We start from the raw sequence: 115,034 nt of genomic DNA on the forward strand, positions 1-115,034 counted from the left end.
AGCGCGGATGCACCCGGGAGAAGACCCTGGGCAGCAGCCCGTCCCGGCTCATCGCGAAGAACACCCGGCTCTGGCCGAGCAGCAGGATCATGCACACCGTGGTGAGCCCGACCGCGGCGCCGAAGCTGATGACGCCCGCGTAGAAGGGGTGCCCGGTGGCCTTGAAGGCGTCGGCGAGCGGGGCGTCCACCGTCAGCCGGGTGTACTTCTGCATCCCGGTGACCACGATCGACACGGCCACGTAGAGCACGGTGCAGATGAGGAGCGAGCCGAGGATGCCCCGGGGCATGTCCCGCTGGGGGTTCCTGGTCTCCTCCGCCGCGGTCGCCACCACATCGAAGCCGATGAAGGCGAAGAAGACCACGGCGGCGGCGGTGAAGATGCCCTCGACGCCGAAGGTCGTCGGCTCGTAGCCGAACATCAGCTGGATCAGCGGCGCGGTGAGTCCCGAGCCCGAGATCGTGCCCTTGGCCTCGGGGATGAAGGGACGGTAGTTGGCCGGGTCGATGAAGAAGGAGCCCGCGATGATGACCAGCAGCACCACGGCCACCTTCACCCCGACCACCACGGAGGTGACCCGCGCCGACAGCTTCATCCCGAGGACCAGGATCACGGTGATCATCAGCACCAGCGCGGCGGCGAGCACGTCGAAGGAGAAGCCGTGCGCCGCGTCGGGCCCGGACAGGGCGGCGGGCAGCTCCCAGCCGGCGTTGGCCAGCAGCGAGCGGATGTAGCCGGCCCAGCCGACCGCGACCACGGCGGTGCCGAGCGCGAACTCCAGCACCAGGTCCCAGCCGATGGTCCAGGCGGGCAGCTCGCCAAGCGAGGCGTACGAGAAGGTGTACGCGGACCCGGCCACCGGCACGGTCGAGGCGAACTCGGCGTAGCAGAGCGCGGCCAGGGCACAGACGATGCCCGCGACGACGAAGGCGAGGGCGGTCGCGGGGCCCGCCTGCTCCTTGGCGACGGCCCCGGTGAGGACGAAGATCCCGGTCCCGATGATCACGCCGACGCCGAAGACCGTAAGGTCCAGGGCGGACAGCGACCGGGTCAGGGCGTGCTCGGGCTCCTCGGTGTCCTTGATGGACTGTTCGATCGACTTCGTCCGCAGATACTCCGGCCGGACCTTACGGGCGCCATCGCCACCAGTGCCGCCGCCGGAGCGGCCCTCGGGTTCCCGCTCGCTCACCGATGCCACCTCCACGCCTGCCCGTGCCCCGTGGGCGCCCATGGTTCTGCCAACCGGGCGGGAGGGAGGTGCGCACACCCGAAGCCCCGGCCGATTCACCCGATGGGGGCGGGCCGGGGGACGCACGCTGGGCCGGTCGGAGCAGGAGGCTCCGGCCGGCCCGGGCGGAAAGGGGGCGGCGGCCCGGTGGCTCAGTCGCGCACCGGCTCGGCCGTCGTCGACCGGGTCACATCGGCACTCTGGGAGCCCGTGTGCGCGGACTCGCTCCCGTAGCGGCCGCCGATCCTGGCGACCAGCCCGGTGACCTGCCGGGCGATGTCCGGTGCGGTCAGCCCGATCTCCGCCATGACCTCCTTACGGGAGGCATGGTCGAGGAAGCGCGGCGGGATGCCGAAGTCGCGCACCGGCATGTCGACGCCCGAGTCGCGCAGCGCCTGGGCCACGGCGGAGCCCACACCGCCGACCCGGCTGTTGTCCTCGACGGTGACGACGACGCGGTGGCGCTCGGCGAGGGCGGGCAGCTCCTCGTCGACCGGCTTGACCCAGCGGGGGTCGACCACCGTAGCGGAAATGCCCTGTTTGTCGAGAAGGTCGGCGACCTCCAGGCACATCGGGGCCAGCGCGCCCACCGAGACCAGCAGCACATCGGGCCGCTCACGGTCGGCCGCCGCGGGCTCCCGCAGCACGTCCATGCCGCCGATCCTGCCGACGGCCGCGACCGCCGGGCCCACCGCGCCCTTGGAGTAGCGCACCACGGTCGGCGCGTCCTCCACCTCCACGGCCTCGCGCAGCTGGGCGCGGACCTGGTCGGCGTCGCGCGGGGCGGCGATCCGCAGGCCCGGGACGACCTGCAGGAGCGACATGTCCCACATGCCGTTGTGCGAGGCCCCGTCGGTGCCGGTGATACCGGCGCGGTCCAGCACGAAGGTCACGCCGCACTTGTGCAGGGCCACATCCATCAGGACCTGGTCGAAGGCGCGGTTGAGGAAGGTGGCGTAGACGGCGAAGACCGGGTGGAGCCCGCCGGTGGCGAGCCCGGCCGCCGAGACGGCCGCGTGCTGCTCGGCGATGCCCACGTCGTAGACCCGCTCCGGGAAGCGCTTGGCGAACTCGGTGAGCCCCACCGGGTGCAGCATGGCCGCCGTGATGGCGACGATGTCCTCGCGCTCCTCGCCGAGCTTGACCATCTCCTCGCCGAAGACCGAGGTCCAGTCGGCGCCGGAGGCCGAGATCGGCAGCCCGGTGTCCGGGTGGATCTTGCCGACGGCGTGGAAGCGGTCCGCCTCGTCCTGCAGGGCGGGCTGGTAGCCGCGGCCCTTCTCGGTGAGGCAGTGCACGATGACCGGGCCGCCGAAACGCTTCGCCCGCTGCAGCGCCGACTCCAGCGCCTCGATGTCATGGCCGTTGATCGGGCCGACGTACTTCAGCCCCAGGTCCTCGAACATGCCCTGCGGGGTGATGAAGTCCTTCAGCCCCTTCTTGGCCCCGTGCAGCGTCTCGTACAGCGGCCTGCCGACCACCGGGGTGCGCTCCAGCAGGTCCTTGCCGCGGGCCAGGAAGCGCTCGTAGCCGTCGGTGGTGCGGAGGGTGGCCAGGTGGTTGGCCAGGCCGCCGATGGTCGGGCCGTAGGAGCGCTCGTTGTCGTTGACGACGATGACCAGCGGGCGGTTCTTGGCCGCGGCGATGTTGTTGAGCGCCTCCCAGGCCATACCGCCGGTCAGCGCGCCGTCGCCGATCACCGCGACCACGTGGTCCTGCTTGCCGAGCAGCTCATTGGCCTTGGCGAGGCCCTCGGCCCAGCCGAGGACGGTCGAGGCGTGGCTGTTCTCGATGACGTCGTGCTCGGACTCGGCCCGCGAGGGATAACCGGACAAACCACCCTTGCTCTTGAGCTTGGAGAAGTCCTGGCGGCCGGTGAGCAGCTTGTGGACGTAGGACTGGTGCCCGGTGTCCAGCAGCACCTTGTCCCGGGGCGACTCGAAGACCCGGTGCAGGGCGATGGTCAGCTCCACCACGCCGAGATTGGGGCCGAGATGGCCACCGGTCTTGGAGACGGCGTCGACGAGGAAGGAGCGGATCTCCGCGGCCAGCTGGTCCAGCTCCTCCGGAGTGAGCCGGTCCAGATCGCGCGGTCCCGTGATGCGGGTCAGCAGCACCCGTGCCTCCTTGCTTCGAGCGTCTCCATGGAGCTTGCCGTCCGCCCGAGTCTAATGTTCCGCCCTCCGGCGCAGACCTCCCCCCATGCGATGTCCGTCACGCGTGTTCTTTTCAGACAGCTGCCCGGCGCCTCCTTGGAGGCACCGGGCAGCCGGGTGAGACGTCCGGGTCAGCCGCGACCCGCGGACCGTTGTGTCCTGCGCGACACCGAGTCGATGACGACGGCGGCCAGCAGCACCCCACCGGTGATCATGTACTGGACGGAGTTCGCGACGCCCAGCAGGTTCATCCCCGACGAGATCGAGCCGATGACCAGCATGCCGAGCAGCGCCGACCAGACCGAACCACGACCGCCGAAGAGGCTGGTGCCGCCGATGACCGCGGCCGCGATGGCCTCCATCAGCAGGTTGCCGGTGCCGGCCTGCTGACTGGCGGAGCCGATCCGGGAGGCGATCATGATGCCGCCGCACGCGGCCATCAGCCCGGCCAGCGAGTAGACCGAGATCCGTATCGCGACGACGTTGATGCCCGCGCGGCGGGCCGCCTCGACGCTGCCGCCCAGGGCGATCACCTTGCGCCCGTAAGCGGTGCGGCGGACCACGAAGTCGAGGAGCACGAGGACCGCCACGAAGATCACCAAGGCGAGGGGCAGGCCCTTGTACTCGTTGAGCCGCCAGGCCGCGGCGAAGGTGATCACCGCGAGCACGCCGGTGCGGACGAGGATCTCGCTCAGCGGCCGCGAGGGCACGCCGACCGCCTTACGGCGCCTGCTGTCCAGGAACTGGGCGAGGAAGAAGCCCGCCGTCGCCACCGTGGCCGCCCCGTACGCGACGATGAGCTGGCTGAAGTAGTGGGCGGTGAGCGTGCGCACGAAGCTGTCGTCGGCGATGCTGATGGTGCCGGTGGTGCCGAGCACCTGGAGCATCAGACCGTTCCAGGCCAGCAGACCGGCCAGGGTCACCACGAAGGCCGGGACGCCTATCTTGGCGAAGAAGAAGCCGTGCAGCGCGCCGAGAACCGCGCCGCTGGCGAGCGCGGCGATCACCGCGATCCCCTCGGGCACGCCCTCGTTGACGTTGAGCACCGCCAAAGTGGCCGCGGCCAGACCGCTGAGCGAGCCGACGGACAGGTCGATCTCACCGAGCAGCAGCACGAAGACGATCCCGACCGAGATCATGCCGGTGCCACCGAGCAGGATGGAGAGGTCGGAGAGGTTCTTGGGCGAGAGGAAGGCGCTGTCCTTCCACTGGAAGACCGCCCAGATGATGGCGATGCCGACGATGACCGGGACCGCGCCCAGATCGCCGCTGCGCATCTTCCGGCCGAACTCCGTCAGGTAGCCCTTGAACCCCTCCTGACGGACCAGCAGCCGGGGGTCGACGACGGTGACCGCGTCCTTGGCGACGGGGTTGACGTCGGCCGGGCCGCTCGCCTTGTTGCCGCCGTTCGACGCGCCGCCGTTGGTCTTGTCGACGTTCGTGGTCACTTCGCGACCTCCCCGCTACGCGCCTTGCGGCGGGTCACGGCGTTGTCCGTGGCGCCGGTGATGGCGGAAATGATCTCTTCCTGAGAGGTGGTCTTCACATCGAAGATGCCGTTGTTACGGCCCAGCCGCAGCACCGCGACGCGGTCCGCGACGGCCTTGACGTCGGCCATGTTGTGGCTGATGAGGATGACGGCGAGACCGCGGTCGCGCAGCCGCTCCACCAGGTCGAGGACCTGCGCGGTCTGCTCGACGCCGAGGGCGGCGGTCGGCTCGTCCAGGATCACCAGCTTGGGCTCGCCGAGCATCGAACGGGCGATGGCGACGGTCTGCCGCTGGCCACCCGAGAGCGAGGCGATCGGGATCCGCACGCTGGGAATGCGGATCGACAGGGTCTGCAGCAACTCACGGGAGCGCCGCTCCATTTCGACCTCGTCGAGCACCCCGGCGCGCAGGATCTCGCGGCCGAGGAAGAGGTTGCCGACGACGTCGATGTTGTCGCAGAGGGCGAGGTCCTGGTACACGGTCGCGATGCCCAGCTCCTGGGCGTCATGCGGTCGGGTGACCTGGACGGACGTGCCCTGCCACTCGATGACGCCTTCGTCGGCGGGGCCGACTCCGGCGATGGTCTTGACGAGGGTCGACTTGCCGGCGCCGTTGTCGCCCACCAGGGCGACGACTTCACCGGCGTGGACCTCCAGATGGATGTCGGTGAGCGCCTGGACGGCGCCGAACCGCTTGGAGATCCCGCGCAACGCCAACACGGGTCCGTTCGGCACGATGGCCATCTCCGTTCCGGGCAGGGAGTCCCTGCTGTGTGACGGAGGGGAGAGCGCGCTCTCCCCTCGGTTGGGGGGGTGTCAGGGGGCGGGCGGGCCGTCCGCGGGGGTACGGACGGCCCCGCGCCGCTACTTCAGACCGGCCTCGTCGCACGCCGCCTTGTACTTGGCGGTGCAGATCTGGTCGATCGAGTAGTTCCCGTCCTTGACGACGGTGTCCTTGATGTTCTTCTTGGTCAGCGAGATCGGAGTGATCAGCGTCGCCGGGATGTCCTTGTTGGTCGGGCTGTCGACCGTGTTGGACTCGTTGACCTTCTCGCCGCGGCCGAGCGCGATGGCCATCTCCGCGGCGGCGGCGGCCTCGTCCAGGTAGGACTTGTAGACGCTCATGTACTGCTCGCCGGTCACGACCCGGCGCACACCCTCGAGTTCGGCGTCCTGCCCGGTGACCGGGGGCAGCGGGTTGAAGCCGCCGCTCTTGAGCGCGGTGATCGCGCCGCCCGCCATGCTGTCGTTGGCCGAGTAGACGCCGACGATGTTCTTCTTGCCGAGGGAGGAGATGGCGCCCGTCATGGCCTCATTGGCTTTGTCCGCGAGCCAGCGGTCGATGTCGTACGACTTGCCGACGTCCACCTTGCCCTTGAGGACGGACATCGCGCCCTTCTTGAACATGGCGGCGTTGGGGTCGGCCTCCCAGCCGTTGAGCATGACGATCTTGCCGCTCTTGGCCTTGTCGCCCAGCGCCTCGAGCAGCGCCTTGCCCTGGACCTTGCCGACCGTCTCGTTGTCGAACGAGGTGTACGCGGAGACCGGGCCCTCGGCCAGCCGGTCGTAGGCGACGACCGGGATACCGGCCTCGTCGGACCTCTTGACCGAGGAGGCTATGGACTTGGAGTCCACCGAGTCGAGGATGATCGCGTCGACCTTCTTGGTGATCATCGAGTCGACCTGCTGCTGCTGGACCGAGGGATCCGACTTGGCGTTGACGTAGAGGATCTTGCAGTCCGCGCAGAGCGCCTTGAGCTTCTTGGTGATGTATGGCCGGTCGAAGTTCTCGTATCTGGCCGTCTGGTCCTCGGGCAGCAAGAGCCCGATCGTGAGCGGACCAGTCTTCTTCTTCTCGTCCTTCTTGTCGCTGTCGGCCTCCTTCGCCGAACCACAAGCGGCGAGGGCTACGGTCATCGACACGACAGAGGCAGCGAGAGCGACGCGACGCATCGTTGCGTTCATTTGGGGGTGACCTCCCTGACGAGGCCGCGTCATTGCGGCCGAGGTGGCTGGAAGTCAACTCGGCCGCCCGCATGGCGTCAAGAAGTAAATCCTTAACGAGATGGCAACGGTGCCATTCGTTATCTGAGTGAACGCAGCCGGACAGGCCGGATAGACGGAGCGTGACCGGACAAAGCCGCTCAGGCAAGACCGCGGCCAACGGCCGCGGTCCGGCGGTCAGGTGAGGGCCGGAGCCCCCGCCGAGAGCGCACCGTCCAGCAGCGTCGAATCTCCCATCTCGCTGAGCACCAGCGCCAGCGCGCCCAGCACCTCGGCCCGGCCGCCGAGTGCCCCGGGCATCACCGACAGCTGATGGGCCGCGCTGGGGATCGCGTACCGCGCGACCGACTCCCGGATCGGGCCCAGCACCAGCTCCCCCGCCTCGGCGAGCTGTCCGCCCAGCACCATCCGGCTCGGATTGATCAGATTGCAGAGGTTGGCCACCCCGCTGCCGATGTGCCGGCCGACATCCCCGATCACCCGCCGGCAGCCGGGGTCCCCCTCGCGAGCCAGCTGCACCATGCGCTCCACGGTGAGGTCCGCGCCATGGCTGGATTGCAGCAGCGGCAGCACATAGCGGGCCGCGGTGAAGGTCTCCAGACAGCCGCGATTGCCGCAGCGGCACACCGGGCCCGACTCGTCGAGGGTGATATGGCCGATCTCGCCCGCCGTACCGCCGGGGCCGCGGTAGATCTTCCCGCTGATCACCAGCCCCGCGCCGACACCGTCGGCGACCTTGATGTACGCGAGGTCGGCGACCCCGCGGCCGGAGCCCCAGACCAGCTCGCCGAGCGCCCCGAGGTTGGCGTCGTTGTCCACATGCACCGGCACCCCGAGCCGCTGGGCCAGGTCATCGCGCGGATTGGTGCCCGCCCAGCCCGGCAGGATCGCGGTCGAGCCCAGCGTGCCGGTCTCCACATCGATCGGGGCGGGCACCCCGAGACCCACGCCGACCACCTTGTCCTGGCTGAGCCCGCTGGCCGTGATCAGCCTGCTGACCAGGTGCTCCGCCCGGTCCAGCCCCTGTGAGGAGGAGGCGTCGACATCCAGCGGCTCGGCCTCCTCGGCCAGCACCTGATGGGCGAGATTGCCGATGGCGACGCGCAGATGCGTATGGCCGAAATCCACCCCTACGACGATGCCCGCGTCGCCGCTGAGCGAGACGCTGCGCGCCCGGCGGCCGCCCGCCGAGGTGGGGGTGACCTCGACCGTTCCGCCGTCCTTGAGCTCACGCACGATGTTGGAGACGGTGGCGGCGGACAGCCCGGTGGACCGGGCGATCTCCGCCTGGGTCAGCGAGCCCGCCATCCGCACCGCACGGACCACCCGCTCGAGATTGGCCCGGTGCAGCGACGACTGCGATCCCGGAGTCTCCACGCCCATCCACTCCCGCCTTCGCGGGCGGCACGACGGCCGCTCCGCCGGCCGGGCCGCAGCAGTGAGGCCCAGCGGTGTCTCCAACATGTGAACTCTAAGCTGAGCCGCCACGGTTGTCCCACGTCAAGTCCCTGACCGTCGCGGGACGCCCGGCGGCACCTTCTGATATCTCCGGTCCACCTCCTGATATCTCCCGCCCGCCTCCGGATACCTCCCGCCCGTCTCCCGGCGGGTCCGCGGCATCGCGGCGATATCCCCGCCAGCGTACGACCGGCGCGGCGAAACGGAATCCCCGGGGCGGCCCACAGCACACGGCCCCGTCCTTTCCGCGCGACGGAAAGGACGGGGCCGTGAAAAGCGCTCTCCGGCTGCCCCTACTTGAGCGCGCCCGCGGTCAGGCCCGCCTGGACCTGCCGCTGGAAGAGGATGTAGACGCCCAGCACCGGAAGCATCGCCAGCACCAGACCGGCGAAAAGCGCGGACCAGTCGCCCTTGTACTGCTGGCTGGCCGCGAGCTGCACCAGACCCTGGGTGAGCACCCGCTTGTCCTCATCGGTGTTGAGCACCGTGGGCAGCATGTACTGGTTCCACTGGCCGAGGAAGTTGAAGATCCCGACGCTGATCAGGCCGGGCTTCGCCATCGGCAGCATGACCTGGAAGAACGTACGGGTATGGGACGCCCCGTCGATCAGGGCCGCCTCCGCGACCGAGGACGGCAGCGTCTTGAAGAACGAGGTGAGGAAGAAGACCGTGAACGGCAGCGAATAGGCGATATAGACCAGAATGAGCCCATGGAAGGTGTTGAGCAGGCTCATGTTCTTCATCACGAAGAACAGCGGCACCAGCGCCAGGATGATGGGAAAACTCATCCCGCCGACGAACATGAAATAGATGAATCGCTTTCCCGGGAATTCAAAGCGAGCCAGGATGTACGCCGCCATCGAGCCCAGCAGCATCGTGCCGATCAGGGAGCAGCCCACGACCAGGATCGTATTGAGGAAGAAGTCGCCGATGTTCGACTTGCTCCAGGCCCGGGTCCAGTTGTCGAAGTGCAGTGCGGAGGGCAGTCCCCAGGGCGAGGTGAAGATCTGCTTGTCGGTCTTGAGGGAGCTCATCACCGCCCACAGCAGCGGCAGGGTGACGAGCAGCCCCCAGACCACCAGGATGCCGTGCGAGAAGACGTTGAGGACCTTGCCCTCGCTGCCGATCCGGCCCTCGGGGGTGAAGCCCGGCGGCGGCTGCTTGCGGACGGGCCCGGCGGGCGGCGCCTCGTCCTCCTTGGTGACGCCCGGGAGTTCCGAGGGCTCTGCGTGCGAGGTCACTGTGGTACCCCCAGATCGGCGGTCGGGCGGCGGTGGCCGGGTGCGGTCGGTGTGATCGGCATCAGTACTCCAGCCGCTCGCGCCGGCCGAGCCTGGTCACGATGACCGCGAAGATCAGGGTGACGATGAGCATCGCGACGCCGATCGTGGTGGCCCGTCCGGCCTGCCCGTCGTGGAAGGTCTTGGTGTAGACGTAGTAGCCCATGACCTGCGTGGAGTCGGCGGGGCCGCCCGGCCCCACGGTCATGATCTGCACCACGGCGAACGCGTCGAGCGCGATGATGCCCATATAGATCCAGCCGGTCTGGACCGTGTCCCACAGCAGCGGCAGGGTGATCTTGAAGAAGGTCTTGATCCGGTTGGCCCCGTCGAGCAGCGCCGCCTCGTAGAAGTCCTTCGGGATGGAGCTCATCCCGGCGGAGAAGAGGACGACGTAGAAGCCGACGTTGCTCCAGACCATCACCGCCATCAGGCACCACAGCGCCAGCTTCGGATCGGCCAGCCACTGCTGCTGGAACGACTCCAGACCGATTCCGCCGAGGAAGGCGTTGATCGCGCCGTTGCGCGGGTTGTAGGTGAACTGGAACAGCAGGGCGACGATCGCGATCGACAGCACCTGCGGAAAGAAATAGATCACCTTGTACAGGCTCGACCCGCGCACCCCGGAGATCGCCGAGTTCTTCCTCCCCCGGCCGCCCACGTTGAGCATGAAGGCGAAGAAGAGCCCGAGGCCGAGCGTCACCAGCGGCACCACCAGCAGCAGCACGACATTGTGCCCGACCGCTTTCCAGAAGAGGTCGTCGTGCAGCAGCCAGTTGTAGTTCTTGAACCCGACCATCTTGAAGTCGGAGCTCAGCCCGGTCCAGTCCGTGAAGGAGTAGTAGATGGCCTGGACGAATGGCGAGATCACGAAGACCGCGTAAAGGATCACCGGCAGGGCCAGGAACCCCGCGATGAACCGGTACTTCCCATGCTGCATTTCTACCGACCTCGGTCTTCCCCTACGGATAATGCCGCCGGTGACGCGTCGCGCCGCATCAGACGTGCTTGTACTTCTTGACGGCGTCGTCCTTGGCCGTTTCATCGGCGAACTTCTGGCACTTCTTGATCGTCTCGGCGGGGGTCATCCGGCCCGCCATCATCTCGCCGAGCGCGCCGACGCCGATCTGCTGCTTCTGCAGCGTCACGTACCAGTCCTGGAGCCGCGGGTTGACCACGTTCTTGCCCGCCTTGGTCAGCGCCTCCTGCGCCGAGGCCAGGCCCGGCGGCAGGCTGAGGCCCTCGGTGCCGCCGTTGAGGGAGGAGAGCGAGGAGACCTGCTTGATGAAGTTCTTGGTGGACTTCTCACCGAGCATGATCCGCAGCAGCTCCATGCCGCCCTGGGGGTTCTTGGCCGCCTTCGGGACGATGAAGGGCTCACCGCCGGAGGCCCAGAGGGTGCCGAACGGCAGCTTGTCGCTCTTGTCCAGGCTGGAGGGGGCGGCCACCGCCATCTGGAAGTCCTTGGGCGTGGTCTTCTTCGCCTCGTTCTCCACCCAGGAGCCGTTGGGGATGAACAGCGCCTTGCCCTGGTTCCACGCGGTCTGGGACTCGATGTGGGTCAGACCGGGGGTGCCCTTGAGGATGTAGCCCTTCTTGTAGAGCTCGTAGTACGCCTCGAAGGCGGCCTTGACGGCCGGGTGCTTCCAGGCGTTCGGCTCCAGGTTGTCGATCGAGTCCAGGACGTCCCGGCCGCCGATCTTGGCGATGAAGGGGTAGAGGCTGAAGGGCAGGTAGTAGGGGTACTTGCCGGGGTAGGTCCAGCCCGCGATCCCCTTCTTCTTCGCCGCCTCGCAGACCTTGAGCATGTCGTCCCAGGTCTCGGGGTACTCCACGTCGAGCTTGGCGAGATTGCTCTTGGAGTACCAGACGCCGTAGACGGTGTAGGCGTAGTAGAGGATCCACACCGGCTTGCCGTCGAACTGGCCCATCTCCACGACGCCGGGGCGCAGGGTCTCGCGCACCGTCTTGCTGGGGTCGTCGAGGGAGGGCGCGTCCAGCAGCGGGGTGAGGTCGGTCAGCTGGTTCTTGCCGACCAGGGTGCCCATGTCCATCTGCTCGGCGCCGGAGTTGTCGACGAGGTCCGGCGGGGTGCCGCCGTTGAAGCGCGGCTGGAGCACGGTCTGGATCTTCTGGGTGGCCGCGTGCTTGACCTTGCCCTTGGTCTTCGGGAAGGCCGCGGCGTACTCCGCCTCGGCGTCCTTGGCGTACTGCTGCCCGAAACCGCCGTCGAAGATGACGACGTCGAGCGCGGCGCTCTCATTGACGGCGAGCGGGTTCTTGGCGCTCTTCTTGCCCTTGTCGACCTTCTTGGCGTCGTCGTCACCGCCACTGGCACAGGCGGACAGCGCGCTCATCGCGGGCACGGAGATCAATCCGAGCGCCGCCGAGCGCTTGATCAGATCGCGACGGCCGACATCTGAGGTGGATCCCATGCTCAAGTCCTCGCCTTCGTCAGGACTCAGGCGGTGTAACGGTTTCCCGTACATACTCGCCTCCGGCGAGGGGCCCGACACCGCGGGTCAGTTGAAGCGTCAAGCGGAGTATTGCTGGGTGTACGCCGGGGAGTGCGGAGGACCCGCCGAGGCCCTCCGATATGGGCCGCGGTGCGGCCTTCCCCCTGGGGCGACAGGTATAGTCCACTGGGCCTCATATGGGCAAGATCGAGAGGTCATCGGGTATCAGTCTTTCCCGAGTTGAGACCTGCCCGACATACCGTAGGTGGAGTCAGTCCGTGCGGCACGCCCGCCGTGCGCGCTCCCCGAAAGGCGGTTCCCGTGTCCCGGAAGCAGCTCACCCTCGCCACCAGCATTGTCGTGACCGCGACACTCGCGATCACCGCGGGGTGCGGCTCCGGCAAAGGGGGCTCGTCGGCCGGGGACAGCAAGGGCGGCGCGGCGATAGGCAAGGGCATGGCCCAACTGCCGGTGGAGCCCACCCAGGCGCCGACCGAGGAGCCCACCGACGACCCCTACGACGATCCGTATGACGAGCCGTCGGACTCCCCCACCGGCGGCTCCGGCCTGATCACCCCGGACGCCAAGATGGGAACGTGCGGATGGGGTTCGGACGGCAAGCCCTACGCCAATGTGAAGATCAGCAACTCCGGCTCCAGCACCGCCTACTACTCGCTGCTGGTCGGCTTCGTCGACAGCTCCGGCAAGGCCGTGACCACCGGGGTGGAGTCCGACGCGTCCGTGGCGGGCGGCGCCGACAAGACCATCAAAGTCACCGGGCTCAAGGCGGACAGCTCCCACACCGCGAAGAAGTGCCGGCTCTCGCTCGCCACCAAGTCCGACAGCGCCGACTGAGTCCGACGGCGGCTGAGCCCGACGGCACCGGCCGAGCCCGGCAGCGGCCGCTGATTCCCACAGCGCCGACCGACTCCCACAGCGGCGGCTGACGCCGTACCAAAGACAGCTCCATAGGGCGGGCGCGCCGAAACGCCCCCATGGACGCGGGCCGTACCACCGATGGTGGTACGGCCCGCGTCGTACCGCCCGCCGGGCGCAGCCGAATTGGCGGTTGTCCGCATCCTTGACACCACCCTCCCCCTGCCTCCCTACTTATCTCTGCCCGACTCAGAGGACAACGTTGTCAGACTCGTTGAGAGGCTGCGTATGCGACAGAGACGACCACAGAGACGATGGCGTGGGATCGGACGGACGGCCCCCCTGGTGGCGGCCGTCCTGCTGGCGGTGACGGCCCAGGGCGGTGCGGTCGCCGCCCCCGCCGGCCCGGGCTCCGCACACCACGCCGACCGCACCTTCGCCTCGTCCTTCGAGTCGGGCGACCCCCAGCCCGACTGGCGCAACACGGTCGAGACCGGACCCGATGGAAAGAAGAAGGCGTCCGGGGTGGACGGAGGCTACTCCTCCGGGATCCCCGGCAATGTGACCGACAAGGTCACCGAGGTCCGGGCGAGCAAGGAGAACACCGAAGGCGGGGAGATCAAGGAGAACCTCGTCGACGGCGAGCTCACCAGCAAGTGGCTGGCCTTCGACACCACCACCGCCTGGCTCGAGTTCGATCTGAGCGAGCCGGTGAAGGCCGTCCGCTACGCCCTCACCTCCGCCAATGACGCCCCCGGCCGGGACCCGAAGGACTGGACCCTCAAGGGCTCGGCCAACGGCTCCGACTGGACGACGCTGGACACCCGTAAGGACGAGACGTTCTCCTCGCGCCAGCAGACGCGGGAGTTCTCCTTCGACGGCGCCACGGCGTACCAGCACTTCCGGCTGGAGATCACCCGCAACGCCGGGGACGACCTCGTCCAGCTCGCGGAGGTGCAGTTCGCGACCGGCGACACCACGCCGCCCGCGCCCTCCGACATGCGCACCCAGATCGACCGAGGCCCGACCGGCTCCCCCACCGCCAAGGCCAACGCGGGCTTCACCGGCACCCATGCCCTGCGCTACGCGGGCACCCATAAGCCGGACGGCCGGGCGTACTCGTACAACAAGGTCTTCGACGTCGACACGGCCGTCACCCGGGACACCCGGCTGTCCTACCGGATCTTCCCGTCGATGCCCGAGACCGATCTCAACTACCCGGCCACCCATGTCTCGGTCGATCTCGCCTTCACCGACGGCACCTACCTGAGCGATCTGCCCGGCGCGGTCGACCAGCACGGCGCCCGGATGAGCCCGCAGGGCCAGGCCGACTCCAAGACGCTCTACGTCAACCAGTGGAACAACAAGGAGTCGCGGATCGGCGCGGTCGCCGCGGGCAAGACGGTCGACCGGATACTCGTGGCCTACGACTCCCCCAAGGGCCCCGCGCAGTTCCGCGGCTGGGTGGACGACCTCTCGATCGCCCCCAAGGCGCCCGAGAAGCCGCTCGCGCACCTGTCGGACTACGCGCTGACCACCCGCGGCACCAACTCCAGCGGCAGCTTCTCGCGCGGCAACAACTTCCCGGCCACCGCCGTCCCCAACGGCTTCAACTTCTGGACGCCGGTGACCAACGCGGGCTCCACCGACTGGCTCTACCAGTACGCCCGCGCCAACAACGCCGACAACCTCCCCACCATCCAGGCGTTCAGCGCGAGCCATGAGCCCAGCCCCTGGATGGGCGACCGGCAGACCTTCCAGGTGATGCCGTCCGGCGCGACCGGCACCCCCGACGCCGGGCGCACCTCTCGCGCGCTCCCCTTCCGCCATGAGAAGGAGACCGCCCGGCCGTATTACTACGGGGTGACCTTCGAGAACGGCCTCAAGGCGGAGATGGCGCCGACCGATCACGCCGCGGCCATGCGCTTCACCTATCCGGGTGAGGACGCGAGCGTCCTCTTCGACAATGTCACGGGCGACGGCGGGCTGACCCTCGACGCCGAGCACGGCGTCGTCACCGGCTACTCCGACGTCAAGAGCGGACTGTCCACCGGCGCCACCCGGATGTTCGTCTACGGCGTCTTCGACACCCCGGTGAGCGCGAGCGGCAAGCTGGACGGAGACGGCGGCAAGGATGTCACCGGCTACTTCCGCTTCAAGCCGGGGAAGGACCGCACCGTCACGCTCCGGCTCGCCACCTCGCTGATAGGCGTCGACCAGGCGAAGGCCAACCTCGACCGGGAGCTGCCCGCGTCGAGGTCGTTCGGGCAGGTCAAGCGCGCCGCGCAGGCGGAGTGGGACAACATCCTGGGCCGGATCGAGGTCGAGGGCGCGGACCGCGGCCAGCTCACCACGCTTTACTCCAGCCTCTACCGGCTGTACCTCTATCCCAATTCCGCTTTCGAGAACACGGGGACGGCGGCCAAGCCCCGTTACCAGTACGCGAGCGCCTTCTCGCCGGGCACCGGGGAGAACACCCCGACCCACACCGGCGCGAAGATCGTCGACGGCAAGGTGTACGTCAACAACGGCTTCTGGGACACCTACCGCACCACCTGGCCCGCCTACTCACTGCTCACCCCCAAGCGGGCGGGCACGATGGTCGACGGCTTTGTGCAGCAGTACAAGGACGGCGGCTGGATCTCCCGCTGGTCCTCACCGGGCTACGCCGATCTGATGACCGGCACCAGCTCGGACGTGGCCTTCGCCGACGCGTACCTCAAGGGCGTGCGGTTCGATGCCGAGGCCGCGTACGAGGCGGCGCTGAAGAACGCCACCGCCGTGCCGCCCTCGTCGGGCGTCGGCCGTAAGGGCATGGCCAGCTCGCCCTTCCTCGGCTACACGAGCACCGAGACCCACGAGGGGCTGTCCTGGGCGCTGGAGGGCTATCTCAACGACTTCGGCCTCGCGAATATGGGCAAGGCGCTCTACGCGAAGACGAAGAAGGCCCGCTACAAGGAGGAGTCCGAGTACTTCCTGCACCGTGCGCAGGGCTATGTCTCGCTCTTCGACGACAAGGCCGGCTTCTTCCAGGGCAAGGACGCGGCAGGGAAGTGGCGCGTGCCCTCCGACAAGTACGACCCCCGGATCTGGGGCTACGACTACACCGAGACCAACGGCTGGGGCTACGCCTTCACCGCGCCCCAGGACAGCCGGGGCCTGGCCAACCTCTACGGCGGCCGGGCGGGCCTGGCCAAGAAGCTGGACACCTATTTCTCCACCCCGGAGACCGCCTCCCCCGAGTTCGCCGGTTCCTACGGCGGCGTCATCCATGAGATGACCGAGGCGCGGGACGTCCGCATGGGCAATTACGGCCACAGCAACCAGGTGGCCCACCATGTGACGTACATGTACGACGCGGCGGGTCAGCCGTGGAAGACCCAGGAGAAGGTGCGCGAGGTGCTCTCCCGCCTCTACACCGGCAGCGAGATCGGCCAGGGCTACCACGGCGACGAGGACAACGGCGAGCAGTCCGCCTGGTACCTCTTCAGCTCGCTGGGCTTCTATCCGCTGGTGATGGGCGGCTCCGAGTACGCGGTCGGATCGCCGCAGTTCACCAAGGCCACGGTGCATCTGGAGAACGGCCGCGATCTGGTCGTCAAGGCCCCGCGCAACAGCGCGCGGAATGTGTATGTCCAGGGCCTGAAGGTCAACGGCAAGGCGTGGAACTCCACCGCCCTGCCGCACGACATCCTCGCCCGGGGCGGCACGCTGGAGTTCGCCATGGGCGCCAAGCCGTCGGCCTGGGGCACGGGGAAGAACGCCGCGCCGTCCTCCATCACCCAGGACGACAAGGTGCCCACCCCGCGCCACGACCTGACGGTGCCGAGCGGTGGCACGGCCCTCCTGGACAACACCTCGGGCACCGAGGCCACCTTCGAGTCGGTGGACCTCCCGGTCACGGCGGCGGGCCGCGCGGTGCAGTACACCCTGACCTCATCCGACCGGAGCAAGGCCCCGACCGGATGGGTGCTCCAGGGCTCGCGCGACGGCGAGAAGTGGCGGGACCTGGACCGGAGGTCGGGAGAGACCTTCAGCTGGGACAAGCAGACCCGCGTCTTCTCGGTGCGCACGCCCGGTACGTATGAGCACTACCGCCTGGTGCCGGACGGCAAGGCGACGCTGGCAGAGGTGGAACTGCTGAGCTGAGCCGTTGGGTGGGCCGGGCCCGGCGTTCGGGCCCGGCCTGCCCGGCTGTGGATGCCAGTGGGCGAGTCCGAGCGCATTACTTGGCGGCCGGGCCCTCATCCCGACCGGACCTCGGTCGCCGGGGGCCGACGCGGGCAGAGCGGATCGCGAGGATGAGGCGGAGCACGATGGTCGCGGCGTCGGCGGCTGCCGCCATACGGGAGAGCGACGAACCGGACGTCATCCTCACCGCCACCCCCGCCGCCCTCGGCACCTTCATGCGCGCGGCGAAGGCCGGGGCGTTCGACGGCCTCATCGGGGACCGGTAGGGGCGGCCTCCTCGCCGTCGTAGTGCAGGCGGGCACGCTCGACCTCGGACAGGTTCTCGGCCGACCACGTCGCGAGCGTGGCGAAGAGCGGGCCCAGGCTGCGGCCGAGGTCGCTGATCTCGTACTCCACCCGGGGCGGGACCTCCGGGTAGTAGGTGCGCCGCACCAGCCCATCGCGCTCCAGCTGCCGCAGCCGCTGGGTCAGCACCTTCGGTGTGACCGCGCCGATGCGGCGCTGCAGCTCCACGAACCGCTGACGGCCATGCTCATGGAGCGTCCAGAGGATGGGCGTGGTCCAGCGGCTGAAGACGATGTCCACCACGGGGGCGATCGGACAGGCCTGTTCCGGTTCCTCGGACATAGTCACTTTCCTCTAGGTACCTACTATCCCCACGATGCTAGCTTCACCGTGCCGCGTCGAGAACAACGTCTGACACTACGGAACGGGGAGTTGCACATGATCGTGGTAACCGGAGCGACCGGGAATGTGGGTCGGCCGCTGGTGGAGGCGCTTGCCGCAGTCGGCGAGCAGGTGACGGCCGTGTCGCGACGGCCCACCGGCACGGAGTTGCCGGAGGGGGTACGTCACCATCGGGCCGATCTGACCGACCCGGGGAGTCTGCGGCCCGCGCTGGACGGGGTCGATGCGCTCTTCCTGCTCTTCGCCGGCGAACTGCTGACCGGCGAACAGCCCGTTCGCGAACTCCTGAAGGACGCCGGATCCGCCGGAGCACGACGCGTGGTCGTGCTCTCGTCCCAGGCGGCCGCAACGCGGCCGCAGGCGGCATCCCACGCCCCCGTGCGGGCGTTCGAAGAGGCCGTGCGGGCATCGGGGCTGGACTGGACGGTCCTGCGCCCCGGAGGCTTCGGCTCCAACGCGTTCGCCTGGGCCGGGTCGGTCCGTACCCGGCGGACGGTCGCGGCACCGTTCGGCGATGTGGGGCTGCCGGTCGTGGACCCGGCGGACATCGCCGAGGTCGCGGCGGCGACGCTGCGGGGGCGGGGCCACGCGGGGCGTACATACGAACTTACCGGCCCGGCGCCCGTCTCCCCGCGCCAGCAGGCGCAGATGATCGGGGATGCGCTGGGCGAACCCGTACGGTTCACCGAGCTGAGCCGGGAGCAGGCAAGGGCGGAGATGCTGCGGTTCATGCCGGAGCCCGTCGCGGACGGCACGCTCGACATCCTCGGTGAGCCGACGGCCGACGAACAGCGGGTGAGCCCCGATGTCGAGCGGGTCCTCGGCCGCCCGCCGCGTCACTTCGCCGAGTGGGCGATACGCAACATCACGGCCTTCCGCTGATCCGGGACTGCCAGGATGGCCCGCATGGCTACGGTCCTGGCATTCCACGCCCACCCCGACGACGAGGCGCTGCTGACCGGGGGCACACTCGCCCGACTCGCCGACGAGGGCCACCGGGTGGTGCTCGTGGTCGCCACGGACGGCCACATGGACGCCGCCCCGCCGGGCCGCGAGCCGCCTCGTATGCACGAACTGCGGAAGAGCGCGTGCGTGCTCGGCGTTGACCGCGTCGTCCACCTCGGCTACGCGGACAGCGGTCACGGCCCGCTCTTCTACGCCGACCCGCCGGACCGTACACGCTTCGCCCGGGCCGACACCGAGAAGGCGGCGGAACAACTGGCCGCGATCCTGCGCGAGGAGAACGCGGCGATGCTGCTCACCTACGACCCCAACGGCGGCTACGGCCACCGCGACCACATCAAAGTCCACGAGGTCGGCCGCCGCGCGGCGGGCCTGGCCAAGACCCCCAGGGTGTTGGAGGCGACGCTCCCCCGCGATACCGCCGAACGCCTGGTCCGGCTCGTACAGATCGTGCGCATCCCCCTGCGCCACGACCCCGCCGAGCTGAGCACCCGCTTCAGCCCCCGCTCGGCCATCACCCACCGCTACGACGTACGCCGCTACGCCCGCCAGAAGCAGGCGGCCCTGGCCGCCCACCGCTCCCAGACGAACGGCACGGGCCGCATGAGCGCCGTCATGCGGGCGATGCTCCGGCTGCCGACCCCGCTCTTCGGTCTGCTGCTGGGCCGGGAGTGGTTCATCGACGCCTCCCCCTCCCGGCCCTCTCAGCGCTAACCGTCGGCGAACAGATCCTCGGTGCGGGAGGCGGTCACGGCACGGTCCAGCCAGGCGTCCCCGTGTCCTCCTGGAAAATCCGATGGAGGGCCTCATGTGCAGAACTGACCATGCGCCGAAACCTGGAGAGACGAGGGCAAGTGCCGATGGCACTTGCCCTCGTCTCACTCGATCGCAAGTCGCGGCTCTCCGGGTTGACTCACTCAGCCTCGAGCGATCGCGAAGACGTGGAGATCGGCGTTGTCGGGCAGGGTGACGCTCTTGACCGTCTTGCCCTCGGGCGCCCGGAACGCCTTCGTGGCGAAGATGTAGGCGTCCACCACGTCCTTGTCGCCGCCGCTGATGTTGCGGTAGCCAGTCTTGGCGAGGGTCACGTTCCCGTACTGGACCGTTCCGCCGCCGCCTCCCACCGTCCAGTCGGTGAAGGCCAGCTCCGTGGTGTCCGAGCTCCCGTCGGTGTAGGTGACCTTGGCGGTTGCCTTCTGATTGCCGTTGACGGCGCTGCCGATGAAGGAGAGGCCGGTGCACGGGGGCAGGGCGATGGTCTGGCCGGTGGTGGAGGCGTTGTCGGGGCGGCCGGGCGGGGAGGCGGGCCAGGTGTAGTCCAGGCCCTGGGTGGTCCCCTTGGCACCCGGCTCCAGGCCGGCGGCGGCCAGGGCCTGGCGGGAGTAGCTCCAGCCGCCGCCGTCGTAGTCGCCCTCGTCGTGCTCGCCGTCGTCGTCGGTCGCGCCGGCGTTGTTGTACGCGGCGAGCAGGGTGCCGGGAGCTGCGACGGTCAGCGTGATCGGCTGGACGACCTTGGTGTCCTCGCTGGTCACCGTCACCTTCGCATCGTAGAAGCCCTCGGCCGTGTCCTTCCCCGCGCGCAGCGAGATCTCCGCCGCGCCGTCCGGGCCCACCGTCCCGGAGGCGGGTGAGGCGGTGATCCCGTCGGGGGCGTCGGTGGTGAAGCGCACCTCGGGGCGGTCGCCCTCGCCGACCGGGACGGCGGCCACCTTCACGGTCAGGCTCTCGCCCGGGGCGAACGTGCCCGTGGTCGGCCCGACCCCGATCTGGTACGGCTGCTCGCCGTCACGGAAGGAGGGCGGGGCGTCGGCAGGGGACGCGCCCCAGGCGCGGTCGGGGGCGTCGGAGAGGGTGTAGTCCAGCGTGCCGCCCTGCCGTACGAAGGACTCCGGCAGCCAGGGACGGTCGCTCGTCCGCCCGTTCACCTTAAGCGACTGGACGTACGGCGCGTCGGGCGCGGCCTGCGGGGCGCGGATGGAGATGTCCCGGGCGCCACGGTCGATCTCGATCCGCGGGAAGAGGGGCGAGGCCAGGACGAGTTCGGCGCGGGAGGGCACCTGCGGGTACATGCCGAGGGCGGAGAAGACGTACCACGAGGACATCTCGCCGAGGTCGTCGTTGCCGGGGATGCCGTCGGGCTTCGTTGTCCACAGCTGACGCATCGCGGCGCGCACGGTCTCCTGGGTCTTGTACGGCTGCCCGGCGTACGCGTAGAGATAGGGGACGTTGATCGACGGCTCGTTGTCCAGCTCGGACTTCTCGCCCCCCTTACCGGTGAGCGCCCAGCCCCCGTCGGCGTCGTGGAAGAAGGCGTCCAGACGCTTGATCGCGGCGTCCTTACCGCCCATGGCCGCGAAGAGACCGGCGGGGTTGTGCGGGACCATCCAGGTGTACTGGGCGCTGGTGCCCTCGACGAAGCCGTTGCCGGTGGCCGGGGTGAAGCCGGTGACCCAGCTGCCGTCGGCCTTACGGTTGGCGGCATAGCCGCCGGTCTCCGGGTCGGCGGCGGCGTTGAAGTTGTTCTGCCACCACTGGGCGCGCTGCGCGAAGGTGTCGGCGGTGTCCTTACGGCCCGCGGCCCGCGCCAGTTGGGAGAGGGCGAAGTCCGCGCCGGACATCTCCAGGGTCTCGGCCGCGCCGCCCCACGCGTTGGAGACCGACGGCATGTAGTGCAGCTTGAGGTACTTGTCGAGGGAGGGCCGCTGACCGACCGACATGATGGGCTTGCCCGCCGGGCTGAGGTCCTTCTCCGTCGGCACGGTGGCCGCCTTGAGAAGCGAGTCGAGGGCCGCGTCGAGGTCGAAGTCGCCGCCGCCGAAGGCCCGGATCCCGGCGAGCGCGGCGGCCGACGGATCGCCGTTCATCACATGCGTCCCCGAGGCGCCCTGGAGCCAGCGGTCCCAGACGCCGCCGTTCTGCTGGGCGAGGTTCAGCAGGGACTGGGCGATGTCGGAGCCCGCCTGAGGCTCCAGCAGGGTGAGCAGCTGGAGCTGGGAGCGGTAGATGTCCCAGCCGGAGAAGGTGCCGTACTGGGCCCGGTGGCCCCGGCTCACCCGGTGGACCTCACCGTCGCTGCCCCGGTAGCGGCCGTCGGTGTCGCTGATGACGTTGGGGTGCAGCAGGGAGTGGTAGAGCGCGGTGTAGAAGGCGGTGCGATCCGCGTCCGCGCCGCCGCCGACCCGGATGGCGGCCAGCTGCCGCCGCCAGGCGTCGTACGCCGCGGTGCGCACCTGGCCGAAGCCGCGCCGCGGCGGGTTCTCGGCGGCGAGGTTGGCCCGGGCGCCCTTGTCGCCGACGTAGCTGATGCCGACCTTGACGCCCACCTGGCGGGTACCCGGGGCGAATTGGAGATAGCCGCCGGAGCCCTTCCCGGCCACCGGGCGGCCGTCGGTGCCATAGCCGGAGCCGCCCTCGGCGCTGGTCGTGCCGGGCCGCAGCGTGCCGTCCTGCCAGGTGCCCTGGGCGGTGAACGCGGTGTCGAAGACCGCGGTGAAGTGCAGGGTGTAGTAGCTGCGGCGCCCCTCGGGGTCGAGATAGCCGCAGAAGTTGCCGCTGGTGACCGAGCCGGAGACGGTGCGGTGCGCCGGGTCGATGGTGAGATCGGCGTCGCTGCTGCCGACCTCGGAGGAGGAGGTGCGGATCAGCAGGGAGGCGGTCTTGTCCGCGGGGTAGCTGAAGCGGGCCGAGCCGGTACGGGCGGTGGCGGTCAGATCCGCGCCGGCGCCGGAGGCGAGGGAGACCTTGTAGCGGCCGGGTTCGGCGGTCTCGTCGGAGTGGCTGAAGTCGGAGGCGTAGACCTGGTCCTTGGTGTCGGCGGCGGGTGAGGAGGTGACCTCGCCCACGTGGGGGAAGAAGGGGATGTCCCCCGCGCCGCCCGCACAGCCGGTGCCGGACATATGGGTGAGGCTGAAGCCGCGGACGCGGGTGGCGTCGTAGTGGTAGCCACCGGGCGCGACGGTGCGGGTGGCGTCGCCGCGGGTGTTCTCCGGGCTCCACGACAGCATGCCGAAGGGGGCGACGGCGCCGGGGAAGGTGTTGCCGCCGGCCGAGCTGCCGATCAGCGGATCGACGTACGCCGCCGGGTCCTTGACCAGCGTCGGCGGCGGGGCGGCCGACGCGGGCGCGGTCACCGCGGTGGCGAGGAGCCCCGCGGTCAGGGCCGCGGCCGCCAGGGCGGCCAGGGGTCTTGAGGGCATTGCGGTCCCACCTTGTCGGAAGGGCCGCGATCGCCGGGTCGAACAAGCCGTGGGGACCGTACCGCACGGGGGCCGTCGGCCGTAAGAGTGCGCGAACGGTCTTGACAGGGACACCCGGTTGGCGGCGTACTGATCGTTAAAGTTATGCTGACAACGTTGTCGCGTTCGCCGGTCGAGCAAGCCGCTTCCGCGTACCGACAATCCCCTCACCGGACGCGCCATCATGGGTTCATGATCCTCCGCCAGCTACGCGACACCGACGAGGACGCCGAGGCCGCCTGGGAGGTGGTGGCCGCCGCCTTCGGAGATGCCGCCGCCCTCGCAGGCAAGGACGGATGGCCGCCGGGGTACGTCACCGAGATTCACGACCGGCACCGGCATCTCGCCCGCACCGACCCGGGCGGCTGCTGGCTCGCCCTGGACGACACCGGTATGCCGCTCGGCGTGGCGCTGTCCGCGCGGCGCGAGGGCACCTGGGGGCTCGCGCTGCTCGCGGTGCTGCCCCGGGCCCAACGGCAGGGCGTGGGGCGTGAGTTGCTGGCCGCGGCGCTGATGTACGGACGAGGCTGCCTGCGCGGCATCATCTGCGGATCGGAGGATCCGCGCGCGGCGAGCACCTACCGGCGTGCGGGATTCGCGCTGCATCCGGCGATGCGGCTGCGCGGCACCGTCGGACCGCAGACCAAGGAGCGGCTGTCCCCGCCCGACGGCGCCGTCCACGAGGGCGTGGCCCGCCACCGGGATCTGCTGGACTCGGTGGACCGCCGCACCCGGGGCGGCGCGCACGGCGCCGACCATGACCTGCTCGTGCGCCAGCGGCGGCTGCTGGTCGTGGACGACCTGGCGGGCAGCGGCTACTGCTACGTCGCCGAGGACGGCAAGGTCGAGCTGCTGGCCGCGACCTCGCGGCGGCTGGCGAAGCGGCTGCTGACGGCGGCTCTGCTGTGCCTTCCGGAGGGCACCGACGCCCGGGTCGCGGGGCTGACGGCCGAGCAGCAGTGGGCGGTGGACGTGGGCCTCGAGGCCGGGCTCGAGCTGTCCACCAGCGGCTATGTGTGTCTGCGGGGGATGCCACCGCCGACGCCGTACATCCCCTCCGGGACGTTTCTCTGACCGCTGCTCCGACCGCGACATGCGGACGGGCCGCACCCCACACCGGGGGTGCGGCCCGTCGCCGCTGCCGTAAGCCGTGCTTACTTGCGGATCAGCGAGCGCAGCACGTACTGCATGATGCCGCCGTTGCGGTAGTAGTCCGCCTCGCCGGGGGTGTCGATGCGCACCTTGGCGTCGAACGCAACTTCCCCTCCGCGGCCGTCCCTGGCCTTGACCTTGACCGTCTCCGGGATGCCGCCCTCGTTGAGCGCGGTGACGCCGGTGATGTCGAAGGTCTCCTCGCCGGTCAGGCCCAGCGACTCGGCCGAGGCGCCCTGGGGGAACTGGAGCGGCAGGACGCCCATGCCGATGAGGTTCGAGCGGTGGATGCGCTCGTACGACTCGGCGATGACGGCCTTGACGCCGAGCAGCGCGGTGCCCTTCGCGGCCCAGTCACGGGACGAGCCGGAGCCGTACTCCTTGCCCGCCAGGATGACCAGCGGGGTCCCGGCGGCCTGGTAGTTCTGCGACGCGTCGTAGATGAAGGAGACCGGCCCGCCGTCCTGGGTGAAGTCGCGGGTGAAGCCGCCCTCGGTGCCCGGCGCGATCTGGTTGCGCAGCCGGATGTTGGCGAAGGTGCCGCGGATCATGACCTCGTGGTTGCCCCGGCGCGAGCCGTAGGAGTTGAAGTCACGACGCTCGACACCGTGCTCGGTGAGGTACTTGCCGGCCGGGGTGTCGGCCTTGATCGCACCGGCCGGGGAGATGTGGTCGGTGGTGACCGAGTCGCCCAGCTTGGCCAGGACGCGGGCGCCGGCGACGTCCTCGACCGGGCTCGTCTCCATGGTCATGCCCTCGAAGTACGGGGGCTTGCGCACGTAGGTGGACTCGGCGTCCCACTCGAAGGTGTTGCCGGTCGGGATCGGCAGGGCCTGCCACTGGGCGTCACCGGCGAACACGTCCTGGTAGGACTTGTTGAACATGTCCTCGCCGATGGCGTTGGCCACGACGTCGTTGACCTCGGCCTCGGTCGGCCAGATGTCCTCGAGGAAGACCGGGTTGCCGTCCTGGTCGGTGCCCAGCGCGTCCGTGGTGATGTTCACCTTCATCGAACCGGCGAGGGCATACGCGACAACCAGCGGCGGGGACGCCAGGTAGTTCATCTTGACGTCGGGGTTGATCCGGCCCTCGAAGTTCCGGTTGCCGGAGAGCACCGAGGTGACGGCGAGGTCGGCCTCGTTGACGGCCTTGGAGACCTCCTCCGGCAGCGGACCGGAGTTGCCGATGCAGGTGGTGCAGCCGTAGCCGACGAGGTTGAAGCCGACCTTGTCGAGGTAGGGGGTCAGGCCCGCCTTGTCGAAGTAGTCGGTGACCACCTTCGAGCCCGGGGCCAGGGTGGTCTTGACCCACGGCTTGCGCGTCAGGCCCTTCTCGACCGCCTTCTTGGCCACCAGGGCGGCGGCGACCATGACGTACGGGTTGGAGGTGTTGGTGCAGGAGGTGATCGCGGCGACGGTGACGGCGCCGTGGTCGATCTCGTACTGCGAGCCGTCGGGGGCGATCACCGGGGTCGGCTTGGTGGGCACGCCGTTGGAGACGGCCGGGGCGTCGGAGGCCGGGAAGGACTCCTTGCCCGCCTCGTCCTCCTCCGCGTCGGAGACGTAGTTACGGACGTCCTGGGCGAACTGCTGCGCCGCCTCGGCGAGCACGATGCGGTCCTGGGGCCGCTTGGGGCCGGCGATCGACGGGACGACCGTCGACAGGTCCAGCTCCAGCTTCTCGGAGAAGTCGGGCTCGGCGGCCGGGTCGAGCCAGAGGCCCTGCTCCTTGGCGTAACGCTCGACGAGCGCGACCTGCTGCTCGGAGCGGCCGGTGAGCTTGAGGTAGTTCAGGGTCTCGTCGTCGATCGGGAAGATCGCGGCGGTGGAGCCGAACTCCGGCGACATGTTGCCGATGGTGGCGCGGTTGGCGAGCGACGTGGCGGCGACGCCCTCGCCGTAGAACTCGACGAACTTGCCGACGACACCGTGCTTGCGCAGCATCTCGGTGATGGTCAGCACGAGGTCGGTGGCGGTGGTGCCGGGCTTCAGCTCACCGGTGAGCTTGAAGCCGACGACGCGCGGGATCAGCATGGAGACCGGCTGGCCCAGCATCGCGGCCTCGGCCTCGATGCCGCCGACGCCCCAGCCGAGCACACCGAGGCCGTTGACCATGGTGGTGTGGGAGTCGGTGCCGACCAGGGTGTCCGGGTACGCCTGGCCGTTCCGGACCATGACGGTGCGGGCCAGGTGCTCGATGTTGACCTGGTGGACGATGCCGGTGCCGGGCGGGACGACCTTGAACTCGTCGAACGCGGTCTGGCCCCAGCGCAGGAACTGATAGCGCTCCTTGTTGCGGCCGTACTCCAGCTCCACGTTCTGAGTGAAGGCGTCGTTGGTGCCGAACTTGTCGGCGATCACCGAGTGGTCGATGACCAGCTCGGCCGGGGCCAGCGGGTTGATCTTCGCCGGGTCGCCGCCGAGCTCCTTGACGGCCTCACGCATGGTGGCGAGATCCACCACGCACGGCACACCGGTGAAGTCCTGCATGATCACGCGGGCCGGCGTGAACTGGATCTCCTGGCTGGGCTGGGCCTGCGAGTCCCAGCCGCTCAGGGCGCGGATGTGGTCGGCGGTGATGTTCGCGCCGTCCTCGGTGCGGAGCAGGTTCTCCAGCAGCACCTTCAGGCTGTATGGAAGCCGGGCCGACCCCTCGACCTTGTCCAGCCTGAAGATCTCGTACGATTCGTCGCCCACCTGCAGGGTGCTGCGGGCGTCGAAGCTGTTCGCCGACACGACAGTCTCCTTCATGCATGATTTCGCGCGTACCACCGCAATGCTGCCGTCACATGCCCGCGCCGATCCGCTAAGGTATGGCTAAGTTAGGTAAGCCTTACCGACGCGGGGCGGCGATGCGTCTTCCAGCAGATATCTCGATGTCGAGATAACTCTAATACATCGCCCCCCGCGCGGTCATGCCCCGCCCTGGTGCGAGCGCGTCCCCGGTGTCCCGTCTCATCGAAGGTCGAGTGCCGCTGAGGACGTGACTGACCGGGGAGACGTGGGGTTACCGGCACGTGAGTACGGCGACGCCGCGCTGAGCGCGTTCGAGCTGGGCATCCTGGAGGGCGAGGGGACGCCGACGGGCCGTGTGTGGGACGTCCGGTTCGAGGACGTCGCCCCGGTACGGCGGTTCCGGTGGAACGAGGGCGGCAGCAGTTTTCCGGGAAGTCACCCACCGTGGGCCAGGACCGGGAGCGGCAGACTGGCCCGTGTGAAACGACTCCGGGTGGATGTGGACAGCGTAACGACGCGGCTGGTTCGTCGATTCGGTCCACAGGTTGCCGAATGGTGCGCTGACACGCCGAACCTGATTGCACGGTTGACGTCCCGCTGGGACCTTTCCCTCGGCGAATCCCTACCGGATGGTGCTTCGTCGGTCACGTTGCGGTGCCATTGGCCCGACGGCAGGCCCGCGGTGCTGAAGCTCAGTCCGGATCGGGCCCTTTTGGTCGAGCAGGTCGGAATGTTGGGGTGGTTCGCGGCCTCGGGCAGGGTGCCCGCTGTGCTGGCCGTCGACGAGGACGCGGGCGCAATGGTGCTGGAAGAGGTCGTGCCCGGAACGCCGGCGGAGGACATGCCTGCTGCTTCGCTTCCCGGGCAGTGGTCGGATCTGCTCGCCGCGCTGCACGGGGTCGCTCCGCCTCCGCGGCCGCCGCGTGTGCTGCGCGGCCGGTGCGAGGAGGCCTTCGCCCGTGTCGGTAGGCGGCTGTCCGAGCCTGCGATCAGTGCACGTATGGATGTCACTGCGTGGGACAGGGCCATCCAGCGGTGTGAGCGGCTGCTGGACACGGAAGCGACAACCGTGCTGCTCCACGGTGACCTGCACCTGGGCAACGTACTCGACGGTGGCGCGGAGCGCGGTCTGATGGCCATCGATCCGAAGGCATGTGTGGGTGATCCGTGCTTCGACGCTGTGGACTACGTCGTGGCCGGCGCCGGGCTGGAGGGCGTCGAGACCCGCTGCGCGCGCGTGGCGGCGGCGTGCGGGTTCGATGGCGACCGGCTCCACGCCTGGAGCCAGGTGATCGCCCCGTTCGCGGCCATCGCCCACCTCGGTAACGGTGGTGAGGAGCCGGTGATCGATGAACTGCTCGCGTTGGCCCGGTGAGAACACGATGAGACCGCTCGGCCTTCGATGAGACGGGACACCGGCGTTCACCGGTAAGGGTGACCGCCGGCCGGAAGGGCTCCGAGGGGCGGCGTTCCGCGTTAGACCTGAGGCCATGAGCATGTGCGCGGACGCGACCGACGGCCCCGGAACGGACGACGACCGGGCCCGAACCGGCCCCGGTCACCTCCGAGTTCGGAACTGAGCCACCCCGGCCCCCGCGATACTGCTGCAATGGACCCGCACCTGCTCCGCACGTTCGTCTCCGTGGCCCGCTGCGGATCCTTCTCCGACGCCGCCCATGAGCTGGGCTTCACCCCGGCGGCGGTCTCCGAGCACATCGCGTCCCTCGAAGCGGATCTGCGCACGTCACTGCTGACCCGGCGGCCGGTCATGCTCACCAGCGCGGGCGCACGGCTGCTGGAACACGCCGGTCCGCTGCTGCTGCGGCTGGACGCGGCGCGGGCCGATGTCGAGCGGCTGTCGGGGTCCGGCGCCGCCCGGCTGGTGGTGGGGGCCTCGCCGCTGGCGATGACCCCGAGGATCGCCGCGGCCCTGGACCGGGTGCGCCAGGCGCATCCGGCCATCCGGGCCTCGTTGCGCATCCTCGGCCGCCGGGAGATCCCGGCGGCGGTGGCGTCCGGGGCGCTGGACCTGGGGCTGGTCGACGGCCCGGCCACCCCCGCCGACGCCCTGCCGCTGCCCGAGGTGGGTCCGCTCACCGCGGTCACGGTCGCGGAGGCCCCACTGGTGGTGGCCCTGCCCACCGGCCATCCGCTGGCCCGCCGGCTCGGCCTGCGGCTGGCCGACCTCGCCGACGCCCACTGGCTGGACGCCCCGGACGCCGCCATGCCGCTGGCGCAGCTGCGCGCGGTGAGCCGGAGCGGCGGCTTCCGCGCCTCGCTGACGTACGAGGGCACCGATGTACGCGGCCTCGTCGCCCTCACCGCCGCGGGCCACGGCCTGGCCCTCCTCCCCCACCCGGCCACCAAGGGCGCCCCCGGCATCGTCACGGCCCCCCTGATCGCCCCCCGCCTGGTCCACCGCACCGAACTCCTCCACGGCCCCGCGGTCGACGGCCCGGCGCGGACGCTGGCGGCGGTGGTGACGGGGGATCGTCACCGGTACGGGTGATCCGTGAGACGGATCCCCACCACGCCGGATATCGGCTGCGATCCTCGCGTCCCGATACCCGATGGAGGGCCGATGAGCACGCAATCACCCGCGTACCCGACCGACGACCCCGAGACCGCCCTCAAGTACGCGGTCCAGCGCATCCGTGGTTTCGACCGCGTACAGGTCATCGAAGGGTTCATCGAACCGCTGTCACCGGATTGGGAGCACGAGAGCACCGTCGCGAAGATCCGGGAGCACATCACGCCGGTGGTGAACGCCCTGGACTGCATGACCGGATCCGGGGATCTGGACCTTCCCGGCACCACCAATTGGTTTGTACCGGACCTCGCCGTCGTCTTCCAGGGCCTGGCCAAAGGCGCCGGAGCCCTGCTCCCCGACCAGACCCTCCTGATCGTCGAGGTGACCTCCGACGCGAACGGGGACACCGACCGGGTCGTCAAGCGGCGCCGCTACGCCGAGTACGGCGCCCCGCCGTATCTCCTGGTCGACCGGCAGCAGCGCACCTGCACGCTCTACTCGGTGCCCGGCGGCCTCGGATACACCAAAGGTGGACGGCCCCCATCCCTTCGGCACCCCGCTCGCGCTCCCGGAGCCGTTCGACCTGGAGCTGGACACCTCCGATTTCCGATGGGCTTCAGCCGCCCGCGACGCGGGTCCCGGCCAGGAATGGTGCTTGGCTACGAGAGGAACCGCACCCGGACGGCCGTCACTCCTTCGCCCCCTCCGGTCGCATGCGCATCTCATATCTGAGATAGCCTCTTCTGCATGACTGACGACTACCTCTCACGTATCGGCAAGCTCATCCGTGACGCCCGCCAACACCGAGGCTGGACCCAGTCCCAGCTCGCGGAGGCGCTCGGTACAAGCCAGAGTGCGGTCAACCGCATTGAGCGGGGAAACCAGAACATCAGCCTTGAGATGATCGCCAGGATCGGTGAGGCCCTGGACAGTGAGATCGTCTCCCTCGGCTACGCGGGCCCGATGCACCTTCGGGTGGTCGGCGGCCGTCGGCTGTCCGGTGCCATCGACGTCAAGACGAGCAAGAACGCGTGTGTGGCGCTGCTGTGCGCCACGCTTCTCAACGCGGGCCGTACGACACTGCGGAGAGTCGCCAGGATCGAGGAGGTCTACCGCATCCTCGAAGTCCTGGGCAGCATCGGCGTACGCACCCGCTGGATCAACGACGGCGCCGATCTGGAGATCGTGCCGCCCGCCGAGTTGGACCTCGAGACCATGGACACCGAGGCCGCGCGCCGGACGCGCAGCGTCATCATGTTCCTCGGTCCGCTGCTGCACCGGATGAGCCACTTCCGGATTCCCTACGCGGGCGGTTGCGACCTGGGCACCCGCACCGTTCAGCCGCATATGACCGCCTTGCGCCACTTCGGCCTCGAAGTGACCGCCACCGACGGGATGTACCACGCCGCGGTCGACCGCTCCGTCTCGCCCACCCGCGCCATCGTGCTGACCGAACGGGGCGACACCGTCACCGAGAACGCGCTGCTGGCGGCCGCCCGGCACGACGGTGTCACGGTGATCCGCAACGCCTCGTCCAACTACATGGTCCAGGATCTCTGCTTCTTCCTGGAGGAGTTGGGCGTCAAGGTCGAGGGCGTGGGCACCACGACGCTGACCGTCCACGGCGTCGCCCACATCGACCGCGATGTGGACTACTCGCCCTCCGAGGACCCGGTCGAGGCGATGAGCCTGCTGGCCGCCGCCGTCATCACCGAGTCGGAGCTGACGATCCGCCGGGTGCCGGTGGAGTTCCTGGAGATCGAGCTGGCCGTCCTGGAGGAGATGGGGCTGGACCACGAGCGCGGCCGGGAGTACGCGGCGGACAACGGCCGCACCCGGCTGGTCGACCTGACCGTGCGGCCGTCCAAGCTGCAGGCCCCCATCGACAAGATCCACCCGATGCCCTTCCCCGGCGTCAACATCGACAATGTGCCCTTCTTCGCGGCGATCGCGGCCGTCGCCCAGGGCTCGACGCTGATCCACGACTGGGTCTACGACAACCGCGCGATCTACCTCACCGAGCTCAACCGGCTCGGCGCCCACGTCAAACTGCTCGACCCGCACCGCGTCCTGGTCGAGGGCCCGACCCGCTGGCGCTCCGCCGAGATGATGTGCCCGCCCGCCCTGCGCCCCGCGGTGGTCGTCCTGCTGGCGATGATGGCCGCGCCGGGCACCTCGGTCCTGCGCAACGTGTACGTCATCAACCGGGGTTACGAGGACCTGGCCGAGCGGCTGAACTCGATCGGCGCCCAGATCGAGACCTTCCGCGACATCTGACCGGCGGGGTGTCGTGCCCCTTGGAGGCAAGGGGCACGACACCTCAACGTGGCAGCTGACCTGCGGATACCTATCTTCACGGCCTTCCACTGATCTCTGTCATTTTCCAGCACCTTGTGCAATGCATGTGCAAGATGATCTTGAATGGCTGACGGAATGTCAAGAAAACCTGAGTTACCGTCAGTCTTTACTAAGGGTTGTCGCCGAAGTGGCCTCGCAACATCCGATGCCGGTCGTGTCACGCCGACCGCGTCTGGTCGACGAGGTGACCCGCCATCTGCCCGACGTCTCCGGCCGCGCATCCGAGTCCTCCGGCTGACCACTTCGCCACGCAGAAGAGGACCCGCACCACGCGGGCGCGGGTCCTCTGTCGTAGTCGGGCGCCGTGACGGCTGAGCCTGCGCCCACCTCGTGGGAGCACCCGCCGTGACGTCCGGGCCAGCGGGGTGTCGGGCCGCCCTACGATGAGCAGCGGGACAGGCCTCCGCGCCCCAGGCTCTGGCCTTCAGTACATAGCCGTGGGGACCGCCGAGACCGACCGACAGCTGACCGACTCCACCCGCCTGATGTATTCCGCCGACATGGCCGCCTTCACTGCCTGGTGCGCGAGCGTCGGTCGGCGGCCGCTGCCTGCTCCGCAGCTGCGTCTTTGCCACCCGGGCCGAGGCGAACCTGGCGCTCTTCGAGTACATCGACGGCTTCGACAACAGCCGGCGCGCATCCAGAAACGGCTCGGCTACCTCAGCCCCATCGCATTCGAGGAGCAGTACTACGCCGACCGGGCGATGGCCGAACAAGCGAACCTGAGCATCCATCAACCCGCCCTGAACAGCTGATCAGCACCTCCCGAACAACGGGGGAACCTCAGAGGTCCGAGACCACAGGACGTGGGAAGGCATCGTGACCGGTGGCGGCAGGCCCAAGCTCGCCGCACTTCAGGCTCCGCCCACTGGCAATGGGCGTACTGCGACGCATTAGATAGGGCGCACCTCCTCGATCGCTGTCAGGACACCCTTACGCACGAATGAGCCCCGCGCCTCCTCGGTGAAGGAACGGAGTTCTTCGGTGGGCAATCGGCCCCGCCGAGCGGGCGGAGGGGAGCGCGCTGACGCCGCGCGAGACGACGGTGCTACCGCTTACTGGCGCCCACACTGTGGACACCATCGGCGGCCAGGTCGATATCTCGGTCCGCGCCGTGCATAAGCCCGTCGAGGTCGAGAACGTCTACCGCAAGCTGGGCAACCGCGACCGCATGGGATCGCGCCGCGAGCAATACCTTCCTCGCCAAGACTTTCGTCGTCGCTCAATGTCACTCGCCCCAGCTGCCCAGTTCCCCGGACGCTGTGTTCCGGATGGACTCGCGTAGCAGGGGAAGCCACGATCCCCATGCTCGTGGTGGCAACGGTCCGGTGCGTTGGGCCGAGGACTGCAGCGTGAACCGCAGACCTTGGTCGCCATCGTGATCATCGATCCATCGCCGCAGCTCTCGGTCGAGATCGCCTGCCGCTTCGTTGGTGAACAGGATGTGCGCCGTGTGGGGGGTGGTGAAGGTGACCGACACGTCGGCGGGACCAGTGAGGAGATGGACCGACACCTCCCAGAGCAGGCGCGGGTCCTCATGGCGCGCTGTGAGCACCCAGCGCCCATCCGCGCTTTGGTATTGGGTTTCTGACGGTGCCTCCGCGGCTGCGGCAGCGATCTCCCAGGGGTCACGTTCCGGTAGGGACCACCGTACGTGCCCTCCGCCACCGGCCTGTGCGGCGGAAAGCGTGAACGTCCACACCTCACCCGTCGGCAGAGCCACCTCATCACGCGCAGGTCGCCGGGAGGGCCGGTCGGGGGCTGCCGCCGTGTACTGCGTGAAAGTGGTAGGGGCAGTGGCGTTGAGGTAGGGCGGCAACCAGTGCGGCAGGGTGAGCCGAGACCAGGCTTCGCGGGCGGCGGTCGGGGGAGACAGCTCAGACAGAATCCGAAGACCTTCGGCGACAGCAGGCAGCAGACGCTCCTCGTCGATCCGTTCCAGTTCAGCAACAGCGTCGCCAGCCCGGCGGGTACGGAGGGCAAGCCACAGCCGAAGGGCGGCGACATCCGGCCCCGTCAGCGCGTTCGCACGTACGCCACTGCCCATCTGCTCAAGCCGGCGTTCGAGCTCCTGTGGTTCGCCACGGAGGACGTACAAGTAGCCAACGGCGAGGTCGAAGAGGGAGGGACCCGAACGGCGTCCGGCGGCCATGGCAGGAGCTTCGTCCCACCAGATGCTCTCAATGGTCTCGGCCCATTCCATACGGCCTGCGCGCAGCGCCTCGAGCAGCGTGAAGCCCGAATCCGCGGCAGGCCAGACTTCAACCCGGCCGACATACCGCCCGGCGGCGGCACGAAGCACGATCGCGGTATTGCCCGGAACAACGGTGCAAGCGGGCCGCCCCCGCCCCACCTTGGCTTGTAGAACCAAAGCGTCTCCCGGAGTCTCCGAGAGCGGCGGGGTGACCGGCCGAGGGCCGGAAAGTGTGTCGGCGTCTGACGCGGCCGGGAGCTCGTACGGTACCCACTGGCCGGCTGAGCGGTGCCACAGTCTCAGCCACCCTTTGCTCCTGCTACCAGTGGCTGAGGCGGCGGCGCCGGTAGCCACGAGACGCCCGAAATCGATCTCTTCCGAGCGAACGGTGACAACGGTCGGGCGCAGCGTAACGTAAGGCGACCATGCGGCAACCAGACAACGTTCCGCCCCGTGCAACCGCAGCCGGCCGTGGACGCCGGCGCGTAACGGCATGGTGTGGCGGGTTCGGCCGCTCTGGTCGATGACTTCTATGACGCCGATTACCGTCCCGAACTTCGCAGTCGCCACGTGCGGGGGCCGGAAGGGGATCTCGATGCCGCTTGAGGGGAAGCTCACTGGGCGTCCACCTTCAACATCCGTCCGTAGCAGGGCGGATGCAGCCAGACATCCTGTCGGGTGGCGGCATACGGACCATCGGCAAATTCGACCTGCACTTCTCCTGGCCCCGGTGGCCCGGAATCGCACCAGGGTTCGTTCGCGGGCGCACGGTAGGCCGTCGTGTTTCCTCGGGCGTCTCGCAGTGTCCAGTCCGCGGCGGCAAGCGAATCCGGTGGATCCGTATCGAAGTGGAAAGGCACGCCGGGGCATTCGGTGAACCGGAACAGCGTGCCGCCGCGCACCTGCCCCGTGATCACGCACTGCTGCTCGGTGGAGGCGCCGGCTGACAGGCCGGGCCACCCCATGAGGCCGTTAATGGCGGGGCCGACGCTGGTGGTGGTGACCTGCCAGTCGTCGCCACTGCTACTTGGCTGCGGCGAGAACAGAGCCCGTAGCGCGGCCTGTGTAAACACGGTGGGACGGTCGGGGTCGCCATAGGCCGGTGCGCCCGCCGAGGTCGAGAGGACCACGAGTTGCTCGGGCTCGCGGTCACGGACGCGGGACTGCCCGAGCGGGGTGGCGTTCAGCGTCTCGTAGTCGAGGTCTAGGTCGTGGGAGTCCCGGCACGCGTCGATTAAGAAGCACTGGATCGAGGAGCGGTTGGCCCGCATATTCTGGATGGTGCGGCGGATGTCGACGGCGTTCTGGAAGTAGTGATGCGGATCGTGCCCTGCGTCCTGCAGGAGGAGGGCGTGGTCGCCGTGCGCGCCGAGCTGCACGCCGTGCCCGCAGAAGAAGAACAAGGCGATGTTGTCGGCGTGGCTGTCGCATCGGTCGTACCAGGCGCCAAAGGCCTCTTGCACATCGGCGAGGCTCGCCCGGCCCCCACCGGGGTGTGGGGCGCTCAGACCGTGCGGCTCGCTGATCACCGCCTCGATGCTCCCCAGGGGATGTCCGGAGTGCTTGCTCAGCTGGTCCTGCAGCACGGAACAGAACGCACGGGCCGAAGCGGGCGGCGACGTCAACTGCCGCAGCCTCCGCGACAGTCTGTCGCCCGACCTTCTGGGCACGTGGTTGCGCCCTCCGTGTAGCCAGTCGTAACCGCCCACCCCGAGTACGAGTGCGTGAACCGCTGGACCGGACGCGTCCCCGCTCTCCCAGAGCGTCGTCATACGGCCTCGCCCCCCACGCGCGCGGCGAGGCGGTAGTGAAACTGCGGGCACGTGGTGTACGCACCGTGCGCCCACCACGCCCCGGTGCCGAAGACAAGGTCCTCGGCACCGTCGAAGACGGGTGATGCGGCGAAGGCGAGCGGGTCGGCGCGGTCGAGGACATTGATCCAGCGCCCTACGTTCGTGATAGCGGGGACACGGAGCGGTCCACGGTGGCGGTCAGGGACGGCCGGGTCACTGGAGCGGAACAGCTTGAGTTCTTCAAACAGGCCGACCTGGGAGCCGACGGTCACGAGGAGATCGACGCGCAATCCCCGACGATCGTGCGACAGGATGTCGTACACGATGTTCCCGCCCATGCTGTGGGCCACGACGGCCAGGGGCTCCTTACGTCTGTCCGCCACCTCGGCCGCTGCGTCCAGTGCGTCACGCACCAGCTCCACGACCGGGCCTCCCGAAGCTCGGTTACGTGACGTGAAGAGGCTGACGATGTCGCCCAGCAGCAGGGCCGTTCCCTTGGTGACTGTCGCCCGCGCACCGGCCGCCAGGGGACGGGTGATGCCTCCCGCGGCCCAGCGGTTGATGCGGTGGGCCGCCTTGGCGACGGCACGCGGCACCGTCCGGGGTGATGTTCCGAACCTCTCGCGAGCAGACCGGGGCACCGGACTCTTCGATGGCGTTCCCGTCCTCGCCCGCCAGGCGGCCGCTTCCTCTCCTAACCGTTCAAGGAATTCGGTGTCGTCGGCCACGTCGTCCAGCCATGCGAAGACCGTGACTCCGTCTGTGTGCTCCCCCGCCTTCGTCGTTGCCGCCCAGTACTCCGTGGCGAGGCCGCAGAACGTCGCGGCCTCCCAATCACCGTCCTCCGCCTCGGCAAGCGCGGTGCACAGAGAGTCGATCGACCACTGGAGCGAGGTATGCGCCGCTGTGAGGAGGGCAGTTCCCTCCGTGCTGCCGGCGGCCTCGGCAAGGTCGGCGGCCATGGAACGTGCCTCGCTCACCGGTTCGTGCCCGCCCAGTCGCTCCGCCTGGCCGGTATCGAGCGAGGCCCAATCCCACGCCGGTTCGGCGACAAGCTCGCCCCACCACGGACTGGCGATCGGCGTGTCTGGCGCGCACCGAAGGCTCGCGAGCACGTAGCGCCGATAAAGAGCATTTCGCACCGAGGCTCGGCCGGAGTCCTCGCGCTCCCGGTTTCCGATGCCGTGAACATGCACCAGTGGCATGCTTCCCCCCCTTTCCCCAAGTACCCCATTATGCCCAATGGGCTCAGCCCGAGACGGCCAAGCGCCGGGCTTCACAAACAAACGGACCAACCACTCAGAAGGGACCAGGAGTCACGATCCCCTGACCAAGCCCACAGGCCCTCGATCGAACGGAGTCGCCGTTGGCCTGAGCTACGTCGCATTACTCATCCAAAGGCGTCCGGCCACGGGCTAGCCGCCGGGAAGGGTATCGCCGGCGACAAGAAGCGGGTTCACACGGTTGTCGGCTTCCCATAGACCTCCTGCGATAACCCTGCGCTCCCAACGGATCGCTACTACGTATCGGCGGCCGTGTCACAGAAGCGTGGGTGGTTCTTGGCACTTCCGAGGGAGGACTAGATGACACCGTCAGTCAGGAGTAGTGCCTCTTTCCCTCGGTTCGCTTCTCAATCGAAGGCGCCCACTCGACGCGACCTCCCTTGAGGGCCTTCCCGATGTCGGCCAACGTCTCCTCGTCGAGCAACGAGGGATTCATCTCAAGCATCAGTGTGATGCTGTCCTCAACTTGCTTAGGCGTAAGCGACTCCATTACGTCATTCAGCACCAAAGGGCCATCCTCACCCTCGATCCGAGCATTGCGTAGAGTTTTCAACTGCTCTTCACTGAACAGCCTGGCCAGCAAAGCCGCAACAAAGCGCTCCCGCGCTTCCACGCTGCTCATGCTGGCTCTATACCCTTCGAGCGCGGCAACCAATTCGCGCGAAGCCTCTGGAGATGAAGATTCGACCAAGGTGGACGTCTCAGGAGTGATGGCTTGACTGTCAGCCTTGCGAGTCTGGGCAAGTCTGTCGCGCGTCGACTTCACGAACGGGCGGGCCTGAGAATTCCACCATCTCTTGAGGCGTGGTGCAGCCCATTCCGCAGCTTTGATGAGAATAACCAGAGCCTCGACTATCTCCTCGGGCTCCAAGCGCTCCCGCGCTCGGGAATCCGACCTGTGCTCGTCGGTGACATAGACGACCGACGGCGAGCCCGTTAGCGAATCCCCTTCACTCTCGTCGATGTCATAAATCTTGACTTGCCCCTTAACCCCTTTCGCGCCAGGAATGAACAGATTTGGGCTCGATGCACCATCACCATCCTTTGATCGCCCAAGCTGCGTTCCCTCTTCGTACTCAATCTCGACTCTTTTCCTTACCATTCATTTCCTCCATACGCAGGCTTGGTCGATTCTTCGGGAGTCATTCTCTAACTGCACCTGTTTAGGAGACGATCCGGTCAGCGAGCTCGCTGCCAGGGCGAGACCGGGGTCTACTGCTCCACTAGCTTCCAGGGGGGGATGATCAATGGCGCGATAGCCATCCTTCAGTCGATTAGCCCAGGTCCTGGCGAAGGCGGCGGAGATAGGCGTCGATCTGCGCCAGCCCCGGCCAGCCGCTTCCCCGGATGCGGGAGGTCTCCGATCGGAGCCGGTCGCCTACGTGCAGTGCCTGATGGAGGCTTTCGGTCGCGGCGTACAGACTCATCAGTCGTGCGAGGGCATCCAAGTAGCGGTTGACGGCGTCCTCGTCGTCGGGCGCGGGCGTGGTCTCGCTGACGCGGTCGAAGGCTTGGATGGCGGCAGTGGCTTCGCCGAGTTCCATTCGGCACTGCGCGGCGTAGTACCAGCACAGCTGGGCTTGCTCGTCGTCGTCGCCGTAGCGGTCGGTGTATTGGTGGGCGAGCGGCTCAAAGAGCGCGAGGGCTTCGCGGTGGCTTCCGGCCAGGAACTTCACCTGGGCGAGGCTGAACTGCATACCTTCTCTGAGCTCCGGGTCAGCGGCTCTCGCGATGGCCTCGGCGAGTGCGTCGGCTGCCTGGGTGAACTGGCCCTCCTGAGCCAGCCCCGCCGCCCGGTCGGAAACCGCGTCCGCCTCTTGCTCGGTCAGTGCGGCAGGGCCTGTCGCCGGCCCCTGCGGTGCGGCTTCCTGTGGGGGCGCGAGCGGCGAGGGAACTACGGAGTGGGGCCGGCTGGCCTATGCACTCAGCAAGGGTTCCAAGATCGACCCTGAGTCAGCCGGGGTGCTTATTGATCATGCGGCCCGGTTGCATGTGGACGAGCTGAACGAGAGCGCGCTCAGCCTGCAGTCTCGGGTCGAGGCACACTTGGACGCGATCACCGCAGCCCTTCCCCGCGCCGGAACCCACGAGCGAGCGCTGACCATCGCGGCGGGAGAGACCGCAGCTCTAGCCGGATGGGTTGCCTGGGACCTCGGCGAGCACGACAAGGCCACCTCCTACTACGGAGTGACCTCGGAGTGCGCGAAGAAGGCTGGGCACCCCCCTCTGCGCGCCCTGGCTCTGGGCTACGCGAGCTACGGTGCCCCCAGCCCTGTGAAGTCGCTGGAGATGCTTTCGCAGGCAGCTCAGGACGTACGCGGACGTGGCAACGCAACCGCCGCAGCATGGGCCCTGGGCCGGTACGCGGAGGAGGCCGCCCAGTCAGGCGATGACGCTGGCGCCCTTCGCGCGCTGGACCAAGCCAAGTTCGCTTATGACTTCGCCGACCATACGAGCGAGCAGGCGTGGGTCCGCTTCGTGACGCCGTATCGGATGGACTCCTTAACCCTCTCGGTCTACGGCGAACTCAAGCGTCAGGAGCTGACGGCCACGGCCGACTCCGCAGTCGAGCGCCTCGGCGGTGGACTACCCGAATCCGGTGTGGTCGTCCTGGGGGACCTGGCGTCCGCACTTCTGCGCGGCGGCGACGTAGACCGCGGGGCCTACGTCGCGCACCAGTTCGCAGCAGCGGCGGAGTCGAAGCCCAACACCATGGGCCGTCAGCGGGCGCGGGCCATCGCTGCCGGGCTCCCCGACACCGAGCATGCTCTGGCCAGCCACCTGCTGACGTTCGCGACGCTGTGAAGCGTCCAAGCGCACGGGCTCGGTGAGAGCGAGGCGCTGCGGTGGTGACCTCTACTGCGGACGCGTCTCGTCGACGCCCCAGGACAAGTACGCCTCCGACCCTCCGGTCACAGGCAGCGTGACCCACTGGGGGACGTCGTACGGGTGCCTCTCGTGCAGCCATGCCTCAAGCGCGGGGAGGCGATCCGCCGACGTCATGTAGGAGATCCGCCACTCCTGAGCCGCTTCGACCTTCCCCTGCCACCAGTAGAAGGCGGTGATGGGCGCATCGATGTGAACGCCCGCCGCCAGTTTGCTCTCAACAGCGCCTCTGGCGAGGGTCTTCGCCTGCTCCTCGTCGTCACTCGTCGTCTGCGCGATCACGATCTCGGGGTCCATGCGGCTACCTCTCCACCTCGGGTACCGCGACCCTACCCATGTGTTCGACGCAGGCCAGCGAGAGGGGCGGAGGCGGCCCGTAGTGTTCGAGCCGCCATGATTTGAAAACGCCGGGCGCGCGAATCTGTTCCAGGCCTGCCGGGTTCAGCGCCCCCAGCCGACCGTCCCTGGGGAGCCGTCGAAGTGTCGCCGCCTCGTGGCGGCAGCACGGCGCCCAGTCGGTGCCGGGCGAGAGTGGACCTTCACCCGCGAGTGGGCGAGCATTACGCGCCCGCGCCCTCACGCTTCGTACGGGGCCTCCGAGCGAGAGTCCTCCGAGTCAGCGGCCTCTGCCTCAGCTATCTGTTCGGCGATCTCCCTGCGGATGGCCACCGTGTCCGCAGGAGACCACCCCGAGCCGCTCCCGAAAGGCAGCACACGGTCGTGGGGCTGGTACAGCTCCTCGCTTTCCAGACTGCGGCGACAGGCGCGGCACTTCCACGGACGGCGCAGGGTGATCCACTGTCTGAGCCCGCACCAGGGGCACAACGCGAAGTACGCGCTGGGCCCGTGAGCGGCAGCCCAACTGGCGTAGCCCGACCGGCTGCGAGCCACGTTGATGTCGCCGTGGGCGCGTTCCGCGACCCAGCCAAGGAGGACCATCTCGCCACCGGGCCACGCGCAGGCGCAGGGGCCGTCGCAACGGCAGGTGCGCGCCTTGCCCAGCTCGACGGCCTTTTCCTTGCGGGGGGTGGCTGGCCCCTTGACCTCAAGCCATGTCCCGATCTCGGGCAGCCAGAAGTCCGGCAGGTAATGCGCCCCTGACGGCAAAATGAATTGCTCGGGCTCGTACTGCCAGAGGATGCTTTGGGTGTCGAGGGTGCGGGCCCAGTCGGCTTCGAGCCGAGAACGGAAGGTGGTGCCGCTGTACACCGTCGATACGGCCTCGATGGGCTGGCCCTCTTCGGGGAGGTCCGTCACGGCGTCTCCGTTCTGGGTCAGTTCTGCGCCGCCCCGCAGTTTGACCGCTAACCTCGCGCTTTCATGAAGCGAGCTGTCCGACGGGTGGTCACGTAGGCGAGACGTGCTTCTGAACAGCAAGAATACGGCTTCTCTACTTTGTTGGCCATCACCGAGCTCGCCCTCAACAATGGCGAAACGCTCCACTCACAGGCCGGGTCGGTGCTGCTGGCCGAGATGGTCCGCAAGTCCGTTCTGAACACCGCGATATCGGCGGCACTCACGCCGTGGCGCAAGCCGCGGGCCGTGCACGATCCGGGGAAGATCCTGCTGAATGTGGCCTTGGCCGTCGCACTCGGCGGGGGCTGTCTGGCCGACATCGGCATGCTGCGGGCCGAGCCGGATGTTCGGCCCGGTGGCTTCCGATCCCACAGTCTTCCGTGTCATCGACAGACTCGCCGCATCCGGCCCGAAAGCCCACGCGGCGATCCGGGACGCACGTTCCCGAGCACGGGGCGGGTCTGGGAGCTGGCCGGTGCGAACAGTCCGGCCACCGACGGCCAGGTGATCGTGGACATCGGCGGAGTGCTAACCCTCGCGCACTCCGAGAAACAGGACGCCACCGCGACCCGGAAGAAGGCCTTCGGCCACCACCCCCTCGTCGCGTTCGTCGACCACGGCCAGGCCGGGTCCGGGGAGCCGGTGGCCGCCCTGCTGCGGCCCGGCAACGCAGGCTCCAACACCGCCGCGGACCACATCGAAACCGCCCGACTCGCCCTGGCACAACTCCTCAAGGCTCTGCGGCTGGGACGGCAGACACTGATCCTCACCGACTCCGGCGGCAGCATCCACGCCTGATGGGCAGTGGCTGTCGTATTCCGTCGCAATGACCATCACCGACGCCATCCACCAAGCCGTACTGAAGATCCCTAAGAAGGCGTGGACGCCGGCCCTAATACGCCGGCGGCACCGAACGGCCCGGCGCCTGGGCCGCGGAGATCGCCGATATGCCCGACCTGGGCACCTGACCCAGGGGGATGAGGCTGGTCGTCCGGGAGGAGCGGCCTCACCCCCGGAAAAGCCGCACCCCACACGCACAGCGTTTCCGTCAGCGAACTGATGAGAACTCATGAACGATTGAGGCTAACCTCCGTTCCATGCAGTTCATCCTCGATGGCGAATTCTTCGAGCTGACGCCCACGCTTGTTCGTAGGCGTCTCGCTGGTCACGTGCCCGAGGAGATCCGCGAGTACTGGGTCGAAGTAGATGGTGTGCATTGGCCGGTCAAGCAGGTCATCTCCCTTGCGACAGGTGCCAAGCGCAGCCGGTTTCAGTCGCAAGCCTCTCGGCGGTGGCTGCAGAACCTCGGGTTCTTGATCGGTGCCGGATCCTCGGCCACCGAGAGCGGCTCAATCCCGCGGCTGACCGGCGCGACTCGTCGTGGGCCTTTCGACGAGTCCCAGCTCAAGGAACTGGAGGCGCTCGACGTCCGCGTTGCGTTCTCGTGGCTGAGCGCGGGCCCGATCACGCTGGACGAAGTCGGCCTGCCGAGGTTTCCCGGACTCCCGCGAGCGCCAGGGCTCTACCGCTACGATTTCGGTGCGGACGACGACGGCATCCGCGTGATCTACATCGGGGAGTCCGTGGAGCTGGCCAGGCGAGCCAGCAACTACCGCAACGCCAAGACGGATCGCTCTAGTCAGCGCACCAGCCGCCGCATCCACAAGGAGATCGTCGGCCACTTGGAGTCCGGTGGTTCGATCGCATTCGCCATCGCAACGTCAGTCCGCTGGGGTGACGATGTCGAGCTGGACCTGCGGCTCAAGTCCGCCCGTCGCCTTGCCGAGAACGCTGCGGTGCTCCTCGCGCAGTCGCAGTCCGGGATCCGCGTGCTCAACATCGACGCGGAGCTGGGAGAGGGCAGCGAGTGAGCAGTCTTCCGGACCTTCGCTTCCTGCTCTCGATCAACAGCGAGAACGCGTGGAGCGATCTGCTCGCCACCCTCATGAATGCCGACCAGGCAATCACCCGCTCCGTCCTAGGGATCGACGCTGTTGGCCCGCTCCAGATCCGTCGGGAGGTCTCGAAGTCGCGGGGCCGGAAGGCATCGGATCGCCCCGACCTGGTGGTGGAGGCGAACGGTCAGGTTGTCGCTGTCGTCGAAGTGAAGCTGCTTGCCGGCCTCGGAATTGAACAGCTGGAGCGGTACTACAGATACGTCGCCGAGGAGGACCGAGACGACTGCCAGTTCGTGGCGGTCTCGCTTCAGCGCATCCGCCTCGACACCACCCACGCCCAGGACTGGCAGAATCTCACCTGGGAGGAGCTCATCGCTCCCTTCGCCTCGTCCCCGGTGCCGTGGGCCGCGACGACCGCCACAGCCTGGACGAGCCACATCGAATCCCAGGTGCCGGAGGTGGATGGCCACACCGTCTGGAATCAGATCGACGGTATCGACCTGTACCTCGCCCTCCGGCTTCGTGCTGCCCATATGTACGACAACGTCGCCTTACCCGGCGGCTCATCGAAGTCCATCCGGGAGATCGGCTCCGGTGGCCTGTACGTCGCGATTGTGGACGCCCCGATTCCGGGCAGCGGTTACACCGTCCGCTGGGAAGCCACCGAGAGCTTGCCGACTCAGGACGTTGGCAAGCTCGTCGACAGCAGCGGGCTTCGCGGGGTCGACTTCCGCTTCTTCCTCGTGCAGCAGCGAGTCACCTCCTCCAAGGCCTACGACTGGGATCACCTGGCGCTGCTCTGGCAGGAGTACCTCGCCCAAGAGGACTGGATTCCGTGGAGACCCCATCCGCCGCGCAAGACCTTGCAGTGGGAGAAGGATGGCGTGGCTCGACTCAAGGCGCTCGGCGCTCCAGCGTTCCTCGGCGCCGGCTACGGCGAGAAGCAGGCCAAGCTCAGCGGTGAAGTCGAGTTCGGCGCGCGCTTCGTGCTGCCGCCCTCAACCACACTCAAGGAAGCCACCGAGGTGCTCAGCAGGGTGGCTGTGATCGGGTCCCGGATGGCACAGCACGCGACTCAGCCGCAAGGGAGACTGTGATCGCATTGATCGACGGAGAATCTGACAGCGGCGATGCAGGGGTGGACGGATAGATGACGGGCGACATTGGACCGGACCTGTTGCGGCAGCTCTTCGGCGACCCGAACGAGGACGGGGTCTACCTTGTCGGCGTCGTGGAGTTCTCGGACGATGCGAGCGAGGACCAGTGGTCGTACGTCGGGAACACTCAGATGGGGACCCTGGCGTCAGCTGCCAGCAGGCTGGGCTATGAGCGACGTGACATCACCATTGCGGAGCCTTACCGAGAGCCTGGCCGTGGGGTGCTGCCGGACGGAACAGAGCTGGCAGTCACCTCGACCACCGTGCCAGGGAGCGCATCCTGGCATCGGAGAAGCCGGGAGCCAACGCCGGAGGAACGGCTCCGGTGGGCCGGGCATCCAGTGCCACCGCCACCTCCGCCCGAGCCGGTGCCGGTAGGTCCCAACATGGAGACGGCGAGGCCTCGGATCGAGGAGCACCAGGGCGAGGTCTTCTACACGAAGACCGGCAAGCCCTTCACCTACCGGACCAACCACTACACCCTGGTCATCGTCGAGAGCCGGCGCAACGTGCAGTGGCACGAGATCAGGTCAGCGCTGGAGGCATGGCCGATCGCGGGGCCGTCGGAAATTCCACGATGCCCCGAACGTTCTGGGCGGTACGTCTACGGGATCGTGTCCGACGAGCGGATCCGGCAAGGGGACTGGTGACAACCGTGGGCCTGCGGCTCTGTGGCAGCTGATGCGATGCTCGCCGAACCTGCCAAATCGTCGGACGCTGCAGCTACGGTCATGAGTGAGGTTCTACTACCGCGACTTCCTCGTCGACCGAGCGCCGAGGAAGACCCGAGCACTGACGAGGACGCATGGCCGAGGACCAGGAGTACGACGAGGTCGACGCAGTTGTTCGTATCCCCAAGGGCGAGCACCTCGCCGACTCGCGGAAGAGCAAAGGCTGGAGCCGTGGGTTCACTCCCAAGACGAGTGACAAGGGACCGGAGCACGTCGAGATCCGCCTGAAGGCCGAAAAGGAGTCAAGTTTCACAGACAAGCCCGAGATCGTCTACGTCACCGAGTACGTGGAGGATCAGCGTCCTCAGCTCACCCCCGGCCAACAGGCCGTGGCTGACATCACGGGCCAGATCATCGAGGGTCTCGTAGAAATCGCAAAACCTCACGTTGCCCACTGGTGGCACACCCGGGCCGCGCCGGTCCTCGTTGCCAAGGGCGAAGCCTTGGTGCTGAAGCAACAGGCCCGCAGAGCCCAGAAGAAGGCCTTGCGGGCCGGGGCCACGACGACACCTCCTGCTGCCGTCCCGGGGGTCGAGGCGGACGCGCCTTCCCAAGATCTGGCCACCGCGCCCAGCGACCCGAAGGTCACTGTGACGAGCCAGCAGTTCCAGCAGATGTTCATGACTTGGCTCGCTCGTGAGGACGCCCAGCAGGCGCTCTGGAGCCTCATCGTGAATGCCGAGGTCGAGGATGGGGGTGCTGCCACCCTGGCATGGCAGCAGGACCTGAAAGAGCTTTCGCCTGAGCAGCGAACCGAGCGGGTCATGGAGTTCCTCGCTACCAACCCCTCGATTCTGGAGGACTTCGCTCGTCAGCTCATGGGCAGCATGGCCCTCGGGCTCAGCGAGACGACTCTCGGGCGCGACCGGGCGTAGGGCCGTGCCGTTTCAGGATGGCGCGTCACTAGAAAGAGCCTCCGACGCAGGCCAGAGGCCCTTCTCAAGGCAAAGCCGCTGGTGGCGGCAGACGAGTCGGGCTGTACGCCGGGTTCTGTCGCCCGACCAAGGACAAGGGCACCAGCCAATCTTGGCCGATCAGGTCGCGCGATTCACTGCTTGAGCTTCCAGCCATGCCTCTACCTCCGACCAGCGGTAGCGCAAATAGCGGCCGACCTTGTGGGCTCGCGGACCCTGGTGTCGGTGATTCCATATGTAGACCGTATTCAGAGGTACGCCCAGGAAGTCGGCCAGCTCCTCCGCGCTCATCAAGGGACAACGGTCCCCCGCGCCACTAGCGGCTTCTTCCGCGCGGGCAGTGGTTCGACGCATGGGCACTCCAGAACGGTTCGAAGCGGGCAGGAAAGAACCACGTGAGCGGTATTCCGCCGTGGTGGTGCACAGGACGTTTGCATTAAATTCCGGCCGGACCAAACAGAGGGCCTTTCGACGAAACGCCTACGACTCTTGCGAACTCTCGAAGGACACAGGCGAATCTTCGCTGAGGGTTCGGCGAGCCCTCGTCGAACCCTCAGCGAGCATTTGCCTAGGTGAAATCTTCTCTACCACTCTGCACCCTTTGTCGCGAAGACCCCAAGAATGCATTTGACATCTTCAGCTCGCCTGGATCAACATCCGATTCACTCAGGGCGCGATGAACGGGCAGACAATCTCGCCGTCGACGATGGCCCTGATTAAAAAGAGTCCACAAATAGACTCAAAGGGCCGTTGGAAACTAGGAGTTGAGTCGATGCCGTACGACCGCTGGCACAAGTCGCGCCCGAAAGACGGGGAGTCGACCTGCAAGGAACACGGCAAAGTTCCGACGCGGGATCACGGGACGGGGAAGCGGTGGCAGGCCCGATGGCGCAACAGGGAAGATGTACAGCAGACAGAGCTGTTCCGCACCGAGGTCGAAGCCCGCAGGCATGAGACCAAGATGCGGTCCGGAGTGGACGACGGTTCGTACATCAACCCTCGCGCCGGGGAGGTCAGGGTCGGTGAACTCGCCCTTACGTGGCTCAAGGGGCACGAACACAAGAATCCACGGACTTACCGACGCCACAAGGAGCGGATTCTCCTGCACGTCGTTCCTACCGCAGTTGGGAAGATGCGCGTAAAGGACGTGAACGCCTCGTCTTTGCTGGACTGGCTGCACGACCGTCGCAGGCTGCTCGAAAGTTCCACGCTGCGCCTGGTCTTCGACAATCTTCGGGCCGTCTTTGACCTGGCCGTGGACGACAGCCTGATACACAAAAATCCGTGCCTCGCCAAATCGGTGCAGGACGCCAAGCCGAAGCGAGGAGGTGGCGGCCGGGCAGATCTGACCCTCGCCTGGGATGACACCGAGAAGATCCGCGCCGAATTGCCGGACCGTTACAAGGCACTCGTCGACTGCGGTCGCGGCCTGGGTCTTCGTCAAGGAGAGATATTCGGCCTGTCTCCAGATGACATCGACTGGGCGCACCCGGACGGCCCGATGGTGCACGTGCAACGGCAAGTAGTCCACGACGGCTCGTTCCTGGCATACGCCCTCCCCAAGGGTGGAAGCGACGAGGATCCGAAGGACCGGTGGGTCGAGCTGACCGACGACGTGGCCATCCCCCTGCGCGAGCACATGCAGAAGTACCCGCCGGTCGAGGTGACCCGACCGTGGGGCAGCAAAGGCGGCGACCCGGTCACGGTGCGGCTGATCTTCTACACCCGGGAGAAGACCGCCATTCAGTCGAATTGGTTCAACTCCTACCGCTGGAAGCCCGCCCTAGCGTCAGCCGGCCTCATCAAGCCCCTTGAGCCCGACGCGAAGGGACGACGCTGGGAGAAGTCCCGCGACGTGATGATGCACGCGCTCCGACACCTGTACGCGTCGATGATGATCAACGGCGGGGTAGACGTGTACACGCTCGCGGACCGCCTCGGACACGCCGATCCCGCGTTCACCCTGCGTAAATACGTGCACCGGGTCGTGGGAGCCGGTTCCAAGGTCCGCATCGCGGTCCGGAGCGCCTACACCAGGGCCGCGTGACTCCTGCTCCGCTCGGCTTGTGCAACAACCGTGCAAGATGATCTTCGAGAGGGGGCATTTGCACAGGTCAGAAGCCTTGTCTATGAGTTCCGGGACATCTGACGCCGCGTCTGCCGCCGCACCCTGTCCGGCCTGCGAGGCAGCGCGTCAGGATGAGGTGTGGCGGCAGCCGTGGGACCTTCTTGCCGGAGATGAACTCGCCTGCTGGGGTTGCTCGCGCGGCGAGGGTCAGGAGGACGGCCCCGGCGTCCCGGCCGACGAGCCACCGGCCGACGAGCCACCCTCCGCGAGCTGAGCCCGCACACCGCGAGGCACACGCACGCCGTGACTGCGCAGGTTGCCGATGAATCGGGCGACGAGCGGATCCGGTTCACCGGACGTCACCGCCACCAGCTGCCTGATCCACCGCGGCGAGAACGGCCGCACGGCGCCCGGAAAGCCGTCGCTGACCGCACTCACGGGGCATACGGCGATTCCCAGACCGGCAGCCGCGAGCTGTGGTGCCGCGGTCGTCACCGATGTCCTCATCACCGGCTCCAGGCGGACTCCGGCGCGGGCGAAGGACTGGTCGAGCCAGGCACTGAGGCCGTTGTCCGGTGCGAAGTGAACGAGCGGCGCCCCTTCAAGATCCTCAAGGCGTACGGCCGATTGCCGGGCCAGCGGATGGCTGCTGGTCGTCGCCAGCACGATCTCTTCCTCGGCGACGGCAGTAATCGTGAAGCGGTCGGACGAGGGAGTGGGCAACACGGCGACATCGGCTTCGTCGGAGTCGACGAGGCCGAGTGCCTCGTCCATCGACGTGGACTCGCGCAAGGTGATCGCTACGCCTGGGTAGCGGCGGTCCCACTGGCGAATGACCGGAGCGAGCAGCGCCACGCTGAGGCTCTGCGCGCTGACCAGCCGCAGCACCCCTCCGGCCGCCTGCCCCGCCGCACGTGCCGACCTCACCGCGGAGGCGGCCGCCTCGATCGCCCGTCTGGCATCCGCGACAGCGGCACGCCCCGCGGGAGTGAGCTTGACCCCCCGTGGTTCACGTCGAAGCAGGATCGTTCCGGCCTCGCGTTCCAGGGAGGCGATCTGGTGAGAGACAGCGGGCTGCGACGAATGCAGCAGCAGGGCGGCCTGCGTGATCGATCCGGAGTCCGCGACCGCGACGAGGCACTCCAACGCCCGGAGGGTAGCCATATATCAATCTTATCGCAGCGGGTGGAAGCATGAATGACGTCGATGGAGCGCTCCTCTCCCCTGGCATGAGAAGGATCTATGGCAGCGCGTATTTTTATCGATGATCCGACGGGAAGGACCCGCACCTCCCTGGCTGTTGGACTGGCCGACGAGGATGGGTGCACCGCCTGTCCTGCGCAATATGCGTGGAGCATTCGATGCCGTATTCATTGAAGGACAAACGCGTTCTGACCGTGGGAGGCAGCTCGGACATCGCCGCTGCCCTGGCCACCGACCTTCTCCAGGAGGGCGCGCGGGTCACCCTCGCGGGCCGGAACATCGAGAAGACGACCGTCGCGGCGAAGGCCATCGGGGACGCCGTCCGGCCTATGACACTCGACCTTTCGGACGAGGAGTCGATCCAGGCAGCCGCGGATCAGGTCAGGACCGCCGACGGACTCGACCATCTCGTCAGCGTCGCCACGGAGCGGAGCAACGGGCCGGTCGCCTCCCTTGAACGCCGCGCGCTGCTCGCGGCCTTCGACGCCAAGGTCGTGGGCCCGATCCTGCTGGCCAAGCACTTCGCCCAGTTGATCGCCGAGAAGGGGTCGCTGCTGTTCTTCTCCGGCCTGGCCGCGTGGCGTCCCTCACCGGGACTCGTCGCGATGGCGGCCACCAACGGCAGCGCGAGCACGCTCGCGTCCGCCCTCGCGGTCGAATTGGCGCCCACGCGGGTCAACGCCATCTCGCCCGGCGTGATCGACACCAGCAACTGGGACACCGCGGTACCCGACAAGCAGGAGTGGTTCCGGCAGATCGCAACCTCCGCGCCGGTGGGCCGGGTCGGGGATCCCTCCGACGTCTCGGCCGCCGCCCGCGCGTTGCTGGTCAACCCGTACATCACCGGCGAGACCCTCCACGTGGACGGCGGAGCGCGCTGGTCCTGAACCCGGCAGAAGCAGCACAAGTGAAGAACGGCAACGAGGAAAGAGCATTCACCATGAGCGACATCAGCATCATCGGCCTGGGACACATGGCCCGCGTCCTCGCCGCCCGCGCGCTCGATGGCGGCAACGCCGTCGAGGTCATCGGCCGTGACGCGGCCAAGACCGCCGACGTGGTCGGCGCGCTCGGCCGCGGCGCCACGGCGGGAAAGATCGGCGCCGCCCCGGCCGGAGACATCGTCATCCTCGCCGTGCCCTACGCCAGCGCCGCGCCGGTCGTCAGCCAGTACGGGGACGCACTGGCCGGCAAGGTCATCGTCGACATCACCAACCCGTTCAACCCCACTGCCACCGGGCTGGCCACTCCTGACGGCACCTCCGTCGCGCAGCAGATCGCCGAGGCCGCCCCCGAGAGCACCGATGTCGTCAAGGCGTTCAACACCGTCTTCGGCCATGTCCTGGCCGGGGGCCGCCCGCTGGACGTGTTCATGGCCGGCGACGACGCGCAGGCCAAGGCGAGCGTGTCGGCGTTCATCGAGAGCATCGGACTGCGCCCGCTGGACACCGGCGACCTGAAGATGGCGCAGTGGCTGGAGGGAGCGGGCCTGCTGATGATGGGCCTGGGCCGCTATGGCGTGGGGAACTACGGCTTCTCGCTCGGCGTCAGCATTCCCGGCTGAGCGCATCTGCGCCCGCCGCTGCCGCGCATCCGGCGCGTGACGCCATCCCGGCCTGCCAGGCTCCCGCTTGCCGGGCCGGGATGGCGGGCAGCCCGCGCACCATCCAGTCCATGGACAACACCGTGAGGTTGTCCGGTCAGCCCAGCGACGAACTCGCCGCACGCAGTTCGTCCAGGGCCGCCAGGGCGTACCCGGCGAGCTCGTCCTTGCCGTCACGGTCGCCCTCGGACCATTCGGCGTACCCCCGCTTGAAAGCGAGGAGGCCCAGCTCGCCCGCGAGAGCCGCGGTCGGATCGGGTACGCCGCGGGCGACCAGAGCGGTGGTCATCGCGGCCGCGAGGCTGACGCTTTTGAGGGCGTCACGCTCCTGAAGCTCGGCGCTGGATGCGACAGCCGCCTTAAGACGAGGGGCGAAGTCCCGATTGACGGGGCCCATCGCGGTCGAGGCGCGCTCGAGACCGGCAGCGACCGCCTCGAGCGGGCTGGCGCCATCGGGCGCCTCGGCGATCCCCTCGGCCAGCAGCCGGCTCAGCGTCTCCTGTCCGGCCACCAGCAGCTCGCGCTTATCGGGGAAGTGCCGGAAGAACGTGCTTTTGGTGACCCCGGCGCGCTCGGCGATCTGCGCGACCGTCGTGGCGTCGTACCCCTGCTCGGTGAACAGGTCGACGGCAGCCACGACGAGGCGTTCGCGCGCCCCTGGTTCCCATCTGCCCATGGGCCCATCATAGGTGATGGGACTCTTGTCCCATCACTCGGCTATAGTGACGGGACAATAGTCCCATCACTTGCGGGAGAATTTCCATGCGCGTCTTTGTCACCGGTGGCACCGGGCTGATCGGGTCCGCCGTCGTCGCCGAACTGCTCGGCAACGGCCACACCGTCCTCGCACTCGCCCGCTCCGACGCGTCCGCACTGGCCGCCGAGGCGGCCGGCGCCGAGCCGCTCCGGGGAGCTCTCGCCGACCTGGACATCCTTCGCGCCGGCGCTGCGCAGACCGACGGGGTGATCCACCTCGCCTTCGCCAACGACTTCAGCAGCCCCGACGCCCTCGCGAAGGCGGTCGCAGAGGAAAGCGCCGCCATCGCGACCCTCGGCGAGGAACTCGTCGGCAGCGACCGCCCCTTCGTCACCGCCTCGGGTACGCCCCATGTGCCGGGCCGCGCCTCCACCGAGGCCGACCCCGCCATGACCGATGGGCCGGTCGGCGGTCGCGGTCGCGCGGTCACGGCGGCCCTCGACTTGGCCCCGCGCGGGGTCCGGAGCACGGCCGTACGCCTGCCGCGCACGGTTCATCACCAGGGCACCGGCGGGTTCGCCGGCCTGCTGACCGACATCGCACGCCGGACCGGAATATCCGGCTACCCAGGAGACGGCGCACAGCGTTGGCCGGCCGTGCACGCGCTCGACGCGGCGGTCCTCTTCCGGCTCGCCCTGGAGCTGGCCCCGGCCGGTTGCTCCTGGCACGCCGTGGCCGATGAGGGAGACACGGTGCGGGACATCGCCGCGGTCATCGGCCGACGGCTGGACGTGCCGGTCGAGTCGGTGTCATCGGAGACCTACGGCCCCCTCGGCCCGATCTTCGCGACCGACCAGCCCTCGTCCAGCACCCACACCCGAGAGGCGCTCGGCTGGGAGCCGAAGCACCCCTCCCTTCTGGAGGACCTGGAGAACATCCAGCCCTGACCGGCGGCCGGGAAGACCGGCCAGGCCCGCTGCCGGCGCTCGCGCCGGCAGCGGAAGACCCTCACCTCCGGACCCTGGTGACCCGGCCTCTAGCGTCGGCATCCATCGAGCAGCAGCCGAATGGTGAGCCGCACGTCGTACTTCGGATCGGCCCTCTCTCCGCCCGCACAGATGTCGCCGATCGCGCGGATCAACTGGTAGGGGGCGACGTCGGCCGTGACCTCGCCCGCGTCCCGGGCGGCGTCGAGGATCTCGGCGAGAGCCGGCACGAGGCGCTCTATGAACAGCGCGTGCAGGGCGGTGAAGCCGTCGGGATCGTTGCGCATGGCGGCGGCCAGCCCGTGCTTGGTCGCCAGGAAGTCCACGAAGAGCTCCACCCATTGACGCAGCGCGGCGAACGGTGACGTCGCCGTCGCGAGCAGGGTGGGCCCGGCTTCGGCGCAGGTGTCGACCTGGTGCCGATACACGGCCACGACGAGGTCCGCGCGCGTGGGGAAGTGCCGGTAGATCGTGCCCATGCCGACGCCCGCCGCGGCGGCGATCCGGCGCACCGGCGCGTCCACTCCGTCCGTGACGAACACCGACGCCGCGGCATCGAGCAGAGCCTTCTCGTTCCGCCGGGCGTCCGCGCGCTTGGCCGAGCTCGGGGTGGCCGGCATCGGCTTGTCGCCTTCACTCACGGGGGCGCTCCTGTCCTACGACCGCGCTTGCCAAGCGGAACTCCGCTCCGTATATTCGGAACGTCGCTCCGCTTAATCGCGTATCCGGTGGCTATGTCGCCGGACCTGCACCGGCGACGCATGTATTCCCCCATGGACACGGCGCTCATCGCAACCGAAAGGCAGCTCCGCATGCCCGCACCCGACACGGCCGCTCCGCGCGCCGTTCCCGCATCGACCACTGCGATCATCAGCGTCAAGCCGGTCGTCCTGCCCGCACCGGAGCGCGGCGACGACCTGCGGGTGCGCGTGTCAGCCCCCGCCTCCGGCAGTGGCCTCCCGATCGTCGTCCTCGCCCATGGCTTCGGCCTGTCGATGTCCTCGTACGACCCGCTGATCGACTTCTGGGCCGCCAACGGCTTCGTCGTCCTCCAGCCCACCTTCCTCGATTCGCTGACCCTCGGTATCACTCCCGCCGACCCGCGGTACCCCGACATCTGGCGCATCCGGGTCCAGGACGTCGAGCGCGTACTCGACGAACTCGACCACATCGTCGACGCGGTCCCCGGCCTCGGCGACCGCGTCGACAGCGACCGCATCGCCGTCGCGGGACACTCCTGGGGCGGACAGACCGTCAGCATGCTTCTCGGCGCGCGCGTTGTCGGCGCGGACGGGCAGCCCGGCCCCGACAAGACCGATACCCGCGTGAAAGCCGGCGTGCTCCTCGCTACGACGGGCATCGGCGGCGACGCCCTGACGCCGTTCGCCGCGGAGAACTTCTCCTTCATGAGCCCCGACTTCGACCGCCTGACCACGCCGGCTCTCGTGGTCGCGGGCGACCACGACCAGTCCTTGCTCTCGACTCGCGGCCCCGACTGGTTCACCGACGTCTACAGGTACAGCCCCGGGGCCCAGAGCCTGCTCACCCTGTTCGGGGCCGAGCACTCGCTCGGCGGGATCCACGCCTACGGCGCCAAGGACACCACGGACGAGAGCCCCGAGCGCGTCGCTCTGATCCAGAAGGCTTCGTGGGCCTACCTCCGTAGCGCTCTCGGGATCGACGACAGGGACTGGAAACAGGTGCGGACCGAGCTCGCGGAGACCGCCGACCCGATCGGGCGTATCGACGACAAGTAGGACCGCGAGTAGCCCCACCATCGACGAAGGCCGCCGCACAGGATGACCTGTGCGGCGGCCTTTGCGATCTGCCTGACCTGGTGAGGGTGCCATCGACCGTTTAAGGGGGAGTCATCACACATACGAAGGTCAAAGCCCGGGCGACGGAGGAATCAATCCACAGTCCCGCCAGTTGACATGCATTGAATCTCCAGAATGCTTAAGAAGGAGGTACCACCGATGTATGACAAGGTGAATTGGCCCGAGCGGTATGACCCGAAGACATCAGCCATCTACGCGCTCAACGACATCGACGTGAAGGCGCCGCCCGAAGTGGTGTGGAAGCTGCTCGTCGACGCCGAGAACTGGTCGAGCTACTTTCCTCCCGAGGACCAGGTAAAAATCCTTGGCGGCAAGCCGGAACTGGCGCTCGGAACCCAGTACAGCCGGGTGACGGTTGGATTTCCCATGAGTCTGAGGGTGACGGAGCACAATCCCTTCAGCAGGCTCTCCTGGGAGACGTTCGTCGACGGCGACGAAACCGGTTCAAGTGCGTACCACGGCTGGGTCATCACGCCCACGGACAATGGTTGTCACGTGCTGAGCGAGGAAACGCAGCAGGGCCCCTTCTTCCTCGAGGAGCTCGGGCGCAAGAATCCCGGTGCGCTCTATCGTTATCACCAGGACTGGGTCGAACGCCTCGCCCGCGCCGCAGAGGCGAAGGCGGAGGCGGAGCCGGAGGCGGCAAAGCCTGCGCCTCGCCCCGCATAACGTGCATGGGCAGGACCGAGGCCCCCTGAACCGTAGCGGTTCAGGGGGCCTCGGTATTGAAATGTTGATCAGGAACGTCCGGCGGCGTACCCAGAATCGGTCGCGACCTTGGCGAGCGCCGCAAGAAGCTCCTCATGGGTGCGCCAATAGACGTCGGGTGCCGGCTTCGCCATTTCGATCCAGTGCGGGCCCTGCATCGTCTCTTCCGTCCAGAGGTGGCATCCCTTGGAAGTGGGGGTGATGATCCAGGCATGGTAGGCCTTGGATTCTTCCGAGACCTTGGGGTAGCCACCCCAGGCGATGCGCGACACAGGCTCAAACTCCTGTACCGACGCGAAGACATCTTGTCCGGCCAGGTTGGTTTCGAACCGTGTGCCAAGGCCCAGTGACTCGTGGCCGTCAAGCAGCTGGACATGCTCGACGCCCGGGTAGAAGCTGGGCCAAGCCTCGGGATCCACGAGCAGGGACCAAATCCTCTCCGGAGAGGCTTCGACCTCGAGCTCGTTGGTGAAGTGGATCGGCGAGCGGCTGGGAACCATGGTCTCGGGCCAATTGATAGCTTCGAACATATCGCACTCCAAATAACCGGCTTCCGTTCGCCGGATCGGCTGTATCGAAAATTCAGGCGCGCTGCGGCCAGTGCGGGAAAGCGTGTTGTCGGCCCGCGACGGGCGCCGTGTGTGGCAGTTTCACGCGCCGTCGGCGGCCACCGAGCTCCGGACGGCGTCCAGACCGGCGGCATGGGAAACCATGGGCTGGTAATCGAGTTCGGCCACGGCCTTGTCCGTCCGCAGAGTGCACGACTGCCCGAGGAACCACCGGGCGGGAACGGGCACCTCGTGGGCGGCGGTCTCGGCGTCCAGGTCGGGGATCGGCGTATCGACGCCATAGATCCCGAACAGCGTCTCCATGAACTCGCGCAGGATGACACGGTGCTGGTCGGTGATGAAGTAGGCCTGCCCCGGCCGGCCGCGCAGCCATCCGAGGATGAGGCCCTCGACGGCGTTGTCGACAAAGGTGACGTCGGTCGTGTGCCGACCTCCGTCGATCCAGGCGAACTCTCCAACCCTCGCCGCGGCCACCAGGCCTTCGATGAGGATGCTGCCGGGACCCCAGACGAACCTGGGGCGGATCGACACCGTGGCGAAGCCGGGGGCGTTCGCGTCGAGCACGATCTTCTCGGCGGCGGCCTTTGCCGCGCAGTAGGCGGCCGGCGAGTCCGGTCGCAGCGGCGCGGTTTCATCGACGTCGACGAGCGGGTCACCGGCCAGGAGGGCCGCTTCGCTCCCGCAGTGGACGAACCGGGGAACCTGCGCGTAGCGGGCCGCGTCGACGGCCGCCCGGGTGCCGCGGACCGATACATGTTCATGACGCGCACGGTCGGCGGTGATGTCCGTCTCGGCAGCGAGGTGGAACACCACGTCGCTGCCCGTCACCTGGCTCTGCCACGTGGCCGGGTCCGTCAACTCGCCGCGTACGGGCTCCGCGCCCAGCGCGGACACCTTCGCGGCCGACGCCTCGCTTCTGACCAGAACACGGACCGTGTGCCCCTCGTCGCGGAGCCGGCGTACCAGCACCTGGCCGATGAACCCCGAACCGCCCGTGATGAACGCCTGCGCCATGAGCCTCTCCTTCGCCTTGTGCGAGCCTCCTCGCTCGCCTTGGGCGAGAAGGTCTCGTGGGGTGAAGCGATCAGGGATCTCCAGCTCTTCCCTCGACAGCATTTATGTTTCGAATGCTTGCGATAAAAACCGTGGATGCCACCGCTTCGGGCGCGGCAGCGGCTCTCGGAAGGCCGACGCTCACCGGAAGGCTGTTTGAATAAATTAGGAATAATTCTTGACAGGGTTTCGGCCGCGGGCCACAGTCATCGCCGTGACGCCGCCGACGCCCGTCCGAGGGCGGCCGCGTCATGTCTCCTCCTGCTTCCCAACCCTCCGGAGAGGCACGTGACTTCACACCCGCCCGTGCACAGACCCCGCCACCGAACGCTGACCCGCGGCGCCGTCGCGACCGCGATCGCCCTGGTCCTGGCCACGACCGCGGGCCCCATGGCCATGGCCGCCCCCGCCGTGGACCAGGGGGCGCCCGACTACTACGACAGCGGGCTCGCCCCGACGCCCTATATGGGGTGGAACACCTACTACGGACTGGGGGCGCCCACCGAGAAGGAGGTGCGCGCGGTCGCCGACCGGCTTGTCAGCAGCGGGCTGCGCGACAGCGGGTACGACATCGTGTGGCTGGACGGCGGCTGGCAGGCCGACGACCCCCGGGACGGGCAGGGACGGCTGGCGGCCCATCCGGACCGGTTCCCCTCCGGCATCCCGGCCCTCGTCTCCTACCTGCATCAACGCGGTCTGCGGGCCGGGATCTACACCGACGCGGGCACCTACGACGGCGGCAAGAGCTGCGGCCTCGGCAGCCGTGGCCACTACACCGAGGACGCACGGCAGTTCGCCCACTGGAAGATCGACGCGATCAAGGTGGACTTCCTGTGCGGCATCAGCGAGAAGCTCGACCCGGGCCCGGCGTTCAAGGAGTTCAGCGACGCGGTCGCGAAGTCCGGACGCCGGATGCTGCTGAATCTGTGTAACCCGCTCACCGACGACTGGGGCCTGCCGCACACCCCCGAGCAGGACGCGCACAACACCTACGCCTACGCCCCGACGGCCGCGGATTCCTGGCGCACCGGCACCGACATCGCCTGGGGCACCCCGAGCCCCGGCCAGTGGCCCAATGTGCTGCGCAACATGGACGCCAACGCCTGGCACCCCGAGGCCCAGGGGCCCGGCCACTACAACGACCCGGACTATCTGATCCCGATGCGCCGCATGACCGACGGGTCGTACGAGCTGTCGGAGGAGGAGTCCACCACGCAGTTCGTGATGTGGGCCGAGATGGGCTCCCCGCTCGTCCTGGGCTCCGACCCCCGTACCCTGTCCGACTCGATGCTCCGGACGCTGCGCAACCCGGAGATCATCGCGGTCGACCAGGACCCGCTGGCCGTCCAGGGCGTGAGGGTGGCCACCGACTCCGTCGGCGATGTCTACAGCAAGGTCCTCTCCGGTCACGGCCGGCGTGCGGTCGTGCTGCTCAACCGCTCGGACCGGCCCGTCGAGCGCACCGTGAACTTCTCCGATGTGGCGCTGGGCGGCGCGGTCGCGGTCCGTGATCTGCGGGCGCGTGCCGACCGCGGGACGCACACCGGGTCGTACACCGTCGAGGTACCGGCGCATGGCACCGCGTTCCTCCGCCTCACCGGCCAGGACGCCCTCCCCGGTGCCGATCTGGGCGCGAAGGCCACGGCGAGCCCGGCCGTCGTACCTGACGGCGACGCGCTGACCACGTTCTTCCGGGGGCCGGGCGGCTCGCTCGTCCAGCAGGCGGATGGCAGGACGCGCGACCTCGGCGGCCCGGCGCACGGGAGGATCCTCGGCCAGCCCGCCGCGTACGCCTCGGCGGGTGGGCGGATCGACGTCTTCGTGCGTGGGGCCGACTCCCGGGCGTACCGGCGGGTCTTCTCGCAGGGACGCTGGGGCGCCTGGCAGGACCTTGGCGGAAAGCTGACCGACGCCCCGTCGGTGGCGTTCACCGACCCCGCCCACTGGACGCTGTTCGCACGCGGCGCCGACGGGCGGATCGCGCAGCGGGGTCCGTCGTCCGGCTGGTCGTCGCTGGGTGCGCCGGGCGACCGGCCGACGTACGGCAGGCCGACGGCCGTCGTGGACGCGCAGGGCAGGGTTCATCTGGCCGTACGCACCTCCGCCGACGACGTGTGGACGCGGTCACGGGACACGTCCGGCCAGTGGTCGGCGTGGAGTTCGCTCGGCGGGACCGTCAGCGGCAGCCCGACGCTGGTCGCCGTCGGCGACGCGGTGGTGCTGTTCGCGCGGGGCGGCGACTACACGCTCTGGCAGCAGCGGTACGAGAACGGCGCCTGGCAGGAGTGGAGTAAGCGGCAGGAGTTCCCCAGCGCCGCGTTCGACGGCGCGCTCGGGGCGGTCGCGGGCCAGGACGGTGTGATCGACGCCGTGTACCGCGGGGTCGACGGTTCGGTGCACCGAACCCAATTCAAATAAATTAGGTATTAATCTTGACGTGGTGCGAGCGCCACGCGAACCTGGATCCGCCGCGAGCGGGGGCCCGGCGGGCAGCAAGCGGCCGGGCCCGCCGAGTGGATCCACAAGGAGCACTCCATGACGAACCAACACCCCAGCCGACGACTGCTTCTCGCCGGCCTCGGCGCCGCCGGGACGACAGCGCTGCTCAGCGGCTGTGTCACCGCCAGTTCCTCCGGCAAGGGCTCCTCCGGGGGCGGCGCGGTGACCCTCCAGTCCAACCTCTCCGCCCCGCAGGCGAAGGCGGCGATGGAGGACCTCGCCGCCGCCTACGCCAAGCAGGGCTCCGGGCGCGCGAGCCTCAACACGGTCGCCGCGGAGACCTTCCGCACCCAGCTGCCGACGTATCTGACCTCGGCCAATCCGCCGGATGTGCTCACCTGGTACCCCGGCTCGGTGGCGGAGGCCTACGCGAAGAAGAACCTGCTGCTCGACCTCAGCGAGGTGTGGGCCTCCCCCGATCTGGGGCGCTACTCCACGGCGCTGAACAAGCTGTGCACCGCGGCCTCCGGCAAGAAGGTCTTCGTCCCCACCACCTACTACTGGTGGGGCATGTTCTACCGGAAGTCCAACTTCGCCAAGTGGGGCGTGAGCGAGCCGAAGAGCTGGGACGACTTCCTCGACCTGTGCGACAAGCTCAAGTCCAAGGGCGTCGCCCCGATCGGCCTGGGCGCGGGCGGCAACACCACCTGGGTGGCGTCCGCCTGGTTCGACTACCTGAACATACGGATCAACGGCGCCCCCTATCACCGCGAGCTCCTCGCCGGGAAGCACCGCTTCGACGACCCCGAGGTGCACAAGGTCTTCGACCGCTGGCAGGAGGTGCTGCCGTACTTCGACCCCAACGGCACCGCCGTGGCCTTCCAGGACGCCACGACCGCCCTGCTCAACGGCCGCAGCGGCATGATGCTCATCGGCACCTTCTTCGCCGACGCGGTGCCGAAGGACGCCCTCGACGACATCGACTTCTTCCGCTTCCCGGTCATCGACCCCAAGGTCCCGCTCGCCGAGGAGGCGCCCACCGACGGGTACTTCGCCAGCGCCCGCACCGGACGCCGGGACGAGGTCTTCGACCTGCTGCGCTACCTCGCCACGGCCGAGGCGCAGGAGATCTACATCAAGGGCTCCTCGGGCACCGCCCTGCCCTGCCACCCCGATGCCAAGGACTCCGGGACGCCGCTGGTGAAGAAGGGCCGCAAGCACATCGAGGAGGCCACCGAGATCACCCAGTTCTTCAACCGTGACTCCAGCGACGCCCTCCAGCCCGCGACGGACACCGCGCTGACCAAGTTCATCGCCAAGCCGAAGAGCGTCGGGTCGATCCTCACCAACTGGCAGCGCGACGCCGAGAAGATCTGGCGGGCCTGACGTGGCCGTCCTCACCGCCCCCGAACGCACTTCCCCGGCCCCGCCGCCGCCCCGCGGCAGGCGGGCCCGGGGCCCTCGGCGCACACCCCCGCTGGTGCTCGCCTTCCTCCTCGTCCCGCTGCTGGCCGAGGCCGTATGGGTCTTCTGGCCCGCGCTCCAGGGCTTCTACCTCGCCCTGACCAACTGGGACGGCGTGTCGGCGCCCGAGTTCGTGGGCCTCGGCAACTTCCGCGAGATGGCCCACGACGAGGTCTTCCGCACCGCCGCCGTCGACACGGTGCTGTGGCTGGTGCTGTTCGGCGGACTGTCCGCGCTCCTCGGCCTCGGCGCGGCCCTCCTCCTCCAGCAGGAGCGCCGCGGGGTCGGTTTCTACCGCGCCGCCCTGTTCCTGCCGGTCGTGTTCTCCCTGGTCGCCACCGCCCTGGTCTGGCAGGCCATCTACCAGCCCGACGGCGTCCTGAACCAGATCCTGGAATCGGTCGGCCTCGACAGCCTGCGCCACGCCTGGCTCGCCGATCAGGACACCGCCCTGTACGCGGTGATCGTGCCCGCGCTGTGGCGCCAGGTCGGCTATGTGATGGTGCTGTACCTCGCCGGGCTCAAGGGCATCGACCCGGCCCTGTACGAGGCGGCCAAGGTCGACGGCGCCGGGCCCTGGCAGCGCTTCCGCTATGTGACGCTGCCGCAGCTGCGCGGTGTCAACGCCGTCGTCCTGTCCGTGATCATCATCGACTCGCTGCGCTCCTTCGACGTCGTGTGGTCGCTGACCCGGGGCGGTCCCTACCACTCGTCCGAACTGCTGAGCACCTACATGTACTCCACCGCTTTCCAGTCCCTGCGGCTGGGATACGGCTCCGCGCTGGCGGTCGTCATCTTCGCCCTGGCCTTCGGCGTCATCGCCTCCTACCTCGTGCGCGCCTTCCGGGAGGCCGACTGATGTCCGCCACCTCCACCGCCGTGCGCCGCAAGCGCGCCAAGACCGCCGGATTCCACCTGGGCGCCGGTGCGCTCGCCGTCCTGTGGCTGCTGCCCATCGCCCTGGTCCTGGTGACCAGCCTGCGCTCCTTCGACGACATCGCCGTCCACGGCCTGGGCAGTTGGCCCCGCTCCTTCACCCTCGACAACTTCCGTCAGGCCTGGGTCGACGGCGGCCAGCAGCGCGCCCTGATCAACAGCCTGGTCGTCACCGTCCCGTGCGTGCTGGTGACGCTGGCCCTGGCCGCCATGGCCGCGTTCGCCCTCAGCCGCTACGAGGTGCCCTTCCGCCGCTCCGTGTTGCTGCTCATGCTCGGCGGCAACCTGCTCCCGCCGCAGATCCTGCTCATCCCCGTCTCCAAGCTGAGCGAGCTGATGGGCGTCTACGACACGCTCCCCGCGCTCATCGGGGTGCAGATCGGCTTCGGCGTCGGCTTCTACGTCTTCGTCCTGCACGGCTTCATGCGGGCGATCCCGGTCGAGATCCAGCAGGCCGCCGTCATCGACGGCGCCGGTCCCTGGCAGATCTTCTGGCGGATCATCCTGCCGCTCACCCGCCCGGCGCTGGCCGCGCTCAGCGCGCTGTCCTTCACCTGGATCTTCAACGACCTGCTGTGGGCGATCACCGTGCTGCGCAGCGACAGCAAGATGCCCATCACCGGCGCCCTGATCGGGCTGCAGGGCCAGTTCGTGTCGATGTGGAACGTGATCGCGGCGGGATCCGTCATCGCCGCGGCACCCACCGTGGCCGTCTTCCTGCGCTTCCAGCGCCACTTCGTGGCCGGTCTCAACCTCGGGGCGGTGAAATGACGTCGTACCAGCGCTGGACCCTGCGCACCGAGCACACCGCCTACACCGTCCGCCTCTCCCCCGACGGCCCGTGGGCCGAGCTCGACGCGTGGGGGCCGCTCGGCGTCGAGACCGGCCCGTCCGCGCTGGACTGGTCGAGGCGCACCCACTTCATCACGCCCGCCGATGCCGCGCCCGCCGAGTATCTGCCGTACGGGCTGCGGCCGTTCACCGGGGCCGACCTGGTGGCGGGGCGCCCGGGTGCGGAGCGGGGAGCGTGGTGGGAGTTCGAGGGCGCGGAGGAGGAAGCGGGAGCCCTGCGGCTCACCTTCACCGACGACCTGCTCGGCCTGCGTACGGTGCTGTGCTACGCCACGGTGCCCGGCACCGACGTCATCCACCGCTGGACCGAGCTCACCTGCACGGGCGAGGAGGAGCTGCGGCTGGAGCGGTTCGACTCGGCCGCCGTGAACGTCCCCGTGACCGCCGGCGCCCGACTGACGTACCTCACGGGGCAGTGGTCGCAGGAATTCCAGCGCACCCAACTCACCCTGACCAGGGGCACGTTCACCATGGGCAGCAGTCAGGGCGTGCCCGGACACGCCTACGCGCCCTGGCTCGCGATCCAGGACGCCGCGGGCCCCGGGGACCCTCCCGCCTATGGCGTGGCCCTGGAGTGGCCCGGCAACTGGCACATCACCGCGGAGGCCGAACCGGGCGGCGCCGTGCGGGTACGCGCCGGTCGCGTACCGCACGAGGGCCTGGTGCGCCTGGCACCCGGCGACACCCTCACGACACCGCGCCTCGCCTGCGCCTTCAGCGCCGAAGGGCTCGACGGGCTGTCCCGCGTCTGGCACCGCTACGAACGCCATCTGACCGGCGAGCGGCTGCACCGCCCCCGCAAGGTCCTCTACAACTCCTGGGAGGCCACCGCCTTCGACGTCGACGCGGCGGCGCAGCTCGAACTGGCGAAGACGGCCGCGGACATCGGGGCCGAGTTGTTCGTCGTGGACGACGGATGGTTCACCGGCCGTGCGGACGACACCGGTGGGCTGGGCGACTGGTATCCGGACCCGGCGGCCTTCCCGTCCGGCTTCGACCGGTTCGTGGCCGACGTACGCGCGCTGGGCCTGGACTTCGGCCTGTGGATCGAGCCGGAGGCCGTCAGCCCCGGCAGCAGGCTGTACGCCGACCACCCGGACTGGGTGTACCGGATCGACGGTCGCCCCGCCCGCCTGGTGCGCAACCAGCTCCTGCTCGACCTGGGCCGGACCGATGTCCAGGACTTCGTCATCGCCACCTTGGACCGGTTGCTGACCGGCCATGACATCAGCTACCTCAAGTGGGACATGAACCGGCCGCCGACCGAGCGCGGCCGCCCCGGCGCCGGTCCGGCCGACCGTCTCGACCTGGACGCCCAGCATATCGCCGGCTATCTGCGCGTCCTGGACCATCTGCGCACGGCCCACCCCGGGGTCACCGTCGAGGGGTGCGCGGGCGGCGGCGGGCGCATCGACCACGCGACCCTCGCCCGTACCGACGTGGTCTGGCCCAGCGACAACACCGCGCCCCTGGACCGGCTGGCCGTCCAGTACGGCTTCCTGCACGCCCATGCCCCGCATGTGATGAGCTCGTGGGTCACCGACGCCCCCGGCGTCTTCGACCCCCGTCCGCGCAGCCTCGCCTTCCGCTTCGTGGGCGCCATGTGCGGTGTCCTCGGCATCGGCGCCGACCTGCGCCGGTGGGACGCCGGGCAGCGCGCCGAGGCCGCCCGTTGGATCGCCCGCTACAAGGAGGTGCGCGATGTCGTCCACCTGGGCGAGGCCCGGCTCCTGGGCAGCCCGCTGGACGCCACCTGCGGCGTCCAGTACGACGGCCCGGACGCACGGACCGTCGTGGCGGCGCTCAGCACCGGCCGCCTGGACGGATCCCCGCTCGTCCCGGGACGTCCGGCCCGGCTGCGGCTGCGCGGCCTCGACCCGGCAGCCCGCTACCGGGACGCCGCGTCGGCGACCACGTACAGCGGCGCCCATCTGCTCCACTACGGGCTGCCGTTCACGTGGGGCGCCGACCACGACGCGGAACTGGTGGTGCTGACACGGCAGTAGACCGCCGACCGGCCCATGTCCGCCCCCGCCCGCAGTACAGCGAAGGAGCCCGAACCCCCGATGGAACAGCCCCGCCGGTACGGTGACCGCTTCACCGCCCGCACGGCCGTGGTCACCGGAGCCGCCTCCGGCATCGGTGCCGCCACCGCCGAACGCCTCGCCCAGGAGGGCGCCGCCGTCGTGCTCGCCGACATCGCCGAGGAGCGCGGCGCGGCGGTCGCCGAGCGGATCTGTGAGGACGGCGGCCGAGCCCGCTTCGTGACGGCCGACGTCTCCGCGGAGGAGGACTGGGAGCGGATCGCGGCCGCCGCCCGCGACTTCGGCCCGGTCGACGTGCTCGTCAGCAATGCCTACACGGTCGACGTCACCCCCGCCCATGACATGTCCCTGGGCTCCTGGCAGCGGCAGCTCTCCGTCAACCTCACCGGCGCCTTCCTGGGGTTCAAGGCCGTGCTGGACGATCTGCGCGACCGCCGCGGAGCCGTCGTCCTGACCTCGTCCGTCCACGCCCACAAGGGCATCCCCGGCCACCCCGCCTACGCGGCCTCCAAGGGGGCGCTGCTGTCCCTGTGCGGACAGCTCGCCGTCGAGTACGGTCCCGAGGTGCGGGTCAACGCCGTCGTGCCCGGCCCGATCCTGACGGCGGCCTGGGACCGGGTGTCCCCCGAGGACCGCGCACGCAGCGTCGCCGAAACCGCGGCGGGCCGTTTCGGCACCCCGGAGGAGGTGGCCGCGGCCATCGCCTTCCTCGGCTCCCATGAGGCCGCCTACATCACCGGTGCGAGTCTTGTCGTGGACGGCGGCTGGAGCGTCGTCAAGTCCTCCGCATGACCACCGCGATCAGCTCGCACCAGAAAGGCACTACGACATGACGCCCTACGCCCGTCGCGGCGTGCACGGCCAGACCGTGGAGGCCCTCGCCCGGCGCATCCTGGGCGGCGACATCCCCGAAGGAGCCACCCTGGACCTGGTCGCCCTGCAGAGCGAACTGGACGTCAGCCTCACCGCGCTGCGCGAGTCGCTGAAGGTACTGGCCGCCAAGGGGATGGTCGACGCCCGTCAGAAGCGCGGCACCTTCGTACGGAACCGCTCGGACTGGAATCTGCTCGACGCCGACGTGCTGCGCTGGCAGTTCGACAGCGACCGCACCACCGATGCCGACCGCGCGCTGCTGCGCAACCTCGCCGAGGTGCGCTCCATCATCGAACCGGCGGCCGTACGCCTGGCCGCCGGGCGGCGCACCGAGGCCGACCTCGCCGCCCTGGACGCCGCCGTGGGCGCGATGGGAGCGGGCGGCTCCGACGCCGCCCACGCCGTCGAGGCCGACCTCGCCTTCCACCGGGCCCTGCTCGCCGCCACCCACAACGAACTCCTCGAACGCATGGAGATGGTGATCGAGTCGGGCCTCGCCCACCGCGACCGCATCGTGCACAGCTCCCCCCACAGCCAGGACCCCGTACCCGCCCACCGCGCCGTCCTGGACGCCGTGCGCGCCCAGGACCCGCAGGCCGCCGAGGCCGCCATGCGGGCCCTGCTGGACCAGGCAGGCCGCGACCTGGACCGGGTCGGCGGCTCCGACAACGACATGGAAAGGCCCTCTGGCCAGTGAAGATCACCCGTATCGAGACCTTCGCCGTGCCGCCGCGCTGGCTCTTCTGCCGCGTCGAGACCGACGACGGCGTGGTCGGCTGGGGCGAGCCCGTCGTCGAGGGGCGCGCCGAGGTGGTCCGCGCCGCCGTCGGCGTCCTCGCCGAATACCTGATCGGCAAGGATCCGCTGCGCATCCAGGACCACTGGCAGGTGCTCACCAAGGGCGGCTTCTACCGCGGCGGACCCGTGCTCTCCAGCGCCGTCGCCGGCCTCGACCAGGCCCTGTGGGACATCGCCGGCAAGACCTACGGCGCCCCCGTGCACGCCCTGCTGGGCGGTCCCGTGCGCGACCGGGTCCGGGTGTACGCCTGGGTCGGCGGCGACGAGCCCGCCGAGCTGACCGAGCAGATCACCGCGCAGGTCGAGGCGGGCTTCACGGCGGTGAAGATGAACGGCGCCGGGGCGACCTCTCCGGTGGCCACCGCGGCCGAGACCGCCGCGGTCGTCGACCGGGTGGCCGCGGCCCGCGAGGTCCTCGGCCCGGACCGCGACGTGGCCGTCGACTTCCACGGACGCTTCACCGCCGCCAGCTCCCGCCGCGTCCTGGCCGAACTGGCCGCCCTCCACCCGCTGTTCGTGGAGGAACCCGTCGTCCCCGAGCACAGCCATCTGCTGCCCGGCCTGGTCGCCGCGACCCCGGTGCCCCTCGCCACCGGTGAACGGCTCTACGGACGCACGGAGTTCCTGCCCGTCCTCGCCGCCGGTATCGCCGTCGCGCAGCCCGATCTGTCCCACGCGGGCGGTATCTCCGAGGTCCACCGCATCGCCTCGCTCGCCGAGACCTACGGCGCCCAGCTCGCCCCGCACTGCCCGCTGGGCCCCATCGCGCTCGCGGCCAGCCTCCAGGTCGCGTTCGCGACACCGAACTTCCTGATCCAGGAGCAGAGCCGCGGTATCCACTACAACAAGGACGCCGATCTGCTGTCCTATCTCGTCGACACCGAGCCGTTCCGCTTCGTGAACGGCCACGCGTCCCGCGGCGATGCCCCCGGCCTGGGCATCACCATCGACGAGGCGGCCGTACGCGAGGCCGACCGCACCGGTCACACCTGGCGCAACCCGGTCTGGCGCCACCCCGACGGCTCCTTCGCGGAGTGGTGACGACCTTGCTGGAGATCGTCACCGACCCCGCGCACGGCGGCCGCTGGACCTCGCTGCGCGCCGGGGACCGCGAATGGCTGTGGCACGGCACGGCGGCCGGGCGGGGCCAGGTGTCCCCCGGGGACGCCTTCGTGGACGCGGGCGGCCTGGAGGAGTGCGTGCCCACCGTCCGCGGCGCCCCCGACCATGGCGACGCCTGGTCACGCCCTTGGAAGCGGGAGGGGGACACGGACACCGTCCAGTGCGACCGGTTCGCGCTGCGACGCACGATCCGCGGTACGGCCGACGGTGCGCAGGCCGACTACGTCCTTGACTCCGACCCGGGTTTTCCCTTCGTCTGGGCCGCCCACGCGCTGCTCGATCTGTCCCCGCGGGCGTCCCTGCGCCTGCGCGACGGGGCGCGCGCCCGGCTCTTCCCGGAGGCCGCACCGCTGCTGGACCGGCCCTGGCCGGCCGGGGATCCGTGGGTGGAGGGTGACTGGCCCGCGCCCCTCGGCCTGCCCCTGGACCGGTTCGGGCCGGACGACGGCACCGCGGTCGGCGCGGTCGTGGACGCCCCGCGCGCCTGCGTCCACGACGGCGCGGGCTGCCTGGCCTTCGCGCTCGAGGCCGACGGGCAGCCGCTGTCCATCGCCGTGTGGCGCAACCTCGGCGGTTTCCCCGCCGAGAACCCCTATCGCAGCACAGGAGTCGAGCCGATGCTCGGCCGTGTCTTCGACCTCGCCGACGCGGGTGCGGGCGATGCCGCGCGCGTGCCCGCGTCGGGCGAGGTGCGCTGGCGGCTCACGCTCAGCGCGGCCTGCCGCTGCCCCTGAATCCGCCCGTTTCTACGAGGAGTTCCCCCTGTGGACCTGCGAGCCGCCCTGGCCGCCCATCGGCTGGTCGCCGTCGTGCGCGGCGACGACCCCGAGGCCGCGCTGCGCACCGTACTGGCCCTGGCCGACGAGGGCATCGAGCTGATCGAGGTGTCGCTGTCCGGCACGGACGCCCTGACCGTCATCGAGCGGGCCCGCGAGGCCCTCGGCCCCGACCGTCCCCTCGGCGCGGGCACCGTGCTCACCGCCGACGACGCCCGCGCCGTCCACCGGGCGGGCGCCGACTTCGCCGTCACCCCCGGTCTGGGCGCGGGGATGTCCACCGCCCGCGAACTGGGCCTCCCGGTCCTGGCAGGGGTCATGACCCCGACCGAAGTCATCGCCGCACGTGCGCTCGGCGCCGAGGCGCTGAAGATCTTCCCCGCCGCGCAGTCCGGCGGCCCCGGCTATCTCAAGGCCCTGCGGGGGCCGTTCCCGCACGAGCCGTTCGTACCGGTCGGCGGTGTGGACGAAGCCGCGGCCCGCGCCTATCTGGCCGCCGGGGCGACCGCGGTCGGCATCGGCTCGCCGCTTGTCGGCGACGCCGCCGACGGTGGCAGCACGGCCGCCCTGCGCGAACGCGCCCGCGCCTTCCGCACCGCCGTCCAGGAGGCCACAGCGTGACCGAGGACCCGCGCCCGACCCGCCCCGACCGTCTCGAGCTGGGCGAGGGCATCCGCTGGACCGGCGAAGCTCTCGTCCTCGTCGATATCCTCAAGGGTCGCCTGCTGACGGCCCCCCAGGACCCCACCGCGCCCCTGCGGACGCTGGCCGAACTGCCCGTCCCCCTGGGCGCGGTGGCGCCCGTGGCGGGCCGGCCCGGCACCTGGATCGCCGCCGCGGGCACCGGGATCTGCCTGCTCGGCCCCGACGGAGCCACCACCTGGCCGGCGCGCCCCGAGGCGGATGCCCGCCCGCCCGGCGCATGAACGACGGCACCGCCGACCCGTCCGGCAGATTCTGGGCGGGCAGCATGGCCTACGACGCCGACGAGGACGCGGGCTCCCTCTACCGGGTGGATCACGACGGCACGGTGACCCGGGTCCTCGACGGCATCACGGTGCCGAACGGGCCCGCGTTCACGGCCGACGGACGCGCCATGTACCTGGCCGACAGCGCCCGGGGAGTCGTCCGGCGCTACCCCGTCGACCCGGCGACGGGCGGCCTCGGCACACCGACGACCTTCGTCACGGTGGACGGCGGCAGCCCCGACGGCATGGCGGTCGACGACGCGGGTGGCGTGTGGATCGCCGTCTGGGGCACCGGGACGGTGCGCCGGTACCGGCCGGACGGCGAACTCGACCGCACGCTGCGGCTGCCCGCCGCCCAGCCCGCCGGAGTCTGCCTCCAGGGCGACATCCTGCACATCACCACGGCCCGGGTCGGTCTCACCCGGCCGGGCCCCGACGACGGTGCCCTGTTCGCGGTCCGGGTCGAGGTGCCGGGCCCACCGGCGGCCGCCTATCGCCCGCATCCCGGTGCCGGGCCCGGGCCGACACCGGCACTGGCGGGCGCATGACGGCCCCATGGCCCCCGGCGGTCGGACCGGTGGTCTGCGTCGGCGAGACGATGACCGCGCTGGCCCCCGAACCGCCCGACGCCGTGGAAACCGGTGAGAGCCTGCGGCTGTCCGTGGCGGGCGCGGAGTCCAACGTGGCGATGTACCTGGCGGACCTGGGCCTTGCCGCCGTATGGCTCTCGGCCCTCGGCGACGACCCGTTCGGCCGGCGGGTGCGTACCGCCGTCGCCGCGGCGGGCGTCGACGTCTCGGGCGTACGGTCCGACCCGAACCGGCCGACGGGCCTGCTCGTGAAGGACCCGGGACCCACGGGCACCCGCGTCCACTACTACCGGCGCGGTTCGGCGGCCTCGGCGCTGGGGCCCGACATCCTGGACGACCCGCGGCTCGGGTCGGCGGCGCTCCTCCACCTCACGGGCGTGACCCCCGCGCTCTCGCCATCCTGCGCCGCCCTGGTGGAACGGGCGCTCGCCACCCCCGCGCCCGACCGCCCGTACGCCATCAGCTTCGACGTCAATCACCGCCCGGCGCTGTGGCCGGAGGGCACGGCCGCCGCGGTCCTCCGCGACCTGGCCGACCGCGCCGACATCGTCTTCGTCGGCCTCGACGAGGCGCAGCACCTGTGGGGCGCGGACCTCGACGCGGCCGGCGTCCGCACGCTGCTGCCGCATCCGCGCCTGCTCGTCGTCAAGGACGGCGGACGGGCGGCGACCGCCTTCGGCGACGGGACGGAGGTCACGGTGGAGGCCCTGCGCACGGAGGTGGTGGAGCCGGTCGGCGCGGGGGACGCCTTCGCCGCCGGTTTCCTGGCGGGGCTGCTGCGTGACGGGGACCTGACCTCGGCACTGCGACTCGGCCACATCACGGCCGCGTCCGCGCTCAAGGTGATCGGAGACCACGGCCCGCTGCCGGAATCCGGGACGGTCGAGCGGCTGCTCGGGCTGACGGACCGGGCATGGGCGGAGCGGAACACCCCCGAGCGCGCGGGGCATACGCCGTCCTCGCCGCCGCTCACCGGTTGACCAGAGGGCGGAACGCGCTCCGCACATCGGTTGTGGAGGCGCTGACGTACCTGTTCGACGCCGGGCCCGGGCCGGCCGGAATAGTACGTGTTGACTTCCTCCCCTCCTGAAGGAGGGGATTCCTAAATTCCCCGGTCCTCTTCCACTCGGTGAGCATGGCCGAGGTGGCGTTGTAGTTCACCCGCTCCTGCCGCAGCACCCACGGGTGCGTGCTGCCAGGGCCAGGTTGCAGACCTTCCGCACGCACCCGAACGTGCCCGACAGCTCGGCCGCCTGCGCATCGGACGAATAGAAACGGAACTTGAACGCTCGCTTCACATACGTGGCCCCCACGTCTCACGTGTTAGCGCATCAGCTTGTGACCCACTGCAGGTAGTTGGGGGTGGACGCCGGTCGCCCTGACGGCGAACCGGCTTTCCTGCAGCAGATAGCCGACGCCCAGCAGGGAGGCGTTGCCGAGGGCGACGGCCAGCGGGTCGTGCGGCCGGGACGCGGGGGGCGCGGGCTCCGGCACGGCGAGGGTCGATTCATCCATCCTGATCTCTTCCCGTCACGGCGTGGGTGCGCAGGGCGCTCCCTGGCACCCCGGCCCCGGGGGCCCCTCCCGAGGAGATCGGCGCGGGAGGCTCATGCCGCAGGGACGCCGTCGCTCCCGGGAAGAAAGCGAGGCGGCGAGATCAGATATTTTCTGACGAAACTACCGATATGGAGCAAATGCACCCACCAGGCCCTAGGTCCCGTCAAGAGTGGTCCACGGCCCCTTCCGGCACTATCGTCCGCTTCGTACCGTCAAGGGCTGCGGTATTCCGTTTCACGCCGACCGACTGGACCCCTTCCGTGCCCGATTCCTCCCACGCCGCCACCTGGCGCTTCGCCTTGCCGCATACGACGGCCGCCGTACCGCTGGCGCGCGCGCTGATCCGGAACACCCTGGCCGACATCGGGGCGCCGGTGGACGGCGACACCGCGGAGCTGCTGACGGCGGAGCTGGTGGCCAACGCGGTGCGGCACACGGACGGCGACGAGCCGATAGAGCTGGTGGTGGAGCTGGTGCCGACCGGGGGCTGGCAGGTCGAGGTGCACGACCAGGACCCGAATCCGCCCGGCGGGCTGGACTCGCTGGGGCACCCCGAAGGTCCCAAGAGACCCGACAGCCTCGCCGAGGGCGGACGCGGTCTGCTGCTGATCCGGACCCTCAGCGCGGACGCGGGCTACCGGCCGACCCCCTACGGCAAGGCCGTCTGGTTCATCCTTCCGCCCACGGATGGCCCCGCGGAAGGCCCGGCGGAGCGCCCTACGGAGCACTGAGGGTCGCGACCAGCACCGCCTTGATCGTGTGCATCCGGTTCTCCGCCTCGTCGAAGACGACGGAGTGCTCGGATTCGAAGACCTCGTCGGTGACCTCCAGCTCGGTCAGCCCGTGCCGCTCATGGATCTCCCGGCCGACGTCGGTGCCCAGGTCATGGAAGGCCGGCAGGCAGTGCAGGAACTTCACGGCGTCGTTGCCCGTCGCGCGCAGCACATCCATCGTCACCGCGTACGGCCCCAGCAGCGCTATCCGCTCGTCCCACACCTCCTTGGGCTCACCCATGGACACCCACACATCGGTGGCGACGAAGTCCGCGCCGCGCACGCCCTCCTCGACGTTCTCGGTGAGCGAGATCCGGGCGCCGGTGGCCGTGGCGAGCTGGCGCGCCAGCTCCACGATGGTGCTGTCGGGCCACAGCAGGCTGGGCGCGACGATGCGGACGTCCATGCCCAGCAGGGCCCCGGTGACGAGGTAGGAGTTGCCCATGTTGTACCGGGCGTCGCCGAGGTAGGCGTAGGCCACCTGGTCCAGCGGCTTGTCGCTGTGCTCGGTCATGGTCAGCACGTCGGCGAGCATCTGGGTGGGGTGCCACTCGTCGGTGAGGCCGTTGTAGACGGGCACCCCGGCGTGCGCGGCGAGCTCCTCGACGACGCCTTGGCCGTGGCCCCGGTACTCGATCGCGTCGTACATCCGGCCGAGCACCCGCGCCGTGTCCTTCACCGACTCCTTGTGACCGATCTGCGAGCCGACCGGATCGAGATAGGTCGCGGAGGCGCCCTGGTCGGCGGCCGCGACCTCGAAGGCGCAACGGGTGCGGGTGGAGGTCTTCTCGAAGACCAGGGCGATGTTCTTGCCCCGCAGCCGCGGCTCCTCGGTGCCCGCGCGCTTGGCCGCCTTCAGCTCGGCGGCGAGCTCGATCAGGCGGCGGAACTCGTCGGCGGTGAAGTCCAGCTCCTTGAGGAAGTGGCGGCCGGTGAGGTCAATCGCCATAAGGGTGGCTCCTAGGTCACGGCGAACACGGCGGATCAGGGGCTACGGCGAGCGCCGCGGCCAGGAACCATGGAAGCATATACGATGCTCTGCATATATACGGAGACCAGGGGGTGAACCCTGGCATTACGGGTCCGCGGGCTCGCGTTACTGCTCTGCGGGCTCGCGTGACGCGTCCACGGGCTCGCCTACGGCTCGACCGGGTCCCGCTCGACCGGACAGCTCATGCACCGCGGCCCGCCCCGGCCCCGGCCCAGCTCGCTGCCCGGGATGTCGATGACCTCGATCCCGCACTTGCGCAGATAGGTGTTGGTCGTCGCGTTCCGCTCGTAGGCGACCACCACGCCCGGCTCGACCGCGAGCACATTGCAGCCGTCGTCCCACTGCTCGCGCTCCGCCGCGTGGACGTCCTGGGTCGCCGTGAGCACGCGGATGGAGTCCAGGCCGAGGGCCGCGGCTATCGCGCGGTGCATATGCTCCGGCGGATGGTCGGTGACCTTGAGGTCCTTGCTGCCCGCGCCCGGCTCGATGGTGTACGAGCGGAGCATCCCCAGCCCCGCGTACTGCGTGAAGGTGTCCCCGTCCACCATCGTCATCACGGTGTCCAGGTGCATGAACGCCCGCCCCTTGGGCATGTCGAGCGCCACGATCGTCCGGGCCGAACCGGCCTCGAAGAGCCGGTGCGCGATCATCTCCACCGCCTGCGGAGTGGTCCGCTCGCTCATCCCGATCAGCACCGCACCCTTGCCGAGCACCAGCACATCACCGCCCTCGATGGTCGAGGGATACGCGGCCTGCCCCTCCGACCAGACGTGGAAGTCCTCCTTGGCGAAGAGCGGGTGATGGCGGTAGACGGCCTCGTAGTGCACCGTCTCGTGCCAGCGGGCGGGCCAGCGCATCGCATTGATCGACACCCCGTCGTACACCCACGCGGAGGCGTCCCGGGTGAAGAGATGGTTCGGCAGCGGGTTGACCAGGAAGTCATCGGGCTCCATGGCGTGGAAGCGGACGGAGACCGGCTCCGGGTACCGCCCCAGATACTCCCGCTTGGTCATGCCGCCGATCAGCGCCTCGGTCAGCTCGGGGGCGCTCAGCTCGTCGAAGGCGGCGCGCAGATGGTCGGTGGCCAGGGGCCCGTACTCCTTCTCGTCGAAGACCCGGTCCAGCACCAGCGCCCGCGCGTCCGGCAGGCCCAGGCTCTCGGTGAGCAGATCCCCGAAGAGATGGACCTCGACCCCGCGGTCGCGCAGGACGTCGGCGAAGCCGTCGTGCTCCTGGCGGGCGCGGCGCACCCACAGGACGTCGTCGAAGAGCAGAGCGTCCTTGTTGGTGGGTGTGAGCCGCTTGAGCTCCAGGTCGGGGCGGTGCAGTATGACGCGGCGCAGCCGCCCGGCCTCGGAGTCGACATGGAATCCCATGCCCCCATCTTCGCCGCTCGCGGCCCGTTGTGAACGCCCGGCGACACGGATCACTCGCGCTGATCGCGATGGCCACCGCGGTTCCGCCGCACGGGGCGGGGCCTGCCGTCCGCGGCGGGCGGCTATCCGGCCGCCGGGGGGGCGGCTATCCGGCCGCCGGGGGGGGCGGCTATCCGGCCGCGATCACCACGATCAGCACCAGGGCGACCGCGATGAACCCCAGCAAGGCGGAGACCCACAGCTGGCCGGGCTTCAGATCGAGCCCGCCGCCGTCGTCGGTGCCGCCGCGCCGCCACCGTCGCCGTGCCTCGCGCCGGGTGGCGCGGGCCGCCGTCTCCTCGTGCTCCCGGCACTCCTCGGCCACGCCGCCGAACAGCGCCTTCCAGCCCTTCTCGCCGAACCCCGTGGGCTGCCGGGTGCCGGCGATCCGGCGCACCACCTCACGGCCCGCGCCGTCGGCGGCCGTCCACAGGCCGGGCAGGACGCACGCCATCAGCTCCGGAACCGCGCCGCGCTGCGCGTACGGGCGGACCAGCCCCTCGTACAGCATCAGCGCGTTGCGCACCCGCAGCCGGCGGCCGGGGTCCGCGGCCGGTCCGTCCGCACCGCCCTGGGCGCGCGGCGGCGGGTCGAGATAGAGCTGGGCGAGCAGCACCTTCTCGCAGACCGCGTCAGCCAGCTCCGGTCCGCGCTCGGGCGCGCGGCGCACCAGCTCGACCACGACGCGGGTGGCCCGCTCAGCGGGCAGCCCCTCGTCCAGCGCGCTCAGCAGCAGGCCGTCATCGGCCCCCCGCAGCGCCGCGGGCAGGTCGTCCCCGCCGTGGCGCAGCGCCTCGCGCAGCATCCGCGCCCCGGTGACCGAGACTCGGCGAACCCCCGCGCCCGCCGTCCTCGCCCGCTCCGCCGTGGTGTCGTCCGTGGTCTCCGTGCCTGTCGGGTCCTCTGTCTCTTTCACCATCGATGTCTCTCTCCTCACAGCGCCTCCAGCACCTCCCGTATCCGCGTGGCCGCCGCGGCGTCGAGCGGCTCGTCGCCGTCCTGCGCCAGGCGGGGCAGAAAGCCGCACAACACCGTCAGTTGCCGCTCGTCACCGGCCGCCCGCCGGATCCAGCCGACCAGCGCGTCCTCGGCCGCCCCGGCCGATCTGGCCCAGGTCAGCGCGGCCCGCAGCAGCTCGGCCAGCCGCGGCGCGCACCCCGGATGGGCCGCCAGCACCGCCGTGGCCAGCGGCCAGGCGGCGTACGGCTCCAGCTCCGGCACCTCGCACAGCCCCCACAGATGCGAGGTGCGGGTGGTGACCGCGCGCAACACCGTGAGCAGCGCCAAGTCCCGGCGGGGCCGCCGGGTGTCGCGCAGCCAGCGGGTGAGCGCGGTCAGTACGGTCTCCGGCTCGGTCCCGGCCAGCAGCCGCAGCACGCCGTAGGAGGTGGTGCGGCCGTCGTCGGCGCAGCCGATCCGGCCGAGTTCCTCCAGGGACGCCGCGATGGAGCCGGCCGTCAGGCCGTAGCCGTGGGCGAGCGCGGCGGTCTCGCGCTCCCGCTCGTCGTCGCCACGCGCCCAGTCGCGCAGCAGCCCGTTCACGGCCGGGCGCACCTCCGGGGCGCGGGACGCCTCGGCGAGTGCGGTGGCCGCCGCCATCCGCTGCACCGGGCTGTCGGTACGAGCCAGCGGCAGCGCCAGCTCGACCAGGCCGTAGAGGTAGTCGCGGGCGCACAGCACGCCCGCGGCGACCGCCGCGCGCACCCACACCTGGGGACGCGGATCGTCGCACAGCGCGCGCAGCCAACGGGCCATCGGGCCGCGGAGGTTGTGGTGGGCGTCCCAGGACTCGTGGAGCACGGCGAGTGCCAGCCGCCGCCCCTCGAACCACACCGCGCGCACGGGCACCGACGCGTCCCCGAGGTCTTCCACCCCATCGCCGTGGACCGCGCGTGCCGTGGCGAGCGAGGCCCCGGGGCGGGTGGCGAACAGCGGGCGGCCTGGCGCGTATTGCGGATCGAGCGTGACGGCCAGTTCCCAGGCCAGCAGTTCGGCGGCCTCCGCCATGAGGCTGTGCGCCGAGCCGTTGAAGACGGCGAGCGCGATCCGCAGCGCGGCGGCGCGCAGCCCGGGCAGCGCGGCGGGCAGGGTGCCGAGGCGCCCGGCCTCCAGGAACCACGCACGGGCCTGGCGCGGGGCGAACGACCGGCAGTGCTCCAGCAGCCGCTCCTCGGACAGCCTGCCCTCGGCGTGCGCGGCCAGCAGGCCGGCGAGCCGGGCGGCCTCGCCGGGCCGCGGCTCGTCCAAGCCGAGCGCCTCGGCCAGTTCGGGGCGCCGGGCGGCGGCGCGGGCCGTCTCCAGCAGCCCGGTGGGGCGGTCGGCGAGCAGTTCGGTGAGGTGGCGGTCGAGGACGTCGGCGGCGGCCGGGGGCTCGTAGGGCACGGCGTGGCGGCGGCCGCGCAGCAGCCGGTCTGCGGCCGGGCCGCCCGCGACCAGGACGACACAGAACGCCTCATGCCCGGCGAAGTGGGCGCGCAGCCGGTCCAGCAGCGGCTCGACCGCGAAGTCAGCCTGGTCGAGAGGGAGTTCGAGGAGATAGCCGTGGCCCCGCTCGGTCTTCTCCACGCCGAACGCCCCGTGGGGGATCCCGGACCCGAGCGGGAGGCCGGACTCATGCGGGGTACCGGACCCGTGTGGGATGCCGGGCCCGTACGGAATACCGGAACCGAGCGGGAGGCCGGACACGTGTGGGAGGCCGAGCCCAGGCGCAACGCCGGACCCCAGCCGGGAGACCCCGCCGCCGGCCAGCTCGGACAGCTCGGCGAGGAGGGCGAGCCCAGTCCAGGCGCGGCCGGTGCCGGGTTCGCCGCACAGCGCCAGCAGGCCCGTGCGCCGCAGATGGTCGCGCATCGCGGCATAGCCGGGGACGGTCCGGTAGAGCCGCCGCAGCCGGTCCACCTCCTCGCGGGGCACCGGGCCTTCGGGGAGGGGATACGGCGCCGGTTCGGCGCACAGCCGGGCGGGACCGACGGCGATATGCAGATGGGCGCGTGCCTCGCGCGCCGTGCGGGCACCGCCCGGCTGGCCCGCCCCGTCCAGCGGGCCGCTCTTGGGGATGGCCAGCCGCCGTCCCCGCGACTCCGCCGGGGCGTCGACGTCTTCCGATGCGCTCATCGCCCGCCGTCCTTCATGCCGTGGCCCCCGCTTCCGCTGTGGTGGTGATGGAGTGCCGGTGAATGCGCGAAGCGGGCGGCGGGGTTTCTCCCCCTGCCCGCCCCGCCGCCCTTCTCCGGTGCGGGGCACTGGGCCGTGCGCACCCCCGTCGCTCACGGTCCCGCGCCCTTTGTGCCACTCCAGGGTCGCCAGGGCACGGCGGGGCCGCTGTAGCCGTTTACACAGTCGCGGAGAACGCGTGGGGAGTGCGCGCCCGCGCTCAGTCGCGGGGTCAGTCGCGAGGGTCAATCGCGGGGCGCGCCGGGATGTGTTCCCCCGTCGCCCGTCCCTCGGCCAGCAGCCGCAGCAGTCCGATGTCCATCACCACGAAGCGGCGCGAGGCGGTCCGGACGACACCCTGGCCGCGCAGCAGCCGCAGCGCCTTGGCGACCGCCTCCCGGGTCGAGCCCACCGCGGCCGCGATGTCGTGCTGGGGCAGCGGCAGATCGACGGTGATCGCCCCGTCGGCGGCGGGGTGGCCGGTGCGCTCGGCGAGTTCGACGAGCCGGGCCGCCAGCCGCTGCAGCACCTTCTCCGAGGCGAGTGAGCGCCGCTCCCCGTCGGAGCTGCGCAGCCGGGAGCTGAACTGACGCATGATCAGCACGGTCGCGACGGGACGCGCCGCCAGATAGGCCCGGAACCGGTCACCGGAGACCACCACCGCCTCCATCCGGCCGAGCGCGGTGACGGTGGCGCTGCGTGAACCGTGGTCCACCGCGGCCTGGTCGCCCACGACCTCGCCCGTCCCGCGCAGCGCCAGGATCAGCCGCACCCCGCGCTCGGTCTCCACCGAGACGGTGGCCCAGCCGGAGGTGATCGCCACGACGAAGGTCGTACGGTCGTGCTCGCGCAGCACGACCTCGCCGGGGGCGTAGGCCCGGGGGGTGCCGAGGGCGAGCAGTGCGCGCCGGTCGTCGGCGGGAAGCGCGTGCAGGAAGGGCCGTCCGTCCTCGAAGAGGCTCATCCGCCCTCCCCGCTCAGCTCGTCGTCGTCATGCCTGCGGAGAACCCAGGGACCGGTCAGCACGCTAGGCAGCTGGCACGGGCACGTCAATGGTGCCGTAGCGGGTCGGTGCCGGATCCGCCGTTCTCCCCGGGATCCATACGAACTCCCGTACGCACGGCGGCGCCCGCGACGGTCGCGAGCGCGGCGGTCACCGCCGTGAAGACCCATCCGGCGCGCAACGCGTCCAGCCCCGGCCGTGCGGCGCCCCCGGTGATCACGACCAGCGCCGCGACGCCCAGGGCCGAGCCGCCCTGCCGGGACATCATGAGCACCCCGGAGCCGAGGGACAGCTGACGGGCCGGAAGCAGTCCGGCGGCCGAGAACATCACCGGCTGGTAGAGCCCCGCGCCGATCCCGGTGAGCACCAGCCCGGGCATGAACTCCACGACGTAGTGGGCACCCTCGCCGCCCGCGAGGAGCAGCCACCACACCGGCCCCGCGGCGAAGCACAGCCCGCCGACCACGGCCGTGGTCCGCTCCCCCAGCGCCCGGACGATCCGCCCCGACAGCATCGACACCACCAGGACGGTGAGCGGCCAGGGCGTGACGGCAAGGCCGGCCCGGGCCGAGGACCAGCCCCATGCCCCGGTGAACAGCATGGTCGCGGCGAGGATCGAGGCGGCGTAGGCGAGGAAGTAGCTGAGCAGCCCGAGCGTGGCGGCGGTGAAGGCACGGGTCCGGAACAGCGCGGGGTCCACCACCGGATCCGGATGGCGGCGTACGTGCGCCACGGCCAGCGCGCCCATGACCAGGCCGACGGCGAGGAAGCCGAGGGTGGCCGGGGCGCCGTAGCCCCAGTCCGCGGCCTCGACGCAGGCGGTGGCGAGGGAGCCGGTGCCGATCAGGACGAGCAGCGTGCCCAGCGGATCGAGGCGGCGGCGCTCGCCGCGGACGGGGCCGGTGCGGACGGGCCCGGTGCGCGGCAGCAGCCGCAGCCCGGCCACCCATGCCACCAGCACCACAGGCGGATTGACGAGGAAGATCCAGCGCCAGTCGAAGGCTGCCAGCAGCCCGCCCGCCACCGGCCCCGCACTCGCCGCGACCGCGCTCACCGCCGTCCAGACACCGACCGCCGTGGCCCGTTCGCGCGGCGGGAAGGCGGGCAGGGCGAGCGAGAGGGAGGTGGGCACCAGCACGGCCGCCGCCACGCCCTGCACCACACGCGCCGCGATCAGCGTGCCGAGCCCGGGGGCGGCGCCACAGGCGACCGAGGCGAGCCCGAACAGCGCGATGCCGGTCAGGAACGAGCGCCGCCCACCGGTCGCGTCGGCCAGCCGGCCGGCCGGGACCAGCAGCGCCGCGAGCACGATGGTGTAGGCGTTGAGCACCCAGGACAGCTCGGCGGTGGACGCCGAGCGGAAGTCCGCGCCGATCGCGGGGAAGGCGATGTTGACCGCGATCATGTCGAGCACGGCGAGGAACTGGGCCGCCGACGCGACGGCGAGGATCTGCCAGCGCCGACGGCTGCGGGTGGGGCCCGGATCGGGGGCGGTGGCGGGGGCCGCCGCGGGCACACCGGTCCCCTGGGCCTTCGAGGAAGGGGTCGTCATGCCCGTCCAGCATCGGCCCCGGGGCACGACGGAGCGAGTGGCAGGAGTGACAGCATGCGCTACATTCCTGCCATGCGGTCCATAGCCCTCGCCGTCACCCCGGGCATGCCGATCTTCGATCTGGCGGTGCCCTGCCATGTCTTCGGCACCGATCGCCCCGGGCTCCCCGACCCCTGGTACGAGCTGCGGGTCTGTGCGATCGGACCGGGCGGTACGGAGGCCGGTGACCCGGTCGCCGCCCGCTCGTGGTTCGCCGCCCACACCCCGTACGGCACCGAGGAGCTGATCACCGCGGACACGGTGATCGTCCCGGCCTCGGCCGATGTGCGCGGCGATCCGCCCGAGGAGCTGATCGCCGCGCTGCGCGAGGCCCATCGGCGCGGCGCCCGCATCGTGTCGCTGTGCTCGGGCGCGTTCACCCTCGCCGCGACCGGACTTCTCGACGGCCGTACGGCGGCCACCCACTGGATGTACGCGGCGCTGTTCGCCGAGCGCTATCCGGCCGTACGGCTCGATCCGTCCGTGCTCTACGTCGACCACGGCGATGTGCTGACCGGGGCGGGGTCCACGGCCTGCATCGACGTCTGTCTGCATCTGGTGCGCGAGGACTACGGCACCGAGGCGGCCAACACCCTGGCCCGGCAGCTCGTCGCGCCCGCCCACCGGCCCGGCGGCCAGGCCCAGTACATCGAGGCGCCGCTGCCGGAGCGCACCGACGACTCGCTCGCCCCGCTGCTGCACTGGGCCGCCGAGCGGCTGCACGAGCCGCTGACCGTCGCCGACCTCGCCCGCCGCGCCCACACCAGCCCGCGCACCCTGGCCCGCCGCTTCCACGCCGCCACGGGCACGACGCCGCTGCGCTGGCTGCAGGGCCAGCGAATCGCGCGCGCCCGGGAGCTGCTGGAGGGCGGCGATCTGCCGGTGGACCGGATCGCGGAGCTGTGCGGGCTGGGGACGGCGGCCAATCTGCGCCGCCACTTCACCCGGGCGGTGGGGGTGCCGCCGCACGACTACCGCCGCGCGTTCCGGGCCCGGGAGGCGCGGGCACCGGCCGTCTGATGCCGGGGCGGCCCGGGTCCGCCCCGGCCGCCCGTCGTCCCTGGGTGTCCGGGCCGGACCGCCTCCCGGCCGTTACAGCCGCGGGTCCACCGGCTCGGATTCCAGCGCGAGCACCGCGAACACGGCCTCGTGGACGCGCCACAGGGGCTCGCCCTCCGCCAGCCGGTCCAGCGCCTCCAGCCCGAGCGCGTACTCCCGCAGGGCGAGCGAGCGCTTGTGGCCCAGATGGCGCACCCGCAGCCGGTCCAGGTTCTCCGGGCGGGTGTACGCCGGGCCGTAGATGATCCGCAGATACTCGCGGCCCCGGCACTTCACGCCCGGCTGGACCAGCCGGCCGTCGCCCTTGCGCACGAAGCCCTGGAGGGGCTTGACCACCATGCCCTCGCCGCCGGCCGCCGTCAGGTCCAGCCACCACCGCACGCCCTCGGCGACCGACGCCTCGTCCTCGGTGTCGACGATCAGCCGCCGGGTGGGGGCCAGCAGCCGGGCGCCGTGGCCGTCGGCGGCCGGCTTCTCGGCCTCGATCATCCGGTCGATCAGGGCGAGCTGCTGATCATGGGGCAGCGCGGTGGCGAGGTTACGGCCCTGGGCGGCCAGGATCTGGAACGGCGCCATACGGATACCGTCCGGCCCGTCGACCGGCCAGCAGTAGCGCCGGTAGGCGTCGGTGAACGCGGCCGCGTCCGACGCCCGTGCACGCTGCTTGCCGAGCAGGGCGGACACCTCGACACCGCGTGCCTCCGCCCCCTCCAGCGCCGCGAGAACGCCGGGGAAGACGGCGCGGGAGGCGGCGCCCACCGCCGCGTACTGGTTGCGCAGCAGCCCCTCGGCCTTGAGCGACCACGGCATCAACTCGGCGTCCAGCAGCAGCCAGTCGGTGTCCAGCTCCTGCCACAGCCCGGCGCCGTCGATGGAGCGGCTCAGCACGCGCAGCACGGTCTCGGTGAGCTGGACGTCGTCGAAGAACGGCCGTCCGGTACGGGTGTGGATCGTGCCGGAGGCGCCGTCCGGCGCGCCGAAGCGCTCCCGTGCGAGGTCCGCGTCACGGCAGACCAGCGCCACCGCGCGGGAGCCCATGTGTTTCTCCTCGCAGATCACCTGGCGCACCCCGTCCGCGCGGTAGGCGGCGAACGCCTCCGCCGGGTGTTCGAGGAAGCCTCCGTCGGCGGCTCCGCCGCCGGTCCCCTCCTTGGAGGTGGCGGTCGGCGCCATGGTGGGCGGGAGATAGCCGAGCAGCCGGGGGTCAACCGCGAAGCGGCTCATGACCTCCAGCGCCGCCGCCGCGTTCTCCTCCTTGACCGCGATCCGGCCCATATGGCGGGTCTCGACGATGCGGCGGCCCCGCACATCGGCCAGGTCGAGCGGGCGGCCGTCGGCGCCTCCGGGGGCCTCGGTGGTCAGCGGTTTGACCGGTTCGTACCAGACCCGCTCGGCCGGGACGTCCACCAGCTCGCGCTCCGGCCAGCGCAGCGCGGTCATCCGGCCGCCGAAGACACAGCCGGTGTCGAGGCAGATGGTGTTGTTGAGCCAGGAGGCGCGGGGGGTGGGGGTGTGGCCGTAGACGACGGCGGCCCGGCCGCGGTAGTCCTCGGCCCACGGATAGCGCACCGGCAGCCCGAACTCATCGGTCTCCCCGGTCGTCTCCCCGTACAGGGCGTGCGAACGGACCCGGCCGGAGGTGCGGCCGTGGTACTTCTCGGGCAGCCCGGCGTGACACACCACCAGCGCCCCGCCGTCCAGCACGTAGTGGCTGACCAGCGACTCGATGAACGCCCGCACCCGGTCGACGAAGGCCGGGTCCGCGGTGTGCTCCCGGTCCAGCTGCTCCACGGTCTCGGCGAGGCCATGGGTGACCCGCACCTTGCGGCCCTTGAGATAGCGGCCGAGCTTGTTCTCGTGGTTGCCGGGCACGCACAGGGCCGTGCCGGAGGCGACCATGCCCATCACCAGGCGCAGCACCCCGGGGCTGTCGGGGCCGCGGTCGACGAGGTCGCCGACGAAGACCGCCGTACGGCCCTCGGGGTGGGCGGCGTCGACCGGGCGGCCGGACTCGTCGCGGCGCAGGGCGTAGCCCAGCTTGCCCAGCAGGGTCTCCAGCTCGGAGCGGCAGCCGTGGATGTCGCCGATGATGTCGAACGGGCCGCTGAGATGGCGCAGATCGTTGTAGCGGCGCTCGGTGACGACCTCCGCGGCCCCGGCCTCCTCGACGCCGCGCAGGATATGCACCTTGCGGAACCCCTCGCGCTCCAGGGACTTCAGGGAGCGGCGCAGCTCACGGCGCTGGCGGGGGATGACATGGTCGGGTATCCCGGCGCGGTCGGGGCGCTGGGCGTTGCGCCGGGCGCACTCGCCCTCGGGGACGTCGAGGACGATCGCCACCGGCAGGACGTCGTGTTCGCGGGCGAGCCCGATCAGGCTGCGGCGCGACTCGCTGCGGACGTTGGTGGCGTCGACGACGGTCAGCCGCCCGGCGGCCAGCCGCTTGCCCACGATGTAGTGCAGCACGTCGAAGGCGTCGGGGGTGGCGCTCTGGTCGTTCTCGTCGTCGGCGACCAGCCCCCGGCAGACGTCGGAGGAGACGATCTGGGTGGGCAGGAAGTGGTGCCGGGCGAAGGTGGACTTGCCGGATCCTGTGGTGCCGACGAGCACCACGAGGGACAGGTCGGGCACGCCGATCGGGCGCGTCTCCTCGGTCATGCTGCTGCCTCCTCCGTCGTGATCGTGGTGCTGTCGCCGCTCCGGCTGTCCGTGCCGTCGCCGCCGCCCTCGGCCGCCAGGCGGAAGAGCGCGAGCTGGGTGGGCGGGCCGACCTGGGGGTCCTCGGGGCCGACGGGGCGGAACTCCACCGCGTAGCCGTGCCGTTCGGCGACCTGCTCCGCCCAGGTCCGGAACTCCTCGCGCGTCCACTCGAAGCGGTGGTCGCCGTGGCGCATCCGCCCGGCGGGCAGGGTCTCCCAGCGCACGTTGTACTCCACGTTGGGCGTGGTCACCACGACGGCCTTGGGCCGTGCGGCGCCGAACACGGCGTGCTCCAGGGCGGGCAGCCGGGGCGGATCCACATGCTCGATCACCTCGCTGAGCACCGCCGCGTCATATCCGGCGAGCCGGGAGTCGGTGTAGGTGAGCGCGCCCTGGGTCAGCTTCAGCCGGGCCGACGACTGCCGCTCGACCGTGCCGGTGTCCAGTCCCGGACGGTCCGGCCCCGGACGGTCCAGCCGCAGCCTCCGTGCCGCCTCGTTGAGCGCGCGCATCGACACATCGACGCCCACGATCTCGGTGAACCGCGCCTCCTTCAGCAGTGCGCCCAGCAACTGGCCCTGGCCGCAGCCCAGATCGAGCACCCTGGCCGCCCCGGCCCCGCGCAGGGCGCCGAGTATCGCCTCCCGCCGCCGTACCGCCAGCGGCACCGGCCACTGCTCGGCGCCCTCTTCGCCGTCGTCCTCCTCCAGTGGCTCGGCCGCCGGTTCGCCGATGGCGTTGTCGACGGCGTTGTCGATCTCCTCCGGCTCGGTGTCGTCGGCCTCGGCGAGCCGTGCCAGCTCCAGCCGCTCCAGCGCGCTGCGCGTCAGCGACCGGCGCCGGGCCAGATAGCGGTTGGTGATCAGCCGCTGCTCGGGGTGGCGCTCCAGCCAGCCCTCGCCGGAGCGCAGCAGCTTGTCCACCTCGTCCGGGGCGACCCAGTAGTGCTTGGCGTCGTCGAGCACGGGCAGCAGCACATACAGATGGCGCAGGGCGTCCGCCAGCCGCAGCTCGCCCTCCAGCACCAGCCGTACGTACCGCGAGTCGCCCCAGCGCGGGAACTCCTCGTCCAGCGCCACCGGCTCGGCCGTCACCGCCCAGCCCAGCGGTGCGAAGAGCCGCTCGACCAGCGCGGCGCCGCCGCGGGCGGGCAGCGCGGGCACCTCGATCCGCAGCGGCAGCGCCCGCTCCGGCAGTTCGGGCCGGGCCTTGCACTGACCCCTGAGCGCACTGGAGAAGACCGCGCTCAGCGCGACCGCCAGCAGTGAGGAGGCGGCATACGGCCGGTCGTTGACGTACTGCGCGAGCGCCGAGTCGGGGGCGCCGCCCCGGCCCTTGCCGCGGCCCCGCCGCACCAGCGCCACGGGATCCACTTCCAACAGCAGCGCCGCGGTGCAGCGTTCGGCGGTCGCCTCGGGATAGAGGACATGCGCGGTGCCGTAGGAGGTCGAGAACCGCTGCGCCTTGTCGGGGTGCTTGTGCAGCAGAAACCCGAGGTCGGTCGCGGGGCGCTCGGCGGTGCCGGTGGTGGTTATCGTCAAGAACACCCGTCCGAGTATCGCCCGGTGCCCCTTCCTCACCTAATGGTTTCTCACCACGGCGGCCAGCTCCGCGATCCGCTCCGGCCCGACCCGGCAGCAGCCGCCGATGAGCCGCGCCCCCGCGTCCCGCCATGCCTTCACCCGCCCCGGGTCGAAGGTCGCCCGGCCGCGCCAGCTCCGTGCCGTGGCATCCCATTCCTCTCCGCTGTTCGGATAGACCACCACCGGCTTGCCGGTGATGTCGGCCGCGATCTCCACGGCCCGGTCCGCGTCGCCCGGATCACAGCAGTTGACGCCGACGGCGATCACCTGGTCGACCCCCGCGGCCAGGGCGAACGCATCCCTCAGGGGCTGCCCGGCCCGGGTGGTCTCCCCGGCGATGCTGTAGGAGAGCCATACCGGCACCCCGCATCCCTCGACGGCGCTCAGCAGCGCCGCGGCCTCATCGGCGTCCGGCACCGTCTCCAGCGCCAGCGCATCGGGTCCGGCCGCGGCCAGCGCCTCGATCCTCGGCCGGTGGAACCGCGCCAGCTCGGCCACGCTCAGTCCGTACCGCCCGCGGTACTCGCTGCCGTCCGCCAGCATCGCCCCGTAGGGCCCGACGGAGGCGGCGACCCACACCGGCTCCGCGATCCGGTCACCCACGGCCCGGTCACGGGTGGTCGCGCGCTCGGCGGCCGCCCGCTCGGCCGCCGTGCGCGCCAGCTCGACACTGCGCCTCAGCAGCGCCGTGGCCTCCTCGTGGCTCACACCCCGGTGGGCGAAGCCCTCGTAGGTGGCCTGATAGCTGCTGGTGATGAGCACCCGTGCGCCCGCCCGTGCGTAGGCGGTGTGGGCCGCCTCGATCTGCCCCGGGTCATCGGCCAGCAGCCGGGCCGACCACAGCTCGTCGGAGAGATCACAGCCCTGTGCCTCCAGTTGGTTGGACAGCCCGCCGTCGAGGACGAGCGGCCCGCCCTCCAGCGCGGTGGCCAAGGGCGTGCGGGATACGGACATCACGGGTGCTCCTGGTGGTTCGCTCAGCCCAGCTGGGCCTGGACCTGGGAGGAAATCAGCTCCAGGTGGTCGAGGTCCTGGAGGTCCAGCATCTGGAGGTACATCCGGGAGGCGCCCGCCTGCGCATAGCGCCCGATCTTGTCGACGACCTCGGCCGGGGAGCCCGCCAGGCCGTTCTCCTTCAGCTCCTCGACCTCCCGGCCGATCGCCGCGGCCCGCCGGGCGACCTCGGCGTCGTCCTTGCCCACGCACGCCACGAGCGCGTTGGAGTACACCAGGTCGTCGCCCTTGCGGCCGGCGGCCTCGGCCGCATCCCGCACCCGGCCGAACTGGCGCTCACTGTCCTCGACCGAGGCGAACGGCATATTGAACTCGTCCGCGTACTGGGCGGCCAGCCGCGGCGTACGGTTCGCCCCCTGGCCGCCGATCAGCACCGGCACCTTGCTCTGCGCGGGCTTGGGCAGCGCCGGGGAGTCCACCAGCTGGTAGTGGGCACCGTCATAGCCGAAGGTCTCGCCGACCGGGGTCTGCCACAGCCCGGTGACGATGGCCAGCTGCTCCTCCAGCCGGGCGAACTTCTCCTTGGGGAAGGGGATCCCATAGGCCCGGTGCTCCTCCTCGAACCAGCCCGCGCCCAGGCCCAGCTCGACTCGTCCACCCGACATCTGGTCGACCTGTGCGACCTGGATCGCCAGCACACCGGGCAGCCGGAAGGTGGCGGCGGTCATCAGCGTGCCCAGCCGGATCCGCCGGGTCTCGCGGGCCAGCCCGGCCAGGGTGATCCAGGCGTCGGAGGGGCCCGGGAGGCCGTCCACGCTCCCCATGCGCAGATAGTGGTCGGACCGGAAAAAGGCGTCGAATCCGAGGTCCTCGGTGGCCTTGGCGACGGTGAGCAGAGTGTCGTAGGTCGCCCCCTGCTGGGGCTCGGTGAAGATGCGAAGATCCATGGCCCCCATCCTGCCTCTTCATGCGGCACCACCCCACTCCCCGCCCCACTCGCGGAACGTGAGATGCCTGAGCATCCCGTGCACCCGGTCCCGGGCCTCGTCCGCCGCGTCGATCGCCTCCACGCACTGCCAGTACAGCGCCTCCTCCTCCGTATTGGAGGCGACGCCGACCAGCGCGAACCCCGCCTCCGCGAGCAGATCCCCCAGCGCCAGCAGCACCTCTCTCGGATCGCGCACCTCCGAGAGCTGTGCGGCCCGTAAACCGCCGCCGCGCAGCGTGGGGTGGTGCAGCGCCGGGTGGAACAGGGCGCCGCGCGCCCGCCCGCCCGCCTCGCACAGACCGCGCGCCTCCGCTCGCGCGGCCGCCGGGCCGCTCACCACGAAATAACCGCCGACCGCCTCGGCCAGCGCTTGAACCTGCCAGGCTTCGGCCACGATGTCGTGCACGCCCCCGGCCTTCGCCAGGGCGTGCCGGGTGACACCGATCAGCCGCATCGCGTCCATTCCCCGCACCCCTCTCAACGGACTTCCGAGCCCGTCACTCCTCCACTACCCAGAGTGATAACTAACAGGCCGAAAAGCTAGGGGAATTCAGGAATCTGTTGACAACAGTTGCGATGTGGATAACTTTTTCACTACGGAGAGTGACGAAGTGGAGGGTTGAGAGCCCGTAGGCCATCCGAGATCACGGTTCACTGGCAGAGCGCCCGTTCACTGTCATAGTCCCCCGTTCACCGCCAGACCCCCTATTCACCGCCAAAGCCCCCGTTCGCGGTCAGCGCCCGTCCACGATCAACCCCCGTTCGCGGTCAGCGCCCTCCGTTCACCGGAAACCGCCCCTCGTTCCGGTCGATCTTCGCCGAGAGCGCCGCGAGCGCGTCGATCCCCAGCACCTCGCAGAACTGGAGCAGATACGCCAGCACGTCGGCGACCTCGTCCTCGACCCGGGCCGCCTTCCCCTCGTCCTCCATCACCCGCGCCGACTGCTCAGGCGTCAGCCACTGGAAGATCTCCACCAGCTCCGACGCCTCGACGCTCAGCGCCGCCGCGAGGTTCTTGGGGGTGTGGTACTGCTGCCAGTCGCGCGCCGCCGCGAAGGCCGCCAGCCTGCGCTGCAGCGCCGCCACATCCAGGCCGTCACTCCGGCCGCCGGTCCGGCCGTCGGTTCGTCGCTCGCTCTCATAGGACTCGCTCACGCCCCAGGTCTACCACCGTGACGGGGGCGTCCCCGACCGCCCCCGTCACGTCCCCCACCGTCCCCACGAGCCGGATGTGCCCCCGTGCGCACATCCGGGCCGCCACCCCCAGGAGCTCCCGCGCCTGCCGCCGGTCCAGACACCGGTCGAAACCGTCGGCCAGCACGGTCAGCACCTGCCGCGCGGGGAGCACATCGGCCGCCGGGTCCACGGCCAGCACACCGGGCCCGGTCAGCAGCACGAGCGCGAGCGCGAGATACCGCAGCTCGCCGTCGCCCAGCCGCTCCACGGGCATCGCGCCGAGCTCCCCCTGCTCGACCAGGGCTCGCACCACCCCGTCCGCGCGCCCCTCGGTGACCAGGCCCTCCACCGGCCCGACGCACCCCGCGCGGACCGCCGCGACCAGCGCCGCATGGCGCGTGCCGCACTCCCGGCTGGTCCGCCGCAGCACCGCCGCCAGGTTCTCGCAACAGCCGCGCAGCCGCCCGTCCCTCGGCACCGCCGGCGCCCGCATCCGCTCCGGCCGCGGATCGCAGGGGAAGACCGAGCGCAGTGCGATGACCACCTGCTCGGCGGCGGCCAGCGCGAGCCGCTGCCCCTCCGTCGTGCCCGCGACCCGCAGCGGCAGCAGCGAGGTCGCCAGCCGGTCGTCGGGCAGCGGGGCGCGGGTCACCGCGACCGCTCCCGCCGTATGCCAGGCGGCCTGGACACAGCGCCGCCCCGGGTCGCGCAGTGCCGTCTCCAGCAGCGTCTCCCCCGCCCCCGTCATCCGCTCGCCCACGATGCGCAGTTCGGGCTCGGCCTGTACGGCGACGTCGAGCTGTACGGGCCCGACCGGGCCGTCCACGGTGCAGCCGATGCGGAACCCGCGCCGCCCCTGCCGGTCCGGCCGCGCCCGGCGCGGGATGTACGCGGCCGGGTCGCGGAACACCTCCGCGAGCCGGGCGCCGCCCGCGAGCCGAGCGAGCGCCGCGTACGCCTCCAGCACCCCGGACTTACCGCTGCCGCTCGGACCGGAGATCAGGGTCAGCGGGCCCAGCGAGAAGGCGGCGCGACGGTGGGTCTTGAAGGCCGACAGCCTCAACTCGGAGACCACTGGCCGCAGTTCGGTCCTGGCGGGCAGGAGCCCGGATGCGCTCATGCTCCGGAACATATCTCTGGCACATACCGCTGAACCGTTACGCCTTCCGTATCTTCCTACCATCGGGGGATAGCCGCGGTGGCCCATGATGACCAAGTGGCGGCGGATGGCCAGAGATCGGGGAGTTGAGGACGGAATGGGGGGCCATGACTGACAGCACCTTCTGGATCGCGGCCCTCACCGGCGGCACCGCCGTCCTGGCCAGCTGGGTCACCAGCCGCGGCAACACCCGGGCCGCCCGGATCCAGGCGGACACCGCGGTGCTCGCTCAGCGCACGGAGCGGCTGCGCGACAGCAGGCGCAGCGCGTATCTCGATCTGATCGAACAGACCCACAGCATCGGCGAGTTGTACTGGGAGATCGCCGCCGTCCAACGAGCCGCCGAGGCGGGGCGCCGCCCCGCCCTCCTGGATGAGTTGGACGAGTTGGCCGAGCTCGCCGAGCGCGAACGCGATGAGTACGGCAAGCTGCGCCGCTGTGTACGCGTGGTCGAGCTGGAGGGCCCGGCCGCCGCGGCCACCGCCGCGAACGCGCTGCAGAAGGCCACCGGTCCGTTCCATCGCGCCCTGGGCGCGATGCGCTCCGGCGAGCCGGAGGCGCCACAGCGCTTCCATGACGCCTTCCGCCCGTTCTGGCAGGCCCTCACGGACTTCGTCGAGGCCGCGAAGACGGCCCTCCACGAGGCGTAGCGGGGCGCCTCGACGGCCGTGGCGGGGCGTCGCCGCGGGTCGCCTCGACGAGCCGAGGCGCGGGCCTCGACGAGCGTGACGGTTGGCTTGTCAGGAAGCGGACGGTGCGGGAGGAGGGGCGCCCGCGACAGACCGCCACCGACCTCAATTTTGTCAGCAACATGTCAGTCCGCACCACTTCACGGCCCGACCGCACACCGGCACCGGAGACTCGGACGGTGGCCGTCGGCCCGGGGCTCGAGAGGCGCCATCAGCACGGATGCTGATACGCGGGCCGCTCCCCTAAACCCTTTGGCGGAGCCGCCCTCAGCCCCCAGGCCGATTTCCACGGGGACCCATGGTGCGGCCTGAACAGCTGTCCTAGCGTGCCCTTTACTGGAACCTTAAATCCCTAAGGAGCGTCATGTTCGGGCGAATAGGACGGTTTTCCGTCCACCGTCCATGGCTGGTCGTCGTGATGTGGGTCATCGCGGCGGTCGGCCTGGCCATCCTGGCCCCACCGCTGAAGTCAAGCACCGACCAGGCCGACTTCCTGCCGTCGCACTACGAATCGGTGCGGGTGACCAAGCTCCAGGAGCAGGCGTTCCCGCAGCACGAGACCGCGGCCGCCATCCTGGTCTACCAGCGGTCGGACGGCGGAAAACTCTCCGAGGCCGACAAGGCCGCCGTCACCAAGGCGACCACAGGGTTCCAGGACGAGAAGTACAAGACCTTCAAGTCCGTGGTGACCACGCCCGAGGCCGTCTCCAAGGACGGCAAGATGGCGCTGGCCAACGTGTACTTGACCAAGGAGGACATCTACAACGAGGACACCCAGCAGTCGATCAAGGACCTGCGCGCGGACCGCGACAAGCTGCTGAAGGGCACCTCGCTGAAGGTCGACGTGACCGGTCCGTCGGCTTCTGCCCTCGATGCCACCGAGTCCTCGGGTGACACCGACGCCATGATCATGATGGCCACCCTGGTCCTGATCATCGTGCTGCTCGGCGCCATCTTCCGCAGTCCGCTCATCGCGCTGATGCCCGTGCTGATGATCCTGGTGATGTTCATCATGGCCCAGGGTCTGATCGCCACCGCCAGCGACTGGTTCGGGCTCGAGGCCGACAGCAGTGTGTCCGCGATCCTGATCGTGGTGCTGTTCGGCGTCGGCACGGACTACATGCTGTTCCTGCTGTTCCGCTACCGCGAACACCTCCGTAAGGGCCAGCAGCCCAAGGAGGCCCTGGTCGACGCGGTCACCCGGGTCGGCGAAACCATCGCCTCGGCGGCCGGTGCGGTCATCGTGGCCTTCCTCGCCCTGGTGCTGTCGACGATGGGCAGCATGCGCGCCATGGGGCCCTCGCTGGCGATCTCCGTCGCGGTGACGCTGGTGGCGGCCCTCACCCTGGTGCCCGCGGTGTTCTCGCTGCTGGGAACGAAGGCGTTCTGGCCGTCCAAGGCGTGGAAGAAGGTCCCCCGCAACCGGCTCGCCAACGGCGTCGGCTCCCTGGTGTCGCGCCGTCCCGGGCTGATCGCCGCGGTGTCCGCCGGTGTGCTGGCGGCCCTCGCGGTGGGCGCGCTCGGCTTCAAGGCCGAGTTCGACACCGAGAGTTCGCTCCCCAAGGACCTGGAGTCCGTCCAGGCCATGGCGGATCTGCAGAAGAGCTTCTCGGCCGGCGAGTCCGACCCGAGCCTGGTGTACGTCCAGTCGAACGGCGACAAGCTGGACGCCACGGCGCTGACCGGGTTCCGGCAGAAGCTGGGGGCGGTCGAGGGCGTCGGCGAGGTCTCCCCCGCCGTGCTCAACCCCAAGGGCGACGTGGCCCAGTTCAGCGTGGTGCTGAAGTACCGGCCCGCCTCCGAGAAGGCCATCGAGCTGGTCGCCGGGGAGCTGCGGGACACCGCGCACGGCTCCGCGCCCGAGGGCGCCAAGGTCCTGGTGGGCGGGTCGACCGCGGTGCTGGCCGACATCGAGGACGCGGTCAACCACGACTACCGGCTGGTGTTCCCGGTCGCGGGCCTGGCCATCATGCTGATCCTCGGCCTGCTGCTGCGCAGCGTGGTGGCGCCGCTGTATCTGATGCTCGCGGTCGGCCTCGGCTTCGCCGCGACCCTGGGTTCCACGGTCTGGCTGTTCCAGAACGTCCGGGGCGAGCACGGCCTGCTCTTCATGCTGCCGATCATCGTCTATCTGTTCGTGGTGGCGATCGGCACGGACTACAACATCCTCATGGTGGCCCGGCTGCGGGAGGAGGTCCGGAAGGGCAAGACACCGGCCGAGGCGGCCCGGCTCGCGGTGGCCCAGTCGGCGCCGACGATCGGTTCGGCCGCCATCATCCTGGCGGGCACCTTCGGTGTGCTGATGCTGGCCAGCAACACCATGCTCCAGCAGATGGGCTTCGCCGTCGCCTTCGGCATCCTGCTCACCGCGTTCATCATGGCGCTGCTGCTGGTGCCGACGGTGACCGCGATGCTCGGCTCCAAGGCGTGGTGGCCCAACCACCGCCACGACTCCCCCGGCACGCCCGGCGTCTCCGGCCCCGGACGGGCCGAGGAGCCCGATGCGGCGGGCGAGACCGTACGGGTGTGACCTGACGCTCCCTCGGACGCCCGAACGGCGCGGTGGCCCTTCGCGACATGGTCGCGGAGGGCCACCGGTGCGAGAGGCGGTCCCCGACGCCGAGCACAAAGCCGATCGCAACGCACTGAAGAAGCTGATCGCAGCGCGCAGAAGGGCAGCTCGATGGACCGCTGGGACCGGGTGGGGCGGCTGGCCGCGTACGGAAGCGCCGCCGCCATGGCCCCGTATGCCGTGATCAAGGTGTCGTGGGTGGTCGGCTCGCTGCTCGGACTGGCGCCGGTCGGGGCCGGGTTCGGGCTCGCCGAGTGGGTGGTGCTCAACACCGTGACGGTCGGCATGGCGGCCGTCGGGATCGCTCTCGGGCTGGCGCTGGCCCGGCCGTGGGGGATGCGGCTGCCGGGGGTGCCGGTGGTGGTCTGCGCCTGGGTCGGCGCGGGGTTCCTGGTATCGATGCTGCCGTACGCGCTGGTCGACTCGCTGCTGTCGGAGCCGGACGCCTCCGGGGGCGACAGCGACCCCACGATGCCAGGCTGGGAGGCGGCGCTGATCCAGTTCGGCTTCATCGGCATGGGCCTGGGTCTCACTCTCGCGCTCCCCGCCTATCTGCGCAGGCGCTGGCCGGAGGCGTTCACCGGCCGGGGCGGCGGGCCCTCACCGCTCGGCCGGGCGGCCGTGGCGCTCGGTGCCGCCGTCGGGCTGATGTGGCTGTACTGGGCGGCGGGCGGCACCGCCGGGCTCGCCCATCCCGACGAGGGCCGCGCCACCTGGCGCCTGCTGTGCGGGATCTGCGGCACATGGGCGCTGGTCGCCGCGTTCGCCGTGGCACGACCGGGCCGCGAAGGACCCGGTCGGCTCCCCCGCTGGCTGCCGTCGGTCCTCGGCTGGCTCGGCTCGGGCTCGCTGTTCGCGTGGAACGGCTGGAAGCTGCCCCTCACGCTGTACGTCGCGCTCGCGGCGCCCCCGGACGTCGTCCTCCCGGAGCGGCTGGGCCTCGCGATCGCCCTGCACCTGTGCGCCGTCGTGGCGGGCGGCGCGATGATGTGGACGCTCACCCGGGGCCCGTCCCGGACCCGCCCGGAAGTCGCCGCCGCCCCGCCCGGCTGATGCCGCGCGGGCGCGCCGAGGCCGGCCGGATACACCAGCTGACGCCTCGCGGGCGGTCGCGGATGCCGGATCGGTGCGCCGGTCCGGCCGCGGCACGGCGCGCATCGCGGCCCTCGTCCTGCCCTCCGGTGCCGGCCCGTGCCGGTGCCACGCGTCCCGCTATGCCGTTGCCTGCTCGCGCGCTGCGGCTGCCGTCCGCGACATCGCCGCGGGGGCGGTGAAGAGCGCGTGGACGGCCGCGTGGACCTGGTCGGCGACCACCTCGGGTGTGGAGGTGTCGAGCTTGCCGGAGGGAGCGGATGCGCGGCCGTCTCAGCCGCCGCGCGGCGCTGCCCTCAGGAAGCCGATGGGGGACGTCATGGACCATGACGGCCCCGCGGGTCAGATTCCCTTCGCCGCCGGCTCGAGAATGGCCACGCACTCCACATGGTGCGTCACCGGGAAGAGGTCGAAGGCACGCGTGCGGCGCGGGGAGTAGCCCTCCTCGCGGAAGTACTTCAGGTCGCGGGCGAGTGCCGCCGGGTCGCAGGCGACGTAGACGATGCGGCGGGCGCCCAGGGCCGCGAGGCGGGTCACCGTCTCCTTGCCCGCGCCCGCGCGGGGCGGGTCCAGGACGATGAGGTCGGCCTCGGTGATCCCGGTACGCGGCAGCACCTGCTCGACCTTGCCGTGCTCGATGCGGACGCGCTCCAGGTCCTGGAGGTTGTGCCGGGCGTCCTCGACAGCGCGCTTGCTCGACTCGATGCCCAGCACCGCGCCGCGCTCCCCCACCCGCTCGGCGATCGCGCCCGCGAAGAGGCCGACTCCGCAGTACAGATCGAGGGCCGTCTCGCCCTGGCGGGGCATCAGGCCCTGCATGACGGCCTCGACCAGGACGTCCGCCGCCTTGGGGTGGACCTGCCAGAAGCCGGCCTCGCCGACCCGCCAGGTGCGGCCCGCCGCACGCTCGCGGACGAAGGGGCGGCCGTGGACGCGGTGCACCAGACGGGCCCGGTCACGGCCGCGGGACTCGCTGACCCGCAGCACCGAGACCGGCCGGTCCAGCTCGACGATCGGCAGCCGGCCGCCGGGGCGCGGGGTGAGGACGACCTGACGGTCGGAGGAGCCGGTGGCGGCGATGGCCTCCACGCCGGCGATCTGGGGCCATTCACGCTTCTCGACGCCGAGTTCGGTGACGCCGGGGGCGGCGATCAGGCAGTGGTCGATCGGCTCGACCTCGTGCGAGCGGTGGCGGCGCAGTCCGGGCCGGCCCTGCTCGTCCACCGCGTACTGCACCCGCGTGCGCCAGGCCGGGACCTCGCCGCGGGCCACCTTGTCGCCGGGCGCGGGCTCGACCGTGCCGTCCCAGCCCGCCTCGGCGGGGGTGAGTCCCGCCAGCCGGGCCAGCTGCTCGGTGATCACCTCGGCCTTCAGCCTGCGCTGGGCGCCGGGGGCCGCGTGCTGCCAGTCGCAGCCGCCGCATTTGCCGGGGCCGGCGAACGGGCACGGCGCCTCGACCCGGTCCTTGGAGGCGTCCAGCACCCGCACCGCGTCGGCGCGCAGGAAGCGCGCGCCCTCCTCGCCCTCGGTGACCCGGGCGACGACCCGCTCACCGGGCAGTGCGTGCCGGACGAAGAGCACCTGGCCCTCGCCGGTCCTGGCGACGCAGTGGCCGCCGTGCGCCACCGGGCCGACCTCGACCTCGTACTCCTCGCCGACCAGCGATGCCTTGGGTTCACTTTGCATGGCGGGTTCAGGCTCCAGAGGGGGTGAGGGGGCGCGGTGGGACAACAGCCCACCAGTCTACGTCGCGCCCGCCCTCACCTCGTCACGCCCTGAACCCCCGGGCCCCCGGCCCGGGGGCCCGGGGGCCACCGTCAGGGAACCTGCGAGGTGACGCCCGGCTTCTCGTCCTTGGGCCCCTTCTCGCCCTTCTCCCGCTTGGCCGGGATCACCGGACCGCGCCGCACCGCGCCCGGGGCGTTCCACTCGGCCCGCTTGCGCGCCCGCTTCCGGGCCAGCTCGGAGGAGTCCAGCTGCCACGGCACGGAGGTGACCATGACGCCCGGGGTGAACAGCAGCCGCCCCTTGAGCCGCAGCGCGCTCTGGTTGTGCAGCAGATGCTCGTACCAGTGGCCGACCACGTACTCGGGGATGAAGACGGAGACCACATCGCGCGGGCTCTCCCGGCGCAGGCCCTTGACGTAGTCGATGACCGGCCGGGTGATCTCACGGTAGGGCGAGTCGAGGATCTTCAGCGGCACATCGATGCCGCGCTCCTGCCACACCCTCTGCAGCGCCTTGGTCTCGGCGGGGTCGACGTTGATGCTCAGCGCCTCCAGCCGGTGGGAGCGCATCAGCTTGGCGTAGGCCAGGGCGCGCAGCGTCGGCTTGTGGACCTTGGAGACCAGCACCAGGGAGTGCACCCGGGAGGGGCGCACCTCCTCCTCGTCGAGCTGTTCGGTGGCCGCCGCGAGCTCCTCGGAGACGCCGTCGTAGTGGCGCCTGATGGCCGTCATGGTGACGTAGAAGATGACCATGCCGAGCAGGGCGACCCAGGCACCGTGGGTGAACTTCGTCAGCAGCACCACGACCAGCACCAGGCCGGTGAAGAAGGCCCCGAAGGTGTTGATCGCGCGGGCGCGGACCATACGGCGGCGGGCGTTCGGGTCCCGCTCGGTCGCCAGATGGCGGTTCCAATGCCGCACCATGCCGGTCTGGCTGAGGGTGAAGGAGACGAAGACGCCGACGATGTAGAGCTGGATCAACCGGGTGGAGTCGGCCCCGTAGAGGTAGACCAGGACGGCGGCGGCCGAGGCCAGCAGCACGATGCCGTTGGAGAAGGCGAGCCGGTCGCCGCGGGTGTGCAGCTGGCGGGGCAGATAGCGGTCCTGGGCCAGGATCGAGCCGAGCAGCGGGAAGCCGTTGTACGCGGTGTTGGCGGCCAGGAAGAGCACCAGCGCGGTGGCCCCGGCCAGCACCACGAAGAAGAACGAGCCGTCGCCGAAGACCGCGGCCGCCACCTGCGAGATCACCGGGTTCTGGGTGTAGTCGGCGCCGAGCGGGGTGCCGTTCTTCAGCAGGTCGTGCGCGGGGTTCTCGGCCATCTTGACGTTGGTCACCAGGGCCAGCGTGATGATGCCGACGAACATGATCACGGCGAGGCCGCCCATCAGCGCCAGCGTCGTCGCCGCGTTACGGCTCTTGGGCTTGCGGAAGGCGGGCACGCCGTTGCTGATCGCCTCGACACCGGTCAGGGCGGCGCAGCCGTCGGAGAACGCGCGCAGCAGCAGGAAGATCAGCGCGAAGCCGGCCAGCCCGGTCTGCTCGGCGTGGACCTCGAAGCCCGCGGTGGGGGCCTTCATGTCGTCACCCAGGACCAGCCCGCGGTAGGCGCCCCACAGGATCATCACGAAGACGCCGCCGACGAAGACGTAGGTGGGGATCGCGAAGAGCTTGCCCGACTCCCGTACGCCCCGCAGGTTCATGAGCGTCAGCAGCAGGATGATCCCGACCGCGCACAGCGTCTTGTTCTCGACGAAGAAGGGGACGGCCGAACCGAGGTTCTCCACACCGGAGGAGATCGACACCGCCACCGTGAGGACGTAGTCGACCAGCAGGGCGCTGGCGACCGTCAGACCCGCCTTGGGGCCGAGGTTGGTGGTGGCGACCTCGTAGTCACCACCCCCGCTGGGGTACGCGTGCACGTTCTGGCGGTACGAGGCGACCACCGTGAACATCAGCACGATGATGGCGATCGTGATCCACGGGCTGTAGTGGTAGGCCGACGCACCCGCCACGGACAGAACGATCATCACCTGCCCCGGCGCATACGCGACGGAGGACAGGGGGTCGGAGGCGAAGACGGGGAGCGCGATGCGCTTGGGGAGGAGAGTCTCCCCCAGCTTGTCGCTGCGCAGGGCCCGCCCGATCAGGATCCGTTTCGGGAGGTCGGTCAGTTTGGACACGCAGAGGATCGTAAGGGGTAGCCCGGGCCCCCGCCCACCCGCCCACCCCTGGGAAAAGGGACGGGCGGGAGCAGGACGCCGGAGGCGATCAGGACAGGCGCGCGGGCAGGGTGCGGTGGCCGTTGGAGATGAAGGACTCCACCGGCTCCAGCGGCTCCTGCCCGGAGGCGAGCGCGAGCCCGGGGAAGCGGTCGAAGAGCGCCGGGAGCGCGATCGCGGCCTCCAGCCGGCCCAGCGGGGCGCCGACGCACAGATGGACGCCGTGGCCGAACGCCAGGTGGCTCTTGAGCCGCCGGGTGACGTCGAAGCGGTCCGCGTCCTCGCCGTGCACCTCCGGGTCGCGTCCGGCGGCCGCGTAGGCGGCCAGGATCGCGTCGCCCTTGTGCAGCACCACGCCGCCGTCCAGCTCGATGTCCTCCACGGCGTAGCGCAGCGGCAGGTTGGCGACCGGGGCGGAGTGCCGCAGCGTCTCCTCGATCACGTCTTCCCAGGTAGCCCGGCCCGCCCGGACGTGCTCGAGCTGCTCGGGCCGGGTGAGCAGCGCGTGGATGGCGTTGTCCAGCAGGTTGACCGTGGTCTCATGGCCGGCCGAGAGGAACAGGGCGAGGGTGTCGGTCAGCTCCTTCTCGCTGAGCTTGGAGCCGCTCTCCTCGTCCCGCACCGCGATCAGCCCGCTGGTCAGGTCGTCGCCGGGCCGCTCGCGCTTGGTGGCCACCAGCTCGCCGAGGACGGCGTACATCTCGTTGAAGGTGGCGGTGACCTCCTCCGGGGAGGCAGAGGTGTGGAAGATGCTGTCCACGACCCGGCGCATCCGCTCGCGCAGGTTCTCGTCGTCGAGCCCGAACAGCTCGGAGATCACCTGGATGGGCAGCGGGTACGCGTACGCCTCGCGCAGGTCGACCACCTCGCCCGGCGCGGCGGCCAGGTCGTCCAGGAGCGTGGTGCAGATCTCCTCGATGCGCGGCCGCAGGGCGGCGGTGCGCCGGGCGGTGAACGCCTTGGAGACCAGGGTGCGCAGCCGCCGGTGGTCGCCGCCGTAGGCCGTGAACATGTTCTCGACGGCGACCCAGGTGATCAGCGGCCACTCGGGCGAGATCTCACCGTTGATCCACGCGGGCCAGTGCTGCCGCGGGTCCTTGGAGACCCGGGGGTCGGTCAGCAGCTCCTTGAGGGTCCGCTGGCGGGTTATTGCCCACGCCACCACGCCGTCAGGAAGCTCAACAAGCGTCGCCTCGCCGCCTGCGGCGACTCGGGCTGCCTCTCCGGCGATGTCGCGGCCGGCGGGGTCGAGAACGATGGGACGGGGTTCCATTGGCTGACTCCAGAGGTCTCGTCGAATCGGACCGGCTCGGACACGGACGCCGCGAACGGCTCGTTCGCGGCCACCGCTTGGGCGGGGAAGCGCACCGGCAGGGCGGCCAGGGCGCGGGCGAACGGCCCGGTCCGCCAGGTCAGCCGCTCGACGGGGACCGCCAGCTCCATGTCCGGGAGGCGGTCCAGGAGCCGCTCGATGGCCACGGAGGCGATCACCCGGGCGGGCCGCTCGGCGGGGCAGCGGTGGGCGCCCGCGCTCCAGGCCAGATGGGCCCGGTTGCCGGACCGGCGGTCGGAGGCCATGGACGCCTCCTGGTTGGCCGCGGCGTAGCTGATGAGCACTGGTTCGCCCTTGCGCAGCCGTACGCCCGCCACGTCGCAGTCGTACCGGGGGAACCGGGTGCCGTAGTTGGCCATCGGCGGGTCGTTCCACAGGACCTCGTCCAGGGCGTCCTCGACGGGCATGCTGCCGCCGGACAGCTCACCGGCGAAGCGGTCGTCCGACAGCAGCAGGCGCAGCGCGTTGGCGATCAGGTTCTGCTGGGGGTCGGTACCGGCCGCCATCAGCAGGATCATCTGCTGCATCAGCTCGTCGTCGGTGAGCTGCGAGGGATGCGCGATCAGCCAGGAGGTGACGTCGGCGGAGAGCTGCCGGCGCTTGTCCGCCAGCAGGCCGGAGATCCAGTGGAGCAGCTCGTCGTTGGCCGCCGCCGCCTCCTCGCCGCTGTCGAAGAGCTTCATCATCGTCTCGACCAGCTTCGGCCCGTCCGCGGGGCGTGCGCCGAAGAGCTGGTTGAAGACCAGCAGCGGGAGCACCGACGCGTACTCGGTGATCAGGTCGGCCTCACCCCGGGAGGCGAAGGCGTCGATCAGCGTCTCGGCACTGCGCTCGACGTACTCGCTGAGGGCGTGCGGATCCACCCGGTCCAGGCTGTCGGTGATCGCCCCGCGCAGCCGGGTGTGTGCCTCCCCGTCGCAGAACAGCGCGTTCGGCCGGTACATCATCATCGGGGCGACCGGGTTGTCCGGCCCCACGCTCCCGTCCTGCATCGCCCGCCAGCCGCGCGGGTCCTTGGCGAACCGCTCGGTGTCGCGCAGGATCTCCAGACCGAGCGGGTAGCTGGTGACCAGCGAGGCGTACACCCCCGGCGTCAGCTCGACCGGTGCGATCGGCCCATGGGTGGCGCGCATCCGCGCATAGGTGCCGTGCGGGTCGGCGGCGAACTCGGGACCGTACATCGGTACGGCCGCGCTGTGCCCGGTGTCGCCCACGCGGGCCTCGGCGGGGCCCGCGTGCGCGGGGCAGCCCGGTGGGGGAACGGGGCCGGCGGCTGGACGGTTGGTCACACAATCTCCTGGGAGCTACGGGTCTGGCAGGCCTGTAGGTATTGGACGAGGGCGATCAGCGCGTGGGTGGAGGAGATCCGGTCCCGGGCGTCGCAGGTCACCAGGGGGGTTTCCGGAAGCAGATCGAGGGCCTCCCTGACCTCCGGCTCCGCGAAGCGGGGAGAGCCCTCGAACTGGTTGACGGCGACGGCGTACGGCAGTCCGTGCTCCTCCAGGACGGCCATGACCGGGAAGGACTGCTCCAGCCGCCGGGTGTCGGCCAGGACGAGCGCGCCCAGCGCCCCGTTCGTCATGTCCCGCCACAGCCGGGTGAAGCGCTGCTGTCCCGGCGCGCCGAACAGGTAGAGCACCAGGGACTCGCTGAGGGTGAGCCGGCCGAAGTCCATGGCGACGGTGGTGGTCGTCTTGTCCTCGGTGCCCCGCAGGTCGTCGATGAGCGCACCGGCCTGGGTCATCGTCTCCTCGGTGCGCAGCGGCCGGATTTCGGACAGCGAGCCCACGTAGGTCGTCTTGCCGACGGCGAAGTGTCCGACGACGAGGATCTTCGCCGCCACCCGCACCGTATGGGGCAGATAGACCGCCTTGTCGTCAGAGGCGAGCGCGGAGTCCATCGAGCACCTCCTGCAGGAGCTGGGTGTCGGGGAGGTCGGCGGCGGGGATCGGGGACCGGGTGGAGACGTGGCCGCTGTCCACGAGGTCGCCGAGCAGGACCTTGGTGACGCTGACGGGCAGCTCCAGGTACCCGGAGACCTCGGCCACCGAGAGCGCACCGCCCAGGCACAGCTCCATGACCCGCCGCTTCTCGGGGCTGAGCCCGGTGAGCGGCCGGTCGGGGTGGGCCATGACCAGGGTCACCAGGTCGAAGGTGTTGCGAGTCGGGTAGGCACGGCCGTCGGTGACCACATACGGCCGTACCAACCCTCGTTCGCGCCGCCCCGGACTCATGCGTGGCTGCCGATCCCCTGCCGCGGGAGGCCCTGCCGCGGCGGGCTGGTGAGCTCCTTGCCGAGCCGGTCGACCAGCTTCTGCATCCGGTAGCTGACCGCCTCCATGTCCACGGCCTCGGTGGCCGAGACCGCCAGATACGCGCCGGGCCCGGCGGCGATCAGGAAGACGTACCCGCCGACGAACTCGACCAGCGTCTGCTGCCAGGGCGTCTCGTTCGGATCACAGAACTCGGAGGTGGAGCGGCTGATCGACTGCAGCCCGGAGAGTGCGGCGGCCTGGCGCTCGGCCTCGTCTCGGGCGATGCCCTCGGAGTACGCCCGCAGCATCCCGTCCGCGGAGAGCAGGATCGCGTGCCGTGCCTCCGGCATCTTGACGACCTCGTCGAGCATCCAGCCGAGCTCGTTGTTGAGATGGTCGTTCATGCCTGGCGATTCCCTTCGTCATGGTGAGGGGCGGAGTCCTGGGTGTCGGCACGGCCGGAGCGGGTGCCGCGCGCGAACGCGCCCAACCGCGAGGCGGTTTCCTCCGCCGAACGCGCGCGGTGCGCGCCGGTGTCGTCGGATTCGGCGGCGCCGGTCCGCCCGGCCCCCGTGGACCAGTCGGCGGTCGGCGGGGTGGCGGCGGCCTGCCGGCGGCGGCGCTTGGGCAGACCGCCCTGCGTGGTGCCGTACACGCGCGTGGCCTCGTCGTCCAGGGACGGCTGGGGCGCCGGGGCGGGTGCCGGTGCCGGGGCAGGCGTGGGGGCGGGGGCGGGCGCCGGAGGCTGGGCCTGGGGCATGGCCTGGGCCTCGGCCGGGGCGGCCTGCGCCTGCCGCGCCCTTCTGGGGGCGCGGGTGCGGCGGGAGGGCAGGGTGTGCAGCGGCTCGGCGCCCTCGGGGTCCTGCGCCGCGGTGCCCGACCGTCCGTCGGGGTCGACATGGGTCAGCAGGTCGCTCGGGAGGAACAGCACGGCGCGCACACCGCCGTACGGGGACCGGGTGTCCACCGAGACGCTGAAGCCGTACCGCGCGGCCAGCAGGCCCACCACGGCGAAGCCGAACTGCGGCGGGTCGCCGAGCCGGGAGACGTCCACGGCGCGCTGGCCGGAGAGCAGGGCGGCGGCCCGCTGGACCTCCAGGCCGTCCATGCCCACACCGGCGTCGTCGATCACGATGCAGGCCCCGTTGTGCACCGGCTGGAGGCTGACCTCCACGGAGGTGTTGGGCTGCGAGTGGCGGGCGGCGTTGTCCAGCAACTCGGCGACCGCGAGCACGACGGGCTCCACGGCCCGGCTCACCACGGCGACGTCGATCAGCGCGTGCACCTGCACCCGCTGGTAGTCGCGGATACGCGACTTGGAGCCGCGGACGACATCGGTCAGCGAGGAGGCCAGCCGCTGACGGCCGGGCCAGGAACCGCAGAGCACGGCGATGGCCTGGGCGCGCCGGCCGAACTGGGCGTTGGCGTGGTCGATCTCCAGGAGGTCCCGCAGCACATCGGGGTTGTCGTGCCGCTCCTGCATCTCGGAGATGGACACCTGCTGCTCGTTGGCGAGTCCCTGGACGGCTCGCATGGACGCCTTGAGCGCCGCCTTGGCGGAGGCGTCGGCCCGCGCCTGCGCCTTGTCCACCGCACGGGTGAACTGTTCCATGACGGCGTGCAGACTCTGGGCGAAGGCCGTACCGGCCAGTTTCTCGTCCCGCAGGCCCGGTAGCGGGCCGGGCTGGCTCAGCACATCGGCGATCGAGGGGAGGCGTACGTCGACGAGGTGCTGCACCTCCTCGTCACGGGAGCGCAGGCTGTCCTCGAGAGTGGCGTTGCGCCTGCGGACTCCGGCGGTGATCTGCCGCTGGCGGATCAGAAGCACCAGGACGACGAGAAGCGCGGCGGCCAGACACCAGCTCACCGCCTCCGATATGTGATCAGTCATCAGGAACCTCGTGCAGAAGAACGCGGGCGCGGAAGGAACGACTCAGAGCCCTGATGTCCCGTCCGGAAACGGAATACGACGATCATCTTAGCCATGTCGTGACCTAGTATCCGACGCCCGTGACAAAGTTCGAACCAGCGGCATTCGCTCGGCATTTGTCATGTGGCTTCGGTGAAGATCCGGGATTTCAGGCAAAGATGAAGGGTTGCGACCACCGTTGAAGCGCCGTAACCCGGGCCCACCGTAGTGGTCGAGGCTGATCACCGACAGCCTTTTCACTCCGCGTCCGCAACCGGAAATGATCGTTGCCCTTCCCTGCCCAGCTCCTTCCCGGAGCGTCTGCGATCACCTCCGATCGCCTCCGCTCATCACCGATCATCACGGGAACTTTCCCGCTATGTCGTACGTCACCACGTTCATCTCCCGGCCGTCGCGCGCGGACGGGAGAGCGGGCCGCCGGTACGGATACGGTGGGGACAGGTGCCACCGCGGCCGACTCCGGTCGTCCCCGGGCACCGGCATCGGGGTCCCGCCCCGCTGTCGCCCCGTAGGTCCTGGAAGGAAGATGTGAGCAGGGTGTTTGCGCAGGTCGGCACGGTCATCTGGAGTGCGGGGTAAGACGCATGCATATCGTGATCATGGGCTGTGGCCGGGTGGGCGCGGCCCTCGCCCAGACCCTGGAGCAACAGGGGCACACGGTCGCGGTCGTCGACCAGGACCCCACCGCCTTCCGCCGCCTGGGTGCGGGCTTCGGCGGGCGCCGGGTGACCGGCGTCGGCTTCGACCAGGACACTCTGCGCGAGGCGGGCATCGAGGAGGCCGGGGCCTTCGCCGCGGTGAGCAGCGGCGACAACTCCAACATCATCGCGGCCCGGGTGGCCCGCGAGATGTTCGGGGTGGAGAACGTGGCGGCCCGTATCTACGACCCCCGCCGCGCCGAGGTCTACCAGCGCCTCGGCATCCCGACGGTGGCCACGGTGCGCTGGACCGCCGACCAGATGCTGCGGCGGCTGCTGCCGTCCGGCGCGGAGCCGCATTGGCGGGACCCCAGCGGCGGGGTGCAGCTGGCCGAGGTGCACATCTCCCCCTCGTGGGTGGGCCACAAGGTCAGCGTGCTGCAGGAGGAGACCGGAGTGCGGGTCGCGTTCCTCACCCGGCTCGGCGAGGCGATGCTGCCGACCTCCGGGACGGTGCTGCAGGAGGGCGACCTGGTGCATGTGATGATGCGCACCGACGAGGTGGAGAAGGTCGAGGCAGCCTTCGAGAAGGGCCCTGAGGAGGCGAATCGGTGAGCGCCGCACGCACGGCCGCCGGGCCGCACAGGACAGCGAAGGCCGCACCTCTGCGCCGTGCGGGCGACGGTGCCCGCTGCGGAGCCGCTGATGTGAGGAGTAGCCGCTGGCGCGGCGGGGCGAACGAGGAGGCACCGTGAGGGTTGCCATTGCCGGTGCGGGCGCCGTGGGGCGTTCCATCGCGAGCGAGCTGCTGGAGAACGGGCACGAGGTGCTCCTCATCGACAAGGCGCCGACCGCCATCTCGGTGGAGCGGGTGCCACAGGCCGAGTGGCTGCTGGCCGACGCGTGTGAGATCACCTCTCTGGACGAGGCGGCACTGCAGCGCTGCAACGTGGTCATCGCGGCCACCGGTGACGACAAGGTCAACCTGGTCGTCTCGCTGCTCGCCAAGACCGAGTACGGGGTGCCCCGGGTGGTCGCCCGGGTCAACAACCCCAAGAACGAGTGGCTGTTCAACGAGGCATGGGGCGTCGATGTCGCCGTCTCCACCCCGCGTCTGATGTCGGCGCTGGTCGAGGAGGCGGTGAGCGTCGGCGATCTGGTGCGGCTGCTCCGCTTCAGCCACGGCGACGCCAATCTGGTGGAGCTGACGCTGCCGCCGGAGGCGGCGCTGGTGGGCACCCGGGTCGGCGATGTGGAGTGGCCGGAGGACACCACGCTGGTCACCATCATCCGCGGCACCCGCGTGCTGACCCCGAACAAGGACGATGTGCTGGAGGCCGGTGACGAGCTGCTGTTCGTCGCGGCACAGGCGCGCGAGGAGCAGCTCGAGCAGCTGCTGTCCGTCCAGCGCCAGGACGCCACGGGCTAGCCAAGACCGCGGCCCGGGCTCCCCCATGTGGGGAGCCCGGGCCGTGGCCCATGTGGCCTCAGTGCCGGGGCGGCTGCCGGTCGGCCGATTCGGTACGGGCCTCGGACACGATCTGGTCGGTCCACTCCGAGAGCAGCGGATCGGCGACCTTGTCGGCCTGGGACTTCCGCTCCCGCTCGGCCTTCTCCTCCGCCTCCATCTCCGCGATCACGTCGATCGGCGGCGGCGCCTTGGCGAGGAAGATCCAGGTCAGATAGACACAGAGCAGGAACGGCGGAATGCCGAGCGCGACCTTGACCCAGCCGAGCTGGGTGGCGTCCCCCCACCAGTAGAGCGGGAACAGCACCGCCGACTTGGCCAGCAGAATCAGCCCCCACGCCCAGGTGGACCGGGTGTAGGCGCGGAACCGGCCGGGGTTACGGGTGCGCCAGGAGAGGTTCTCCTTCAGCATCGGCCCGAGCAACACCCCGATCAGCGGGAAGCGGAAGATCGCCGAGAGGATGTAGGCGATCGCCAGGCCCAGGGTGTAGAGCATGCCCGGCAGATAGAAGTTCTTCGCGTCGCCCGACATCATCGCGAAGATCGCGCCGAACGCGACCCCGAAGACCCCGCTGAAGGCGTGCTTCAGCGTCTCCTTGCGCACCAGCCGGGCGAGGGCCAGCAGCACGGTGAGACCGAGCGCGGCGATCGCGGCGAGATGGATGTCGCGGTTGATCGTGTACAGCAGGACGAAGACCAGACCGGGAACGGTGGTGTCCACCATGCCCCGCACCCCGCCGAACGCCTCCAGGAGCGCGGTGTCCGCCGCCGCCCTGCTGTCGGCGGCGGCGCTTCGGTGCCCGGTCGGGGTCGTCTTGTCGTCTGGCGTCACCGGCTACTCCTGTCCGAGCGGTCGGAGTTCGTACTTCGGATTGAACAGCACCCGGCGCCCATGGCTCATGGAGATCCGGCCCGAGGCGATCAGCTTGCGCCCCGGTTCTATCCCGATGATGGAGCGACGGCCCAGCCACACCACGTCCAGCGCGGCGGTGCCGTCGAAGAGCTCCGCCTCCAGCGCGGGAACTCCGGCCCGCGGTCTGAGCGTCACCGTGCGCAGCGTGCCCGTCACCTTGACGATCTGACGGTCGCCGCAGTCGCCGATCTTGGTGCAGCCCGCGGCCTCCGCGTCCTGCTGCAGCTCGGCGGAGTGCAGTTCCTCCTGGGAACTCGACAGCCGGTCCAGCATCCGCCGGAACCGGCCGACCGGTTTGCCGGATTTGTCTCCCCTGTCGGCCCCGTCGGAGGGGTGGGGTACGGAACTCATACGGCCAGCGTACCGGTGCGCCACCGCCGAAACGCCGTCCCCGCACTGATCGCTCGACCCGCTCATCGCTCGAACCGGTAGCCCATCCCCGGCTCGGTGACGAAGTGGCGCGGATGCGAGGGGTCGGCCTCCAGCTTGCGGCGCAGCTGCGCCATGTAGACCCGCAGGTAGTTGCTCTCGGTGCCGTACGAGGGGCCCCAGACCTCCTGCAGCAGCTGCTTCTGGCTCACCAGGCGGCCGGCGTTGCGCACCAGGACCTCCAGCAGATGCCATTCGGTGGGGGTCAGCCGCACATCGCGGCCGTCGCGATGGGCCTTCTTGGCGGCCAGGTCGACGGTGAACGAATCGGTCTCCACCACCACCGAGTCGTCCGGCTGCCCGGCCGGCTCGGCGCGGCGGACGGCCGCGCGCAGCCGGGCGAGGAGCTCGTCCATGCCGAACGGCTTGGTGACGTAGTCGTCCGCCCCGGCGTCCAGGGCCTCGACCTTCTCGTCCGAGGTCTGACGGGCGGAGAGCACCAGGATCGGCACCCGGGTCCAGCCCCGGAGCCCCTTGATCACCTCCACCCCGTCCATATCGGGCAGGCCGAGGTCGAGCACGATCACATCGGGATGGCGGGCGGCGGCGAGCCGGAGCGCGGTGGCGCCGTCCCCGGCGGCGTCGACCTCGTACTTGCGCGCCTTCAGGTTGATCACGAGGGCGCGTACGATCTGCGGCTCGTCGTCGACCACAAGCACCCGGTTCATGTGGCGGGCCTGCCTTTCCGTGTCGTTGTGCCTGACGTGGAGCCGACCTGGACCGGGGGGCCGGGGGCGACCAGCGGGCGGCCGGCGGCGACGCGCAGCGTGAGCACCATGGTCATACCGCCGCCGGGGGTGTCCTCGGCGGTCAGCCGGCCGCCCATGGCCTCGGCGAAGCCCCGGGCGACGGCCAGCCCGAGGCCGACCCCGGCGCCGCGCGGGGCGTCCCCGTACCGCTGGAAGGGCTCGAAGATGCGGTCCTTCTCGCTGTCCGGCACACCCGGACCGCCGTCGGCCACCCGCAGCTCCACACGGTCGCCGAGGGCGCTCGCGGAGACCAGCACGGGGCGGTCCGGCGGGCTGTACTTCACCGCGTTCTCGACGATGTTGGCGACGCCGCGCTCCAGCAGCCCGGGGTCGACCGCGACCATCGGCAGCTCCTCGGGGATGTCGAGGGCGACCTTGGCCATGGGCACGCCGACGAGCGCCATCGGCACCACCTCGTCCAGGTCGATCTCCCGGATGAGCGGGGTGACGGTACCGGTCTGCAGCCGGGACATGTCCAGGAGGTTGCCCACCAGGTGGTCCAGCCGGTCGGCGCCGTCCTCGATGCCCTCCAGCAGCTCTGCCTCGTCCTCCTCCGACCAGGCGACGTCATCGGAGCGCAGAGAGCTCACGGCCGCCTTGATGGCCGCGAGCGGGGTGCGCAGATCGTGGCTGACGGCGGCGAGCAGCGCGGTGCGGATGCGGTTCCCCTCGGCCAGCTCACGGGCCTGCCCGGCCTGCTGGGCCAGCCGCTGCCGGTCGAGGACGACGGCGGCCTGGGCGGCGAAGGCGGCGAGCACCCGGCGGTCCTCGGCGGGCAGGACCCGGCCGGAGAGCGCGAGCGCCATATGGTCGCCGACCGGCATGTCCACCTCCGCGTCCTCGGGCCGTTCGGGCGCCGGAGTGCCGTCGTGGCTGCCGACGCTGCCCGCGCAGGTCCAGGGGGCGACGTCGCTCTCCCGCTCCAGCAGCGCCACCGAGTCCATGGCGAACGTCTCGCGGACCCGCTCCAGCAGCGCCTCCAGGCTGGTCTCGCCGCGCAGCACGCTGCCCGCGAGGAATGACAGTATCTCGGACTCGGCCCGCAGCCGGGCGGCCTGATGGGTGCGGCGGGCGGCGAGGTCGACCACGGAGGCCACGCAGACGGCGACCGCCACGAAGATCGCTATGGCGACGATGTTCTCGGGGTCGGCGATGGTCAGGGTGTGGGTGGGCGGGGTGAAGTAGTAGTTGAGCAGCAGCGATCCGACGGCCGCCGACGCGAGGGCGGGCACCATGCCGCCCAGCAGGGCGGCCAGCACATTGAGGAACAGGAAGAGCAGCACCTCGTTGGCGAAGCCGGGCCCGGCCTCGGAGGCGAGGGTGGCGCCGGTGCCGGTGAGCAGCAGCGTGAGCAGGGCCGGTCCGGCCACCCCGACCACCCAGCCCGCGATCAGCCGGGAGCGGCCGAGCCGGGCGCCGCGCGCGACCGGCAGCCCGCGGCCCTTGGCGACCTCGTCATGGGTGACGATGTGGACGTCCAGGTCGGGTCCGGAGTCACGGGCGACCGTGGTACCCACTCCGGGTCCGAAGATGTACTGCCAGGTCTTGCGGCGGCTGGAGCCGAGCACGATCTGGGTCGCGTTGACACCGCGGGCGAACTCCAGCAGCGCCCCCGGGATGTCCTCCCCTATGACGTGGTGGAAGGTGCCCCCGAGGTCCTCCACGAGGGTGCGCTGGACCGCCAGCTCCTTGGGGGAGGCCGAGGTCAGGCCGTCGCTGCGGGCGATGTAGACGGCGAGGATCTCGCTGCCGGAGCCCTTGGCCGCCATCCGGGCGGCCCGGCGGATCAGGGTCCGCCCCTCCGGGCCGCCGGTCAGCCCGACGACGATGCGCTCACGCGCCTGCCAGGTGGAGCGGATGGAGTGCTCGTCGCGGTACTGCTGGAGGTATTCGTCGACCCGGTCGGCGGTCCACAGCAGGGCCAGCTCGCGCAGCGCGGTCAGGTTCCCGGGCCGGAAGTAGTTCGACAGCGCGGCGTCGACCTTGTCGGGCGCGTAGATGTTGCCGTGGGCCATGCGGCGGCGCAGCGCCTGGGGCGACATGTCGACCAGCTCGATCTGGTCGGCCCGGCGCACCACCTCGTCCGGGAGGGTCTCCCGCTGGCGCACTCCCGTGATCGACTCCACCACGTCGCCCAGCGACTCCAGGTGCTGGATGTTGACGGTGGAGACCACGTCGATGCCCGCGCGCAGCAGCTCCTCGACGTCCTGCCAGCGCTTTTCGTTGCGGGAGCCGGGGACGTTGGTGTGGGCGAGCTCGTCGACGAGCGCGATGGCGGGGCGGCGCGCCAGCACCGCGTCCACGTCCATCTCGGTGAAGGTGCTGCCCCGGTAATCCAGCTCCCGGCGGGGCACCTCCTCGAGCCCGTGCATCATCACCTGAGTACGGCGACGGCCGTGGTGCTCCACGAAGCCGACCACGAGGTCCGCGCCCCGCTCGACCCGGCGATGCCCCTCGGACAGCATCGCGTACGTCTTGCCGACGCCCGGTGCCGCGCCGAGGTAGATCCGCAACTTTCCGCGTCCCATACCCCTATTTTCCCTGTTGGACGGCGCCTGAGCTCATGGCGAGCTTCCAGAGGGCGATGCTTGTAGAGCAAACCCCGTCCCCGGCCGGACCGGCCGTTCCTTGACGGCTCCCTTACGGCCGTCGGCGCCGTCTTGACGCGCCTTTGACGCCCGGCCGCCCGACCCCGGGCGAACCCCATGCGAAAAGCCGGTGGGCCGTACTCCGCAGAGAAGAGTACGGCCCACCGGCAGACGCTCACCTCGGGCCGGGCCTTACGCCGTCGGCTCAGCCGGACGTGAGCGAGCAGCCCGCCAGGGCGTCGAGACCGGAGGGGGCGGTCGAGCCCTGGCGGGAGAAGGAGAGTTCGATGCGGTCGATCGTCGAGGCCCGCTTGTCCTTCAGCGGGCCCAGGATGGCGTTCTGCACGAAGTTGGGGCCGCCCTCGCCCTGGCTGGTACCGAGCCGCTTGTTGGCCTCGTCGAGCTGCGTCTGGAGCAGCGCGATATTGCGGTCCACCTCGGCCTGGGCGGCGGCCGGCACGCCGCTGATCTTGGAGGCGACATCCGGGCAGCTGATCGTCTGAGCGGAGCCCTCGTCGGCCCCACCGCCCTGCTCGGCTCCCCCGCCCGCGGGCTCGGACGCGGCGGCGGTCGGGCTCGCGCCGCTCTCCGCCTCGCCGCCCGCGCCGGTGCCCGCTCCCGCATCACCGCCCGAGAGGGTGCACTCGGCGAGCGCGTCCAGCCCCGCCGGCTTCTCGGCGCGCCGTCCGATGGAGATCGCGATGCGGTCCAGGGTGGACTTCCGCTTGTCGGCCAGCGGGCCCAGGATGGCGTTCTGCACGAAGTTGGGGCCGCCCTCGCCCTGGCTGGTGGCGAGCCGCTTGTTGGCCTCCGCTAGCTGCGTGTCCAGCAGGGCGAGGTTGCGGTCCACCTCGGCCTGGGCCTCCGCCGGGATCTCCGGGAGGGAACCGGCGACGGCGGGGCAGCTGATGGTCTGGGCGGCCTTGGTCGACGCGTCGGCGCCGCCGCTGCCGTCGTCCTGACCGGCCATGGCGGCTCCCACCACGACGGCCGCACAAGTGATACCGCCGATCGCGCCGGAGACGAGGATTCTCCGGCGGTGCAGTAACGGAAGGCCACGCGACATCTGATCACTCACCTCGTTGAGGTCGGACAGGGGGTGTGTCTCGCGACGCGCCTTCTCCCCCCCTCGGAGCGTCACAAGGTCTCGCGCCCATGAGTACGGCCGGTGCGGCGGGTGTGTTCACCGTGTCGCGCGAAATCCCCGTAGCGAACGTCCGGAAAACGCCGAAGGGCCCGGGGGCCCTGCCCCGAGCCCCTTCGGGCCTTGTCTCCTGCCGTGCGCGACGGCGGCTCTAGCGGACCTCGGAGATCTCCGGGCCGCGCTGGAGCCGGTCGGCGCCGCCCGCGAACCGCGAGCCCTGCGCCTCGTCCTGCTGCACCCCGTCAGGCACCATCTGCGCGTCGTCCGGCAGCTTGAGGACGATCGGGTCGCGCGGGGCCATCGGGCCCTCGCCGCGCACCACGACCGTGTCCCGGAAGATCGCCTCCAGGAGGCTGCCGGTCTCGGGCTGCACCGCCCCCTGCCCGGAGATCACACCGCGCAGGAACCAGCGGGGCCCGTCCACGCCGACGAAGCGGACCACCTGCACACCGTTCTTGCCGTCCGGGAGCTGCACCGGGACCTGGGCACGCAGCTCCCAGCCGAGCGGGCCCTCGACCTCGTCGACGACCCCGCCCTGCTGGGTGATGCCGGTGGCGATCTCGTCGCGCACCTCGCCCCAGATGCCTTCCTTCTTGGGCGCTGCGAAACCCTGGAGCTGCACGGCGCTGTCCCGCAGCACCACGGTCGCGGCGACGATCGCGTCCCCCGCGACCTCCACCCGCAGCTCCATGCCCTCGACGCCGGGTACGAACAGACCACCGAGGTCCACCCGGCCCTCGCCGGGCTCGCGCACCTCGGATACGTCCCAGGGGCCCTCGGGGCGCGGGGCCGGCGGCAGGCTCACCCGGCCGGCCTCCACGGGTGCGGCGGTGTCCTCAGCGCCGTCCGCGTCCTCCGCGTCCTCGGCCAACTCGTCGGAGGTCACGTCGAGCGACTCGACGTCCTCCTTGCTGCGCTTGCGGCGACGTCCGAACACGTCATCGTCCTTCCCGGTCGGAACCGACCGAAGCGTATCCATTCCCACCCGTTGTGCCGTCCACGGCGGCATGACCGCCGGTGGACCCGAAGCCCCCTTCGGCCCGCGCCGACCCGGGAAGCTCCGCCACCTCCTGGAAGCGCACCTTCTCGACCTGCTGGACGACCAATTGGGCGATCCGGTCGAAGCGCTCGAACCGCACGCTCTCGCGCGGGTCCAGATTGACCACGATCACCTTGATCTCTCCACGGTACCCGGCATCGATGGTCCCCGGGGCATTCACCATGGCTACGCCGCAGCGCGCGGCAAGTCCGGACCGTGGATGCACGAAGGCGGCATACCCCTCCGGGAGCGCGATAGACACTCCGGTGGGCAGAACCGCGCGCTCCCCCGGAGCCAGCTCGGCCGCCTCGGTGGTGACCAGGTCGGCCCCCGCGTCGCCGGGGTGGGCGTACCCGGGGATGGGCACCTCGGGGTCCACCCTGCGGATCAGCACGTCGACGGGCAGCGGACTCATGGGTTCACCTCGAAAGCGCGCGCGACCTTCACCTGATCCGGATCGGCGAGCGCCGCGTCGATCTCCTCCGCCCGGCCGTTCTCGATGAAGTGGTCGACCCGCACCTCTATGAAGAGGGCCTGCGCCCGCACCGCGACGGGGCCGTCCGGAGCGCTGAGCCGACCCGTGGCCGAGCAGTAGACCTTACGGCCGTGCACGGCGGTCACCCGTGCCTCCAGATGCAGCTCGGTGCCGACCGGCACGGGCCGTACGAAGTCGGTCTCCAGCCGCCCGGTCACCGTGATCGCCCGCTGCAGCCAGTTGAGCGCCCCGAGCGTCTCGTCCAGCGCCGCGGCCAGCACCCCGCCGTGGGCCAGGCCCGGCGCGCCCTGATGGCCTGAGCGCACCGTGAACTCTGCGGTGACGCTCACGCCCTCACCCGCCCGCGCGATCAGTCCCAGACCGCCCGACTGATCGCCGCAGCCGAAGCACTGGTCGTAGTGCGCGCCGAGGGGCTTCCCGGGCGCGGGCGCGTCGGGGTGGCGCACGGGTGCCGTGGCGCCCTCCGGCGGCGTCAGCCCTGTCGTTCGTCCAGTCACAACGGCTGACCTTACCCGCGAGAACAGTCCGGTTCGGCGGCCATGCCAAGCTGATACGCATGCAGCCTTACGAAGAACGCCTCAGCGCCCCCCGTTCCTGGTGGTTCATCGCCGTTCTGATCGGGGTCTCCGTGGGGTTGATCATGCTGCCGTTCGGCACTCTGCCGATGCTCGGCGGGCTGATCGGCGGTGCGGCGCTGGCCTGCGTCGCGGTGAGTTCGTACGGGTCGGCCCGGGTGCGCGTGGTGGCGGACTCACTGGTGGCCGGCGAGGCGCGGATCCCGGTGTCGGCCCTGGGGACCCCGCAGGTGCTGGACGCCGCCGAGGCGGCCGCCTGGCGGACCTACAAGGCCGATCCGCGGGCGTTCATGCTGCTGCGCAGCTACATCCCGACCGCGCTGCGGGTGGATGTCACCGATCCGCAGGACCCGACACCGTACGTGTATGTGTCCACACGGAATCCGGAGGCGCTGGCCGCCGCGCTCACGGCCGTGCAACCCGCCTGAGCGGGGCGCGCGAGGGGCTCATCTCTCCAGGGCCAGCGGGAGGTCCCAGGGGATCTGCTTGGCCCGCAGATCCTTGCGGACCTTGCGCGCGAGTTTCTTGGTGTCGCGCCGGTTCATCGCGGCTCCTACGGCCGCGCCGACCATGAAGGGCGCCAGGACCGGCATGTTCCGGAAGCTGCGCTTGAGGACCTGCTGCCGCAGCTCGCGCTTCATCTGGACGCCCAGGGCCGCGTTGACGCTCGCCGGCTGGGCGACGTCGATACCGCGCTCCTCGGCCCAGCAGCCGAGATACGCGATGGCGCGCTGCCGCACCGTGCCGGGCGCCCGCACGCCGTAGACCTCGTGCAGCTCGGCGATCAGCTTGAACTCTATGGAGGCCACGCCGACGATCTCGGCGGCCAGCTCGGTGGGCATGGCGGGCGGGGTCGGCAGCATCGCCGCGGCACCGACGCCCGCGCCCACTGTGGCGGTGCCGCCCGCGGCACCGGCCACCAGTTTGTCCGCGAGCTCTTCCGGGCCGAGCCCCGGGAACTGCTCGCGCAGCGTCTCGAGATCGCGGACCGGAATGCGTGGAGCATTGGCGATGATCCGGTCGGCGACCGCGTAGACCCCCGCTCTCGCGCGCTCACCGCCTCTTCGCACACCGCGGCCGAGGTTGGTCGCGAGCGAGGCCATCCGGCCTCGCTCGGCCTCGTCCACGTCGTCGTGCTCCGCCTCCACGCCGACCCCGCGGCTCAGGCCGCGCAGTCGCGGCAGATCGGCTGACCGTTCTTGGTCTCGGCGGCCAGCTGGCTGCGGTGGTGCACGAGGAAGCAGCTCATGCAGGTGAACTCGTCCGCCTGGCGGGGCAGCACCCGGACGGACAACTCCTCATTGGAGAGGTCCGCACCGGGCAGCTCGAGTCCCTCGGCCTGCTCGAACTCGTCGACGTCGACGGTGGACGCCGACTTGTCGTTCCGCCGGGCCTTCAGTTCCTCGATGCTGTCCTCGTTGACGTCATCGTCGGTCTTGCGTGGGGTGTCGTAATCCGTTGCCATGTCGCTCTCCCCCTCTGGGTGTCTGTGGTGTCTCCAGCGCACGTAACGCGTGAGAGGCCGGACTTGTGCCCG

At 70.3% G+C, this 115,034-nt stretch carries 98 protein-coding genes and 4 pseudogenes (1 of these 102 cut by a window edge); 43 read left to right on the forward strand and 59 right to left on the reverse strand.

What is annotated here, in order from left to right:
- From ACFYOY_RS26140 to ngcE, 9 genes are all read right to left on the reverse strand, one after another.
- Positions 1-1,111, reverse strand: partial view of an amino acid permease gene (locus ACFYOY_RS26140; protein WP_351879580.1) — the 5' portion only. The gene continues 383 nt to the left of window position 1, outside the view; 1,111 of the gene's 1,494 nt are visible here — the first part of the coding sequence; the start codon lies at positions 1,109-1,111; the stop codon falls past the left edge of the window.
- A 269-nt stretch (positions 1,112-1,380) separates the two neighbouring features.
- Entirely contained in the window at positions 1,381-3,345 is a 1,965-nt protein-coding gene (gene dxs / locus ACFYOY_RS26145) for a 1-deoxy-D-xylulose-5-phosphate synthase (RefSeq protein ID WP_351879083.1), read from the reverse strand.
- A gap of 170 nt (positions 3,346-3,515) precedes the next feature.
- On the reverse strand, positions 3,516-4,832 hold the full coding sequence (locus ACFYOY_RS26150) for a sugar ABC transporter permease (RefSeq protein ID WP_351879086.1): 1,317 nt from the start codon (positions 4,830-4,832) through the stop codon (positions 3,516-3,518).
- Complete coding sequence (locus ACFYOY_RS26155) at positions 4,829-5,617, reverse strand: ATP-binding cassette domain-containing protein (RefSeq protein ID WP_351879088.1); 789 nt, start codon at positions 5,615-5,617, stop codon at positions 4,829-4,831. The genes ACFYOY_RS26150 and ACFYOY_RS26155 overlap by 4 nt, the downstream gene beginning before the upstream one ends.
- A 120-nt stretch (positions 5,618-5,737) precedes the next feature.
- Entirely contained in the window at positions 5,738-6,838 is a 1,101-nt protein-coding gene (locus ACFYOY_RS26160; protein WP_351879091.1) for a substrate-binding domain-containing protein, read from the reverse strand.
- Positions 6,839-7,054: 216 nt separating this feature from the next.
- A complete protein-coding gene (locus ACFYOY_RS26165; RefSeq protein WP_351879583.1) occupies positions 7,055-8,254 on the reverse strand; it encodes an ROK family transcriptional regulator in 1,200 nt (399 codons plus the stop codon).
- A gap of 374 nt (positions 8,255-8,628) precedes the next feature.
- Positions 8,629-9,576 (reverse strand): carbohydrate ABC transporter permease, encoded by a 948-nt coding sequence (locus ACFYOY_RS26170; protein ID WP_388589949.1) that lies wholly within the window; start codon positions 9,574-9,576, stop codon positions 8,629-8,631.
- Positions 9,577-9,637: 61 nt separating this feature from the next.
- Complete coding sequence (locus tag ACFYOY_RS26175) at positions 9,638-10,555, reverse strand: carbohydrate ABC transporter permease (RefSeq protein WP_078644377.1); 918 nt, start codon at positions 10,553-10,555, stop codon at positions 9,638-9,640.
- A gap of 58 nt (positions 10,556-10,613) precedes the next feature.
- Positions 10,614-12,050 (reverse strand): N-acetylglucosamine/diacetylchitobiose ABC transporter substrate-binding protein, encoded by a 1,437-nt coding sequence (gene ngcE / locus ACFYOY_RS26180; RefSeq protein WP_351879095.1) that lies wholly within the window; start codon positions 12,048-12,050, stop codon positions 10,614-10,616.
- A 342-nt stretch (positions 12,051-12,392) separates the two neighbouring features.
- On the opposite strand from ngcE, the gene ACFYOY_RS26185 reads away from it, so the two are divergent.
- From ACFYOY_RS26185 to ACFYOY_RS26195, 3 genes are all read left to right on the forward strand, one after another.
- Positions 12,393-12,926: a hypothetical protein gene (locus ACFYOY_RS26185; protein WP_351879098.1), complete on the forward strand. Its 534-nt coding sequence runs from the start codon at positions 12,393-12,395 to the stop codon at positions 12,924-12,926.
- A gap of 309 nt (positions 12,927-13,235) precedes the next feature.
- Positions 13,236-17,096: a GH92 family glycosyl hydrolase gene (locus ACFYOY_RS26190; RefSeq protein ID WP_388589953.1), complete on the forward strand. Its 3,861-nt coding sequence runs from the start codon at positions 13,236-13,238 to the stop codon at positions 17,094-17,096.
- Positions 17,097-17,248: 152 nt separating this feature from the next.
- Complete coding sequence (locus tag ACFYOY_RS26195) at positions 17,249-17,404, forward strand: hypothetical protein (protein WP_388589956.1); 156 nt, start codon at positions 17,249-17,251, stop codon at positions 17,402-17,404.
- Here the strand turns inward: ACFYOY_RS26195 and ACFYOY_RS26200 are convergent.
- Positions 17,388-17,765 carry a helix-turn-helix domain-containing protein gene (locus ACFYOY_RS26200; RefSeq protein ID WP_351879104.1) on the reverse strand — a complete coding sequence of 126 codons (378 nt, stop codon included), beginning with the start codon at positions 17,763-17,765 and terminating at the stop codon, positions 17,388-17,390. The two genes, ACFYOY_RS26195 and ACFYOY_RS26200, sit on opposite strands and share 17 nt — an antisense overlap.
- A 96-nt stretch (positions 17,766-17,861) precedes the next feature.
- Here ACFYOY_RS26200 and ACFYOY_RS26205 point away from each other — a divergent pair, with 96 nt between their 5' ends.
- A complete protein-coding gene (locus ACFYOY_RS26205; RefSeq protein ID WP_351879107.1) occupies positions 17,862-18,707 on the forward strand; it encodes an NAD(P)H-binding protein in 846 nt (281 codons plus the stop codon).
- Positions 18,708-18,731: 24 nt separating this feature from the next.
- Entirely contained in the window at positions 18,732-19,502 is a 771-nt protein-coding gene (locus tag ACFYOY_RS26210) for a PIG-L deacetylase family protein (protein WP_351879110.1), read from the forward strand.
- Between the two features lie 203 nt (positions 19,503-19,705).
- On the opposite strand, the gene ACFYOY_RS26215 is transcribed toward ACFYOY_RS26210, so the two are convergent.
- The gene (locus ACFYOY_RS26215) at positions 19,706-22,984 is read right to left on the reverse strand and encodes a GH92 family glycosyl hydrolase (protein ID WP_388589960.1); all 3,279 of its coding nucleotides are present in this window, start codon (positions 22,982-22,984) and stop codon (positions 19,706-19,708) included.
- A 231-nt stretch (positions 22,985-23,215) separates the two neighbouring features.
- On the opposite strand from ACFYOY_RS26215, the gene ACFYOY_RS26220 reads away from it, so the two are divergent.
- Positions 23,216-24,097 (forward strand): GNAT family N-acetyltransferase, encoded by an 882-nt coding sequence (locus ACFYOY_RS26220; RefSeq protein ID WP_351879115.1) that lies wholly within the window; start codon positions 23,216-23,218, stop codon positions 24,095-24,097.
- Positions 24,098-24,177: 80 nt separating this feature from the next.
- Here ACFYOY_RS26220 and acnA read toward each other — a convergent pair whose 3' ends face one another.
- Positions 24,178-26,910 carry an aconitate hydratase AcnA gene (gene acnA / locus ACFYOY_RS26225; RefSeq protein ID WP_351879118.1) on the reverse strand — a complete coding sequence of 911 codons (2,733 nt, stop codon included), beginning with the start codon at positions 26,908-26,910 and terminating at the stop codon, positions 24,178-24,180.
- Positions 26,911-27,409: 499 nt separating this feature from the next.
- On the opposite strand from acnA, the gene ACFYOY_RS26230 reads away from it, so the two are divergent.
- The 5 genes and pseudogenes from ACFYOY_RS26230 (at position 27,410) to ACFYOY_RS26250 (ending at position 32,553) form a co-directional block, all read left to right on the forward strand.
- Positions 27,410-28,285: an aminoglycoside phosphotransferase family protein gene (locus ACFYOY_RS26230; protein WP_351879586.1), complete on the forward strand. Its 876-nt coding sequence runs from the start codon at positions 27,410-27,412 to the stop codon at positions 28,283-28,285.
- Between the two features lie 234 nt (positions 28,286-28,519).
- A complete protein-coding gene (locus ACFYOY_RS26235; protein ID WP_351879121.1) occupies positions 28,520-29,419 on the forward strand; it encodes a LysR family transcriptional regulator in 900 nt (299 codons plus the stop codon).
- A 72-nt stretch (positions 29,420-29,491) separates the two neighbouring features.
- Positions 29,492-30,044: pseudogene (locus ACFYOY_RS26240) on the forward strand (Uma2 family endonuclease); the annotation flags it as partial.
- Between the two features lie 143 nt (positions 30,045-30,187).
- Positions 30,188-31,717 carry a UDP-N-acetylglucosamine 1-carboxyvinyltransferase gene (locus ACFYOY_RS26245; protein ID WP_351879124.1) on the forward strand — a complete coding sequence of 510 codons (1,530 nt, stop codon included), beginning with the start codon at positions 30,188-30,190 and terminating at the stop codon, positions 31,715-31,717.
- A 518-nt stretch (positions 31,718-32,235) separates the two neighbouring features.
- Entirely contained in the window at positions 32,236-32,553 is a 318-nt protein-coding gene (locus ACFYOY_RS26250) for a hypothetical protein (protein ID WP_388589964.1), read from the forward strand.
- A 473-nt stretch (positions 32,554-33,026) separates the two neighbouring features.
- On the opposite strand, the gene ACFYOY_RS26255 is transcribed toward ACFYOY_RS26250, so the two are convergent.
- The 5 genes from ACFYOY_RS26255 to ACFYOY_RS26275 form a co-directional block, all read right to left on the reverse strand.
- Positions 33,027-34,610 carry a hypothetical protein gene (locus tag ACFYOY_RS26255; RefSeq protein ID WP_388589967.1) on the reverse strand — a complete coding sequence of 528 codons (1,584 nt, stop codon included), beginning with the start codon at positions 34,608-34,610 and terminating at the stop codon, positions 33,027-33,029.
- Positions 34,607-35,578 carry a caspase family protein gene (locus ACFYOY_RS26260; protein WP_388589969.1) on the reverse strand — a complete coding sequence of 324 codons (972 nt, stop codon included), beginning with the start codon at positions 35,576-35,578 and terminating at the stop codon, positions 34,607-34,609. Before ACFYOY_RS26260 ends, ACFYOY_RS26255 begins: the two co-directional genes overlap by 4 nt.
- A 182-nt stretch (positions 35,579-35,760) precedes the next feature.
- On the reverse strand, positions 35,761-36,990 hold the full coding sequence (locus tag ACFYOY_RS26265; RefSeq protein WP_388589972.1) for a hypothetical protein: 1,230 nt from the start codon (positions 36,988-36,990) through the stop codon (positions 35,761-35,763).
- A 391-nt stretch (positions 36,991-37,381) separates the two neighbouring features.
- The gene (locus tag ACFYOY_RS26270; RefSeq protein ID WP_388589974.1) at positions 37,382-38,170 is read right to left on the reverse strand and encodes a hypothetical protein; all 789 of its coding nucleotides are present in this window, start codon (positions 38,168-38,170) and stop codon (positions 37,382-37,384) included.
- 172 nt (positions 38,171-38,342) lie between these two features.
- A complete protein-coding gene (locus tag ACFYOY_RS26275) occupies positions 38,343-38,765 on the reverse strand; it encodes a tol-pal system YbgF family protein (RefSeq protein ID WP_388589977.1) in 423 nt (140 codons plus the stop codon).
- A gap of 265 nt (positions 38,766-39,030) precedes the next feature.
- Here ACFYOY_RS26275 and ACFYOY_RS26280 point away from each other — a divergent pair, with 265 nt between their 5' ends.
- Entirely contained in the window at positions 39,031-39,873 is an 843-nt protein-coding gene (locus ACFYOY_RS26280) for a hypothetical protein (RefSeq protein ID WP_388589980.1), read from the forward strand.
- A 51-nt stretch (positions 39,874-39,924) separates the two neighbouring features.
- On the opposite strand, the gene cutA is transcribed toward ACFYOY_RS26280, so the two are convergent.
- Complete coding sequence (gene cutA, locus ACFYOY_RS26285) at positions 39,925-40,251, reverse strand: divalent-cation tolerance protein CutA (RefSeq protein ID WP_388589983.1); 327 nt, start codon at positions 40,249-40,251, stop codon at positions 39,925-39,927.
- A 279-nt stretch (positions 40,252-40,530) separates the two neighbouring features.
- A complete protein-coding gene (locus tag ACFYOY_RS26290; RefSeq protein WP_388589985.1) occupies positions 40,531-41,211 on the reverse strand; it encodes a hypothetical protein in 681 nt (226 codons plus the stop codon).
- A gap of 141 nt (positions 41,212-41,352) precedes the next feature.
- Here ACFYOY_RS26290 and ACFYOY_RS26295 point away from each other — a divergent pair, with 141 nt between their 5' ends.
- The 5 genes from ACFYOY_RS26295 to ACFYOY_RS26315 all read left to right on the forward strand — a co-directional run bounded on the left by ACFYOY_RS26295 (position 41,353) and on the right by ACFYOY_RS26315 (position 45,911).
- Positions 41,353-42,048 carry a transposase gene (locus ACFYOY_RS26295; RefSeq protein WP_388589988.1) on the forward strand — a complete coding sequence of 232 codons (696 nt, stop codon included), beginning with the start codon at positions 41,353-41,355 and terminating at the stop codon, positions 42,046-42,048.
- 299 nt (positions 42,049-42,347) lie between these two features.
- Positions 42,348-43,121 carry a hypothetical protein gene (locus ACFYOY_RS26300; protein ID WP_388589991.1) on the forward strand — a complete coding sequence of 258 codons (774 nt, stop codon included), beginning with the start codon at positions 42,348-42,350 and terminating at the stop codon, positions 43,119-43,121.
- On the forward strand, positions 43,118-44,245 hold the full coding sequence (locus tag ACFYOY_RS26305) for a PD-(D/E)XK nuclease family protein (RefSeq protein ID WP_388589994.1): 1,128 nt from the start codon (positions 43,118-43,120) through the stop codon (positions 44,243-44,245). The genes ACFYOY_RS26300 and ACFYOY_RS26305 overlap by 4 nt, the downstream gene beginning before the upstream one ends.
- Positions 44,246-44,691: 446 nt before the next feature.
- Positions 44,692-44,955 carry a hypothetical protein gene (locus tag ACFYOY_RS26310; RefSeq protein WP_160310979.1) on the forward strand — a complete coding sequence of 88 codons (264 nt, stop codon included), beginning with the start codon at positions 44,692-44,694 and terminating at the stop codon, positions 44,953-44,955.
- A 155-nt stretch (positions 44,956-45,110) separates the two neighbouring features.
- The gene (locus ACFYOY_RS26315) at positions 45,111-45,911 is read left to right on the forward strand and encodes a hypothetical protein (RefSeq protein ID WP_388589997.1); all 801 of its coding nucleotides are present in this window, start codon (positions 45,111-45,113) and stop codon (positions 45,909-45,911) included.
- Positions 45,912-46,070: 159 nt separating this feature from the next.
- On the opposite strand, the gene ACFYOY_RS26320 is transcribed toward ACFYOY_RS26315, so the two are convergent.
- On the reverse strand, positions 46,071-46,304 hold the full coding sequence (locus ACFYOY_RS26320) for an AlpA family transcriptional regulator (RefSeq protein ID WP_030577858.1): 234 nt from the start codon (positions 46,302-46,304) through the stop codon (positions 46,071-46,073).
- Positions 46,305-46,722: 418 nt separating this feature from the next.
- On the opposite strand from ACFYOY_RS26320, the gene ACFYOY_RS26325 reads away from it, so the two are divergent.
- Entirely contained in the window at positions 46,723-47,997 is a 1,275-nt protein-coding gene (locus tag ACFYOY_RS26325; RefSeq protein ID WP_388590000.1) for a tyrosine-type recombinase/integrase, read from the forward strand.
- 228 nt (positions 47,998-48,225) lie between these two features.
- Here the strand turns inward: ACFYOY_RS26325 and ACFYOY_RS26330 are convergent, their stop codons facing one another.
- The gene (locus ACFYOY_RS26330; protein ID WP_388590003.1) at positions 48,226-49,182 is read right to left on the reverse strand and encodes a LysR family transcriptional regulator; all 957 of its coding nucleotides are present in this window, start codon (positions 49,180-49,182) and stop codon (positions 48,226-48,228) included.
- Positions 49,183-49,379: 197 nt separating this feature from the next.
- Here ACFYOY_RS26330 and ACFYOY_RS26335 point away from each other — a divergent pair, with 197 nt between their 5' ends.
- Positions 49,380-50,108, forward strand: coding sequence for an SDR family oxidoreductase (locus ACFYOY_RS26335; RefSeq protein ID WP_388590006.1), 729 nt, complete (start codon positions 49,380-49,382; stop codon positions 50,106-50,108).
- 53 nt (positions 50,109-50,161) lie between these two features.
- Positions 50,162-50,785, forward strand: a complete 624-nt coding sequence (locus ACFYOY_RS26340) for an NAD(P)-binding domain-containing protein (RefSeq protein WP_351879132.1) — start codon at positions 50,162-50,164, stop codon at positions 50,783-50,785.
- Between the two features lie 136 nt (positions 50,786-50,921).
- Here ACFYOY_RS26340 and ACFYOY_RS26345 read toward each other — a convergent pair whose 3' ends face one another.
- On the reverse strand, positions 50,922-51,500 hold the full coding sequence (locus ACFYOY_RS26345) for a helix-turn-helix domain-containing protein (protein WP_351879135.1): 579 nt from the start codon (positions 51,498-51,500) through the stop codon (positions 50,922-50,924).
- Positions 51,501-51,586: 86 nt separating this feature from the next.
- Between ACFYOY_RS26345 and ACFYOY_RS26350 the strand changes: the two genes are divergently transcribed.
- Complete coding sequence (locus ACFYOY_RS26350; protein WP_388590009.1) at positions 51,587-52,468, forward strand: SDR family oxidoreductase; 882 nt, start codon at positions 51,587-51,589, stop codon at positions 52,466-52,468.
- Positions 52,469-52,557: 89 nt separating this feature from the next.
- Here ACFYOY_RS26350 and ACFYOY_RS26355 read toward each other — a convergent pair whose 3' ends face one another.
- Complete coding sequence (locus tag ACFYOY_RS26355) at positions 52,558-53,148, reverse strand: TetR/AcrR family transcriptional regulator (protein WP_351879140.1); 591 nt, start codon at positions 53,146-53,148, stop codon at positions 52,558-52,560.
- A gap of 171 nt (positions 53,149-53,319) precedes the next feature.
- On the opposite strand from ACFYOY_RS26355, the gene ACFYOY_RS26360 reads away from it, so the two are divergent.
- A complete protein-coding gene (locus tag ACFYOY_RS26360) occupies positions 53,320-54,264 on the forward strand; it encodes an alpha/beta fold hydrolase (RefSeq protein WP_351879143.1) in 945 nt (314 codons plus the stop codon).
- A gap of 219 nt (positions 54,265-54,483) precedes the next feature.
- Positions 54,484-55,014: an SRPBCC domain-containing protein gene (locus tag ACFYOY_RS26365; RefSeq protein ID WP_351879146.1), complete on the forward strand. Its 531-nt coding sequence runs from the start codon at positions 54,484-54,486 to the stop codon at positions 55,012-55,014.
- A gap of 68 nt (positions 55,015-55,082) precedes the next feature.
- Here the strand turns inward: ACFYOY_RS26365 and ACFYOY_RS26370 are convergent, their stop codons facing one another.
- Both ACFYOY_RS26370 and ACFYOY_RS26375 read right to left on the reverse strand, forming a co-directional pair.
- The gene (locus ACFYOY_RS26370; protein WP_351879149.1) at positions 55,083-55,583 is read right to left on the reverse strand and encodes an SRPBCC domain-containing protein; all 501 of its coding nucleotides are present in this window, start codon (positions 55,581-55,583) and stop codon (positions 55,083-55,085) included.
- Between the two features lie 120 nt (positions 55,584-55,703).
- A complete protein-coding gene (locus ACFYOY_RS26375; RefSeq protein WP_351879152.1) occupies positions 55,704-56,636 on the reverse strand; it encodes an NAD-dependent epimerase/dehydratase family protein in 933 nt (310 codons plus the stop codon).
- A gap of 327 nt (positions 56,637-56,963) precedes the next feature.
- Between ACFYOY_RS26375 and ACFYOY_RS26380 the strand changes: the two genes are divergently transcribed.
- From ACFYOY_RS26380 to ACFYOY_RS26435, 12 genes and pseudogenes are all read left to right on the forward strand, one after another.
- A complete protein-coding gene (locus ACFYOY_RS26380; protein WP_388590014.1) occupies positions 56,964-59,093 on the forward strand; it encodes a glycoside hydrolase family 27 protein in 2,130 nt (709 codons plus the stop codon).
- Between the two features lie 117 nt (positions 59,094-59,210).
- Complete coding sequence (locus ACFYOY_RS26385) at positions 59,211-60,500, forward strand: extracellular solute-binding protein (protein WP_351879155.1); 1,290 nt, start codon at positions 59,211-59,213, stop codon at positions 60,498-60,500.
- A gap of 1 nt (position 60,501) precedes the next feature.
- Positions 60,502-61,437 (forward strand): carbohydrate ABC transporter permease, encoded by a 936-nt coding sequence (locus tag ACFYOY_RS26390; RefSeq protein WP_388590017.1) that lies wholly within the window; start codon positions 60,502-60,504, stop codon positions 61,435-61,437.
- Positions 61,437-62,285 carry a carbohydrate ABC transporter permease gene (locus tag ACFYOY_RS26395; RefSeq protein WP_351879161.1) on the forward strand — a complete coding sequence of 283 codons (849 nt, stop codon included), beginning with the start codon at positions 61,437-61,439 and terminating at the stop codon, positions 62,283-62,285. The genes ACFYOY_RS26390 and ACFYOY_RS26395 overlap by 1 nt, the downstream gene beginning before the upstream one ends.
- Positions 62,282-64,372 (forward strand): alpha-galactosidase, encoded by a 2,091-nt coding sequence (locus ACFYOY_RS26400; protein ID WP_388590020.1) that lies wholly within the window; start codon positions 62,282-62,284, stop codon positions 64,370-64,372. Before ACFYOY_RS26395 ends, ACFYOY_RS26400 begins: the two co-directional genes overlap by 4 nt.
- A gap of 60 nt (positions 64,373-64,432) precedes the next feature.
- Positions 64,433-65,203 (forward strand): SDR family NAD(P)-dependent oxidoreductase, encoded by a 771-nt coding sequence (locus ACFYOY_RS26405; RefSeq protein ID WP_388590022.1) that lies wholly within the window; start codon positions 64,433-64,435, stop codon positions 65,201-65,203.
- A 37-nt stretch (positions 65,204-65,240) separates the two neighbouring features.
- Entirely contained in the window at positions 65,241-65,981 is a 741-nt protein-coding gene (locus ACFYOY_RS26410; protein ID WP_351879170.1) for an FCD domain-containing protein, read from the forward strand.
- Positions 65,978-67,123 carry a galactonate dehydratase gene (gene dgoD / locus ACFYOY_RS26415; RefSeq protein WP_388590025.1) on the forward strand — a complete coding sequence of 382 codons (1,146 nt, stop codon included), beginning with the start codon at positions 65,978-65,980 and terminating at the stop codon, positions 67,121-67,123. Before ACFYOY_RS26410 ends, dgoD begins: the two co-directional genes overlap by 4 nt.
- Positions 67,120-67,938 (forward strand): hypothetical protein, encoded by an 819-nt coding sequence (locus ACFYOY_RS26420; protein WP_351879176.1) that lies wholly within the window; start codon positions 67,120-67,122, stop codon positions 67,936-67,938. The genes dgoD and ACFYOY_RS26420 overlap by 4 nt, the downstream gene beginning before the upstream one ends.
- A gap of 30 nt (positions 67,939-67,968) precedes the next feature.
- Entirely contained in the window at positions 67,969-68,601 is a 633-nt protein-coding gene (locus ACFYOY_RS26425; protein ID WP_351879178.1) for a bifunctional 4-hydroxy-2-oxoglutarate aldolase/2-dehydro-3-deoxy-phosphogluconate aldolase, read from the forward strand.
- Positions 68,598-69,496 (forward strand): annotated as a pseudogene (locus ACFYOY_RS26430) (SMP-30/gluconolactonase/LRE family protein). Before ACFYOY_RS26425 ends, ACFYOY_RS26430 begins: the two are co-directional and overlap by 4 nt.
- Positions 69,493-70,518 (forward strand): sugar kinase, encoded by a 1,026-nt coding sequence (locus ACFYOY_RS26435; RefSeq protein WP_351879184.1) that lies wholly within the window; start codon positions 69,493-69,495, stop codon positions 70,516-70,518. The pseudogene ACFYOY_RS26430 and the gene ACFYOY_RS26435 overlap by 4 nt, the downstream one beginning before the upstream one ends.
- Before the next feature lie 127 nt (positions 70,519-70,645).
- On the opposite strand, the pseudogene ACFYOY_RS26440 reads toward ACFYOY_RS26435, so the two are convergent.
- Together ACFYOY_RS26440 and ACFYOY_RS26445 are read right to left on the reverse strand one after the other, a co-directional pair.
- Positions 70,646-70,851: pseudogene (locus ACFYOY_RS26440) on the reverse strand (helix-turn-helix domain-containing protein); the annotation flags it as partial.
- Positions 70,852-70,861: 10 nt separating this feature from the next.
- A complete protein-coding gene (locus tag ACFYOY_RS26445; RefSeq protein WP_351879187.1) occupies positions 70,862-71,053 on the reverse strand; it encodes a hypothetical protein in 192 nt (63 codons plus the stop codon).
- A gap of 302 nt (positions 71,054-71,355) precedes the next feature.
- On the opposite strand from ACFYOY_RS26445, the gene ACFYOY_RS26450 reads away from it, so the two are divergent.
- Entirely contained in the window at positions 71,356-71,826 is a 471-nt protein-coding gene (locus ACFYOY_RS26450) for an ATP-binding protein (protein ID WP_388590030.1), read from the forward strand.
- On the opposite strand, the gene argF is transcribed toward ACFYOY_RS26450, so the two are convergent.
- The 6 genes from argF to ACFYOY_RS26480 all read right to left on the reverse strand — a co-directional run bounded on the left by argF (position 71,813) and on the right by ACFYOY_RS26480 (position 79,982).
- A complete protein-coding gene (gene argF / locus ACFYOY_RS26455) occupies positions 71,813-72,817 on the reverse strand; it encodes an ornithine carbamoyltransferase (protein ID WP_388590033.1) in 1,005 nt (334 codons plus the stop codon). The genes ACFYOY_RS26450 and argF overlap by 14 nt on opposite strands.
- Before the next feature lie 188 nt (positions 72,818-73,005).
- Positions 73,006-74,235, reverse strand: a complete 1,230-nt coding sequence (locus ACFYOY_RS26460) for an arginine deiminase (RefSeq protein WP_059141682.1) — start codon at positions 74,233-74,235, stop codon at positions 73,006-73,008.
- A gap of 169 nt (positions 74,236-74,404) precedes the next feature.
- On the reverse strand, positions 74,405-75,193 hold the full coding sequence (locus tag ACFYOY_RS26465) for a hypothetical protein (RefSeq protein ID WP_351879196.1): 789 nt from the start codon (positions 75,191-75,193) through the stop codon (positions 74,405-74,407).
- 14 nt (positions 75,194-75,207) lie between these two features.
- Positions 75,208-77,388: a hypothetical protein gene (locus tag ACFYOY_RS26470; RefSeq protein ID WP_351879199.1), complete on the reverse strand. Its 2,181-nt coding sequence runs from the start codon at positions 77,386-77,388 to the stop codon at positions 75,208-75,210.
- A 271-nt stretch (positions 77,389-77,659) separates the two neighbouring features.
- The gene (locus ACFYOY_RS26475) at positions 77,660-78,391 is read right to left on the reverse strand and encodes a Crp/Fnr family transcriptional regulator (RefSeq protein ID WP_351879201.1); all 732 of its coding nucleotides are present in this window, start codon (positions 78,389-78,391) and stop codon (positions 77,660-77,662) included.
- An 85-nt stretch (positions 78,392-78,476) separates the two neighbouring features.
- Entirely contained in the window at positions 78,477-79,982 is a 1,506-nt protein-coding gene (locus tag ACFYOY_RS26480) for an MFS transporter (RefSeq protein ID WP_351879204.1), read from the reverse strand.
- 54 nt (positions 79,983-80,036) lie between these two features.
- On the opposite strand from ACFYOY_RS26480, the gene ACFYOY_RS26485 reads away from it, so the two are divergent.
- The gene (locus tag ACFYOY_RS26485; RefSeq protein ID WP_388590038.1) at positions 80,037-81,041 is read left to right on the forward strand and encodes a GlxA family transcriptional regulator; all 1,005 of its coding nucleotides are present in this window, start codon (positions 80,037-80,039) and stop codon (positions 81,039-81,041) included.
- Between the two features lie 72 nt (positions 81,042-81,113).
- Here the strand turns inward: ACFYOY_RS26485 and ACFYOY_RS26490 are convergent, their stop codons facing one another.
- From ACFYOY_RS26490 to ACFYOY_RS26520, 7 genes are all read right to left on the reverse strand, one after another.
- Complete coding sequence (locus tag ACFYOY_RS26490; RefSeq protein WP_388590041.1) at positions 81,114-83,738, reverse strand: polynucleotide kinase-phosphatase; 2,625 nt, start codon at positions 83,736-83,738, stop codon at positions 81,114-81,116.
- Positions 83,735-85,327 (reverse strand): 3' terminal RNA ribose 2'-O-methyltransferase Hen1, encoded by a 1,593-nt coding sequence (locus tag ACFYOY_RS26495; RefSeq protein ID WP_351879213.1) that lies wholly within the window; start codon positions 85,325-85,327, stop codon positions 83,735-83,737. The genes ACFYOY_RS26490 and ACFYOY_RS26495 overlap by 4 nt, the downstream gene beginning before the upstream one ends.
- Positions 85,328-85,360: 33 nt before the next feature.
- The gene (gene mmuM, locus ACFYOY_RS26500; protein WP_388590045.1) at positions 85,361-86,317 is read right to left on the reverse strand and encodes a homocysteine S-methyltransferase; all 957 of its coding nucleotides are present in this window, start codon (positions 86,315-86,317) and stop codon (positions 85,361-85,363) included.
- 23 nt (positions 86,318-86,340) lie between these two features.
- Positions 86,341-87,264: an LLM class F420-dependent oxidoreductase gene (locus ACFYOY_RS26505; protein WP_388590048.1), complete on the reverse strand. Its 924-nt coding sequence runs from the start codon at positions 87,262-87,264 to the stop codon at positions 86,341-86,343.
- Positions 87,265-87,282: 18 nt separating this feature from the next.
- Positions 87,283-87,768: a DUF6099 family protein gene (locus tag ACFYOY_RS26510; protein ID WP_059141673.1), complete on the reverse strand. Its 486-nt coding sequence runs from the start codon at positions 87,766-87,768 to the stop codon at positions 87,283-87,285.
- Positions 87,769-88,073: 305 nt separating this feature from the next.
- Positions 88,074-88,397, reverse strand: coding sequence for a nucleotide pyrophosphohydrolase (locus tag ACFYOY_RS26515; RefSeq protein WP_228054172.1), 324 nt, complete (start codon positions 88,395-88,397; stop codon positions 88,074-88,076).
- A gap of 46 nt (positions 88,398-88,443) precedes the next feature.
- On the reverse strand, positions 88,444-89,601 hold the full coding sequence (locus ACFYOY_RS26520; protein ID WP_351879223.1) for an ATP-binding protein: 1,158 nt from the start codon (positions 89,599-89,601) through the stop codon (positions 88,444-88,446).
- A gap of 146 nt (positions 89,602-89,747) precedes the next feature.
- Between ACFYOY_RS26520 and ACFYOY_RS26525 the strand changes: the two genes are divergently transcribed.
- The 3 genes from ACFYOY_RS26525 (at position 89,748) to ACFYOY_RS26535 (ending at position 93,954) form a co-directional block, all read left to right on the forward strand.
- Positions 89,748-90,290, forward strand: a complete 543-nt coding sequence (locus ACFYOY_RS26525; RefSeq protein ID WP_351879226.1) for a hypothetical protein — start codon at positions 89,748-89,750, stop codon at positions 90,288-90,290.
- 403 nt (positions 90,291-90,693) lie between these two features.
- On the forward strand, positions 90,694-92,859 hold the full coding sequence (locus tag ACFYOY_RS26530; RefSeq protein WP_351879229.1) for an MMPL family transporter: 2,166 nt from the start codon (positions 90,694-90,696) through the stop codon (positions 92,857-92,859).
- A gap of 153 nt (positions 92,860-93,012) precedes the next feature.
- The gene (locus ACFYOY_RS26535) at positions 93,013-93,954 is read left to right on the forward strand and encodes a hypothetical protein (protein ID WP_351879232.1); all 942 of its coding nucleotides are present in this window, start codon (positions 93,013-93,015) and stop codon (positions 93,952-93,954) included.
- Positions 93,955-94,113: 159 nt separating this feature from the next.
- Here the strand turns inward: ACFYOY_RS26535 and ACFYOY_RS26540 are convergent.
- The 9 genes and pseudogenes from ACFYOY_RS26540 to ACFYOY_RS26580 form a co-directional block, all read right to left on the reverse strand.
- A pseudogene (locus tag ACFYOY_RS26540) lies at positions 94,114-94,242 on the reverse strand (TetR family transcriptional regulator); the annotation flags it as partial.
- A 93-nt stretch (positions 94,243-94,335) separates the two neighbouring features.
- Entirely contained in the window at positions 94,336-95,679 is a 1,344-nt protein-coding gene (locus ACFYOY_RS26545; RefSeq protein ID WP_351879235.1) for a class I SAM-dependent RNA methyltransferase, read from the reverse strand.
- A gap of 131 nt (positions 95,680-95,810) precedes the next feature.
- On the reverse strand, positions 95,811-97,901 hold the full coding sequence (locus tag ACFYOY_RS26550) for an APC family permease (protein ID WP_351879238.1): 2,091 nt from the start codon (positions 97,899-97,901) through the stop codon (positions 95,811-95,813).
- An 88-nt stretch (positions 97,902-97,989) separates the two neighbouring features.
- Entirely contained in the window at positions 97,990-99,105 is a 1,116-nt protein-coding gene (locus ACFYOY_RS26555; protein ID WP_351879241.1) for a cytochrome P450, read from the reverse strand.
- Entirely contained in the window at positions 99,087-100,562 is a 1,476-nt protein-coding gene (locus ACFYOY_RS26560) for a cytochrome P450 (protein WP_351879244.1), read from the reverse strand. The genes ACFYOY_RS26555 and ACFYOY_RS26560 overlap by 19 nt, the downstream gene beginning before the upstream one ends.
- Positions 100,559-101,173, reverse strand: coding sequence for an ATP/GTP-binding protein (locus ACFYOY_RS26565; protein ID WP_351879247.1), 615 nt, complete (start codon positions 101,171-101,173; stop codon positions 100,559-100,561). Before ACFYOY_RS26565 ends, ACFYOY_RS26560 begins: the two co-directional genes overlap by 4 nt.
- Positions 101,151-101,507 (reverse strand): DUF742 domain-containing protein, encoded by a 357-nt coding sequence (locus ACFYOY_RS26570; RefSeq protein WP_059141665.1) that lies wholly within the window; start codon positions 101,505-101,507, stop codon positions 101,151-101,153. Before ACFYOY_RS26570 ends, ACFYOY_RS26565 begins: the two co-directional genes overlap by 23 nt.
- Positions 101,504-101,932, reverse strand: coding sequence for a roadblock/LC7 domain-containing protein (locus tag ACFYOY_RS26575; protein ID WP_208520546.1), 429 nt, complete (start codon positions 101,930-101,932; stop codon positions 101,504-101,506). Before ACFYOY_RS26575 ends, ACFYOY_RS26570 begins: the two co-directional genes overlap by 4 nt.
- Entirely contained in the window at positions 101,929-103,419 is a 1,491-nt protein-coding gene (locus ACFYOY_RS26580; RefSeq protein WP_351879250.1) for an ATP-binding protein, read from the reverse strand. The genes ACFYOY_RS26575 and ACFYOY_RS26580 overlap by 4 nt, the downstream gene beginning before the upstream one ends.
- A gap of 623 nt (positions 103,420-104,042) precedes the next feature.
- On the opposite strand from ACFYOY_RS26580, the gene ACFYOY_RS26585 reads away from it, so the two are divergent.
- On the forward strand, positions 104,043-104,711 hold the full coding sequence (locus ACFYOY_RS26585; RefSeq protein ID WP_059141662.1) for a TrkA family potassium uptake protein: 669 nt from the start codon (positions 104,043-104,045) through the stop codon (positions 104,709-104,711).
- A 136-nt stretch (positions 104,712-104,847) separates the two neighbouring features.
- Positions 104,848-105,525 (forward strand): TrkA family potassium uptake protein, encoded by a 678-nt coding sequence (locus ACFYOY_RS26590; protein WP_059141661.1) that lies wholly within the window; start codon positions 104,848-104,850, stop codon positions 105,523-105,525.
- Between the two features lie 58 nt (positions 105,526-105,583).
- Here the strand turns inward: ACFYOY_RS26590 and ACFYOY_RS26595 are convergent, their stop codons facing one another.
- The 8 genes from ACFYOY_RS26595 to ACFYOY_RS26630 form a co-directional block, all read right to left on the reverse strand.
- Positions 105,584-106,396: a DUF3159 domain-containing protein gene (locus tag ACFYOY_RS26595; RefSeq protein WP_351879254.1), complete on the reverse strand. Its 813-nt coding sequence runs from the start codon at positions 106,394-106,396 to the stop codon at positions 105,584-105,586.
- Between the two features lie 3 nt (positions 106,397-106,399).
- Complete coding sequence (locus ACFYOY_RS26600; protein ID WP_351879257.1) at positions 106,400-106,828, reverse strand: OB-fold nucleic acid binding domain-containing protein; 429 nt, start codon at positions 106,826-106,828, stop codon at positions 106,400-106,402.
- Between the two features lie 62 nt (positions 106,829-106,890).
- A complete protein-coding gene (locus ACFYOY_RS26605) occupies positions 106,891-107,574 on the reverse strand; it encodes a response regulator (protein WP_208521566.1) in 684 nt (227 codons plus the stop codon).
- Positions 107,571-110,183, reverse strand: coding sequence for a sensor histidine kinase KdpD (locus ACFYOY_RS26610; protein ID WP_351879260.1), 2,613 nt, complete (start codon positions 110,181-110,183; stop codon positions 107,571-107,573). The genes ACFYOY_RS26605 and ACFYOY_RS26610 overlap by 4 nt, the downstream gene beginning before the upstream one ends.
- A 265-nt stretch (positions 110,184-110,448) precedes the next feature.
- Positions 110,449-111,309 carry a hypothetical protein gene (locus ACFYOY_RS26615; RefSeq protein ID WP_351879263.1) on the reverse strand — a complete coding sequence of 287 codons (861 nt, stop codon included), beginning with the start codon at positions 111,307-111,309 and terminating at the stop codon, positions 110,449-110,451.
- 229 nt (positions 111,310-111,538) lie between these two features.
- Positions 111,539-112,324, reverse strand: coding sequence for a DUF3710 domain-containing protein (locus ACFYOY_RS26620; RefSeq protein WP_093465219.1), 786 nt, complete (start codon positions 112,322-112,324; stop codon positions 111,539-111,541).
- Between the two features lies 1 nt (position 112,325).
- Positions 112,326-112,841, reverse strand: a complete 516-nt coding sequence (gene dut / locus ACFYOY_RS26625; RefSeq protein WP_351879266.1) for a dUTP diphosphatase — start codon at positions 112,839-112,841, stop codon at positions 112,326-112,328.
- Positions 112,838-113,419, reverse strand: a complete 582-nt coding sequence (locus ACFYOY_RS26630; protein ID WP_351879269.1) for a PaaI family thioesterase — start codon at positions 113,417-113,419, stop codon at positions 112,838-112,840. Before ACFYOY_RS26630 ends, dut begins: the two co-directional genes overlap by 4 nt.
- A 59-nt stretch (positions 113,420-113,478) precedes the next feature.
- Between ACFYOY_RS26630 and ACFYOY_RS26635 the strand changes: the two genes are divergently transcribed.
- Positions 113,479-113,925: a DUF3093 domain-containing protein gene (locus tag ACFYOY_RS26635; protein ID WP_351879272.1), complete on the forward strand. Its 447-nt coding sequence runs from the start codon at positions 113,479-113,481 to the stop codon at positions 113,923-113,925.
- An 18-nt stretch (positions 113,926-113,943) separates the two neighbouring features.
- On the opposite strand, the gene ACFYOY_RS26640 is transcribed toward ACFYOY_RS26635, so the two are convergent.
- Together ACFYOY_RS26640 and ACFYOY_RS26645 are read right to left on the reverse strand one after the other, a co-directional pair.
- Positions 113,944-114,645 (reverse strand): hypothetical protein, encoded by a 702-nt coding sequence (locus ACFYOY_RS26640; protein WP_388590062.1) that lies wholly within the window; start codon positions 114,643-114,645, stop codon positions 113,944-113,946.
- 14 nt (positions 114,646-114,659) lie between these two features.
- Positions 114,660-114,962 carry a DUF4193 domain-containing protein gene (locus ACFYOY_RS26645; RefSeq protein WP_009714537.1) on the reverse strand — a complete coding sequence of 101 codons (303 nt, stop codon included), beginning with the start codon at positions 114,960-114,962 and terminating at the stop codon, positions 114,660-114,662.
- Between the last annotated feature and the right edge of the window lie 72 nt (positions 114,963-115,034).

Source organism: Streptomyces sp. NPDC007875, assembly GCF_042868035.1.
GTDB lineage: Bacteria > Actinomycetota > Actinomycetes > Streptomycetales > Streptomycetaceae > Streptomyces > Streptomyces antimycoticus.

What these genes read in the sequence shown, in the direction of transcription:
- ACFYOY_RS26155 (WP_351879088.1), bottom strand. Translation starts at nt 5,617, where the DNA reads ATGGCCATCGTGCCGAACGGACCCGTGTTGGCGTTGCGCGGGATCTCC.
- ACFYOY_RS26160 (WP_351879091.1), bottom strand. Translation starts at nt 6,838, where the DNA reads ATGAACGCAACGATGCGTCGCGTCGCTCTCGCTGCCTCTGTCGTGTCG.
- ACFYOY_RS26175 (WP_078644377.1), bottom strand. Translation starts at nt 10,555, where the DNA reads ATGCAGCATGGGAAGTACCGGTTCATCGCGGGGTTCCTGGCCCTGCCG.
- ngcE (WP_351879095.1), bottom strand. Translation starts at nt 12,050, where the DNA reads ATGGGATCCACCTCAGATGTCGGCCGTCGCGATCTGATCAAGCGCTCG.
- ACFYOY_RS26190 (WP_388589953.1), top strand. Translation starts at nt 13,236, where the DNA reads ATGCGACAGAGACGACCACAGAGACGATGGCGTGGGATCGGACGGACG.
- ACFYOY_RS26195 (WP_388589956.1), top strand. Translation starts at nt 17,249, where the DNA reads ATGAGGCGGAGCACGATGGTCGCGGCGTCGGCGGCTGCCGCCATACGG.
- ACFYOY_RS26200 (WP_351879104.1), bottom strand. Translation starts at nt 17,765, where the DNA reads ATGTCCGAGGAACCGGAACAGGCCTGTCCGATCGCCCCCGTGGTGGAC.
- ACFYOY_RS26205 (WP_351879107.1), top strand. Translation starts at nt 17,862, where the DNA reads ATGATCGTGGTAACCGGAGCGACCGGGAATGTGGGTCGGCCGCTGGTG.
- ACFYOY_RS26210 (WP_351879110.1), top strand. Translation starts at nt 18,732, where the DNA reads ATGGCTACGGTCCTGGCATTCCACGCCCACCCCGACGACGAGGCGCTG.
- ACFYOY_RS26215 (WP_388589960.1), bottom strand. Translation starts at nt 22,984, where the DNA reads ATGCCCTCAAGACCCCTGGCCGCCCTGGCGGCCGCGGCCCTGACCGCG.
- ACFYOY_RS26220 (WP_351879115.1), top strand. Translation starts at nt 23,216, where the DNA reads ATGATCCTCCGCCAGCTACGCGACACCGACGAGGACGCCGAGGCCGCC.
- ACFYOY_RS26235 (WP_351879121.1), top strand. Translation starts at nt 28,520, where the DNA reads ATGGACCCGCACCTGCTCCGCACGTTCGTCTCCGTGGCCCGCTGCGGA.
- ACFYOY_RS26245 (WP_351879124.1), top strand. Translation starts at nt 30,188, where the DNA reads ATGACTGACGACTACCTCTCACGTATCGGCAAGCTCATCCGTGACGCC.
- ACFYOY_RS26265 (WP_388589972.1), bottom strand. Translation starts at nt 36,990, where the DNA reads ATGCCACTGGTGCATGTTCACGGCATCGGAAACCGGGAGCGCGAGGAC.
- ACFYOY_RS26270 (WP_388589974.1), bottom strand. Translation starts at nt 38,170, where the DNA reads ATGGTAAGGAAAAGAGTCGAGATTGAGTACGAAGAGGGAACGCAGCTT.
- ACFYOY_RS26275 (WP_388589977.1), bottom strand. Translation starts at nt 38,765, where the DNA reads ATGCAGTTCAGCCTCGCCCAGGTGAAGTTCCTGGCCGGAAGCCACCGC.
- cutA (WP_388589983.1), bottom strand. Translation starts at nt 40,251, where the DNA reads ATGGACCCCGAGATCGTGATCGCGCAGACGACGAGTGACGACGAGGAG.
- ACFYOY_RS26300 (WP_388589991.1), top strand. Translation starts at nt 42,348, where the DNA reads ATGCAGTTCATCCTCGATGGCGAATTCTTCGAGCTGACGCCCACGCTT.
- ACFYOY_RS26310 (WP_160310979.1), top strand. Translation starts at nt 44,692, where the DNA reads ATGGAGACGGCGAGGCCTCGGATCGAGGAGCACCAGGGCGAGGTCTTC.
- ACFYOY_RS26315 (WP_388589997.1), top strand. Translation starts at nt 45,111, where the DNA reads ATGGCCGAGGACCAGGAGTACGACGAGGTCGACGCAGTTGTTCGTATC.
- ACFYOY_RS26320 (WP_030577858.1), bottom strand. Translation starts at nt 46,304, where the DNA reads ATGCGTCGAACCACTGCCCGCGCGGAAGAAGCCGCTAGTGGCGCGGGG.
- ACFYOY_RS26325 (WP_388590000.1), top strand. Translation starts at nt 46,723, where the DNA reads ATGCCGTACGACCGCTGGCACAAGTCGCGCCCGAAAGACGGGGAGTCG.
- ACFYOY_RS26330 (WP_388590003.1), bottom strand. Translation starts at nt 49,182, where the DNA reads ATGGCTACCCTCCGGGCGTTGGAGTGCCTCGTCGCGGTCGCGGACTCC.
- ACFYOY_RS26335 (WP_388590006.1), top strand. Translation starts at nt 49,380, where the DNA reads ATGCCGTATTCATTGAAGGACAAACGCGTTCTGACCGTGGGAGGCAGC.
- ACFYOY_RS26340 (WP_351879132.1), top strand. Translation starts at nt 50,162, where the DNA reads ATGAGCGACATCAGCATCATCGGCCTGGGACACATGGCCCGCGTCCTC.
- ACFYOY_RS26345 (WP_351879135.1), bottom strand. Translation starts at nt 51,500, where the DNA reads ATGGGCAGATGGGAACCAGGGGCGCGCGAACGCCTCGTCGTGGCTGCC.
- ACFYOY_RS26350 (WP_388590009.1), top strand. Translation starts at nt 51,587, where the DNA reads ATGCGCGTCTTTGTCACCGGTGGCACCGGGCTGATCGGGTCCGCCGTC.
- ACFYOY_RS26360 (WP_351879143.1), top strand. Translation starts at nt 53,320, where the DNA reads ATGCCCGCACCCGACACGGCCGCTCCGCGCGCCGTTCCCGCATCGACC.
- ACFYOY_RS26365 (WP_351879146.1), top strand. Translation starts at nt 54,484, where the DNA reads ATGTATGACAAGGTGAATTGGCCCGAGCGGTATGACCCGAAGACATCA.
- ACFYOY_RS26370 (WP_351879149.1), bottom strand. Translation starts at nt 55,583, where the DNA reads ATGTTCGAAGCTATCAATTGGCCCGAGACCATGGTTCCCAGCCGCTCG.
- ACFYOY_RS26375 (WP_351879152.1), bottom strand. Translation starts at nt 56,636, where the DNA reads ATGGCGCAGGCGTTCATCACGGGCGGTTCGGGGTTCATCGGCCAGGTG.
- ACFYOY_RS26385 (WP_351879155.1), top strand. Translation starts at nt 59,211, where the DNA reads ATGACGAACCAACACCCCAGCCGACGACTGCTTCTCGCCGGCCTCGGC.
- ACFYOY_RS26395 (WP_351879161.1), top strand. Translation starts at nt 61,437, where the DNA reads ATGTCCGCCACCTCCACCGCCGTGCGCCGCAAGCGCGCCAAGACCGCC.
- ACFYOY_RS26400 (WP_388590020.1), top strand. Translation starts at nt 62,282, where the DNA reads ATGACGTCGTACCAGCGCTGGACCCTGCGCACCGAGCACACCGCCTAC.
- ACFYOY_RS26405 (WP_388590022.1), top strand. Translation starts at nt 64,433, where the DNA reads ATGGAACAGCCCCGCCGGTACGGTGACCGCTTCACCGCCCGCACGGCC.
- ACFYOY_RS26410 (WP_351879170.1), top strand. Translation starts at nt 65,241, where the DNA reads ATGACGCCCTACGCCCGTCGCGGCGTGCACGGCCAGACCGTGGAGGCC.
- ACFYOY_RS26435 (WP_351879184.1), top strand. Translation starts at nt 69,493, where the DNA reads ATGACGGCCCCATGGCCCCCGGCGGTCGGACCGGTGGTCTGCGTCGGC.
- ACFYOY_RS26445 (WP_351879187.1), bottom strand. Translation starts at nt 71,053, where the DNA reads ATGGATGAATCGACCCTCGCCGTGCCGGAGCCCGCGCCCCCCGCGTCC.
- argF (WP_388590033.1), bottom strand. Translation starts at nt 72,817, where the DNA reads ATGGCGATTGACCTCACCGGCCGCCACTTCCTCAAGGAGCTGGACTTC.
- ACFYOY_RS26460 (WP_059141682.1), bottom strand. Translation starts at nt 74,235, where the DNA reads ATGGGATTCCATGTCGACTCCGAGGCCGGGCGGCTGCGCCGCGTCATA.
- ACFYOY_RS26465 (WP_351879196.1), bottom strand. Translation starts at nt 75,193, where the DNA reads ATGGTGAAAGAGACAGAGGACCCGACAGGCACGGAGACCACGGACGAC.
- ACFYOY_RS26470 (WP_351879199.1), bottom strand. Translation starts at nt 77,388, where the DNA reads ATGAGCGCATCGGAAGACGTCGACGCCCCGGCGGAGTCGCGGGGACGG.
- ACFYOY_RS26475 (WP_351879201.1), bottom strand. Translation starts at nt 78,391, where the DNA reads ATGAGCCTCTTCGAGGACGGACGGCCCTTCCTGCACGCGCTTCCCGCC.
- ACFYOY_RS26480 (WP_351879204.1), bottom strand. Translation starts at nt 79,982, where the DNA reads ATGACGACCCCTTCCTCGAAGGCCCAGGGGACCGGTGTGCCCGCGGCG.
- ACFYOY_RS26485 (WP_388590038.1), top strand. Translation starts at nt 80,037, where the DNA reads ATGCGCTACATTCCTGCCATGCGGTCCATAGCCCTCGCCGTCACCCCG.
- ACFYOY_RS26490 (WP_388590041.1), bottom strand. Translation starts at nt 83,738, where the DNA reads ATGACCGAGGAGACGCGCCCGATCGGCGTGCCCGACCTGTCCCTCGTG.
- mmuM (WP_388590045.1), bottom strand. Translation starts at nt 86,317, where the DNA reads ATGTCCGTATCCCGCACGCCCTTGGCCACCGCGCTGGAGGGCGGGCCG.
- ACFYOY_RS26505 (WP_388590048.1), bottom strand. Translation starts at nt 87,264, where the DNA reads ATGGATCTTCGCATCTTCACCGAGCCCCAGCAGGGGGCGACCTACGAC.
- ACFYOY_RS26510 (WP_059141673.1), bottom strand. Translation starts at nt 87,768, where the DNA reads ATGGACGCGATGCGGCTGATCGGTGTCACCCGGCACGCCCTGGCGAAG.
- ACFYOY_RS26520 (WP_351879223.1), bottom strand. Translation starts at nt 89,601, where the DNA reads ATGAGCGCATCCGGGCTCCTGCCCGCCAGGACCGAACTGCGGCCAGTG.
- ACFYOY_RS26525 (WP_351879226.1), top strand. Translation starts at nt 89,748, where the DNA reads ATGACTGACAGCACCTTCTGGATCGCGGCCCTCACCGGCGGCACCGCC.
- ACFYOY_RS26530 (WP_351879229.1), top strand. Translation starts at nt 90,694, where the DNA reads ATGTTCGGGCGAATAGGACGGTTTTCCGTCCACCGTCCATGGCTGGTC.
- ACFYOY_RS26535 (WP_351879232.1), top strand. Translation starts at nt 93,013, where the DNA reads ATGGACCGCTGGGACCGGGTGGGGCGGCTGGCCGCGTACGGAAGCGCC.
- ACFYOY_RS26545 (WP_351879235.1), bottom strand. Translation starts at nt 95,679, where the DNA reads ATGCAAAGTGAACCCAAGGCATCGCTGGTCGGCGAGGAGTACGAGGTC.
- ACFYOY_RS26565 (WP_351879247.1), bottom strand. Translation starts at nt 101,173, where the DNA reads ATGGACTCCGCGCTCGCCTCTGACGACAAGGCGGTCTATCTGCCCCAT.
- ACFYOY_RS26570 (WP_059141665.1), bottom strand. Translation starts at nt 101,507, where the DNA reads ATGAGTCCGGGGCGGCGCGAACGAGGGTTGGTACGGCCGTATGTGGTC.
- ACFYOY_RS26575 (WP_208520546.1), bottom strand. Translation starts at nt 101,932, where the DNA reads ATGAACGACCATCTCAACAACGAGCTCGGCTGGATGCTCGACGAGGTC.
- ACFYOY_RS26580 (WP_351879250.1), bottom strand. Translation starts at nt 103,419, where the DNA reads ATGACTGATCACATATCGGAGGCGGTGAGCTGGTGTCTGGCCGCCGCG.
- ACFYOY_RS26585 (WP_059141662.1), top strand. Translation starts at nt 104,043, where the DNA reads ATGCATATCGTGATCATGGGCTGTGGCCGGGTGGGCGCGGCCCTCGCC.
- ACFYOY_RS26600 (WP_351879257.1), bottom strand. Translation starts at nt 106,828, where the DNA reads ATGAGTTCCGTACCCCACCCCTCCGACGGGGCCGACAGGGGAGACAAA.
- ACFYOY_RS26605 (WP_208521566.1), bottom strand. Translation starts at nt 107,574, where the DNA reads ATGAACCGGGTGCTTGTGGTCGACGACGAGCCGCAGATCGTACGCGCC.
- ACFYOY_RS26610 (WP_351879260.1), bottom strand. Translation starts at nt 110,183, where the DNA reads ATGGGACGCGGAAAGTTGCGGATCTACCTCGGCGCGGCACCGGGCGTC.
- ACFYOY_RS26615 (WP_351879263.1), bottom strand. Translation starts at nt 111,309, where the DNA reads ATGTCGCGTGGCCTTCCGTTACTGCACCGCCGGAGAATCCTCGTCTCC.
- dut (WP_351879266.1), bottom strand. Translation starts at nt 112,841, where the DNA reads ATGAGTCCGCTGCCCGTCGACGTGCTGATCCGCAGGGTGGACCCCGAG.
- ACFYOY_RS26635 (WP_351879272.1), top strand. Translation starts at nt 113,479, where the DNA reads ATGCAGCCTTACGAAGAACGCCTCAGCGCCCCCCGTTCCTGGTGGTTC.
- ACFYOY_RS26645 (WP_009714537.1), bottom strand. Translation starts at nt 114,962, where the DNA reads ATGGCAACGGATTACGACACCCCACGCAAGACCGACGATGACGTCAAC.